We start from the raw sequence: 115343 nt of genomic DNA, 5'->3' as shown, positions 1-115343 counted from the left end.
CTTCAAAAAGAGCAGGAGCTGCTGACCCGCAAGATCGGAAGCCTCCAGAGGCTTTACGACAAGCTTCCGGTGTTCGTCTCCAGCGAAGCGTTCTCTGACGCCGTATTTTGCACGGATTTTCCTGACAGCACGGTGGCGCTTCCGCCGGATCTGGACAGCGACGTCAACCTGATCAGCCTTTATCTGTGGGGACCGTTCTTAAACGGCATCACGATGAGCGAATACCAGAAGTATCTCTGGGATAAACTGCAAAAAGAGACCGCAAAAGTTCCGTCCGGAACACTTCTGACGATGAAAGACTATCTCTACTCTCTGACAGCCGAACAATTAGACCATGAGCTGCAGCTTCGCACCCGGCACATCGAAGAAATCGCTATGCTCACGCAGGAAACGATGCCCGCCTATGTGCGAAAAGCCTGCCAATGGATCGCCGACTGTTCCGAAAGCGATGCATTTGCCATGACCTGGAAGCAGGACTATCACACCCACACGCTGCCGCTGACCCGGCTTTATGACTCGGATTTTAACTCCCTGATGACAGAACTCAGCCCACGTTTCTCCGACTATTACCGCAACATCCATCTTTGCTGCGATCAGATTTACGACTGGCTGCTCTCAGACGACGGCGCTGACATCTTCTCACGGCTTTCCGAGCAGCTCGGCGGCTATATGGATCTTTGTGCGCTTCATCACGGAGAAATCGCCGCCCTGTTCGGAACCGGTATCGTAAACTAAAAATCCCGGGAGTTTTTCACACTCCCGGGCACAATTCTTTTATGATCCGTTCAAATCTCTTCCGCTGCCATCTCCGGTTCCTCTTCCAGAACTTCTTTGTAACGTTCCAGGATCGTTCCCTGAATTTTCTCTCTGGTGCTTGAATTGATCGGATGTGCTATATCGCGATATTCTCCGTCCAGAGCCTTTTTGCTCGGCATAGCGATGAACAGCCCTTTCTCGCCCTCAATCACCTTAATGTCATGAACTACAAATTCATCATCAATTGTAATGGAAACAACTGCTTTTAATTTTCCCTCTTTTGCAACTCTTCTAACACGCACATCTGTGATCTTCATATGTCCTGTCTCCTTTCGCTGTCCGCCCTCCCCCTTAAGGAGTGCTCTATAAGGTATATCTCTCGTTCTTCTCTACAACCACTTTGACGCCCTCTTCACCGACATGTCTTGTATTGGCGCGGATCGTATCTCTGCTTTCCACAATGCAGTTCTCAATATAGGTATTATCTCCGAGATATACGTCATTCAAAATGATCGAATTCTTTATAACACAGTTATTTCCAACAAACACTTTCTTGAAAAGAACTGAATTCTCCACAGTTCCGTTGATGATGCTTCCGCTTCCTACCAGACTGTTTTTCACGACCGCACCCGGATTATATTTTGCCGGCGGCTGGTCGCTTACCTTGGAATACACTGCCGGAAGTTCTTTAAAGAAATAGTTCCGCACATCCGATTTCAGGAAATCCATATTGGTCTTGTAGTAGGAATCCACTGTGGAAATATTGCTCCAGTAATTATGGATCTTATATCCGTAAATCTTTTTCAGATTCTTATAACGGATCAAAATATCGTTGACAAAATCGTACCGCTCTTCTTCGGCGCTGTGCTCGATCAGATCGATCAACTGTCTTCTGCGGATCACATAAATTCCGGTTGAGACCGTATGAGACTTTGCGACCATCGGTTTTTCCTCAAATTCTTCGATCCGGGCAGACTCGTTCATCCGCACCGTTCCGAACCTCGTCACATCCTCATTCGGTTCCATATCTTTTACAACAACGGTAATGTCCGCTTTTTTGGCGATATGATATTCCAATACTTTATTATAATCCAGCTTGTACACCGCATCCGCGGATGTAATAATCACATACGGCTCATGACACCGTTTCAAAAAATCCAGATTCTGATAGATCGCATCTGCCGTTCCGCGGTACCAGTATCCGTTGTCCACGGTAATCGTCGGTGTAAACACATACAAACCGCCCTGCTTTCGCCCGAAATCCCACCATTTTGAAGAATTGAGATGTTCGTTTAACGAACGGGCATTGTACTGCGTCAGTACAGCTACACGCTGGATATGCGAATTCGTCATATTACTCAGTGCAAAATCGATTGCCCGGTAACTGGATGCAATCGGCATCGCTGCCGCCGCTCTGCGGTCCGTCAGCTGCTGCATCCGCTTTGTACTTCCCCCTGCGAGGATCAAACCTACTGCTCTCATACCCTCTCACCTGCCTTTATCAATGTCTCTCCGCTTGCAAGCACTCCGCCGGCATAGTCCTCTTCCGCTGTCACTCCGCTGATCGCAGTATTCTTTCCGATCTGTACTCCGGACGGCACGACGGAATTCTCTCCGATCGTCGCCAGTCTGCCGTTGTAAATATTCGGCTTCATCCGGTTCGGAACATCCGCACCGATTCCGATCGTTACGTTGTCCCCGATCTTTGTATTCTCCGCGATGATCGCTTTTTCGATCACGCAGTTCTTACCGATCTCCACATCCCGCATGATGATCGAATCACGGATCACGCTTCCTTCGCCTATCGTCACGCCTGCTCCGAGCACGGAACTATGTACTTCCCCGTAAATCTCCGTGCCGTTGCTGATGATACAGCGGTCAACAACTGCCCGGTCCGAAATATACTGCGGGGGCAGATTTGCACTGTTGGTATAAATCTTCCAAAATTCTTCGTAAAGATTGAACTCCGGAATGATATCGATCAGCTCCATATTCGCTTCCCAATAAGAACTGAGCGTTCCCACATCTTTCCAATAGCCGTTGTACTCATATGCAAACAGCCTGTCCCCTTTGCTGTGGCAGTACGGAATGATGTGCTTTCCGAAATCGCAGTTCGGCTGGTCTTTCAGCCGGATCAGTGCCTCTTTCAAAACCGACCAGTTGAAAATGTAAATTCCCATCGATGCCAGATTACTGCTCGGATGCTCCGGCTTCTCCTCAAATTCACTGATCTTGCTGTCAGAATCCGTCACGACGATCCCGAACCGACTGGCTTCCTCGATCGGAACCGGCATCGCCGCGATCGTGACATCCGCTTTATTTGCTTTATGGAAATCAAGCATTACCTCGTAATCCATCTTATAAATATGATCTCCCGACAGGATCAGCACATAATCCGGATTATACTGTTCCATATAATCCAGATTCTGATAGATCGCATTCGCCGTTCCGGTGTACCATTCGCTGTTGGAGCTTTTCTCGTACGGCGGAAGAATCGAAACACCTCCCACATTCCGGTCCAGATCCCACGGGATCCCGATTCCGATATGCGTATTCAGACGCAATGGCTGATACTGTGTCAGAACGCCTACGGTATCGATCCCCGAGTTGATACAGTTGCTGAGCGGGAAATCAATGATCCGATACTTCCCGCCAAATGCAACCGCCGGCTTCGCCACCTTTGCTGTCAGAACACCGAGCCGGCTGCCTTGTCCTCCTGCGAGAAGCATGGCAATCATCTCTTTCTTCATCATGTTGTCACCCCATTTCAAGTTAATTGCTTACATTATACCATACTTTTTCTTTTTGTGAACATTTTTCACAATTTTTAACATAGATTTTTCTTCTTTTTGTTGACTATGAACAAAAAGATTCACTTTAATTTTTCTCTATATATAGTATAATATAAAGGACTAAGGGAATTTATGACCCCAACACAAAAAAAGAAGGGATTTATTCATGTATAAGATTGATTTCAACAAACCGATCCATATCCATTTCATCGGAATCGGCGGCATCAGCATGAGCGGACTCGCCGAGATCCTGCTGGAAGAAGGATTCACGGTTTCCGGATCAGACGCAAAAGAATCACCTCTGACAAAGAAACTCGAAGAAATGGGCGCCCACATTTTTTATGGGCAGAAAGCTTCCAATATTATTGATGGTATCGACTGCGTCGTTTATACTGCCGCGATCCGCCGCGACAATGCGGAACTGATCGAAGCGGTTGCCAAGAAGATTCCGATGCTGACCCGCGCCGAACTGCTCGGTCAGCTGATGAAGAATTATGATACACCGATCGCCGTTTCCGGTACGCACGGAAAGACGACCACAACCTCTATGATCTCCCATGTGCTTCTGGAGGCTGATCTGGATCCGACCATTTCCGTCGGCGGTATCTTAAAAGCGATCGGCGGAAATATCCGCGTGGGAAAATCAGAAACATTCATTACCGAAGCATGTGAATATACGAACAGCTTTTTGAACTTCTTCCCGAAGATCGGGATCATTCTGAATATCGAAGCGGATCATCTGGATTTTTTCAAAGACTTAGAAGACATCCGTCATTCGTTCCATCAGTTTGCAGCCCTGCTTCCTGACGACGGAACACTGGTGATCAACGGAGAGATCGACAACTATCCGGAAATTTATGACGGACTTTCCTGTCGTATCATAACCTATGGTTTTTCCAAGGATTTCGATTACAGCGCTGAAAATATCGCGTTCGATGAGAAAGGCTGCGCGTCATTCGACCTGCTGCGCCACGGAGAGCCTGCCGGACATATCACATTATCCGTTCCGGGCAGACACAATGTTTCCAATGCGCTGGCATCGATCGCCACGGCAGATCTTCTCGAGATCCCGCTTGAGACGACCCGGAAAGGGCTGCTCTCTTTCACCGGGACCGACCGCCGTTTCGAATATAAAGGAACAAAGGACGGCGTGATCATCATTGACGATTATGCCCACCATCCGACGGAGATCGCCGCCACACTGCAGGCTGCCAAACACTATCCGCACAACGAACTGTGGTGTGTATTCCAGCCGCATACTTACACCCGGACAAAAGCATTTTTCCACGAGTTCGCCGAAGCGCTTTCCCATGCCGACCATCTTGTTCTGGCAGATATTTTCGCGGCGCGGGAGACAGATACACTTGGGATCTCTTCCAAAGATCTTGCCGAGGAAGCTGCCCGTCTCGGGACCGACGCACACTATTTTTCCAGCTTCGAGGAGATCGAACACTTTCTGGGCGAGCAATGTGCTTCAGGAGATTTGTTGATAACTATGGGAGCCGGAGATGTTGTAAACATTGGGGAAGATCTTCTTAAATAGAAGTTATCCACACTTTCCACATAGAGTTATCTACAAAAAAACCGCCCGTTCCCCGAAAAAATGCTTTTTCCCTTTCGTTTTCGGTGCTATAATACGCTTACGCCAAAGGGGATTTTAAGAGTATTAAGTGGGGAAGATCACATGAAGACATTGATTTTAAAGAATAAATACCAAGTCAACGCGACGCTGGTGGCCAATGATTTTATCGACCATTATATGAGTAAAGCGAACGGAGAATTTGTGAAAGTCTATCTCTTTTTATTAAGACATCTGGACGATCCATATTCCCAGCTTACGATCTCAACGATCGCGGACAGCCTGGACAATACGGAAAAGGACATCTTAAGGGCCTTCAGATATTGGGAATCTGAAGGGCTTTTAAGTCTGGAAAAGGATGCAGACGACCAGATCATCGGTCTTTCTCTTGAGAAGACGATCTGTGTGCCGCTCTCTCATCCGACACCACCGGACACGCCGACTACACCGGGACCGGGAGGAGGAAAGAGTTTAGAGGCTCTGCCGGGCGAGGAGATTTCCTCCGCTGCATCATTTATGCCGGATGTTTCCGCATCGGACGCCCCGATTTCAGATATAGCTGCTCCGAGCGCTGCCGTTTCGGCAGTTCCCGTACAGACTCCGGTTGCCCAGCCGATTCCGCTGGATTCTTTCCGTGCACAGAAAGAACTGAAATCTCTGCTCTTCATTGCGGAACAATATTTAGGAAAGACATTGACCAAGACCGACATGGATGCGATCACCTATTTCTATGACACGCTCGGAATGTCCGCAGACCTGATCGAATATCTGATCGAATCCTGTGTGGAGAACGGGCATAAGAGCATCCGCTACATCCAGAAAGTCGCTCTTTCCTGGTTTGATGACGGAGTCCGCACTGTCGCAGAAGCACGGCAACGTTCTGTAAACTATAACAAGAACTGTTATGCTGTCATGAACGCTTTCGGTCTGAAGAACCGTGCTCCGGGAGAAGCGGAACTTGCCTATATCAAGAAGTGGTCCGAAGAATTCGGTTTCACACTCGACATTATTCTGGAAGCCTGCAATCGTACGATCTCTGCGACACATCAGCCGAGTTTCGAGTATACAGACTCGATCCTGCAGAAATGGCGCAGCCGGCAGGTGAGGAAGATCCAGGACATCGCAGCTCTGGATGCTGCATTCCAGAAAGAACGCAGCCGAAGCGCCGCTGTTTCCCGTGTAAAACCGGCAGCGCGGAATCTGAACAATTTTGACCGCCGCTCTTATGATATGGATTCATTGGAAGAACGTTTATTAAACAGCAATTAAAGGAGTATTTTCGTGGGATTGAAGAATTCACAATATCAGGCAATCATGAGAAGTTATGAGCAAAAACAACTGAGAAGTCATGATCTTCTGAACAGTCATTATGAAGAAGTCTGTCGGGTGCTTCCGGAATTTCGTACTTTGGACGAATCAATCTCCGATCTGTCCATCCGGCGCGGAAAACAGCTTTTAAACGGAGATGACCATGCGGTGGATTCACTCCACGAAGAGCTAGCGATCCTTAGGGAACGTAAGAAAGCGCTTCTGAAATCTGCAGGATTTCCTGATGATTATCTGGAACCGCAGTATGAATGCAGCCTCTGCAAAGATACAGGCTACATTGATAACAAGAAGTGCCGCTGCTTCAAAAAAGCGGTCTCCGATCTGCTTTACAGTCAGTCGAATCTGGCAGGAGTTCTCCGCTATGAGAATTTCGATACATTCTCTCTGGATTATTATTCCGAGAACTTCAAAGACCCGCGTTCCGGTCGTTCTGCCAGAGATGTGATGCGCGAAGCACACCGGATCTGTCTTAATTTTGTAAAGACTTTTGAAACAGAACACAAAAACCTGTTCCTCTATGGAGATGTGGGTGTAGGAAAGACATTTCTCTCCAACTGTATTGCTCGCGATCTGATCGAACAAGGTTTTTCTGTCCTGTATTTTTCTGCGCCATCCTTTTTTAACACACTGGCGCATCATACATTTGACAAAAATGATGTCGATGCACAGAATATGTACGAGTCTATTTTTGACTGCGACCTGCTGATCATCGACGATCTGGGAACCGAATATACGAATGCGTTTATCGCATCCCAGCTTTTCTCCTGCCTCAACGAACGGCTGTTAAGCAGGAGATCAACGGTTATCTCAACTAATTTATCTCTGGATTCACTGGCTGATCTTTACACGGAGCGGTCATTTTCCAGAATCACAAGCAACTATATCATGCTGAAGATCATCGGAGATGATATTCGGATCAAGAAAAAACTTTTACACAAGGAGGAGCAATAATGCTGCGAAGAAGCGATCGAAACTTGGAGAATATTCCGGTAGGAGCACTGGGACTGATCCCGCTCACAGGATGTGAGGAACTGGGAGCGAAAGTAAATGATTACCTCGTAAAATGGAGACAGGAAAGTGCACATCAATACAAGGACGATGTAGCTTTCAACGGTTATGTAAAGGATAACTATATTATCGGAGCAAAAGTTCCGCGTTTCGGTTCCGGTGAGGCAAAAGGTATTCTCACGGAATCTGTCCGCGGAAAAGATTTATATCTTTTGGTGGATGTACTCAATTACAGCGTAACTTATCAAATGACAGGCAATACCAACCATATGTCACCGGATGATCACTTCCAGAATCTGAAGCGTATCATCGCCTCTGTCGGAGGAAAGGGACGCCGTATCAATGTGATCATGCCATTTTTATACGAAAGTCGTCAGCACAAACGCAGCAGCCGTGAATCACTCGACTGTGCACTGGCGCTTCAGGAACTGGTCCGTATGGGCGTTGACAACATCATCACTTTTGACGCCCATGACCCACGTGTCCAGAATGCGATCCCGCTGAGCGGATTTGAGACGGTCTCCCCGGCTTACCAGTTTACCCGCGGACTGATGCGTACCTACAAAGATCTTCAGTTTGACAGCGAGCACATGATGGTGATCAGCCCGGACGAGGGGGCGACCGCGCGTGCGATCTATCTGGCAAACGTCCTCGGACTGGATATGGGTATGTTCTACAAACGCCGTGATTACACACGCATCGTCAACGGAAGAAACCCGATCGTTGCCCACGAATTCCTCGGAACTTCCGTAGATGGAAAAGATGTGATCATCATCGACGATATGATCTCTTCCGGAGAAAGTATCCTTGATGTTGCCAAACAGCTGAAAAAGCGCAAAGCGAAACGTATTTTCGCTGCCGCTACATTCGGTCTGTTCACGAACGGTATGGATCAGTTTGATCAGGCGTACGAGGATGGTATCATCGACGGTATCCTGACAACCAACCTGATCTACCAGACGCCAGATCTTTTGTCGAAACCTTACTATATCAACTGTGATATGAGCAAATATATCGCACTTCTGATCGACACTCTGAATCACGACGGATCGATCAGCAGCATTCTGAATCCGAGCGAACGTATTCAGAACGTCCTCAATCGCTACAAAAACGGCGAGGAAGTTTAAAGACATCCATAAGGGGCTATCAGTTAATACCGATTTTTAGGCTCTAAATCTTAAAATACGAATCCCCCGTAGAAATCAGTATTTTTAATACTTGAACTTCTTCGGGAGATTCGTATTTTTTCTTTACTTACATATTTTCTAACAAAAGGAAACTGCCGCTTCACGATCATTTTCTAAATCGTTGAAGCGACAGTTCTTCCTTTTGTGGGAGAAGATATCCCCTCCCGTATGCACTTAGTTCAATTAATACCGATATTTTACAGAAGTCCTCCGATTGAAAGGAAGAGCGGTGCAAATACCAGTGATACGATTGTCATTAATTTGATCAGGATGTTGATCGACGGTCCTGAGGTATCTTTGAACGGATCTCCGACCGTATCTCCTACGACGGCAGCTTTGTGAGCTTCGCTTCCCTTTCCGCCGTGTGCTCCTGTCTCGATATATTTCTTCGCATTATCCCATGCTCCGCCTGCGTTGGACATGAAAATCGCCATCAGAACGCCTGTTACAAGTGCGCCCGCAAGCAGTCCGCCCAAAGCGTCCACGCCGAGTACCACTCCGACAAGCACCGGAACGATCACTGCCATCAGACCCGGAAGCAGCATTTCGTGAAGAGCTGCGGTTGTAGAGATGGCTACACATGATGTATAATCCGGTTTCTCAGTACCTTTCATGATGCCCGGTTTCTCACGGAACTGACGTCTTACTTCCTCGATCATCTTATAAGCTGCTTTGGACACAGAATCCATTGTAAATGCAGAGAATAAAAATGTCAGCATACCACCGATGAAAATACCGATGATCACTTTGTAATCCAACAGATTGATCGCATCCAGATCTACCGCTTCCGCATAAGATACGAACAATGCAAGGGCAGTCAATGCTGCGGAACCGATCGCGAATCCTTTTCCCATCGCTGCGGTTGTATTTCCTACGGAGTCCAGTTTATCTGTGATCTCACGAACCGAATCATCCAGTCCGGACATTTCCGCAATACCACCCGCATTATCTGCGATCGGACCATATGCGTCAACCGCAACGGTGATACCTGTTGTGGAAAGCATACCTACTGCTGCAAGCGCGATTCCGTACAGACCGTTTGCCTGGAATGCAATAAAGATTCCCACGCAGATCAGAAGCAGCGGGATCGCTGTAGACTGCATACCAACTGCAATACCACTGATGATCGTCGTCGCCGGTCCGGTCTCGGACTGTGCGCCGATCTTCTTAACCGGTTTGTAATCTGCAGACGTATAATACTCTGTTACATTTCCGATGATCACACCGACTACCAGTCCCGCGATCACCGCGATCGCAGCTCTCATATCGCCGAATAATACCTGGCTCAATACGATCGACGCGATGATCACAAGTCCTGCGGATACATAACTTCCCTTTGTCAATGCTTTCTGCGGATTTGCGTTCTCTCCGCCTTTTACGAAAAATGTTGCGATGATCGATGCAATCAGTCCGATCGCTGCGATTGCCAGCGGATAAAGCACGCCCGAAACAGCAGCGCCTACCGCACCTAGAGTCAATGCAGATACCAAAGAACCTACATAAGACTCAAACAAGTCTGCTCCCATACCCGCAACATCTCCGACATTATCTCCGACATTGTCAGCGATAACCGCCGGGTTACGCGGATCATCTTCCGGGATTCCCGCTTCTACTTTACCTACCAGGTCAGCCCCTACATCCGCTGCTTTTGTATAAATACCGCCGCCTACACGGGCAAACAGCGCGATAGAAGAAGCTCCCAGGCTGAATCCGGAAAGAACGTCTACATTCTTCGTTAATATGTATACAAGGCTCACACCAAGCGCTCCGAGACCGGCTACACACATTCCCATAACCGCTCCGCCTGAAAATGCAATCGAAAGCGCCTTATTCATTCCGCTCTCTCTTGCCGCATTCGCTGTTCTGACATTCGCCTTTGTTGCCACTGTCATACCACAGTATCCTGCGATCGTTGAGAACAATGCGCCGATCACAAAGCAAACTGCTGTTACCCAGCTTCCGATCCCGATTCCGATCAGTACAAAAAGTACCGCAACGAAGATAATCAGAATCTTGTACTCTGCTGTTAAAAATGCCCGCGCACCTTCGGCGATCGCACCAGAAATTTCTTTCATTCTGTCTGTTCCTACACTCTGGCGGCTGACTTTATTCGCCAGATACACGGCAAACAACAATGCGATCACTGCCGCCGCCGGAACAAGAAACATCCACTTTTCCATGTCTCCATCCTCCTAAATTGTAAAAAATAATCCCACTGTATGAATCATTCATACAAGTGCCGAAAAAAGCTCAGTCGTCAGACCAAGCTTCCTCAACTGATTCTTATTATACCTTTTGTTCTTTCATTTTGCAAGTAGTTATTTTATTTCTTGCATTTATTCTTTTCTCTTCTTTCTTTATATTTTATCTATGCCTTATTTTCTAGCTTTTATTTCTTTATCTAAATATTTTTTAGGTATACTAATGAATGTTTAGATGCACATCTTATTCAGTAAGTTTATTTTTTGATATGAAAATGTCCAAAAGTTCCGCAACTTTCAACCGTTTTTTTATGCGCACGCACAAACTATCCCGGAACTTCCCATTGATTTGTATTTTTTCCCATTCCTGTTTTTTACATAAAAACGGACGCTGCCATCGGTGAGTGATCACCGATGGAACAACGTCCGTACTTTTCCGGCTGATACTGTCGAAAATATTTATTCTTCTGTCACAGTTTCCTCTGCGTCGGCTTCTACCGCATCCGCTGCTTCCATTTCTGCTTCGGCAACATCCGCTTCTTCCACTGCCGCTTCCAGTTCTCCCTGCTCCATATCCAGTGCAAGAAGATCTTCATCGTCCAGTTCAGCCTCTTCTTCTGTCTTCAGTTCGGTATTCAAATGTACGTCGCGGTACTTCTTCATACCTGTACCTGCCGGAATATGTTTTCCGATCAGGACATTTTCTTTCAGACCGATCAGGTGATCGACTTTTCCTTTGATCGCAGCTTCTGTCAGAACCTTTGTTGTCTCCTGGAATGATGCTGCGGAGAGGAATGAATCCGTAGCAAGTGCGGCTTTCGTGATACCGAGCATGATCTGCTCTCCGGTTGCCGGCTCTTTGCCCTCTTCTTCAAGCATTTCATTGACCTCGTTGAATTCCAGCACATTTGCCATGCTGCCCGGAAGAAATTCGCTGTCTCCCTTTTCTTCGATGCGGATCTTCTTCAGCATCTGACGTACAATGACCTCGATATGCTTATCGTTGATCTCAACACCCTGCAGGCGGTATACACGCTGTACTTCTCTGAGCAGGTAATCCTGTGCGGCACGAAGACCTTTGATCTTCAGGATGTCGTGCGGATTTACACTACCCTCTGTCAGCTCATCTCCGGCCTCCAGCACCTGTCCGTCACGGACTTTGATTCTGGAACCGTACGGGATCAGGTAAGCCTTGGACTCGCCTGTCTGGTCATTCGTCACGATTACTTCACGTTTCTTCTTTGTATCGCTCAGAGTCGCAGTTCCTGCAAATTCTGTGATGATCGCAAGTCCTTTCGGCTTTCTCGCCTCAAACAACTCCTCGACACGAGGAAGACCCTGTGTGATATCGTCACCGGCAACTCCACCGGTATGGAACGTACGCATGGTCAGCTGTGTACCCGGCTCTCCGATGGACTGTGCGGCAATGATTCCGACAGCCTCTCCGACCTGAACCGCTTCTCCGGTCGCCATGTTGGCACCGTAGCACTTGGAGCATACGCCGTTTTTACATTTACAGGTCAGGATCGTACGGATCTTCACTTTCTCAAGCGGATTTCCGTTCACATCCACACCGTTCTTCATCACTTTCTCGGCACGCTTCGGTGTGATCATGTGATTTGCTTTGACAATAACATTGCCCTCTTTATCTTTGATGTCCTCACAGGAGAAGCGTCCTGTAATACGCTCCTGCAGACTCTCGATCTCTTCGTTTCCGTCCATGAATGCTTTGACATACATTCCCGGAATCTCTTTTCCTGTACCCTCCACACAGTCGCTGTCGTGAATGATCAGCTCCTGGGAAACGTCTACGAGACGTCTTGTCAGGTAACCGGAATCGGCGGTACGAAGCGCGGTATCGGACAGACCTTTACGCGCTCCATGGGCGGACATGAAGTACTCCAATACGTCCAGACCCTCACGGAAGTTGGACTTGATCGGCAACTCGATCGTACGACCGGTCGTATCCGCCATCAATCCACGCATACCTGCAAGCTGTTTGATCTGTTTGTCGGAACCACGGGCTCCGGAATCCGCCATCATGAAGATGTTGTTATATTTGTCCAGACCGGAAAGCAACGCCTCTGTCAGCTTATCATCGGTGTTCTTCCAAGTCTCTACAACTTCTTTGTAACGCTCTTCCTCTGTGATCAGACCACGTTTGTAGTTCTTTGTGATCTTATCCACGGTATCCTGCGCTTCCTGGATCATCTGCGGTTTCTGCGGCGGTACGGTCATGTCGGAAATAGATACGGTCATCGCAGCTCTTGTGGAATATTTATATCCGATCGCTTTAACATCATCCAGAACTTCCGCTGTCTGTGTTGCGCCGTGTGTATTGATTACTTTTTCGAGGATCTGTTTCAACTGTTTCTTTCCAACGTGGAAATCAACTTCCAGTTTCAGTTCATTACCCTCGATCTCACGATCTACAAATCCAAGATCCTGCGGGATGATCTCATTGAACAGGAGACGTCCCAATGTTGCATCGATCGTCCCTGTCTTCTCGCTTCCGTCCGGCATCGTCTTTGTCACGCGGACTTTGATCTTAGAGTGCAGTGTGATAAATCCGTTCTCATAAGCAAGGATCGCTTCACTTACACTCTTGAAAAACATTCCCTCACCTTTGACTCCCGGTCTCTCCTGAGTCAGGTAATAGATACCAAGTACCATATCCTGAGACGGAACGGCTACCGGACCACCGTCAGACGGTTTCAGCAAGTTGTTCGGAGAGAGCAACAGGAAACGGCACTCTGCCTGTGCTTCCACGGAAAGCGGCACATGGACCGCCATCTGGTCTCCGTCGAAATCGGCATTGTATGCGGTACATACGAGCGGATGCAGCTTGATCGCTTTACCCTCTACCAGGATCGGCTCAAATGCCTGAATACCAAGTCGGTGCAGTGTGGGGGCACGGTTCAGCATAACCGGATGTTCTTTGATCACTTCTTCGAGAACGTCCCAAACTTCCGGCTGCAGTCTCTCGACCATTTTCTTTGCATTTTTGATATTGTGCGCAGTTCCGTTGGCAACGAGTTCTTTCATAACAAATGGTTTAAACAACTCGATCGCCATCTCTTTCGGCAGACCACACTGGTAAATCTTCAGCTCCGGTCCTACGACGATAACCGAACGTCCGGAATAGTCAACACGCTTACCAAGCAGGTTCTGACGGAAACGTCCGGACTTACCTTTCAGCATATCGGACAGAGATTTCAGTGCTCTGTTTCCTGGTCCCGTTACCGGACGACCACGGCGTCCGTTGTCGATCAATGCGTCAACCGCCTCCTGAAGCATACGCTTCTCGTTGCGCACGATGATATCCGGCGCGCCGAGTTCCAGCAGTCTTTTCAGACGGTTGTTACGGTTGATGATTCTTCTGTACAGGTCATTCAAGTCGGAAGTTGCGAAACGACCTCCGTCAAGCTGTACCATCGGACGCAGATCCGGCGGGATAACCGGGATAGCATTTAAGATCATCCACTCCGGTTTGTTTCCGGATTCACGGAATGCTTCCACAACTTCCAGACGTTTTACGATTCTTGCGCGCTTCTGTCCGCTTGCATTTTCAAGAGCTGCCTGAAGTTCTGCATACTCTTTTTCCAGATCAATCGCCTGAAGAAGTTCCTGAATTGCTTCGGCACCCATTCCTACACGGAAAGATTTGCCCCATTTTTCTCTTTCTTCCTGATACTCTGCTTCGGAAAGCACCTGTTTGTACTGGAGGGAAGTCTCTCCCTTATCCAGCACGATATAAGATGCAAAGTAAAGCACTCTCTCCAGAGTTCTCGGAGAAATGTCCAGGATCAGTCCCATACGGCTCGGGATGCCTTTGAAATACCAGATATGGGAAACCGGAGCAGCCAATGCGATGTGCCCCATACGTTCACGGCGCACACTCGCTTTGGTCACTTCTACGCCACAACGGTCGCAGACAACGCCTTTGTAGCGGATCTTTTTATATTTTCCACAGTGACACTCCCAGTCCTTGCTCGGTCCGAAAATCTTTTCACAGAACAGACCGTCTTTCTCTGGTTTCAATGTTCTATAGTTAATGGTCTCCGGCTTGGTAACCTCGCCTCTTGACCACTCCATGATCTTCTCCGGTGAAGCCAGACCGATTTTGATTGCATCAAATGTTAACGGCTGATATTGTTGTTCATTATTATTTGGCATAAAGTTGGCTCCTCCTATTCTTCGTCAAAAAACTCATCGAATTCAATCTCATCCACTTCGGCAAGATCGTCTTCTTCCGGTTCCACATCCTCCAGTTTTCCGTCTACGAATTCCTGCTCGGTATAACCGTGGTCGCCATAGGATTCGTTGTCGTCACGATATCTTCTGTCTCCCTCGATGATCGAACGCAGGTCTGTCTCACCGTAATCTACGCTTTCCATGATCTCAACTTCTGTATTGTCATCACGGAGTACGCGTACATCCAGTGCAAGGGACTGCAGCTCTTTCAGCAATACCTTGAAAGATTCCGGAATTCCCGGTTCAGGGATGTTCTGACCTTTGATGATCGCCTCATATGTCTTCACACGTCCCACAACGTCGTCAGACTTCACAGTCAGGATCTCCTGCAGCGTATAGGATGCTCCATACGCCTCCAGAGCCCAAACCTCCATCTCTCCGAAACGCTGACCACCGAACTGGGCTTTTCCTCCCAGCGGCTGCTGTGTTACGAGTGAGTAAGGACCGGTAGAACGCGCATGGATCTTGTCGTCTACCAAGTGATGCAGTTTGAGGTAATGCATGTGTCCGATCGTAACCGGACTGTCAAAGAACTCTCCGGTACGTCCGTCTCTTAAACGTACTTTTCCGTCGCGGGAAAGCGGAACGCCTTTCCAAAGTGCACGGTGCGCACGGTTGTCATAGAGGTACTGGCGTACTTCCGGAAGCAGTTCCTCTCCATGTTTCTTATCAAATTTTTCCCATTCCAGATTGACATAATCATTTGCCAGATCCAGAGTGTCCATAATATCGATCTCGTTCGCACCGTCAAAGACCGGTGTGGAAATGTTGAAACCAAGCGCTTTCGCCGCAAGGCTCAAATGGATCTCCAGCACCTGTCCGATGTTCATACGGGACGGCACACCAAGCGGGTTCAAAACGATATCCAGCGGACGTCCGTTCGGCAGATACGGCATATCTTCTACCGGAAGCACGCGGGAAACGACACCCTTGTTACCATGACGTCCAGCCATCTTATCACCGACAGAAATCTTTCTCTTCTGTGCAATATAAATGCGAACTGCCTGATTTACTCCCGGTGACAGTTCGTCGCCGTTCTCTCTTGTAAATACTTTCGCATCCACAACGATACCGTACTCTCCGTGCGGTACTTTCAGAGAAGTGTCACGGACTTCACGCGCTTTCTCACCGAAGATCGCTCTCAGCAGACGCTCTTCTGCCGTCAGTTCCGTCTCTCCTTTCGGCGTTACTTTTCCGACCAGGATATCTCCTGCGCGGACTTCTGCACCGATGCGGATGATTCCTCTCTCATCAAGATCTTTCAGCGCATCATCGCCGACTCCCGGAATATCTCTTGTGATCTCTTCCGGTCCGAGTTTTGTATCACGAGCTTCTGCCTCATATTCTTCAATATGAACAGAAGTATAAACGTCATCCTGTACGAGACGCTCGCTCAACAGAACGGCATCCTCGTAGTTGTAACCCTCCCAGGTCATAAATCCGATCAGCGGGTTCTTACCAAGCGCCATCTCGCCCTTGGATGTGGACGGACCGTCTGCAATGACCTGTCCTTCCTCCACTCTCTCGCCCTTGTCAACGATCGGTCTCTGGTTGTAGCAGTTGCTCTGGTTACTTCTCTGGAACTTAGTCAGTTTGTAGCTCTTCTTGGATCCGTCGTCATGTTTGATCGTGATCTCTGTGGAAGTAGAACGCTCAACAACACCTGCTTTTTCTGCCACGATGCAGACTCCGGAGTCAACTGCCGCTTTTACTTCCATACCTGTTCCGACTACCGGAGCTTCGGTTGTCAGAAGCGGAACTGCCTGACGCTGCATGTTGGATCCCATCAGCGCACGGTTCGCATCGTCATTTTCCAGGAAAGGAATGAGCGCTGTCGCCACGGAGAATACCATCTTCGGAGAAACGTCCATGTAATCGAACTTGCTTCTCTCATATTCCTGTGTCTCTTCACGGTAACGACCGGATACATTCTTACGGACAAAATGTCCCTCTGCGTCCAGAGCCTCATTCGCCTGTGCCACATGATAATTATCTTCTTCATCCGCAGTCATATATACGACTTCATCCGTAACGACCGGATTCTGCGGATCTGTCTTGTCGATCTTTCTGTACGGAGCCTCGATAAATCCGTACTGGTTGATTCTCGCATAGCATGCCAGAGAGTTGATCAAACCGATGTTCGGTCCCTCAGGCGTCTCGATCGGACACATTCTTCCGTAATGGGAATAGTGAACGTCACGGACCTCAAATCCTGCACGGTCACGGGAAAGTCCTCCCGGTCCCAATGCGGAGAGACGTCTCTTATGTGTCAATTCTCCAAGCGGGTTGTTCTGATCCATAAACTGGGACAGCTGAGAAGATCCGAAGAACTCTTTTACAGCTGCTGTTACCGGTTTGATGTTGATCAGTGACTGCGGAGAAATTCCATCCTGATCCTGCGTCGTCATACGCTCGCGGACCACTCTCTCCAGACGGGACAGACCGATTCTGTACTGATTCTGCAGAAGTTCTCCGACTGCACGGATACGACGGTTGCCAAGGTGGTCAATATCATCGTCATTTCCCATGCCGTATTCAAGATGGATATTGTAGTTAATGGAAGCAAAAATATCTTCCTTTGTAATATGTTTTGGGATCAGATCGTGGATGTCTCTCTTGATCGCCGCTTTCAGCTCTTCCACGTCTCCTTCTGTCTCCTCAAGCAATCCCTCCAGAACCGGATAGTATACCTGTTCTGTCACACCGACCTCAGTCGGGTCGATATCTACAACTGCCTGCAGATCTACCATCATATTGGAAAGGATCTTGATATTGCGGGACTCGTCCTCTCCCTCTACCCAGATATACGGAACTGCCGCATTCTGGATCTCGTCTGCCAGTTCTCTTGTGATCGTTGTTCCCTTTTCGGCAACCATTTCGCCCGTCACACAACTGATCACATCTTCTGCCAGCACACGACCTTTGACACGGTTTTTCAGAGCCAGTTTTTTATTGAATTTGTAACGTCCTACTTTTGCAAGATCATAACGTCTTGCATCAAAGAACATACTTGTGATCAGACTTTCCGCGCTGTCCACTGCCAGCGGCTCGCCCGGACGGATCTTTTTGTACAGTTCTAACAGACCCTCCTGATAATTCTCAGCAGTGTCCTTTCCAAAACTTGCAAGGATCTTCGGCTCTTCACCGAACATCTCAACGATCTCCGCGTTCGTTCCGACACCAAGCGCACGGATCAGCACTGTGATCGGCACTTTACGCGTACGGTCAACCCTTACATAGAAAACGTCATTGGAGTCTGTCTCGTATTCCAGCCATGCTCCACGGTTCGGGATCACAGTAGAAGAATACAGTTCTTTTCCGATCTTATCATGCGCGATTCCGTAGTAAATTCCCGGGGAACGCACAAGCTGGCTGACGATAACACGCTCGGCACCGTTGATTACGAACGTACCGGTCTTTGTCATCAGCGGAAAATCTCCCATGAAGATTTCATGTTCGTTGATCTCATCATTCTCTTTGTTGTAAAGTCTCACTTTCACTTTCAGAGGTGCGGCATATGTCGCATCACGTTCTTTACACTCGTCGATCGTGTACTTTACTTCATCCTCGCAGAGTCTGAAATCGACGAATTCCAGACTGAAATGACCGCTGTAATCTGCGATCGGGGAAATGTCATCGAATACCTCTCTCAGACCTTCGCTCAGAAACCACTCGTATGAGTTCTTCTGAACTTCGATGAGATTCGGCATTTCCAGCACTTCTTTTTGTCTGGAATAGCTCATGCGTGAACTTTTTCCGTTTGTGATGGGACGAATTCTGTTTTTCTCCATTGACGTTTCACTCCTCATATATTTTTTTGCGGGTATGAACTCTACCCAGTCATACTTCCCTGTTCAGTAATACTCTGCCACTGCAAAAGTATCACACTCTATAATAAGAAAAGAGCCATGTGCATCAGTAAATGTAATCTATAATGGCATACCTTTCCATAATAGCGCATTTTTTACTATATCACAAAGCTCTTTCTGATGTCAACCGTTTTTCTCCATTTTTATCAAAAAACTCTTGACATATTTTCTTTTTTGTGGTAATTGACATTTTCATCACTCTCCGGCAAACAAAAACCCGTCAAACTGCTCTGTTCACATATCAGATAACAGAAAAGCCGCAAATGACTTTCTCATCTGCGGCCGTAATCTTCTGTCAGAAATGAAATTATTTCATGTTAACTTCTGCACCCTCAGCTTCCAGTTTAGCTTTCAGCTCTTCAGCTTCTGCTTTGGAGATTCCTTCTTTGATCACTTTCGGAGCTCCGTCAACAAGCTCTTTTGCTTCTTTCAGTCCAAGTCCTGTTACTTCACGAACAACTTTGATAACTTTAACTTTGGAAGCTCCTGCAGATACAAGCTCTACATCGAACTCATCTTTCTCTTCTGCTGCTGCAGCTCCGTCTCCTGCTGCTGCAACTACAACACCTGCTGCTGCAGATACACCGAATTCTTCTTCGCATGCTTTTACTAATTCATTCAGTTCTAATACTGATAACTCTTTGATTGCTTCAATCATTTCAGCTGTTGTCAATTTAGCCATTTTGATATCCTCCATTTTTAAAATTTTATCTGCCGCTCATATGCGGCTTTCCATTTGTTTTCTGATTAAATCGTCCCGCCTGCGGCGAGTACCTGATTACTCCTCTGTTGCCGGAGCTTCTTCTGCTGCTTCAGCCGGAGCCTCAGCTGCAACCTCGCCGTCTTTCTCAGCGATCTGCTTAATAACACGAGCGAAGTTTGTGATAGGTGACTGCATACTTCCAAGCAATCTGGACAGCAGCACTTCTCTTGACGGGATCTTAGCCAGTTCATTAAGACCTGCTACGTCATATACTGTTCCTTCTACTACACCGGCTTTCATCTCCAGTTTGTCTGCTGTCTTAGCAAACTCTGCAAGGATTCTTGCCGGAGCTGTCGCATCGTCTTTGGATACGCAAAGTGCGCTCGGTCCCTCTAAATACTCATCCAGACCTGCGAACTCTGTTCCCTCAAATGCTCTCTTCATCATTGTGTTCTTGCAAACTTTGTAAAGAACACCAGCTTCTCTAAGCTGTTTACGAAGCTCTGTATCCTGTGCTACTGTAAGTCCACGGTAGTCAACAAGAACAACAGACTGAGCGTCTTTGATGTCTTCTGCGATAGCTGCTACGATTGGTTGTTTTAATTCAACTTTTGCCACGTTCTGGTGCACCTCCTTATAGATTTTGAATGACTGCTCCAGATAAAATAAGAATTCTGCTTCGCAGGATTCTCCGCCTACGGCGGAGCTACAAAGCAGCTATATTCCAAGCCGCCGCAGTGCGATCCCGCGGAGCGTTTTTATTCGATAGGATACCATTCCTATCGAATAATAAAAAATCCTCCGGCTCGAAGCACAGAGGATTACTAAGTCATCTTCTAAAAGAATCTTGTCTTCCTCGGCAGGCGTTTTAAACCTTATGCCTAACGGCACCTGCTGTCTTCGGCAGTCAATTGCTATAATAGATTATCATTCCACTCAGGAAATGTCAAGTGTTTTTTATATTTTTCAAGAATACTCTCTTGTCCCTTTTGATCGACAGTTGAAACGGTCAATCTATAACGTATTCATTTCATCAAAATCCTGATAATATTTCTCCATGGAATCTCTCAGTTTTACAAACAAATGATAATATTCATCTACGATAACCTGAAATCTTGTTGCCGCAAAAGTCCCGTCATAATCATGCGCCAACCGATTTCTGTCCTTTAACATCTGTATCCATCTATCATCATTGATCAGCCCGTTCTGAAAAGCCTGCTGCAACGTCCCTCTTGGAGATCCTAATGAAAAGTCAAGAACCCCTAATTGCTTCACCAAAATATCTTTCATGATTTTCCAGGAAATATCAAACGTAAGATTAAAATTTAAAACGGTCGCTTCCAATACAAAATCTGCTTTTGGATCTGCCGTACAGCTTTTTTCCAAACTCTTTAAACTTTTGCAAAACGTATTGTATCGATTAATAAATTTGTTTTCCATATTTCTTTATATCCTCCAGCAAAAACTCATTATGGATATTCTCATAATCAAAAATATCAATTTTGCGTAGTGTTGGAATCTCCTCGAGCGCTTCTTCCAATTCCAATATATCCTCACAGCCATACACAACAAAATCAATATCACTGGTATCTGTTGCAGTGCCGGTCGCAAAAGATCCAAATAAGTCCAACCGTTTTACTCCGTTGGCTTTACATATTTCTTCCACCTTATCTATCAATTCCGAAACAGGCATTATATTCATATTATAGTTTTCCTCTTTTCCACCATCATACACACTGTTTATCCCCATTATACTTCACTCTGTTGCCAATAACAATGCCCGATTTCTTACTCTCTCCTCTGAGCCAACAGCCATGCTGTAATATGGATTGCCTGCTGAAACTGCCCTGCATCGATCATTTTCTCAATCATCTCTGCCGGAAGTTTTATCACATTTAAAAACTCCGTATCGTCCAAATCTTGTCCGGATACTTTGCGGCAATTCTTTGCCATAAAAATATGTGCATAGTTGTCTGCTATGGTCGCATTTGACGGTATCGTAAGTAAATAGCTCCATTCATCCGACTCATATCCGGTTTCTTCCAAAAGTTCCCTTTTTGCCGCGTCAAAAGCATCTTCCGCTGAAATATCCTGTGCGTTTTCACCGTTCTGAGAACTTCCATATTCTTTCCCATCTTCCCGCTCGATCCCACCTGCCGGAAATTCCGTTGTCACCTGTCTGATTCCCGGTCTGAACTGTTTCACGCAAAGATAGTTTCCATCGGTATCCGATGCCACGATCACAACATAATCTCTGCGGCTGTAACTGTAAAAAGGTTCAAATACACTTCCATCCGGAAATTTCCATGCCGATCTCCGAAAATCAATCCATTCATCCTGTACAATATGCTCCATATGGACTTCTTCCCATACAAGAGAGTCATCCAACTGATTTTCCTTATTATGATCTTCCATCTTTCATTTCCCCTTTCCAAAAGATTCCACGCCTTACAACAAACCCCCGCACAGCGAGAGCAGACATACGTCTGATTTCGCCGTGCGGGGGCTTCATTTTCACATTTATGATCTTCTCAGCAAATTACTGAAGTTTCATCGGGTTCAGTTTTACTCCAGGTCCCATTGTAGATGTCAGTGTAACACTCTTCAGGTACTGTCCTTTTACTGCTGCCGGTCTAACTTTGATAATTGCATCGATAAGCGTCTGGAAGTTGTCCGCTAACTGCTCTTCGGTAAAGGAAGCTTTACCGATCGGCACATGGATAATGTTTGTCTTGTCCAATCTGTACTCAATCTTACCAGCCTTGATCTCGTTGATCGCTTTTGTTACGTCCATTGTAACTGTTCCGGCTTTCGGGTTCGGCATGAGACCTTTTGGTCCAAGTACACGTCCAAGACGTCCAACAACACCCATCATGTCCGGTGTAGCAACAACAACGTCAAAATCCAGCCATCCTTCGTTCTGGATCTTCGGGATCAGATCCTCTCCGCCTACGAAATCTGCTCCTGCAGCTTTTGCTTCCTCAGCCTTTGCATCTTTAGCAAATACAAGGATACGAACAGTTTTACCTGTTCCGTGCGGAAGAACAACAGCTCCACGGATCTGCTGATCAGCGTGACGTCCGTCACATCCTGTTCTGATGTGAGCCTCGATTGTCTCGTCAAATTTTGCTACTGCTGACTTTTTCACAAGTGCGATCGCGTCAGCTTTTTCGTAAAGATTTCCTCTTTCGATCTGCTTTGCAGCTTCGATATATTTCTTTCCTCGTTTCATTCTAATAAACCTCCTTGTGGTGTTTGCGGGAACGAACCCCTCCCACTATTTTCAACTCTGTTACTGTCTTTCTACTCTTTCACTCTTTCGAAGACACCGAAATGAGCTTCCGAATACATCAACTTACTCCTCTACGGTTACACCCATAGAACGGCATGTTCCGGCGATCATGCTCATAGCTGCCTCTACGCTTGCAGCGTTCAGGTCCGGCATTTTCAATTTTGCGATTTCTTCTACCTGAGCTTTTGTGATCGTAGCAACTTTGTTCTTGTTCGGAACGCCTGAACCGGATTTCAGGTTGCAGGCTTTCTTGATCAATACTGCTGCCGGCGGAGTCTTTGTAACGAAGCTGAAGCTTCTGTCGTTGTAAACTGTGATAACAACCGGGATAATCAGGTCTCCCTGGTCAGCTGTTCTGGCATTGAACTGCTTTGTAAATTCCACAATGTTTACACCGTGCTGTCCAAGTGCAGGACCAACCGGTGGTGCCGGAGTTGCCTTTCCAGCCGGAATCTGTAACTTAATATAACCTTCTACTTTTTTTGCCATTTTTCATTACCTCCTTGTGGTATTGTCGGGATAAAATCCCTCCCACTTAATCCATCTTCTTTACTTCTGAAAAGCCAAGTTCAACCGGAGTTTCACGGCCGAACAATTCCACATTGATCGAAAGGCTCTGTTTCTGCTCGTTCATCGACTGAACCACACCGACAGTTCCCTCCCATGCGCCGCTGAGCACGGTCACAGTATCGCCGATCTCGAAGTCATATACGATGTTCTCCTGATGGATTCCGAAGCGGCTCATCTCTTCTTCCTCCAGCGGAACCGGTTTGGATCCCGGTCCGACGAATCCCGTCACGCCTCTCGTATTACGAACAACATACCATGTATCGTCGTTCATGATCATATGGATCATAACGTAACCCGGGAAAAGCTTTTTCATGCTTACTTTCTGAACACCGTTTTTCATCTCGATCACTTCCTCCAGAGGCACTCTCACCTCAAGGATCTGGTCTTCCAGATGACGGTTCTCGATCGTCTTGTCAATGTTTGCTTTTACCTTGTTTTCATACCCGGAATAGGTATGAACTACATACCATTTTGCCTCTGACATAAAATCACCTTTCTGCTTCCGCCTGCTACTTCACCAGGAAGTCAATTCCATATTTCAGGATCGTATCGATCACCGTAATGATCGCTCCCAACAATACAGAGACTGAAACAACTGCCGTCGTCTGTTTCACAAGTGTTTTCTTATCTGGCCAGACAATTTTCTTAAACTCTGCCTGTAATCCTTTGAACCAGCTGGTTTTCTGAGCTTTTCCTGATTTCTCACTCATCTCGCCACTTCCCTTCAACGACTATTTTGTCTCTTTGTGCAGTGTGTGTGATTTACAGAACTTGCAATACTTCTTTGTTTCCATACGTTCAGGATGATTTTTCTTATCCTTGGTCATGTTGTAATTGCGGTTCTTGCATTCTGTACATTCCAATGTAATTCTTGTGCGCACAACTTCCACCTCGCTTTTTTTTTACTTAACTTAATTGTTACCGATGGTTGCGAAGCCATCCAAATTTAGGCATAAAAAAAAGACCTACTTCCATTCGCCAGTCGATTGTATCACAATCACCGGATGAAAGTCAAGTCTTTTACTTAAATCCTCCGGAAACTCTCCACCAAAAACTATCCGTAATGCACTGCAAATCATCAAATCTTAATATCTTTCAGCCGCCCGGCTCCGCGCAGATATTTCCTGTAAATGAAGAAAAATACCGAACTACTGAGCACTGCTGCGGTCAAGTCCGAGATCGGTTCCGCATAAAATGCCGTTTTTGCCGTAAAGAACAACGGTAAAATACATGTTGCCGCCAGATAGATCATTTTCCGCACAAGTGACAATGAAAGCGACAGTCTCGTCATTCCCAGCGCCGTCAGCGCATCGACAAATACATACTGAAAACTAAGCGGTACGATCATCAGCATGAACACACCGATTCCCCACACCGCAAGCTGCTGATATTCCGCATTCGATGTAAAGATCCGGACAAAATACATCGGAAGAATCCTGGCGATCCCGAACATCAATACGGTAAATCCGATACAGAGACCGAGGACGCAGGCTACGGTCTTCCGGATCCGCTCCGGTTTGTTCGCGCCATAATTAAAACTGATCAGAGGCTGCGATCCGCTTGTCACCCCAAGCATCGGCGCCGTCACAAGCAGCATATAACTCTGAACGATCGTCGCTGCCGTGATCAGCGTATCTCCCATCTCCTCACCACCATAATACTGAAGCACCGCATTCAATGCAATGATGATCACACTGTCCGTAGCCAGGATCAAAAACGGTGAAAATCCTATCTTAACTACTTGCTTTGCGATCATTCGTTCCGGCTTCATGATCCGGATCGGAATCAGCATTTTTTTGCCGTGAAGCGTCGCAAGTACGAAGAGACAGGATCCCATCTGCGCGATCACCGTCGCCACAGCCGCACCCGCAATGTTCATATCCAACCCAAAGATAAACACCGGATCCAGTACGATATTCAGCACAGCGCCGATCAATGTCGTCGCCATCCCGAGCATCGGAAATCCCTGCGCCGTGATAAAATAATTCATTCCCATAGATACGAGCGCAAAAAATGTTCCCAATGTATAGATCGTAAGATATGTATTCGCATACGCAAATGTAACTTCACTCGCCCCGAACCAGCGCAGAAGCCATGACTTCACCGCCAGAAACAAAAACGTCAGACACAGCGAGAAAACCAAAAGCAGCGAAAAACTATTGCCAAGGATCCGTTCCGCGCCTTTCTTATCCCCGGCGCCGAGCCGGATCGAAAACAACACCGAACCTCCGATTCCGATCAGCGCGCCGAATGACGACAGCAATGTGATGATCGGCGCACATACCCCGGCGCCCGCAAGTGAATCCGCACCGATCACCGGAATATTACCTATATAGATACGATCCACAATGCTGTAAAGTACATTTACAAACTGCGCAAACATAAACGGCACCGAAATCTTCAGCACAAGCAGTGGAATCGGATCACTGCCAAAATCATTTACTTTTTTCTTTCCCCTCATCATTCGCAATTCCTTTTATTTCCGTTTCCTTTTCTTCTAAATCTTCTGCCTTGATCCCCCGCTCTTCCAGCCTCCGGTAAACATCGCCGCGGAAAATCGTATAGATCACCGACACAAGCGGAATAAAGATCAGCATTCCGACAACCCCCATCAGGCTTCCGCCGATGCTGACCGCCGCAAGTACCCAGATAGACGGAAGTCCCACGGAATTACCGACAACTTTCGGATAGATCAGATTTCCCTCGATCTGCTGCAATACGAAAAAGAGTACAAGGAAGATCAGAGCTTTCACCGGGTTGACCATCAGGATCAGAAACGTTCCCACCGCACATCCGATAAACGCACCGAAGATCGGAATCAGCGCGGTAAACGCGATCAACACGCCGACCAGAAGCGCATACGGCAGACGGATGATCACCATCACCACAAAGAACATCGTTCCAAGAATCAACGCCTCCACACACTGCCCGGTCAGGAAATTGGAAAATGTCCGGTAAGTCAGCGAACAGATCCGCAGGATATTCTCCCCTCTTCTTTTCGGAAGATAAGCATAAACGATCTTTTTCACCTGACCATGCAGTTTCTCTTTTTGAAGCAGAATATAGCACGCAAACACGAAAGAAATAAAGAATGTCGTCACGCTGCTCACAATACTTCTTGCCGCAGACATCGTAGAGTTCAGCACACTGCCCGCTCCGCTTTTGAAAAATGCGATCACACTGTTGACGATCTTCTCCCAGTTCATATCCATATTTCCGATCAGAGCCAGTATCTCCTGATTGTCATCAAACAACGCTTCCAGCCATTCGATCGCTTTCGGCATAAAACTCTGGATATTTCTTCCCAGTCCGATCAAAGTCTGTCCAAGCTGCGGGATCACAACAAACAGGACGAGGAGCACGATCCCAGCCACGCCGATGATCGTCATGACAAGGCTGACCGGTCTTGCAAGACGACGGAGCTTCCCGTTCTCTTTCCATTTTTCATTGCCAAAAATATGCCGTTCCAGAAAACTCATCGGGACATTCAGCACAAATGCGATCGCACCGCCGATCAGAAACGGCATCAAAATTCCCAGAATAAATTTCAAAATATCAAGCACCAGTGTATATTTCCACAAACCAATCAAAATCAGCGCCGTAAACACGATCAGTTCTTTGATCTTTCGTATATTTTCTTTGTTCAGATCCATACTTCCACCCTTTCTTAATCTACTATTGAGAGAGTATATCAGAAATCGCTCCTATTAGAAAGCAACTTCCAATATATTCGCAATATTTTTATACTTTTTCACACAAAAACATGGTAAAAACCACCGGAAAATTGTATAATATATATCACTAACACGAAAGAGAGGGTTTATCATGAAACAAAACAATATGTTAGCAATGATCCTTGCCGGCGGACGTGGTTCCCGTCTTCATGACCTGACAAATAAAGTTGCAAAACCGGCTGTTTCATATGGGGGAAAATACCGCATCATCGACTTTCCGCTCAGTAACTGCGCCAATAGCGGAATCGATGTGGTCGGCGTACTGACACAATACGAATCCATTCTTCTGAACAGCTACGTCGCAGCCGGACGCCGCTGGGGACTGGACGCGAAAGACAGCGGCGTCTATGTACTTCCGCCTCGCGAAAAAGCGGATGTAGACCTCAATGTCTACCGCGGAACCGCCGATGCGATCTCGCAGAATATCGATTTCATCGATACATATTCTCCGGAATATCTTCTCGTACTCTCCGGAGACCATATTTACAAAATGAATTATGCAAAGATACTCGATTATCACAAAGCGAACAATGCCGACGCCACGATCGCCGTCATTGAAGTTCCGATGCAGGAAGCAAGCCGCTTTGGTATCATGAATACAGACGAGACCGGACAGATCGTCGAATTCGAGGAGAAACCGCAGCAGCCAAAAAGCAATCTCGCATCGATGGGTATTTATATCTTTGACTGGAAGATTTTGAGAAAGATGCTCGTTGCAGATATGAAAGATCCGGAATCCAGCCATGATTTCGGTAAAGACATCATCCCAAGTATGCTTGCCGACAATCGGAAACTCTGCGCATATAAGTTCCAGGGATACTGGAAAGACGTCGGAACGATCGATTCTCTATGGGAAGCCAATATGGATCTGCTCGCAAAAAACAACACGCTTGACCTCAACGATCCGAGCTGGAAGATTTATACCGAAGACACAACAGAGCTTCCACACTATGTCGGAACTAACGCTGAGATCAAAGGCGCATATATCACACAAGGCTGCCACATCGAAGGAGAAGTCCGTAATTCCGTATTGTTCACCGGCGCCAAAGTCGGTCCGAGCGCAAAAGTGATCGATAGTGTCCTGATGCCGGGAGCGATCGTCGAAGACGGCGCGGTTGTCACACGCGCACTTGTCGCCGACAATATCCGGATCGGCGCAAATGCAGTGGTCGGAAGCGCCGACAGTGACCATATCGAACTTGTTGCAAAACGTGTAAAGGGGGAAGAATAAGATGAAAGCATTAGGTATTATTAATTTTTCCGGACATCACATTCGTGTGGAGGGAATGCAGGACTATCGCCCGATCGGAGCTTTTTCTTTCCTCGGAAGATATCGCGCCATTGACTTTCCAATTTCCAATATGAGTAACAGCGGAATTGACCAGATCCAGGTGTACGTCAACCAGAAACCTCGTTCTCTGGCGGAGCATCTCGGAACCGGTCGTCATTACAACATCAATTCCAAGCGCGGAAAACTACAGCTTCTGTTCTCCGAAAACGGAGCGGAAAATTCATTGTATGACACCGATATCGCGGCATACATCGAGAACATGGAATGTATCGAACATTCGACCTGCCCTTATGTGGTCATTGCCCCGAGTTATATGATCTACGCGCAGGATTTCCACGATGTGATCAAGACCCACATCGAATCCGGCGCAGACATTTCTCTCTTGTACCATTCCGTGGACAATGCAAAAGAGGCATTTTTGAACTGTGATGTTTTGAACCTGAACAAGCAAAAAGGAGTCCTTTCCATCGAGAAGAACCGCGGAACTGCCAAAAACCGCACGATTTTCATGGATACTTATGTGATGAAACGTGAATTGTTCATCGAACTTGTATATAAAGCAAAGAAACTTTCCTCCATGTACACACTTCCGCAGATCATCAACGTAGAATGCGATGAGCTGGATGTACGGGGAATTTCACATCGCGGATATTTTGCGACCATCACTGATCTGAAGAGTTATTTCGATGCCAACCTCGCTCTGATGGATTTCAAAAATGTACAGAGCCTCTTCAATGAGGACTGGCCGATCTACACAAAAACGAACGACTCCTGCCCAACCCAATATTTCGACACTGCCGATGTGAAACGTTCGATCGTCTGCAACGGCTGTCTCATTGAGGGTACTGTTGAGAATTCCGTGATCGGCCGCGGATGTATCATCAAAAAAGGCGCTGTCGTCAAAAACTGTGTGCTTCTTTCCGAAACCGAAGTTGGGGAAGATGTATATCTGGAAAATCAGGTCGTGGACAAACACGCCCGCATCATCCATGCGAAAGAGATCATCGCACAGTCGGAGAAACCGGGATATATCAGAAGAGAAGACACGATCTGATCTTTCTTGGTCTCATCTTTTAAGCACAACATATTTTGGGGTCGACAGAAAAGTCAATGAATAACAGTAAATCTCCAAGTGGTTTATTTACGAAACAGCCACTTGGAGATTTTTCTTTTTTGTGTCCCCTTGTTAGATGACGAGGACTTGATAATTTGATTTAATTTATTTGTTCCAGATTTTATATACATTGTATAAAATATCTTTAAGAACTAACATCGAATCTTGTTTGCTATCCCCATATTCCTCCTTTATCTCATCAAACATTTTCGCAATTCTAAAAGCGTAATTTTCAGTATTTACTTCTGTCTGATATTTAAGAAGTATCTAAGTCCGCAATATTTCTTTCGGCGGTTCTATCTCACGCGCGATTGTATGCTCTGTCAGTTCTGACAAAAGCCTGATTTTTTTGTTGATAACCGGACGCATACAATTGGGGACATGCTCCTGATGTGCCCTATGTATCGCAACACATTCTTTGCAGTTTCCATGATATCTGCATGCTTTCTGACAAGGACAGTGGTCTTTCTCTTTGTATGCTTCCCTGAACTCTGCTGCGAACTCCTCCTGAAGTTTCAATCCCTCCGCACGATTTCCCTCATGAAACGCTTTCATCGCATCCAGCTCTTTTTGATTTCCCTCGATCTGCATTGTATCAGCCTCACTTCTTATCTTTCCGGCTATTCCAAATCCATGCTCCGCCCAGAATACCGCAGATATACAAAATATTGACAAGGATCGTAGGTTCATCTTTCAGAAAATAAATTGCCACCACACCTGCTGCCAACGATGCTACCAACCGGATCGTTGTGTTGATCCGTTTCCACTTCCTCTCTTTTGCCATCTGAAGCTTGTCCATTCTGGACTGCTCCAGCCGCAAGTAGTCCATCAGATCTTCACTCGGAATCCGCGACAAGATCCACTTATCCCGCGAAAAATGTTCTTCTTCCTGCTTATTAAACCGGAAAAACCTCTTTTTCGACGGCTCTTCGTCTGCGAAGACCACCGGCTCCGGCTCATCTTCCGTTTCGAGTGACCGTTCTGCACTTTTCGTTCCCGGATCTGTACTTTTCACTGCCGGTTCTACGCTCTTTACTTCCTGTTCTGTACTTTTTACTTCCGGTTCTGCACCGGTTGATTCCGCCTCTGCATTTTTCGGTTCTACTGTCTTCACGGTCGTTTCTACTGTTGTAACAACCGTCTCCTCCGCTTCTTTCATCGTATTCTCTGACATATTTCAGTCTCCTCTCGCTGTAAATTCATTCCATGATATCTCTGGCTTTATTCTATCACACTGTCTGAAAATCTTCCACCGGTTACATCACCTTTCTACCGGAATTGTCGGCATATTATCCAAACTCAGCAAAAGTCTACTGAAAAATCTTTCTTATTCATTTGTCACTTTCCTATTTAAATGTCAAAACAACTTTTCGGATAGAGGGATCTTTTGAGTCTACAAAATCAAAAGCTTCCTGTGCTTTTTCTATCGGATATACATGAGAAACAGTTCCTGACAAGTCCAATTTTCCCTCTTGGATCAAATCAATCGCTTCCTGAAATTTTTTGTTTTGTAAGCGGGATCCTCTTACATCCAACTCTTTTGATGTGATCAGAAATTGATTTATTTCGGTCGGTTCAACTGCAAATCCCATCGTGATCACCCTCCCCGCATTACCGGTTGCTTTTAACAATGTCAGAAGAGAATCATTTACACATGCAGCATCAATAGATACTGTCACGCCATATCCGGCCGTCAATTCTTTGACTTTCTCAATTACATCTTCTTGTGCAATATTGATTACATAATCAGCACCATTTTTTAAAGCCTCATGTAGTTTTTCTTCAATCACATCCGCTACAATAATTTTAGCTCCGCTCAATCGCGCAATTTTCAAAATAGAACTGCCTAATGCTCCATATCCCAAAATCAAAAGAGTATCTTCTTCACACAGTTCTGCTCTTGAACAACTTTGTATTGCAATCGTTGTCGGCTCGATCATGACAGCTTCAACATCAGATAATTTCTCCGGCAATAAATAACAGTCTTGTTCCGGTACTGTAAGATATTCTTCATATCCACCATCAATATGTACACCACGAACTTTTAAACTGCCGCATACATTTCCTCTTCCTTTTCGGCATGCATAACACTCTCCGCAGCTCACTACCTGATCAACGATCACTCTGTCGCCCGGTTTCAAAGACTTTACGTTTTCTCCCACTTCTTCTATCACACCGACAATTTCATGCCCAATAATACGCGGATATGTTGCTGCCGCATTTGTTCCGTGATAAATCCCCACATCAGAACCACAGATTCCGGCGGCTTTCATTTTCACCAGAACATTGTTCTGTTTATCAATCACTGGCTTTTCCACATCTATTACTTTCAATTCTTCTGGTTTCATAACTCGAACTGCTTTCATGATATCCCCTCCTAATTCTTTTTTGCGTCATCGGAAACCGATGCTACAAGTATCAGTACCAGCACAGCCCCTTGGATCAGCCGCTGCATACCGACCGACAAATTTGCGGCATTCAAGAATGTAGTAAGCAAATACATCATAAGAGCCCCCAGACATACGCCCGCAACATTCGATTTTCCTCCCGAAGCCGCTGTTCCTCCGACAAATGCCGCGGCAATAGACGGAAGAAAATACGTCGTCCCCATATCTTGAAATGCTCCTCCATTGAAAGCGCCGCACAGAGTTCCCGAAAGACCACACAATGCTCCTCCGATTACAAATGCCGATATAACCACTTTATTCACTTTAATCCCTGCATATTTGGCAGCTATCCTTTTCTGCCCCACTGCATGAAGCTGCTTCCCATATTTCGTTTTATACAAAAGCAACGCGAGCAAAACTGCAACAATCATACAGATCATTGTCAGCATGGAAAATCCCCCTGCATGCAGATTAATAAAATCCACAAATCCTGCATTCGGAAGTGTTTTCATCGTTGGAGCCAATACCAGGACAATGGTAAAAATAATATATCCTGTTGCCAATGTCGTCACCATAGCCGGCACTTTTAAGTAAATGTTAACGATTCCGTTTACCAAACCACAAAACGCCCCTACTGCAACTGCTGCAATAATTCCGAGAATCACATTATACTGCATCAGATCACATGAAATATACGCTGCCAGCGTCAAAATATATTGTTGTGACAAGTCAATCGCGCCTTCTCCGCTTGTTACCACAACCATCTGTCCCAACGCAAGAAGCAGAGCAAACGAGCAAAGTTTTGCACTGGAAAAAATCTGCCCAACACTAAATTTTCCTGATACGATTGAAATTGCTATCCACAAAAAGATGGATCCCAAAAGCGGCCATATAAACGCATATTTAGTCATAATTTTCTTCATAACTATTTGCCCTCCTTTTTATGCATAACCAATTTGATCGCCAACACAACAATTAGAATCAGTCCGGTCACTGCGGTCTGATAATTAGAATCTACACGGAATGATGTAAGGATGGTTGTTATAAATGACATCGCAATCCCACCACATACAACTCCAACCGGAGCAACAACACCTCCGGACATCTCGCAACCGCCCAGAATTACCGTCGCGATCGACATCATACAATACGTTGCGGAAGAGTTAGCATCTGCACCCATACATACTGCTGTATATGCCATTCCGGAACAGATCACCATCAAGCCAGCAAGTACATAATTGACCATCTTGGCACATAAGTAAGACCACCCTGAACGCTCCACTGCCAATGGATTATTTCCGATTCCCCGTAAAATCATGCCGTATTTTGCCCGAAAGAGGATGTACCAACAACTTCCGCCTGCCAGAATACACAGAACGATCGGCATTGGGATAAGCGGAAAATCAAATTTATACAACCGAAGCAGCCACTCCGGACAACTTCCTCCCGGAGACGGCGCTATCACCAACGCAATCCCCCACCATACAAACTGCGCCCCCAGAGTTACTACGATCGCCGGTATATTCCGTACATGAATCAATGCTCCCATCAAAGCATACGCCCCCACGAAGACCGATAAACTCACAATCCCCATAAGTGGATTCCCTGTCAGGATTATTCCGACCAACACATTCACTAATGCAATCGAATAACCATTTCCCATATCCACATCTCCGGCGGTCACAATAAACATTTGTCCCAATGCTGCAAAAACCAACGGTACTGCTGATGAAACCAGCATACGCATTCCCATATAGGACAGGATTCTCGGATTCATAGCTGCATTTATAAGTATCATAAAAATCATAGCTGTAACCGGAAGAAGAACTCTTGATGTCATCACTCTATGTATCAGACTTTCTTTTTTCTCTTCTGACTTTTTTTGATGTTTCGTATCTTTAAAAGAAGCTTTTACTATATTAGGAACGGTAATATCTTCTCCTTTTAGTTCTTCTGTAATCTCTCCCTCATGCATAATATATGCGCGATCACAAATCTCAATTTCGGCATCTTCGGTTGAATAAAGAACAACCGCTTTTCCTGCGCGTTTCGCTTCATCGAGCAATCCGTAAATCTCCTGTTTTGTCTCAATATCGACTCCTGCCGTTGGATCATTCAAAATAATCAATTCTGCTCCTGATGCAATTCCTCGCGCAATCAATGCTTTCTGCTGATTTCCTCCGCTCAAAGACATGATCGGACTATGAATTCCTTCCGCTCGAAATTTCAGCTTATCATACCAGCTCTGTGCAAGCTCCTCAGATTTTTTCTTATTTAAAAACCATCCTTTTTTCACCTGATCTAAATTTCCAATGATTATATTATCAAAAATATCCCATAAGTGGAAAATCCCCTCTCTTGCGCGATCTCCACTGACATAAGATACGGATGAATTCAACAATACCCCTTTCTTTTCTATCCCTGTATATCTTCCCGCTTCAAATAAAATATTCAACAGTTCCGTCTGACCCGAACCTGCCAATCCCGATATTCCTACGATCTCACCTTTATGTACATGCAGATTTATATTGTACAAACCTTTTCCCGTATAGTTTTTTACGGAAACTGCCATATCCCCCTTTGCTGCATTTTCACGATTTATCTTTTGTTTTCCTTTTGCTGCCCCACTTCCTCCAAGCATTTCTACCAGTTGCACTGTATCAATTTCTTTCGGATCACATTCACCGGAATTTTTTCCATTTCTCATCATTACAATACGATCCGATATCTTTAATATCTCTTCCAGTTTATGTGAAATATAAATAACTGACGTTCCTCTTGCACTTAATTCTTCTACTACCTTATGAAGTTGATTTGCCTTATCTGTTGACAGTGCTGATGTAGGTTCATCCAATATCAAAACTCTCAGATTATCTGTCATCAATGTTTTACATATTTCAACAATCTGTCGTTCTGCAAGTGTCAACCGTTCCACAGGTTTCATAATATCAATCTGATTATTTGGAAAATATTTCTCAAGAAGTTCTTTTGTTTCTTTTTTCGCCGTTTTCCTCCATCCTGGTTTTGTAAACATTCCATGCTCCACATTGAGCATGGCAAAGTTCTCATATACACTCAAATTTGTACATAACGATAAGTCCTGATATGCACAGGCAATTCCTGCTTCTTTCGCCTCCTTTGTTGTATATCGCTTCATTTCTGTTCCATCTACAATGATTTTTCCATCCGTCGGCGGGAGAACTCCTGTCAAAATTTTCATCATTGTTGATTTTCCTGCTCCATTTGGACCTACCAGCCCAATTACTTCACCTGAAAATATTTGAAAATCAATCTGCTCTAATGCTTTTGTAATTCCAAAAAATCTGTTAACCTTTGACAACTCAATATAAGGAGTCTGCACTCTTTCCTTTTTCACGATTCTAAACCGCCTTTCCTATACACTTTATGTCAATGCAATAATCCTGATTGGAGAGCCTGATCCGTCCTTTATCTTATTTGCCAGACCGATTATATAAGAAAATACCGGAATCTTTTTCAGATTTGTCAGGTTCTCTAAGATTGGAATCCCATTCCCCAGAAGCACTTGATGACTTGGATACTTTTCACTGCCGAATGGATCCAACGCAAGCGCATCTGTTCCAACGGATGCAACTTTCTTATCTGCAAGATATTTTGCTGCCGATTCACCTAAACCTGGCCAATCTTTCAAGAACTCTTCTCCCTTTTTTCCTATCGCATATTTTTCCTCCCATCCAAAGGAAAATAAAATCACATCTCCCTCCTGTATTTCTCCATACTCTGCTTCAAACGCTTTCAACATGTCCAGTGTATATTCCTCGCAAGGTTTTAAAAAAGACGCATCGATACATACACCTCTTCCCATAACTGCTTTTACCTTTACATGGTCGATTGCTGCGCCCTCTCTAAAAAAATGTCTCGGCGCATCTATATGAGTTCCTGTATGTTCCCCATAGCTCACTTGCCTGTGATAAGAAACATCTCCCTCATCATAAGTCTCATATACGATCGCACCAAATCTTGCATGACTTGACCAAACCGGCATCCCCGGTTCCAAGGTATAACTAAGATCAACGATTTCTGCCTTGTTCACTACTTTTTGTATTTTCTCTATCATTTGTAAATCCATGCACTATACTCCTTTTCTTTCACTTTTGGATATAAAATCAGCCGGGCATTATCTGATTGGATACCATTGATGCCTTTCATCGCCCGACTGTTGTTCATTTTTATTTATATAAATTTTCCCTTACCCACTCACGATCATAAGTTGGCGTACCAATTTCTTCATCGCCCATATCTTTGTAATTCTCCACCTCATCTTTGGTTACAACTGCAAAAGGATGAACCATTTCATTTGGCACTTCATATTCCCCGCTCAAAATATCACATGCAACATACACTCCTGTTGCTCCGTCCCATGGATTCGATGAAACAGAGATCGTATCATACCCATCCGGCGCTTCATTCGCCCACCATTTCAGAAAATATCCTCGATTGTCTCCGCCAATTACAGGTAATTCCATTCCTGCTGCTTCAAATGCCTGCACTGCTGCATAAGAATCCCCTCCTTGTGTCACAACACCCGCCACATCGTCAAGCGTCGGCAATACCGAGGCAAGTTCCGACTGAGCTTTTGAGCCTGTCCAGTCAGTATAAACTTCTGCAACAATCTCTATATCAGGATAGTTCTCTAATGCTTTCAATACACCTTCGTGGGCAATATTATCAAACTCGGCGCCTGCCGTCCCTCTCAACTCGATAATCTTTCCTTTTCCGCCAATTGCCTCACAAACATATTCTGTCAAAGTTGACATTTGATCAATCGTATCAAAATTGATCTGATAACATAATTCAGCTTCTGACTCTACCGGTCCGTCGTTGATAATAATACATGGAATTCCCGCATCAGACGCTTCTTGGATTGCGCCCGTAAGAGCAGTCGCTGAAATCGGATCTATAATGATCGCATCCATTCCTTCCAAAATAAAATTTTCAATCTGCTGTACCTGTTTAGACGCATCATTATTCGCTTCTACAATCACAAATTCTGAAATCTCTCCGGTTTCTGTCAATTCATCAGCCGCTTCCTGTGCATAGGCTTCCATCTGCTGTCGATATGAATTTCCATTAAAACTATTCGTCAATCCAATCTTATAGCCGCCTTTCTCGCCGTCAGCTTTCGCATCCCCCTGACTTTCATCAGCACTTCCGCATCCAACCATCCCCATTACCATCACAGCAGTCAGAAATGATGCTAATACTCTTTTTTTCATTATTTTTCCTCCTTTTCTTTTTAAAATCGTTTTTCAAACTTGTATACTAGCATATTAACATTCAAGTATTGTTTTGTCAACTATTTATTGTTTTCTTTTGTAATATCGAACTATTCTCAGCATATTGAACAAAATTATCCGTTTTAATCCGTCCATTTGATCTTATATTTATATTTTTTAACTAAATGAAAAGATCATGGGATTTCTTCCAAAATCTTCCATGATCTTTTCTCGCATTTTATCTATTCCTCCACAATTTCAAAATATTGCGGATATTTTTCTTTTACAATTTTCTCATCTATGATGTATCTTGTTAAATGTCGCTCCATAACTTGTTCACCCTCAAGTGGTCTCTTATTTCTAATCGCTTCCAATATCTTTAAATGATCCTCTATCACATATCTCTGGTCAACTGCTTTCGTCCGCAACGTCCGAAGTCTGTCAAAATGTAGCATCATAACGCTCATCAGTCGATAAATATGTATTTTATTCGTGATCGCAAATAATTCTTTATGGAACTGATTATCTAACTCTAATAATTCTCCCGCCTCATTGTTATCAATATAAAATTTTTGCAATTTAACATTCTTTTCTAATTCCTGTATCTTCTCCTCCTCGATTCCCTGACAGGCAAGTCTTACCACAGCTTTTTCCAATGTCAGTCGCATAAACAAAGCCTCTTCTACCAGTTCCCAGTCGATCAACGAAACATAACTTCCTTTTTGAGGATAAATTTTTACGATCTTGCTCTTGCTTAATTCAATCAAAGCCTCACGAATCGGCGTCCGGGAAACTCCAATCTCTGATGCGAGTTCATTTTCACTGATTCTGCTCCCAGGTTCCAACTCCAACATGACAATATTTTCTTTGAGCACACGCAAAGCATATTCTCGCCCCGTTTCTCTTCCATAACGTTTTTTTACAATCATATCATTTCTCCAATTTTCACTACATACATAAACTATATTTCTAAAAATCCTTTGCTTGAAATCACATCCTACCTCCATTCAAGCGCATTGTATACCACGCGTCGTGTCAGCTAGTATACAAGTCGTTATTAGTATATCTGTATTTCAATGACTTTGTCAACCTAAAATGGAATTTCCTGGCATTCTCTTCATTTTAATAATATCCCCAAAACATGCAACTTTCCATCAGCCAAAAAAAGAACGGGGATTTCCGCTCCTGACAGAAATCCCCGTTCTTTCATTACATTATGAATTTTCTTCAATATGCTTCGCAACTTTTACATCTTGCTTTTTAATGTGATTGATCAGCCATCCTGCCACATCAGAATTGATTTTTCCAACCAATGCGACACTCGAGCCTTCCTTTTCCAATCTTTCATTAATTTCCTTTACTGTCTTTTTAAAACCTTCGTGCATTTTCTTATGGTTCACACGATCCGGATAAGCATACTGCTTCTGCAATTTTTCTTCGTCACCGAAATGTTTATCGGTATACTCCGTCAAGAACTGCGCAGCAGAAAAGATTTCATCACGTCCTTTCCCCAAGGAACATGCTTCCAGTAAATTATTGATTCTTCGGATAAATTCTTTGTGCTGACTGTCAATCAACTGATTTCCTGTTTCCCAACTTTCATCCCATTCATATCGTTTTACCTTTAACGCCTTTCCTGAAGCCGGCGCTAAATCTCCAGACGGCACGACAGTGGGTGCAGAACTTGTCGAGGCTGTCGGATGATAAACAGATTTTTGATGAAAAGATGTATGTGTTGCATAAACGCTGTCTTTTCTCAAATTAAATACTTCTACCAGATTCTTGAGCGTCTGTGCCTGTGCTGACAGTTCCTCACTCGCCGCTGCACTCTCTTCTGCAGTAGCCGAATTTGTCTGGACGATTCCGGCAATCTGGTCTACTCCCTGACGTACCTGGAAAATAGACTCCGCCTGTTCCGCTGCTGAAGTAGAAATATCGTCTACATAGGTTACAACAGCTCCAGCGCTTTCCACAGTCTCTACAAGAGCCTGTGCCGTACGATTTGCTATATCTGTTCCATTATTGACAGCTTCAATTGTTCCCTCGATCAGACCCGTTGTGTTTTTAGCTGCCTCAGCGCTCTTAGATGCCAGATTCCGCACTTCATCTGCAACAACTGCAAATCCACGTCCTGCTTCCCCTGCACGCGCAGCTTCTACCGCCGCATTCAACGCCAGAATATTCGTCTGGAATGCAATATCTTCGATTGTTTTGATAATCTTCCCGATATCTTCCGACTTATGACTGATCACAGACATCGCCTGGATCATTTCCTGCATCTGATCATTGGATACTGTCAATGCATCCTGTGCAGAATATACCTTCTCACTAGCTTCTTTTGCATTATCCGCTGTCCGCTTGATATTTTCAGAAATCTCCGTGATAGTTGCCGCAAGTTCTTCTACAGAACTTGCCTGTTCTGCAGACGCTTCAGAGAGATTCTGTGCTCCGGAAGATACCTGATCGGATCCCTCGGCTACCTGCTCTGAAATCTGCTGAACCTGTGTCAATGTATTACTCAGATTATGATTCATCTGCCGAATGGATGTCAGAATCGGAGTCAGATCTCCTTTATAAATCTCATCCTCAGCCTGGAGATCAAAATTCCCTTTTGCCATCTCTCCCATCAGACGGGTAAGATCACGGATCACTTCTTCCAAAACACTGCAAGTCTTTCCTACACTGTTGACCAATGCTCCAAGTTCATCTTTCGACTGGTAGGTAAGTTCCTGTTTCATATGTCCATCAGCAATCCCTATCATTGCATTTACAACCTCTGTAACCGGCTTCACAATTGCTTTTGTCACTTTCAAGCAGATCCACATTCCGATTACAATTGCTACCGCCGTCATGAACATCAGCATAAACAAGGATTTATTGGTTCTATCCATACTCTCCGTCATTGTCTTTGTAAGGATCTGATCCGTCTCCTCATTCAGAGGTTTCACCAACTCAATCGCTTTATTCAAAGCAGGGGTACATTCTTCCAGAATGACCTCTTGTGCTTCCTCTCTCTTGTTCTCATTCAGTAATGAAAGAACTTTATCCCCAATATCAAACCATCCCTCCATTGCATTCTGATACTCGTTCAGCGCATCCTGATCCAGAACATCCATTGACTGAAGCGTCTCGAAATTATTCTTGATCGTAGCGATATTTTCCTGTACTTTTGCGGTTTTATCCGCATAGTTACTGTCATCTTTTTCAATTACCATATCCCGAAGATAACGTGCCGCGATATTGGTCGCGATCCGGTTCTCTTTGATCAGGTCGTCTGCCTTTACCGAACCCGCCATAAAATTTTCAAGATCTTCATTCGCCATCTTTAACTGGAACATGGAAAATACAGCAATCAGAACGGTCATGATCAGTACAATGCCATAACCGACCAATAACTTCTTCTTTACTTTTAAATTATTAAACATAATTTCTATCCTCTTCCTTAGTATTTGCTGTAATTATCATAAGTGGATGCAACCGGCTGATAGCTCTCTTCCTGATAGCAACTGTTGTCCATCACAGGCTCGCTATACGCAGCTACTCCAACACCGTCTTCCCGTAATTGGAAACGGCTTACAAGTCCTTTGAGGATCTGAGACTGACCGGATAATTCCTCACTTGCGGCCGCACTCTCTTCTGCCGTTGCAGAGTTCGTCTGAACCACGCTGGAAATCTGATCCACACCCTGCGTTACTTCGGCAACTGATTCTGCCTGTTGCTCTGCTGCATCTGTAATCTTCTCAACCGTGTCCACAGCTCTCTTTGTGCTTTCTACCGTCGCATAAATAGCGGATGCTGTCTGCTCTGCGATTCTTGTGCCGTCTTCCACCGCCGCGATCGATCCTTCGATCAAAAGCGTTGTATTCTTTGCCGCCTCTGCACTCTTAGAAGCCAGATTCCGTACTTCATCCGCAACCACTGCGAAGCCTTTTCCTGCTTCTCCGGCTCTTGCCGCCTCTACCGCTGCATTCAGTGCAAGAATATTGGTCTGGAATGCAATATCTTCAATCGTCTTGATGATCTTTCCGATCTCACTGGATTTGGAACTGATCTCCTGCATTGCCTGCATCATCTCTTCCATACTCTCATTGGAACGTGACAGCTCTCTTCCCGCATCTTCCACCTGGCTTTTCGCTTCTTTTGCGTTATCTGCCGTCATTCTTACCTGATCGGAAATATCATTGATCGTAGCCGCAAGCTCTTCTACGGAACTTGCCTGCTCGGTTGCCCCCTGAGATAATCCCTGTGCTCCGGAAGACACCTGTTCAGATCCGCTTGCCACCTGATCCGCCGCATCATTAATCTGAGATAACGTGCTGCTTAAGTTCTTATTCATTCTTCTGATCGACTCAAGAATCGGACGGAAGTCTCCAACATACAACTCTTCTGCTTTTGTCTTGATATTGAAATTTCCGTTTGCCATTTCATCCATCAAGTAGGTCAGATCAGACACCACCCCGTGAAGTCCCTGACTGGTAACGCGGAAGCTCTGTGCCAGAACTCCTATTTCATCTTTGGATTCATACTCAATATTCTGATTCAAAGACCCCTGTGCCATCTTACCATACGCACTTTCGAGTTCTACAATCGGTTTTGTGATACCGCGTACCAAATAGATCATTACTAGAACCGCAACCACAAGTAAGACTACGAAAATACCCACGATCATCCATACAATTCGTTCTCCAATCTGTGTGGAATCTGCATTAAAGTTTGCCGCATCCACAGAATACTGCTGATATAAATCTTCCGCTACATTTGCACATTCCTCCACTGTCGGTACAAACTCCTCAACCAGCACATCTTCTGCTTCGCTCCATTTTCCATCTTCCATCAGTCCAACAACTCTTCCACGAATTTCCCCTACTTTATCGCTGATCGTTTTGATTTCGTCAAACGATTTCGACGAATCCTCATCCATACTTTCCATTTTTTCCAAGCTATCGGCTGCCCCCTGCGCTATGACATCAATCGCATTTTTATCCAGACGTTTTTCCAGTACGGCGTTATATAAACGAGCCTCGATCTCATAAACTTTTCTGGAAAACTCCATCGCCTCTGTCGATCCTACAAATGGTCCTTCATACATATCATTCGTAAGGGTTCCTACTTTTTTCACAGAAAAAATAGAAATCGACATCAAAATAATGGAAGCTACAATCGTAACTCCAAAACCTAACACCAGTTTTTTACCTATCTTCATGTTCTTCATCTTCCGATATTCCTTCCTTTTCTTTTTTATTGATCTTATTTATAATCTTAGTCTTTATCTCTGTCATACGCGCATGAATCTGCCGCCGTTTCTCTTTGATCCATACTTCCGCAGACTTCCTAAAGACTCGGATTCCTCGAATTCCCCAGCAAACCCATAATAACTGTGGGATTTTATGTAAAATCGGGAAAAACTGCACCATATATTCCTTGGTGGGGAACATCCACGCCCGCTGCTTTTTTCCCCATTCTTCATCTCGGTCTCTCTGATAAAAATCGACACGAGTCTTTTCATATGGAATGATCTTTGAGTCAAGCCGCCGGTCTTCCATTCCTTTTGAAAAAATATATTCTTCCAGTTGAAACGCTGTTCCGGTGTCGGCTTCTCCTCCTTGTCCAAACCACAGAGATGCGAGAATATTCAGCTGTTTTGCAAATTCTGTCAATCCCGCTTTTTCCAGCGATTCTTCAATAAACCTTTTCTCGCTGATTATTGCCGGATTCTGTATGTAATAATAGTAATCCATGACGTCCCTCATCTTCAGTTCCCCCATCATATAGGCGTCTACCCATCTGCCAAACTGATACAAGAACTGTATAGAGAGATTCCAAGTCTTTATCCCCGCCTTCCTGTTTCCATGAAAATACTTTTGGGCTGCGTGTGTCAGGTGCTTATACAAAATCTCATTTCCAAGCGGAATCTCGTCATAAAAAATCACCCGAACCCCCGGAACCCGAAAATACAGCCGTCCATGATTCGTTCTGTTCACCTGCTGTTCATAATCCATACTGTTCATGATATTATAAACTTTTCCCATATCCTTTGGCGATACAAGAAACTCGAGGCTAAACGTATACCCCAGTTCACTTTTCGGATACATGGAACGAATTTCCAGCCCCCGGAGAAGTACTCCCTGAACCTGATGTCTGTTCATCTGCCACAAAATAACTTCCAAAGCGTTTTTATAACTTTCTTCCAACAGAATCTCTTTATGGTACTTCCTGTAAAACGCTTCCTCATCCGCAGCCGAAAGTGCTTTTTCCACCCCCAGTGTTCCATAATATACAGGGCTTACAACACGATGGAATTCTGCAAGTCTCAACAGTTCCCTCCATGAGATCCCTTTCCGTGGAACAGCCACTTTCTTTCCATTGATTACAGAGGATAACACCATAACCAAATATCTGTTTTCATAGCTAATGCCTCTCACCTCTCTTCTCGAAAAGCATGACTCAGTATATTTATCGGATATTTTTATAAAATATTAATGTTTTTTTCTAATTTATTCTCCCTTTCCTGCAAAACTCGCCGCTCTTCAAATATATCCATCGCTTTCTGATTATAAATCGCATTTTTTTCATCTGCTACCAATGCGCCTGCTACGAGTGTGATCACCCGTTTCCGCATGATCGTAACCAATTCTCTTGCGTGAGTCGCAATGATCAAAGTCTTCCCCTGTCTGTGGATCTCATTAAACAAAAGCATCATATCCCACGCTGCATCCGGGTCCAGATTTGCAGTCGGCTCATCGGCAATCAGAACATCCGGATTTACCGCCATTGCTCTCGCAAGCAGCATCCGTGCCTGTTCCCCACCAGAAAGTTCCTTCGGATAAGCATATGCTTTTTCTGCGATTCCTACAAGTCCGAGCGCCCGCATGATTTTTCGCTTCATCCCCTTTCCTCCCTGCTCCACTGCATAAAGAGCAAGGGCAACATTTTCATATACCGTCATGTTATTGAGCATCCCGATCTCAGGCGACATAATTCCCAGTCTTCTTCTATAATGAGGAATCTCTTTCTCCTTTAACACCCCCAAAGCTTTCTGAAATACAAAAACGTTTCCTGCTGTCGGTTCCTGCTGCTTTATCAGCAATTCTAACAATGTACTTTTCCCCGCGCCGCTTTTTCCGGTCACAAAAACAAACTCTCCTTTTTCAATCTGGAAAGAAATATCTTCTAAAGCAATCTGCTCCTGAAATACTTTTGTAACATGATCAAATACAATTTCTGCCATTTTTCCTCGCCTGCTCCCGCAAAAATTCATTCTCCAAACACTATACTGTTTTCCCGGCATTTCGTCAATCGTACCAATCAAAAAATCTGCCGTATCAAATCCCACTTCCGGAAATCTCTTCCCGAAAGTGTAGATTTTTCTACGGCAGACTGTTCATCTTAATATGCTGTTATTCTTCATAATAAGAATCTTTGCCTGCGACTCTCCGACTTAACGCACGATCAATCCTACGTATATTTTCCATTGTATGGTTTCTTTGTCTGCTGATCATACTGATCCGCTCAGCCTCGGATTCTTTTCGCTCAGAAAGCTGCTCTCCCTCCAAAAGCCGTTTGATGTCATTCTTTAAGTCATCGTCCATACTCTCGAGCAATTCGCTGATTGCTCGCTTTGCCTGTGAAACCCGTTCCATTTCGGACTGACGCATTTCAAGGATAAGATTCGCAGATTTCCGGTCACTATGATTCAACGTTTCTTCCAGTTCACAGGTAAGTCTTTCAATCTCTACGATCTCGCGATATTCTCGATAAACCAGTTTCAAGATTTCTTCTAGCATTTCCTCTATATAACTCATACGATCTCCTTATATGCCGCTCGTCTTATTTGCTTCGCGAAATGCATCCCGTAATTCTATCACAAGAGGACGAAGTTCTTCGATTACTGTTTTTTTTCTGCCCGCCTGTAATCTACTTATCTCGTATAGAAAGAAATCGTACATACGCTGCAAATCCCTGCTGATACTATACTCTGTATTTAACGTTTCCTGAAGATATTGTACGATCTCCTGCGCGCGTTTTACCGAAGCGTCAAATATGTCAAACTCCTCTTTCTCCAATGCTAACTCCGCTTTCGTAAGGCGTTTGACCAGCTCATCATACAGCAAAAGTAACATCTCGCCTCTGGTCATCGTATTGACTGACTGCATCTTGTATTGCTGATAACCATTCTGATACATATACTTATCCTTTCTTTACAATTCCATTAATAACCGCTGCCAAACTGTGAAAGCCAGCTGCTCTGACTGTTCATCTGTGCGATCACAGATTCCAGTGCGGTAAACTGTTTGATGTAACGGTCCTGCTCCATCTTCAAAGTATCCTGAAGACTTTCGATTCGGGCGTCAATTTCCTCTAACTGCTTGTAGACCGCATTCTGCGTAATACTTGCCGGCGATTTGATCGACCCTGCTCTCTCGATCAGGATTCCTTTCGGTTCTCCCAATGTCTTCGCATATTTGTCAAATGCTGTTTTCATATTTACCGCAATGCCCGCCTGGGAGACCACGTTTCCATCTTCATCTTTCACCGCTTCCTTGGTGAACATCTCTTTTACTCCCTCCGGGTCCGATTTCAGCGCTGCACGAAAAGCGCTTTCATCAAAAGAGAGTTTTCCATTATCTGATGTGGTACTCGATGTTGTGAGACCAATCTTTTTCAAAGCCGCCTGATCTGCCGGAGAAAGAACAAAACGCAGACTGTTGCTCAAACCTTTCAGATCGTTGTCATTAAACAAAAGTCCCTCTTTCGCCTTTTCCTCCCATGCTTCGATCTCGCTCTCGCTCAATTCTTCTTTCTGAGCTGATGTAAGCGGCGGGTAGTCCCGATTCGGCTTCGTTCCGGTCTCCTTATTAACAAGTTCGATGATCTCATTATACTCTTCGACCATCTTTTTGACCGTCTCCACGATCTTGTCCTCATCCACCTTCGCGTCAAATGTTACCGCTTCCGCTGACGGATCTAATTTCAGTTCACCGGTCGCCTCGTCTTTCACATATCCAAATTCCCCGTTGACAGAAATTGTCATGCCGTCTACTTTAAAGCTGTTGGAATCCCGGACCAGATCCACTGTCTGGTCGGAACCGGCGTATTTCACTGTGACAATGGCATCCTGACCGTCCGTCTTATTGAACTCACCAAAAATCTTGGCGAAATCGCCGCCGACATCGATCTTACCACTGGCTCCGTTCGCCGTTGCCGAAAAAACGAACGAGTCGGAAGAATTCTGATAGGTGACCTGAACGCCCGCATCCGACTCATTGATCTTATCCATCAGCGTCCGTACAGTATCTTCCGCTTTCACTTCGATCGATTTTCCATTAATCTCAATTGTTGTAGGGAACGTCATATTTTGGGCGCCTGCCAGTCCTGATTCTGCAATTTTAGCGTCCAGATTTACCCGGTTAGACTCCCCGTAATTCATCTTAAACGCGCCATTCGCCCCCAACAATCCCACATCGCCTGAAGATACAGCAAGAATCGAAGACTGATCCATTTTTCCATTCGGAGTCGTCGTCTGAAAACCGAGACTATAAAGTCCGCTTCCGTCTTCTTTTGCCTCCACTTTCACTCTGCCCGCTCCAAATGCATCGTCAAGCTGATCCTGCATAGACTCTTTCAGTTTATTCATGATCCGCTCTTTTCTTGTCGATCCATATGCACTGTTGTACTGTGCTTTCTCCAACTCTTCTTTCGTCGGCATCTTGATGGACTTAGACGTTCCATTATAAGTAAATGTCAGCTCCTTTTCTGCGATCCGATCGATAAAACTTGTCTTTGTATAAATGTCGTCTTCTGTAATATCCCGCACAGAGGAAAGCCCCTGTTCTGTAATATCCATCTCCTTAAACTCACTATCCGGCTTATCTTTGAACCCGAGATAAGACAGCGCGCTGCCTCCGGTGAGTTTGAAAATATTTCCGGCATTTTCTTTATCTTTGAACACAATCTTATCGCCGCTTGTCTCCACTTGCAAAACTTCGCTAAGTTTTTTACCTTTGCCAACTTCTATATCCTGAAATGCACGGTTCAGCGAATCGGCAATATTTTCAACCGTATCGTACTTGTACTCTTTTCCATTCGCGTCTTTTCCTGACGGCAATGTAATCGTATAATTCTTATCCGCATAATTGATCTTGATCGTAGATCCCGGGAGATTCTCTGCTTTTTGTACTTCCAAAGGATCGATCGCTCCCGTTTCCAGAGTCCGGTCTGACGCCGGAATCTTCGATGTCATCTGAGCCTTTCTCGCAAGCTGCTTTACTCCCAAAATCGAGAGCGTATCCGCCGTAGATGAAGTCCCGGATACACTTACATACTTACTGTTCGCTCCTAACGCCGTGATCAGATTCCTCCCCCAGAAACTGTTGCTGAATAAATTCGTCGAAGATGAATATGTAGATAAATACTTATCCGCAAATCCGATCATCTTGTCTGTAATCCCCCTGATCGCATTCTGCTCCCATTGCAGTAAATCCTTTTTTTGCTGCTGTTTATAAATCTTACTGGTCGTCCCCTGCGTCATGCCTTCAATCAGGGAATCCCGATCCAGACCGCTCGCCAAACCACCGTATCCTTTTAACCCGTTCAGGCTGCTGCTTGTTGTTCCGCTTAATCCACCTATACTTGCCATCTTGATCCTCTCCTTTGTTTTTATCGACAATTCCGGACGGAATTCTACAATTTTACTCTATACTTATTTATCGGCATATAGTATACTTTAGATAATAGTTATTTCATTTATGAATGGAGGAATTATTTTGACTACAATTATTGCGCTCACGAATCAAAAAGGCGGAGTGGGGAAGACAACCACATCCAGTGCGCTGGCTGCTGGTTTATCCTCTTTTTATAACAAAAAAGTCCTTGCGATCGACCTTGACCCTCAGGGCAGTCTCGGATTCAGTCTCGGACTTGACATTGAGAATTCCAGCACGATCTACGACGTTCTGAAAGGAAATGTTCCCATACAAGATGCGATCCAGACAACCGATTACTGCGACATTATCACATCAAACATTCTTTTAAGCGGTGCGGAACTGGAATTTACTTCCGCTGACCGGGAACTCTGTTTAAAAAAGGCATTGGCTCCTGTAATAGATCATTATGATTTCATCATTATAGATACTCCGCCGGCTCTGAACATCCTGACGGTAAATGCATACGTTGCAGCGGATCATCTGATCATCCCGATGGCACCCGAGATTCTAAGTCTTTTAGGTCTTACCCAGTTGAAAGAAACCATCGATTCCGTGCGTGAAAAGCTCAATCCATCCTTGAACGTACTTGGTCTGATTCTTACCAAATACAACAGACGTACGCTTCTTGCAAGAGAGGTCAAAGAGATGGCGGAAAATATCGCCGGACAGATTGGTTCCTGTGTCTTCCATACGCAGATCCGTGCCAGCGTATCTGTCGCAGAAGCGCCCGCTCACGGACTTAGCGTCTATGATCATGCTCCACGTTCCAATCCATCTCTGGACTACAAAGAGTTTGTAAAAGAAGTCATGGATAAAATTACCACGGTTTCTATGGAGGCAAAATAATGGCAAGAAAAAGTAATAAAACGGCACACGTCTTAAATCTTTTATCCGGGCACGATACGAAAAAAGAGCCGGAAAAAGAACTGGAAACGGATGTGAAAAAGGACGCGGATCCGATATCGGAACAAGATTCCCAACCAAAGGACGCCCAACAACCGCACCCGGATCCGGAACCGACAGAAAAAATCCCACAGGGAAAAATATCTGTTCCCGATTCCCCCTCTGTCTCGATCATCGATCAGACGGAAAAAGATCCGGTGGCAGAACAGATTCAGGCAAATCTCTTTCAGGAATTTCAAAAAGAACATGATATGAATCCGGAAGAATCCCAAAAAGAATCCCGGGAAAAAGAGCCGGAAGCAGAACTGCCGACACAGGAATCCGAACCGAGCGCTGAACCGGAAGCGACAGCCGAAGCTGAAACAAACGCGGCAGTCGAACCGGAACTAACAATCGAAGCAGAACCGGTAGCCGAGCCGGAATCAACGATCGTATCTGAACCAGAACCAGAGCCGGAATTTGTGCGGATCAATGTTATGGAGCGGATCGTCAGCGATAAGATCATTTATTTTATGCGTCAGTTTGAATGTTGTACCTGTGAGAAGTGTATTGCTGACACTATTGCCCTGACGCTGAACGGACTTCCGCCAAAATACATTGTTACAGAACCGGCAGCCGAAGCCCCGTTGCTTAGCTTCTATACCAACCATTTCATTTCCGAGATCACGGTGGAAGCAACGAAAGCATGTATGACTGTAAAAGAAAATCCAAGACATAAAAATGGTGCATCCTGATTCAATATAGGGGGATTGCCGGAACAATTCACAAATTGCCCGGCAATCCCCCTATGTTATCTTTTTATGCTTTTGCTACAACATTCTCCCAGATCTCGCTTACTTCTTCCACGCATTCCATATAAATCTGCGCCATTACGTTTGTCTGCAATCCCAATTCATCCGAAAGCTTCTTGATTTCCGTCCAGTCCGCTCTCTCATAAGCCAGGATCAGGTGATATAATGTTCCGGCTTCACCCTCGCCTGAGATCAGCGCTTTCTTCACTTCCTCAACGATCGGGATTTCATTTAAGATCTCCTCCATAGTCGCATCGATCATACATTCCAGTGTGGAAAACATTCCCATTAGATACGCGTCTGCCGGATCAATCGGAAAATGTCCCATCTTCTTCACCAATGCCGCTGCAAAATTCGCCCGCATAAATGACGTTTTCATCAGTTCTTCCGTTCCGGATTCTTCCTCCCGAAAACTTAACAGATATACCCACTGTTTTAACTGGTTGATTCCAACCCGCATAATAGCCTGCCGTACGGAAGCAGTTCTGTGTTTTGCCGAAAAATAAGCTGAGTTCGCCATTTTCAGCAGCGCATAGGTCAGCGCGGCGTCTCTCGTCACGATCTGTTCCATCACTTCCATATCCGGCTCATCTTTTGTAACTTCCATGATCAGCTGGTAAAGATTTCCCTGAAGATATTCCATCTTCCCTACTTTTGATACCGATGTATCAGAAATATACGCGCCCTCTACATAATCTGTATGGATTTCTTTCGCAAGGAGAAACGCTTCTTTCGTATTGATGCTTGTAGCGATCACTTCTTTTCCGAATCCATGCGCCATCTCCACCACATTTTCCAGGCTCCGGCGTTCCCGGTCTTCCTCTTCTCCGGTCACTTTCACTTTGATATAATCTACATATTCCAACATACTGAAATATTTCGGGATGAACTGGAAATCATTGATCGCAAAATGATACCCCTCTTCGCGGTATTTTTCGATCAGGATCGAAGCTAACGGATGGATCACAACATTGTCCTCTATCTGGATCACGATCATATCTTTGTCAAAGATCTTCGGTGTATTGCGGAACAAAAGCGCCGGCGTAAATGTCATAAACGTTTTCCGGTCCCGGAATATCTTACTTGAATTTTCAGTCAAAAAGGCGGTCATTGCGTTCGCTGCCGCACTGTCCACGCTGGAATTGTAGAGACTCTCTGCGTCGCTCTGCACCAGAAGTTCGTATCCCATAATCTCGCTTGTATCTGTCTTTTTAATCAATTGTCTGGCAATAATCTTCTCCATTCCACTATCTCCTTTCCAGCAACGTGTCCATGACTTCCACTAAATGACCAATTTCCGGCTTGGAAAGCTGCTCATCTGCGCCAAGCTGTTTTCCTTTGATCCGCATTTCACTGTTGATCAAAGAAGAGAAAATGATCAGCGGGATCCCTTTCATCTCCTCATCTGATTTCACCAGCTTCGTCAGATGATGCCCGTCCATCTCCGGCATCTCGATATCCGTAATAATCAAATCCGCACTTTCATCCAATGTGTTGTTCTTCTTCGCCGCTGTCAGATAATCCCATGCTTCTTTTCCGTTATTAAAATTGGTCACATTCGTATAGCCTGCCTTTGTCAGGGAATCCATGATCATTTTGGTCAGCAAAATGGAATCTTCCGCTAAAACGATCTTTTCCTGCCGCTCGGAACGTTTTCCCATCTTTGTGATCTCTTCCACCTGGATTCCGGTCTCCGGAGCGATCTCCGCCACAATTTTTTCAAAGTCAAGGATCGTCACCAGATTGTCTCCGCACTGGGCGATTCCGGTTGCCACGCCCTCTTCCCCGTGACTGATCGTATTATCCGGTTTCTGAATATCTGTCCACGAGATTCTGCTGATCCCCACAACACGGTGAACGCGAAATGCAATATGCATTTTATTGAAGTTTGTAACGATAAATAAATCTCTCGGATGCTTTTCGCATTCCTGTTTCGTGAGATATTTCGGCAAGTCCACAACCGTCAGCAGGATCTCCCTCGGTTTAAAGATCCCCTCCACAGCGTTGTGGGAATGCGGGATCGGTTTTACCTTATCCGCCATCATGATCTCCCGAACCTTTGCCACATTGATGCCATACAGTTCGTCATTGATTGTGAACTGCATGATCTCAATCTCATTTGTCCCTGATTCCAATAATATCTCTGTATCTGCCATTTTCCCTCTCCTCCTTAGATATATTTCTCCTGACGGCTCGCTGTTCGTATCGATACCTGACCGGTCGATACATCCAGAAGCATCGTTCGTGCATAATTTGATCCGGTATCTTCTCCGGTGATCCGAAGCCCCTCCGCTTTCAAAATACTTTTTACTTTGATGATATTCCGCTCTCCGATATTGCCCAGACCGCCTGTTCCTTTCATTTCAAACATTTTTGCGCCACCTGCGATCTTACAAACTGTCCGTCCTTTCTGACCGCCGAATGTATAGAACTTTCGAAGTGTTTCCTGTATACCTGTGTCCGCATATTTCAAAATATTGGAATCCTGCGAATTTGTTTTTTCCGGGAGCATGATATGGAGCAGCGCCCCTAACTTTATCATTGGATCATAAAAGGTAATTCCGATACATGAACCCAGCGCATATGTAATCAGTACTCCCTCCTGTCTGGTAAGCTTCATGTCCGCAATTCCCACAGATATCTTCTTCTGCATAAGCTACTCCACTCCTAATTTTTTCATCAGGACATTCAATGAACGGATGTCCGGCAGCAATAGAATATTGCTGTCCATCTCCTCTCCTCCTATCGAAAACGCCCCTGTAATCATCATGATCTGATCAGACTCAATTCCCATCATTGCCATAGGCATGCTTAAGATCCCTCCCAGCATATTGACGGCAAACTGCGGAACGGACAAATGGATCTGAATATTCGTAAGGGAAGAGAGTGCGCTGATATAGGAGGAAAGCATGATATTTCCAACCTCGATCAGCAAAGATTCTTCCATTTCTTCCATATCAAGCAAGTTCTCTTTCTCATAAGAAAGGACTTTTTTGATCATTGTTTTGATAAAATCTCTTTTTAAGATCAGCATCATCAGCCCTGACAGCTCTCCGGACATTTCCACGAGAACCGCGCCGACGATCTCTTCCGCATCGCCGATCTTATTCTGCGCCATATTAAATTCCAGAATATTGACTTCCGGCAGTTCCATACTGATCTTTTCCGACAAGATCCCGGAAAGCGCTGTGATCGCGTTTCCATTCCCGATACTTCCGATCTCACGGAATACGTCCATCTGGTTTTCTCCCAGTTCTTCATATCTATAAATCGCCATAACTTCCCTCTCCTTATCACTGTCTCAATGAATTGACTGTATTTACGATTTCATCAGACGTCTGCACCATGCGCAGTGCATAGGAGTATGCTCTTTGACTTTCGATCACCTTTGTCATCTCTTCTGCCATATCTACTCCGGAAGTTTCCAAAGCATGACGGATCAGCTTTCCGTCCTGTACCAAAAACGGCGTTCCGTTCTTTGCCGTCGGTGCAAACTCGTTGTCGCCGACGCTTTGCATCCCATCCGTGATATTAAACTGATATATCCCGATCTCACCGCTGAACGTACCGTTGTTCACAATAACCGGATTTCCGTTCCGGTCGCACACCCGGTTGCCTGCGTCATTGACCAGATAAAACTGATTTCCCTGCTGGGATAGACTGAAATGTCCATTCCGCGTATAAGTCACCGCGTCGCTGGACGGATTGACCAGTCTGAAAAATCCTTTTCCTCCGATCGCAAAATCATAAGCCCCGTCGGTCTCTGTGTATGCTTCCGGTGTAAAATCCGTGTTTGTCATTTCCACCTTTACGCCGGTTCCCGCTTTCATCGCCGTATCCTGTCCGTACTGATTGTTCATATTGTAATACATCAGATTGGAGAAAGAAACGCTTTTATTCTTATATCCATAGTTATTGATGTTCGCCAGATTATTTGCCGTAACATCCAGTTTCTGCTGCTGTGCGATCACGCCTCTTGCAGCCGCATAAAAAGATGAATACATAACGATCTCCTTTCCTTTACATCGAACCAAGTTGGATTGCTTTTCCGCTGAGCTGGTCATACATTTTCAAAAGCTGCGCCGAACTCTGAAGCGACCGCTGACCGCTCATCATGTTCGTCATCTCCTGCACCATCGACACATTCGAGTCTTCCAGATATCCCTGCTTGATCACCGTACCATTTACGCCCTGCGGCTGCGCATTGGAACGAAACGCTCCGTTTGCCGTTTTTTCCAGTTGTTCATAATCCGCAAAATCCACAACCTGTAATCGTCCGTAATTTTCTCTTCCGTCTGCACTTAAGACGTATCCCTGCTCCGTCACACGGATGTCATCTGTATTTACCCGGATCGGTCCATTCTGTCCCTGAACTCTTCCAAGCCCCTGAAGTACAAGATACCCCTCATTATCCACATTAAAAGAACCATTTCTTGTATACACGGTTTCCTGTCCGCTCTGTACCGCAAAGAAGCCTTTTCCGCTCAAAGCCAGATCCAGCGCCCGCTCCGTGGCGCGAAGCGTTCCCTGCGTCTGGTCTGTTGCGACGCCCTCCGCCGTGTTGATCCTTGAGGTAGTTCCGATCGGAGTTCTTCCGTCTCTCTCAAACCGATACAAAATCTCATCCCGGAATGTTCCCTGAACTAATTGGTCGCTTTTAAATCCGGGCGTGGAGATATTCGTCATATTGTTACTGATCACATTCATATTTCGATTCTGCACGATCAAATTCGACGCCAGATTATAATATCCTTGAAACATGCTTCTTTTCCCCTTCCTGATTAAATTTCTGCATATATTTTTTTAATTTTTTAATACCGCTGCTATGGATCTGAGACACACGGGGCTCGCTGATCTCCAACACTTGCGCGATCTGCCTCATGTTCAATTCCTCTACATAATAAAGCGAAATGACCAGCTGCTCTTTTTCCCTCAATGTTCTGATCCCCTCCGCCAACACATCGGTCAGCTCCTGCCTGAGCAGGCAGGATTCCGGCTGCTTTTCTTCCCCGCTGGTCGGAAGCTGTACATGCGTACTGTTCTCCTGCGCCTCTGCCAGCACCATATCCAGAGAAAGTACATGGAACAACGTCGCTTTCCTTAAGATCTCCTGATACTTCTCCATCGTGATCCCAAGATATTTCGCTACCTCTTCCGGCGACGGATCTGTTCCGTTTTTATTATATAATGTGGTAACCGCATCTTCAATATCTCTTGCGCTTTTTCTTACGCTCCTCGGGACCCAGTCTTGTTTTCTCGCGAGATCGATGATCATGCCTTTGATCCTTTTGGAAATATAGGTCTCGAATTTCACCTGTTTTTTTGCGTCAAACTTCTCGATCGCATTCATGATCACAAGCACGCCCTCGTTGACAATATCTTCCATCTGCGAAAAGCTGATATATACATCGCGCATCTGCAGCGCAATACTCTTTACAACATAGAGATAACGCATCACCAGTTCCTGTTTGATCTCCAGACTATGGGTAGAGCCATACATCTGCAAAAGTTCTTCATTCGACTTTTCTGTATAATCTTCCTGTATACTCATACTCTTCCCTCATAACTGTCAGACGGCAATGTTCCCTACCGCCTGGATTTGTATATTATTGTTGATCTCATTAAAAGAAAGAACATAAACATTCGGATAAAACTGTTCGATCAGATGATGCACATGTACGCGCACGACCTGGCTCGTAAGAACAACCGGAGGCTGTGAAAATCCGTTGAATTTTTTAATTTCCTCTCCCAGTTTTGTGATCACGGTCTGCATCACATCCGGACTGAGCGCCAGATACATTCCCTGATCGCCTGCGGTCAGGCTTGTGATGATGTTCTTCTCCAGATCTGCATCCAGAGTGATCACTTTCATGCTGCCGCCCTCACAGAACTTTCTCGTGATCGTACGCTTCAGCGCCATACGGATATGTTCGGTCACAGAATCCAGATCTTTCACCGCCATAGACGCGTCGATGATCGTCTCCATGATCGTCTCCATATCTTTGATCGGAATGCCCTCTTTCAAAAGATTCGTCAATATTTTTTGGAAATTTCCATAAGAAATCGTTGTCGGAATCAGTTCTTCGATCAGTTCCGGTGATTTCTTCTTCATATTGTCCACCAGCTTCACAACTTCCTGTCGGTTCAGAAGCTCGTAAGAATGTTGTTTGATCGTCTCCGATAAATGGGTCAGCATCACGGATAACGGATCGATCACCGTATATCCATAAATCTCCGCCATCTCCTTCTTATCCACAGTGATCCATTTACTCGGAATGCCGTATGCCGGTTCGATCGTATCGATTCCCTCGATCTCTTTCTCCGGATTCGGCGGTTCTAAAGCAAGATAATAATCCACAAGTATCTCGCCCTTTGCGACTTCTTCGCCGCGGATCTTGATCACGTATTGATTGGTATTCAGACTGGAACTGTCTCTTAACCGGATTGACGGAATTACAAATCCCATTTCTTGTGCGTACTGCCGCCGGAAGATCACGATCCGGTTGATCATTTTTCCACCGCTGCCCTCATCTACCAGCGGGATCAGACTATATCCAAATTCCATCTCGATCGGCTCTACCTGTATCAGATCATACACATTGCTGATGTCCTTAAACGCCTCTTCCTCGGAAACCATCTGCTGTTGCTGCGACATGGCTTCTTCCATCTCTTCTGCTTTTCGTGAAGCGGAAGCTGCTTCCTCCATCCGCTTCGTCAGCATATAACCTCCAAGCATCAATCCAAGTGAGACTACGCCAAACTGGATCTTCGGCATTCCCGGGATCACAAGCATCACTGCCAGCGCCGCGCCGGTGATCATGATCGCTTTCGGCTGGGCAAGAAACTGTTTGGAAGCATCCTCATTCAGACTTCCCTCCGAAACGGATCTGGTCACGACCATACCGGTTGCCGTGGAGATCAGAAGCGCAGGGATCTGAGATACAAGACCATCTCCGACCGTTGCGATCGAATACACCGAAAGGACTTCTGAAAATGACATTCCCCCCTGCACCATTCCGATGATCATACCGCCGAAGAAATTGACTGCGGTAATGATCAGGGACATGACCGCATCTCCCTTTACGATCTTCGTAGCACCGTCCATGGCGCCATAAAAATCCGCTTCTTTTTGGATCTTATACCGCCGCTCCTTGGCCTGCTGCTCGTCGATCAGACCGGTACTTAAGTCTGCGTCGATCGCCATCTGTTTTCCCGGCATCGCATCCAATGTAAAACGTGCCGCAACCTCCGCAACTCGTTCCGCACCTTTTGTGATAACAAGGAACTGCACCAATACGATAATGATAAAGATAATGAAACCAACTACAACGTTTCCCTGTAATACAAAATCTCCCATCGCCTTGATCACAGCTCCCGCCGTTCCCGAGTTTCCAAGGATATTTCTCGTGGAAGAGATATTGATCCCGATACGGAACAACGTCGTGATCAAAAGCATGGATGGAAAAATCGAAAACTCCAGCGGCTCTTTGATATTCATGCTGATCAGCAAGATGATCAATGAAATGGAAATATTCAAAATTATAAAAACATCCAATACAAATGGATTCAATGGAATGATTAATAACAGTACGATCATTACAACGATCACAGCGACTGCATTATTCAATAGTTTCTTCATCTTTTACTCCAGACTTTTTTTATTCTTTCGGAAAACCTGTACCAGAATCTCTGCCACAACTCCATAATATTCCGCCGGTATTTCACCGTCCAACGGCGTCGTCGCATAGATTCCCCGCGCCAGCGGCCGGTTCTCAATAACGGTAACGCCGTTTTTCTCTGCGATTTCCACGATCTTTAAAGCGATCAGATCCTGTCCTTTTGCGACAAGTATCGGCGCGTTGTTTTTATGGATATCATATTTTAGCGCGACGGCAAAATGCGTCGGGTTACGGATGATCACATCCGCATCCGGAACTGCCTGCATCATCCGGTTCCTTGCCCGGCTTCTCTGCAGATTTCGGATTTTTCCTTTGATCTCAGGATTTCCCTCCGTCTGCTTGAACTCCTCTTTCAGTTCCTGCTTGGACATCCGGATCTTTTTCTCATAATCCCATCGTTGATAAAAATAATCAAAACCGGCGATCGCGCAGAAGATCAACCCGATCTTCACGACCATATCCATCACAAGCTGCAATGTATACACCGAAGATACCTGAATGTCCATATCCATCATGCGCATGATATTCCGCATATCCGCTTCCAAAGCCTGATACAACACGACGCACAGGATCGTGATCTTCAGGATCCCCTTTAAAAGCTCTATCAAATTCCGCAGGGAAAACAAGTTTTTAATTCCCTTGATAATACTCAGATTGCTCAACTTGAACGCCGCTGATTTTGCGGTAAAAATAAATTTTGTCTGAACGCCCGTTGCCACAACTGCCAGCGCGATCGAAATAAATCCAAGTGGAAGAATGCAGATCGCCAGCACTTGCATGGCGTCTATCCCGAAAGCGCTCAACTGCGCCATCGATAACTCTTCAATCGACAACGCATTGTTCAGATAATAGAGCAGATTCTCACGGATCGTCTTGTATATAGTCGGAAACAAGATCTGTAACCCATAGAACGTCCCAAGAAGCGACACGACGACAATTACATCTTTACTCGAAAAGACATGACCCTCTTTCCGCTCATCGCGCCGCTTCTTGGGCGTGGCTTTTTCAGTTTTGGAATCGTCTGCCATCTGTCTTCACTTCGCTTTCGTTTCTGAATTTCTGTTTTATAAAAACGTAAGGATTTCCTGTATTGCTTTCACCATCACAGTAACAAGATTGGAGAGATATTCCCCGATCGGGGAGATCAACAATACAAGTAACCCCAAACCTACGATTACTTTCAATTGAATATTAATCACAAATACATTGATCTGCGGTACGATCTTATTGAGGATCCCAACTCCGATCTCTACCAGAAATTCAGCCGCCAGAACCGGAAATGCAAACTTGATCCCGAGTACCACGCACTCGGAAAACAACTCGACCATCCGGGACGCAAGCCCCTGCGTCAGAAGAATCCCGCCGTAAGGCACGATCTCCGCCGATGTCAGCAAAATCTTCATCAAAGCCAGATGTCCGTCCACCGCAAAGAACAACAATACATAAAACGCCTGTAAAAGGCTGCCTGTAATCGGCACCTGCGCATTGCTCTGCGGATCATATACCGTTGACATCGACATTCCCATCTGAAAATCCATTACATATCCTGCAAATGTGATCACAAAGAAAAATAATTCTGTTACAAATCCGATCGCATACCCCGCCGCAAACTCTTTAAATAGAAGCAGTCCATACTCCAGCGGATTTGTAATATCAAACGCATCACCTGTCGAAAAAGAATATACCGTAACTGTCAAAATAAAAATGAATCCAGCCTTTACCTGCATCGGGATATTTCTTCTTCCTAAAATCGGATTCAATAATATAAACCCTGACATTCTCATTAATATCAGTGAAAACAGGGTGATCTGTGCAGTAGTATCGAACAGCATTTCTCTCTCCTTGCTCCAATCGTCATCCCTGTATCATCTGAAAGATCCGTACTGTAAAATCCTGAAGCGTCTCCAGCATGTTCCCGCCCGTAAACACCAAAATGATCCCGATCACAAGCAGCTTGGGAACAAACGTGATCGTCTGTTCATGGATCTGGGTTGCCGCCTGTATAATGGAGATTAATACGCCAACGAGCATACTGATGACCAGAACCGGTCCTCCAAGCTGAACTGCCAGTACAAACACTTCATACATTAAGTCTAATACTTCCCCGTTTGTCATCTAACAATCTCTTCCCTTCATCGAAAACTTTTTACAATTGTCGAGAACAGTAAGTTCCAGCCGTCCACAGTAATAAAAAGAAGTAATTTGAACGGCAGCGAGATCATCGCGGGCGGAAGCATGATCATTCCCATCGACATCAACGTACTGGAGACGATAATGTCGATCAGAAGAAACGGAATAAATAATAAGAATCCTGCCACAAACGCTCTCTTGAGTTCGCTGGTCATAAACGCCGGGACAATGACCGTCATGGAAAGGTCTTCCGGGCTCTCGTCCTCCGCCAGCTGCACATCCGCCATATCCATATATAAATTCAGACTGCTTTTCTCCGTCTGCTTTAACATGAATTCTTTCAGCGGGACCTGTGCCCGCTCCAACGCCTCTTCCTGCGTGATCTGCTGATTTTTATATGGTTCATATGCTTCCGTATTGATTTCCTTGATCACCGGATCCATAATGAACAATGTCAAAAACAAGGAAATCCCGACCAACACCATATTGGGCGGAGTCTGTTGGATTCCAAGCGCATTTCGCAAAAATGACAGGATAATGACCGTCCGGGAAAAAGAAGTCATCATGATGATCAATGACGGCAGCAGCGCCACAATAGTCAGAAGCAATAAGATTTCTAATGTAGGGACTTGATTGCCATTGACATTAATTAAGGAATCATACATCTTCTTTTCCCCCTTTTTGGGTCATTTTACCAAATTTGTTCAGGAGCTCTCTGAATTCCTGTGCTTTAGGTGTACTGTTTCCCTGAATTGGCGCAAGCGGGATCAAATCCTCCGGATCCAGTTCCTGCAAAAGGCTGATCTGCTGAGAAGTTACCCCGATCAGCAAGTATTTGTCCCCTGCCTGTACAACCGCAACGTATCGATCCTGTCCGACCATAAGCTGATCGACCACTCGCATATAATGTGAATTGCCGTTTTTATTCATTCCTCGTCCTACATATTTGCTGACGACATAGCTTAGATAAATGATAAAAACAGCCGCTATAAAAGTCAGAATCACACTCCCCATAATCGTCCTTCCTATTCTAATGTTGCCAGGTTGATCTTCGTGATCTCTGTAATACGAATTCCAAAATTATCTTCTACAACCACAACGTCGCCTTTTGCGATACATTGTCCGTTGACGAACAGATCGACCTGTTCTCCCGCCAGTTTATCCAGAACAACCAAAGATCCTTTGGTGAAGTCCAGAATATCTTTCACCAGTTTCTTTGTTCTTCCGATCTCCACGGAGATTTCAAGCGGAACCCCCATGATCAGTTCCATATTTTCTTCCTGTTCTTCCTGAAGAACCACGCCGCGGTCCTGATTCAGATCCTGTCGCACCATCGGCTGCACGTTGATCAGTTTTGGTTCTGCCGCTTTTTGTTTTTCCTCCTGCTGTTGCTGCATCTGCTGCATTTGCTGCATCATCTGCTGCATCATCTGCATTTGCATCTGCATCATAGATGCATCTGCCATTCCCGACATCATCGGCTGCTGCGCCATAGTCTGCGGATTCAAATTCATTTGCGGATCCTGATTCATTTGTGCGTTCATCTGCTGGTTCATACCGGCGCTCATTTGATCCTGCTGTGATTCTGCAGGCTGCTCAAACATTGCCTGTGTACTTCCCTCCGCATTTAACAGACTTTCGATTTCCTCCTGGGAGAGCGTCTGCTTTCCTCCTGAAGACGGCGCTGCTTCTTCATTCGGAACGTCTTTCGTTTCCTCATTTACATTTGCCGGATCGACGATCACATCGTCCGGAAGAAATCCTTTCACAAGGCTCTTTGCAAGACTGATCGGCATTACGTTAAAGAATTCGCTTTCCAGTTGGTCTGCGATCTTCAGTGCAAATTTTACAACGACTCTGTAATCGTCGTCGGAAAAATATTTATCGATGAACGCTTTTTCATTTTCCACTTCAAAGGAAATCGGTGTTGAAATATTTACAACTTTTCCAAGGAATTCGGAAAGCGCTGTGGAAGACGCCCCCATCATCTGGTTCATCACTTCACAGACCGCGCTGATATTCATCTCGTTTAATTCAAACTCTTCATCCGTCATCGGAATGCCCATCAGCATTTCCACGATCACCCGCACGTCATGTCTTTTTAACAACATGACATTGCTTCCCTCCAAGCCAGATATATAAGTAATCTCAACTCCGATCGCCGGCTCCACTCTGTCCATTTTAAACTCATCCTTGCGGACAACATTTACAACAGGAGTGGTAATATCTACTCTGGTATTCAGCATTGTTGAAACCGCAGTTGCCGAAGCTCCCAAACTGATATTCAGGATTTCGCCTACGGCATCTATTTCCAATGCGCTAAAACAATTGGATCCCATTCTGCCCTTTTCCTCCTATGCAATTACTTATTTCCCGATCTCCAACGCTTTCTGCGACATCATTTTGATCGCATTAAACGCTGTAATATTCGCCTCGTACGATCTTGTCGCAGCCATTCCGTCTACGGTCTCTTTTACAAGATCTACATTCGGCATCATAACATAACCCTCTTCGTTTGCGTCCGGATGATCCGGATCATATACCGGAATCAGATCTCTTTGATCTTCTGTAATCTGTGAAACACGCACGCCGCCTTTTTCCATTCCGGAGCGCCGAAGACGGCTATTGAACTCCTCCTGAAAAGAACTCGCCGGTTTCTCCTCAAAAGAAACGATCTTACGTCGGTATGGACCTCCGTCCGCGGTTCTCGTCGTCTGTGCATTTGCTATATTTTCTGCGACAGTATCCAGCCTCTGCCTTTGTGCAGTCAATCCTGAAACACTAATATCAAAAGAATTCAAAAAAGACATTTTTCTTCCTCACTCCCTGATTATCCAAGAATTTTCTTGATCGTTGACAAAATACGTTCCGGTTTGAACGGTTTTACAATAAAGTCTTTCGCTCCCGACTTGATGGAATCCATAACCATCGCTTCCTGTCCCATTGCTGAGCACATCACAACCGTTGCCGCCGGATCTAATGCTTTGATCTCTTTCAGTGCTTCCAAACCGTCTTTATTCGGCATCGTAATATCCATAAATACCAGATCCGGTTTCTCCGCCTGATACATTTCCACTGCCTGCGCACCGTCTGCCGCCTCGATCACGTCTGTATAACCAGCCTGTCCTAACGTTGTCTTTAACATCATTCTCATAAAAGCTGCATCGTCTACCAATAAAATTTTTGCCATTTTTCATTACCTCTTTTCATAAATATTTCTTTTTATATGTACAGAGAATCTTTGATATTTCTCCGTCATCTCTTTTCTACCCTGCATTTTTTTCTTCTGCACGTTCTTCAATTTTTACTGCGATGTTCTTATTGTATACGCCAAGTTTTCCTTTGAACCACGGCTGACCGGCAACATGTACCGATACTGCGGAATCCTGCGGCTTGTTCAAATCGATCACATCGCCCACATGAAGATTGTAAATATCGTCCAGATTCAGCCGCGCAACGCCAAGCTGCGCCATGACTTCCATCTCAGACTCTTTGATACTCTCAAGAATCTCTTCCCGGTTATCTCGCTGCATGTGGCTGTTATCCTTATCTGCCAGATGTTTGGTCTTCTCTATAATATCAAAGATATTAAACAACAATGTACCCGGCAGGCAGATATTCATTGCTCCCTCGATATTCTCACCCAGTGAAATTCTCAGCATGACGATCACGACTGTCTCATCCACACTGATCCCCTGGAACATACTCGGATTTTCTTCTACCCATCCAAATTCCACATCCATGTGGATATAAGTAGACCACACATCTTTTGTGATTGCGATCAAATGTTTGATCACACTCTCATACAGAGCGATCTCAATATCTGTATATACATAGGAACCGTCTACTTCCGTATCTGTTCCGGTTCCGCCCAACAACCTGTCGATCATCGACCCCATCAGGATCGGAGAAATATGAAACACCATCGGAGGATTTTTCGAATGATCCTGTAATTCTGCTTTCGCAAGAGTGATCACATCTGTCTCATTCAGTGCATTCCCGAATTCATAATATCTCTGCTCTTCTACGCCGATCACTTCCACCTCGCTCGCCACCCGGAACAAGCCGTTGATCTGCGAAGTTGCGATCCGAGCATAGTTATCATAAATGCTTTTCAGCATTTTCAACTTATCTTTTGTGTATTTTTTGGGACTGTAAAAATCATATTTTCGATATGTTTTCGTAGGTTGCGGCTGTGTAACTTTGCTTTCTTCCACATCTGCATTCTGCATAGAATGCAGCAGCGCATCAATCTGACTTTGTGAAAGCACATCTGCCATCTTTATGAACACCTGCCTTTACTCATTTTTTCCATCCACTTCTGCATAATACTCATCCAGACTTCGCTGTATGGAATTATTTTTCGTAATGATGATCTCAACTCTTCGGTTCTTTGACCGGTTCTCTTCCGTGTCAAACGGTGCGACCGGTCTGAACTGCCCATATCCGACCGATACAAGCTTATCCGGAGAAACCAGATTTTTCTGCTGCAGATATCCTGTGACATTTGCCGCTCTCTCCGATGAAAGAACGCGGTCGCTCACCACATCGTTCTGCTGATTGGGAAGCGCCTGCGTCGTATGTCCCAAAACCTGAATTTCCTGAATTACATCGCTTGCCGGAGCGATCGCCTCCGCAAACCTGTCCAGTATAACTTTTCCCTCCGGACGGATCACCGCACTGTCCCCATCAAAAAACATCGTGTCCCGGAACCGTACAAAAGTATACCCATCGCCTTTGGTCAATTCCACTTCCGTCTCGATCCCAGCGTCTTCCACCGCCAGCTTCAACCGTTCATACAATTCGTCGAACACAGCCTCCTCAGTTGCCTCAGCATTGCCCGGAACTTCGTCATTTCCATCTGCTACCGTATCCGTTACAATCTGACTGACTTCTTTTGCATCCGGATTAAAACTTTCTACAAGCTTGATCCACTTGGATTGATCCACAGAAGAAATAGAATACAGCAACACAAAAAAGCATAGCAATAGAGTCACCATATCTCCGTAGGTGTCCATCCAATTTGATCCATTCTCCGGCTTTTTTTTACGCCTCTTTCTCATCTTGTTATCTCACCCTATTTCTTTTTTCTTTTACCGCCTGATTTTTTAGCTGCTTTCTTCTCGCCGTCGCCCTCTTCGCCGTCCTGAAGCTTGCTTCTGTCATTGTAGCTCAAATATGTCAAAAGTTTTTCTTTCAGAAACTTCGGATTATCTCCCGACTGGATCGCCAGAAGTCCCTCGATCATGATCTGCTTATACAAAAGCTCTTCTTCATTCCGCACGCGTAGTTTTTTGGCGATCGGAGAAAGGAATAAATGTGCCAGCACACATCCATAAAAAGTTGTGATCAATGCCGTCGCCATAGCCGGTCCGATATCAGAAGACGCTCCCGCGTCTATATCCATTCCATTCAGCATGTTTACCAGACCGACAAGTGTTCCGATCATACCGAATGCCGGCGCATAATTCGCCGCTTTCTCATAAATCCCTAAGGACTCTTCATGGCGCTGATCCATAATATCCAGTTCGTTTTCCATGATTGAGCGCACCTCTTCCGGTTCTGTCGCATCCACGATCATCATGATCCCCTGCCGGAAAAATGCATCATCCTGTTCGTTCGCCTTTTCTTCCAGTGCGAGCAGACCATTCTTTCTTGCAGTCTGCGCCATTTCTACCAGCGTATCGATCAACGCCTGTACATTGTAGCGTTTGCCCTGAAATAAAATCTTGATATGTTTTGCTGTGGCTTTCAACACGCTAAATGGGTAACTCGCCACAACAGATGCGAGCGTACCGCCCAGCACGATCGCCACACTTGCGGGATCCCAAAAGTTGCCCAGATCCTTAGGTCCGATTCCCACAAAGACAATCAGGACCACACCGATTACCACACCTATAATACTGGTTAAATCCATGCTGCTGCCTCCCCTATGATTTGTTTCTTCTATTTATTAACGTAACTCCGGATTTTTCCGTTGTACTCGATTGTTTTCTCAATTATCTCTTCTCCGCTTTCTTTCACGATATAGAACTTTCCATTCATCATAATCACTTTTGCTTCCGGTATAAATTCCACTGCCTCTACCTGTTCACAATTTAAAATAATTTTCTCGTCATTCAGTTTTGTAAGCATGATCATAGTATTGTTTCCCCTTTTCTCTTATCGATCATCCGGCTTTTTTATCTGGGGAGCGGGGGAGATTTACCCGCTCCTTCCGGATCGTTCTTTTTTATCGTTTCATATTGACAAGTTCTTCGAGCATCTGGTCTGTAACGGTGATGATCTTTGAATTCGCCTGATAACCACGCTGTGTTGTGATCATCTGTGAGAATTCGTTTGCCAGATCCACATTCGCCATCTCCAGATAATTTCCCCGGATCTTTCCGGCTGCTCCGCCGTTCGCTTTGATATGTTCGATAGTTCCCACATTTGGTCCGATATTATAGTAGTAACCGCTTGTTTTCTCCAAACCGTTTGGATTCTCTACCGTGATCAAAGCAAGCTGTCCGATGGCAATGGTGCGTCCCTGTTCGTCCACACCGACAACAGAGCCGTCTTCGTTGATCGTATAACTCTGGATATTGTATGCCATTCCGGTATCCGGATCCGTCGGGATCTGGATCGTGGAAAGTTCGTCACTGAACTCTGCCGCGATGCCCGGTACACGGTTGGCGCCGATCACGGTTTGTGTGAAGTTGTCCTGCGCGGTTCCACCCTGCGGTGCGGTCGTATTATTACCATTTCCCCATGCATTCGTAATCTTATCCGGATCTCCCGGGTCGCCGGTTCCGTTTTGCACAACGCCTTTCTGGTTGGATTCGATCGTCAGGTTGACTGTCGGCGGATTTACGCCGTCATTGTAGTTCTCCAGATTGATCGTAAATCCCTCAAATTCTCCACCTTTCTTTGTCACCTGTGCGATCCAGTCCTGCACCTGTCCTTTAAAATCGGTCTTCGTTGTCTGCACCTGCACACCGCCGATCGAGATGGTGTTTGGCGTTACATTTTTATTGATCGTCACGTTTGCATTTTTGATCGTCCATTCGCTTGCCGTCGCCGGTTTCTCCGGGATTCCGGTTCCGTCAACCAGTGAATATCCATATACATAACTTCCCATGGAGTCTACCAGATACCCATTTCCATCCACAGAGAACGAACCGATTCTGGAAAGATTCAGTCCGGACTCTTCCACGTTGGTAAAGCTTCCGTTGATCATATTTCCTACAAGGAAAAATCCGGTTCCATCGATCATACAATCGAGAGAACTTGCGGACGGCGCCGGAGCGCCTGCCTGAAACGATGTAGAGATCGATCCGGTTGTAACTCCATATCCGACCTGGGAAGCATTTCTTCCTCCGGCTCCTCCTGCAAGATCGTTTCCTGCCGATCCGTTGATCGAAGTAGAATACATGGAATCTGCGAAGTTAAAACTGGAAGACTTGAATCCCCATGTATTTACATTTGCAATATTGTTACCAATAACATCCAATTTGGACTGATGTGTCTTTAATCCTGCAACTCCTGCAATCATTGATCTGACCATTTGTTCTCTATCTCCTTTTCTTTCGTTGTGCTGCCCATGTGCCTGTCATTCGGACAGACATCAGACCTCCATAATGGTCCGGCCTATAAAAGTACAGCACTGTCTATGTTTGTAAAAATATTTTCTTTCATCTCGTTACCATTCATCGTGGTAACGATCAGATTATGAGGAACATTCACGATAAAGGCGCCGTCTTTTCCGATGATCACAACATCTCTGGCTCCTTTCGCTTTTGCCTTTTCTACCGCCTGATTCAAATCCGACATCAGCCGGTCCGAAACTTCGATCCCCCGTTCCGCAACTCTCTGTGCCGCATGTTTGGAAAAGCGGACTCCCTCTGAGCGGTCCAGCTCTTCTTTTAACAATGTGGAAAAGCTTTCATCTGTCTTTTGTGTCTGCACAGACGCATGAGAGAGCTTCAATGCATTTACATTTGTAAGCTTATTGATCTGATTCATGTTTTATCCCCCTGCCTGTATGCGGCGCTCAGCACTTCTCTCCGTCTGTCTCCGTTTTTTCTGTTTCCGGATTTTCCGTCTCCGGCTTCTCTGTTTCCGGCGGCGTCGTTTCCCCATTCTTCGGAACGTCCCCCACACTCATGATCTGCGACAAGCTGTACTTCTCACCGTCAATATACACATACTGTCCGCCTGTCAGGTCAACCCCCGTGACAACGCCCTTTTTCTCGCCATTTACTTCTCCGCTTTCATCCACCGTCGCTACCGTTACTTCTCTTCCGATCATTCCCGTAGAATAAGATGTCAATGTGACCTGTGACAAGTTGTTCGTAACGACACCAAAATTGGCGATCGCATTGGACACCTGTGTCATTGCATTCATTGTTGCCATCTGTGTCATCTGATTCATCATCTCGCTGTTGTTCATTGGATTTGTCATATCCTGATACTGAAGCTGCGCTGCCATAAGCTGCCAGAAATCATCCATGGACATTTCGCTGTTGTTCGCCTCTGCTGCGCCCTGTGTCGCGTACTGATTGTTGAATGCATTGCTGTTTCCTATTACGCTACTGACTGCCATATTTTCTCTCCTTTCCTATCCGATCAGTCCCAGTCTCAGTTCCTGGAGAAACCGGGTATTTTCTGCTTTCTGCATTTTTTCCTGTTCTTCTTTCTGCCGATACTGCTCAGATTCTCGTCCGGAATGATCCTGATCCTGCTGTCCGTCCTGCCAGAGCGTCTCGCTCTTCTGCTCGTCCACATAGATCTCTGTCGGTTTTCCGAGATTCTGTTCCATCACACTTCCGATTTCCTTTGCACTCTGTGCCAGCAGCTCCATCGTTTTTTTCTCAGAGCAGATGATCGACACAACACTGCATCCGTCTTCCTGTGCGATCCGCACGGTGATCTCACCAAGATGTTTCGGCGTGATCTGGATCTCAAATTCATTTCTGCCGGACGAGGCTTTGACTAACAACTGTCTTGTCAGCTCTTGCGGAAGTTCTTCCGGCTTTGATACCATAAGCACCTCTCTCGATCCCTGAATCTGTTCCCGTTTTCCGGATTCTCTGGCAGCGCCGCTTGTATGTTCGGCAGCATCCTGTCTTCCGATCGTCGCCACATTACTTTCTTCCGGCTTTTCTCCCGGCTGCGTTTCCGTGAGCCGATCCAGATTCGAAGATTTTTCCAACTCTTCTTTCCGATCCGCTTTGAACGGATCCCCGCTCTGGTTTTCCGTCTGCGAAGTCTCGGAAACCGTTGTCTTTGATGTGGTCTGCCCGTTGTCTGTCGTCTGCAGTGTTTCCGGTGTGATCTCTGTCTTTTCCGAAAGTCGTTGCGCCTCCTGCCGGGATGCATCGTCGATAAGCATTCCCGCATTTTCCGCAGTCTCGATACCGGACATGACCTGTTGAGATCCCGTCCATTCTGCATTCTCTGGTACTGTTCCTGCTGACAACTCTCCCGGTACAGTTTCCGTCATCGGATTTTCCTGCCCTTGCTGCACAGCTTCCTGAACCGGCGCCTGCACGATCAATAACTGGCTTTGCAGTACGAAATTCCCGTTCTGTACGATCGGATCTTTCTTCTCGCTTTTGGAAACGTCTTCCTGCTCTTTTTCCGTCTGTGCCTGCTCCGGCGCTTTCTTCATGATATCTTGAAAGCTTTCTCTGTCAGCGGACTGCTTCTGCTCTTTCTCTGCCTGTTTCGGGACAAAATGATTCACATTTTGAAAAGATACAACCTCCATTTTCCCTTTCCCCTCCTTTCCCTGTTATTTTTGTTTTTATATAGTAATCTGCTGTATGCAGGATTACCCGTTCAATTTGGCGACTGCCGTTCTGGATGAAACAAATTCTTCAATTAACGTCTCGTTTTCTTTCTGTTCCTGCTTGCGGTACTCTTCCTGTTTTTTTTCTTTCAGCTTCTGAATCGAAGTAAATTCTTTCTTCGCCTCGATCATACGGGTACGTTTTTTTATCTCATCCTCTTTTAAGTCTGCGAGATGCTCCTGTTTTCTCAGAATTCGAACACCCAGACTTTCTAAATATCCCTCATAAGTTTTCATTTTAGAAATTGCGATTCCGGTCTTTTTTTGACATTCAAATTCTTCCATGCACTCTTTGTGTTGAGTTTCCAGATCTTCTATTTCTCTTTCACATGCCCTGACTTTCAAAAGCGCCGCCACATGTTCTCCGCGAAGACTCTCCAAAACCTGTTCTTTATAATTCAACACTGTATTTAACGAGAAAAAAAACTTTTTCATGTCTTATCAACACCCTCTTTATGCTAAAATCTGCTTCATCATTTCCAAAATTTCTTCTTTTGTAAAATGCTCGTCCACTTTCTGCATTAAAAATGCATTTACCTGATCGATCTTGGAAATCGCAAAATCCAGCTTTGGATTCGAGCCCGCTTTATAGGCTCCGATCGAGATCAGATCTTCATTTTTCGCATAAATACTCAAGATATCCCGCAGCGCGGATGCCGCCGCCTTATGCTCTTCATCCACAATGTTCGACATCAGACGCGAAATACTCGCATTCACATCGATCGCCGGAAAATGATTCTCATTCGCCAGCTTTCTGCTCAACACGATATGTCCATCCAAAATACCGCGCACGGTGTCGGCAACCGGTTCGTTGGTATCGTCTCCCTCTACCAGAACCGTATAAACGCCTGTGATCGATCCCTCCTTGAAATTTCCGCTTCGCTCAAGCAATTTCGGAAATTCCGCATAAATCGAGGGGGTATATCCTCTTGCAACCGGCGGCTCTCCGATCGCAAGTCCGATCTCCCTTTGCGCCATCGCAAATCGGGTGAGGGAATCCATCATAAGAAGAACGTCTTTGCCCTGATCTTTAAAATATTCCGCGATCGTTGTCGCAACCAACGGGCATTTCATCCGTAGCATCGCCGGCTGATCCGATGTCGCAACCACAAGGACGCTCCGCTTCAGCCCCTCTTCCCCGAGATCTTTCTCGACAAACTCCCGGACCTCCCTGCCTCGCTCGCCCACAAGGGCGATCACATTGATATCCGCTTTTACATTTTTTGCGATCATCCCAAGCAGCGTGCTCTTTCCAACGCCGCTTCCGGCGAAAATCCCGATACGTTGTCCTTTTCCGACCGTATTCAGACCGTCGATCGCTTTCACCCCGAAGTCCAGCGTATCGGTGATCGGCGGACGATCCAGTGGATTGATATATGTATTATCTACATAATAATGTCTGCTGGACTCAAACGCGCCAAGCGAATCGATCGGCTTCCCCGTTGCGTCGATAATTCTTCCCCGGAGGAACTCGCCTACCGGAATCTTTAGTCTGTGCTTGGTATTTCTCACAAAGCTTCCGACGGAAACACCACTGATATTGTCATACGCCATCAACTGGATCTTGTCGTTTTTGAACCCGACCACTTCCACCGGGATCTGTTTGTGCGTCTCTTCGTTGTAGATCATGGCGATATCTCCGATACTTGCCCGGCTTCCGGAAGATTCCATACACATCCCTACTATATTCTCAATTTTACCGATATAACTGATCGTCTCTGCATTCTCGATCAGTTCCGGGAATTTCTTAAACATCGCTGTCAACTCCGCTTATCTTCTTACATTATTCAAAATATCTTTGATATTCTCCAACTGTGTTCCCACACTTGCATCGATCACCTCGTCCGGTAGCTCCACAATGCAGGTTCCCTCTTCCCCATCATTCATCGTGATGATCTTCAGATTATCGGACAGATGGGACAGAGATTCCAGAAATTCTGCATCCACTTCCATATTCACATCCGTATTGCATTTCGTAATGTAGATCTTCGCCCACTGTCGCTTTTTCAGCTTTTCTGTGGCTGCCAGGATCATCCTTTTGATGATCTCCTCACTGGAACGTATGCTCGTATGGATCACTTTTTCCGCAATGGAGATGGAGATCTGCTTCAGATCGTCAATATTCTTTTCCAGAATTTTGTCTTTCTGGATACTCACGTCCCGGATCACATCTGCAAAATTCTGCTGGAAAGAACGCAGTTCCTTATTCAGCATCTTCCGATGTTCTTCATATGCGGAGCGGATCCCCTCCTGTTCCCCCGCCTTTTTTCCCTCTTCAAAGGCTTCCTCGCGGAGAAGTTCTGCCTGCTGTCTTGCCTCCTGCACGATATGTCTCGCCTGTTCTCTTGCCTCTTCCAGAATCTCTTCCTTTAAAGTCTCATATTCTATCTCTTCCGCTTCCGGCTCCTCCAGAATACGTTCTTCTTCCGGAACTTCTTCTTCCTTTTTTAATAAAAAGCCCGCAAAAAAATCATACGACTGCACATCCCGCTCTTCGGCGTCTTTTACGATATTCCTACTAGGCAATGATCTCATCCTTTCCGCTCTTCACAATGATCACCTCTCCGGCTTCCTCCAGACGTCTGATCACAGCTACGATTCTCTGCTGTGCCTCTTCTACATCGCGAAGCCGTACATTGACTGTGATCTCAAGATCTGACTGGATACTTTCCGCCATACGCGTAGAGACGTTGGCAAAAATAAGTTCTTTGATCTTCTCGTCTGAGCCTTTCAATGCGTATACGATATCCTTAACGTCACATTCACGGATAAACCGCTGGATCGAACGGTTGTCCATCGATACAATATCTTCGAATACGAACATCTTCTTGCGGATCGTATCTGCCAGTTCACTGTTGTCTTTCCCTAATTCATCAAAGATGAACTTCTCATTTCCACGATCCATATGATTCATAACGTCTGCAATATAATCGATACCGCCAATGGTTGTGTAATCTGTGGTAAGAATGTTTTCAAACCGTTTCTTCAACGTGGATTCCACGATCTTGATCGCATCCGGAGAAGCGCTCTCCATCTTTGCCACACACTCGACCACTTTGATCCGCTTCTCTTTGGGCAGTTCGCTGATCACGGTCGCCGCCTGATCTGCATCCGCATAGGAAAGCACCAGTGCGATCGTCTGCGGACGTTCATGCTGTAAGAAAGAAAACAGATTCTTCACACTACTTTTTCGGATAAATTCAAACGGCCGCATTTTTAAGGATTTCGACAATTTTTCCAGCAATGCCTGCGTCGTTGCCTCTCCAAACGCTTTTTCCAGCACGCTCCGCGCATATTCCATTCCGCCGTCGGTCACAACTTTCTGTGTAAGACACGTCTTATAAAATTCATCCAGCACGTCTTCGGTCTGCTCAGGAGGTACATGTCCCAGCTTCGCGACTTCAATCGTCAGCTTTTCAATTTCGCTTTCACTCAGATGCTTGTAAACTTTCGATGCCTTTTCCGCTCCCAAAGAGACAATAACCGCCGCGGCTTTTTGTTCCGGCGTTAAACTATTGTTCTCCATGATCCTCTCCTCCGTTAAGCCATGATTTTAACAACTGGGCAGAAATCTCAGGATTCTGATCCGCAAACTCGCGTACCTGTTTCTTCAATTCCATTCCTCGGTCGTTCCGAAGTTCCTGCATCTCTTTACTCAGTCTTTCAATATCCTCGTCGCTATCCGCATACAGATCCGGCATTACTTCCGTCTCTGCCGCAAGAAGTTCCTGTTCTTCCAACATTCTCTTCTTTTTGCGCCGTTTTGCAACGATCAGAATGATAATGATCAATATCAGCAGTACAGCCGCTGCGATTCCCGCAAGAATCAGGAGGGTCTTCGTATCCATGGCATTCGCCTTTGCCGACGCCTCCTCTGTATTTGCCTTATAGAACGGTGCGCTTACCAGAGAGATCTTTCCCTCTCTGTCTTCCGCCGCGATTCCGGCTGCATTTCCTACCAGATCCCGGATCTGCTTCTCCGTCAATTCACCATATCCCTCTCCATTAATTGCAACCGCTACTGTCAGATCTGTAAGGACTCCCGGATCGATCTGCCCCTGTTCTTTGATCTGATTGACCAGATAATCTTTGGAAACACTTTCGCTTTCAGAACTTGCGCTGCTGTTGCCGCCTCCGCCGGCAGCGTACTCGGTATTGTCCGCGTTGGTTTCGGTACCAACCTCTCCACCTGCGGTTCCCTGCCCGTTCTTCGTGTTCTCCGTCATACTTTCTTCATGACTGACGATTCCGCTTTTATCATTCTGATCGATTTTTTCCGGTGTATTGTACGTTGTACTCTCCGTGATCAGCCGCTGCATATCGACCTTTGCTCTTGCGGAAATCCTTACGTTCTGATTACCGTAAACCGGTCCGAGCACATCATGCACTTTTTCTTCGATCTGGTTTTCAATCACTGCCGCGATCTCTTCCGCGTCAGATCCGTTCATGCTTGACGACTCTTCGGAAACGGAAACGTCATTTCCATTTCCGTCAAATACCGCAACCTGATCCAGTTCCATTCCCGGCACACTTTTCGCGACCAGACGCTGGATCGCCGCCGCCTGATCTTCTGTCGGCGATCCGCCGTCTTTCATCGTCACGACTGCGGTCGCGCTGGAATCCTGCTTTGCCTCGTCATCCAAAGCATATTTACTCTCTTCACCTAACGCGATCGTTACTTTCGCATCTTTGACATTCTCAAACAACCGGATCGTAGAACTGATCCGGTCCTGCAGTTCATATAATTTGTACGTCCGCTTGTCGGAATCCGTCGTCATCATACCCGCGTTATTGATAAATGTATCGTATGTAAACCCGCTCTTTGGATACCCCTCCTGTACGAGCTGTGCTTTCGTCACATCCAGGACATCCTTTTTCACTAAGATCGTAGATTCTCCCTGATATTTAAAATCAATGCCGCTTTCCTGCAGCTTTCCAACGATCTGCTGTGCTTCTTCCGTTCCCAATCCGGAAAACAACACCTCATACGGCTGGTTATTCAGAATAAATGCAACGGCGACCGCAGCGATCAACAGCAACGCCGCTCCCGCTATGATCAGCTTTTTCGTCTTGCTGCTTAACTTTCCCACAAATTCTTTTATCTGTTCCAGTTTCTCTTTCATAAGCTCAAAAGTTTCCTTTTAACATTTTCTTAACATATTTTTTACGTTTCATTACGCAAGAATATCAGCCTTGTATTTTTTACAGGCTGATACGCATTAACTCATTATAAGATTCCATTGCTTTGTTCCGCAGCGACACCAACATGTCCACTGCGAGCTGTGCCTGTGAAGACGCCACCATCACAGAGTGTGCATCTTCCAGTTGTCCCGTAGCTAAAAGATACTGTTTATTTACCAGGTCATTTTCTGTACTTGTCACGTTGTCGATCGCTTCCCGGAAAACGCTTTTGAATGTTTCCGCGCCGCCCTTACCGCTGACTTGTCCGCCATTTGCCGAGATACTTTCGATGCCGCTCTCCATCGTTTTTACCTGGATTGGCTGTATAAATAATTCGTCCATAGAGACCTCCCCTACTGTCCTTTGATCGCTGACCGGTATCTGACGATATCGCCGCTCAACGACTGTGTCAAATACTGATACTGCAGTGCTGTTCTTGTAAGTTCCGTATATTCCACATCGGCATTGACGCCGTTCCCATCTGCTCTCGTTGTGTGCGCGTCTTCCACAACATAGCTTTTTGAACTTTGGATCGCCTGACGTACATCCTCATTTTTCCCAGTCAATGCGGTTGCTTCCAGTTTTCTTCTGAATGTTTCTTCAAAATTAACGCGTTTCCTCCGGTATCCCGGTGTATCTACATTGGCAATGTTATTTGCCGTCACTTCCTGCTTCTTCCACAGATAGTCCATGGATTTTTCCATCATTGAGATCGTATTGCCAAACATCCGGTCGCTCCCCTTTCCTTTTCATTGACCGATTTTTCTGCGAAGTCCTGCTTTTATCAAACAAATGTGCCCGTAAAATCATCTGACGAGATCATCTGACGCTGGATCTGAACCTTAAAAAGTTCCGAAAGGAGCGTCAGCATCTCTCCCGATGTATCCGTAACCTGCTTTCCCTCTCCGCAGAGCGGACAGAGATTCACTCCTGTCTTCCCACTCACATTCCGTACGCTGCCGGATCCGCCGGTCAACAGATTCCCTGCATCACCCATATATTCTTTCACTCTGCTGATATAGTTCTGTGTCTCCTGGAACGGCGGAACTCCACCGTACTTTTCCACATTACCGCTTCCCGCATTATATGCCGCAAGCGCCAGATCCACATTTCCATCATATCTGGCAAGCAGATCTGACAGATACTTTGCGCCGCCCATGATATTGCTGCGCGCATCAAACGGATCCGTCACGCCGAGACTTTGCGCCGTCGCCGGCATAAGCTGCATGACGCCCTGCGCCCCCGCTCCCGACTGTGCATAAGGGTCAAAATTCGATTCCATCTTTCCGACCGCTTTCAGCAAATCTGCCGGAACGCCGTACGTCCGGGAAGCCTCTTCAAAAATCGCATCCAAATCTCCTGCGCTGATCCCGCTTTCCGCCATCTGCGTCTGTTGAAAAATGTGTGCAAATCCAGTCCCGGACAGGGACGGCGTCGTCACATTCTGCACTGCGCCGCGATTGATCTGTTGTATGACATTTTCCATATATCTGTACTGCATATTCTGCAGTATATAATCCATCACAATCTCCCTCTCCGCTAAAATCCAGTCTTTATTTACATGATTCTACATATTTTTACAATATTTTATTCTATTATAAACACTCTTCCCTTTAATGTCCAGTCCAACTCCAATATTTTTTCGCTGTTTTTTGTATTGATTTCGCAGAAAAATTCTGCTTTTTCTACTTCTGCCGCTTTGTCAGCTTCTTTCTTTTGTTCATTTTGCCTAATTCCAAAAGAAAAAGCAGATACCATTTTGGTACCCGCTCATTTTCCTATTTAAAATACCTCGTCAAAGACCCGGTCGATCCGATTACGAAGTGACTGTAATTTCAACTGTAAAATCCGGTTTTCCTGTTCCAGCTGTGCAATATAAAGCTGTCGTCTGATCTTCAATTTCATCAGTTCTTCGTGAATAGGTTTCTGAATAAAATCATCCCCACCATTACCAAGTCCTTCGACTCTCAAATTCATGTCATCCATGTTAGCCAGAAAAATAACCGGGATCTGCCGCAGCCGCGGCGTACTCTTTAATGTTTTTAACGCATCCATTCCATGCGTCTCCGGAATCAGTAAATCAAGCAAGATCAAATGCGGAATCTCCTTATCCTGCATATATCCCAATGCCTGTAAACCTGTTTCCGCAACCAAAACTTCATATTCTTCCCCAAGCATCTTTTTCACTGTTTTCTGCTCTTCCTCATTGTGATCCACGATCATAATCCGCTTCTTTCCAAATCCGTTTGTTTCACTTAAACCTGCCACCTTTCTCATTCTCCTTTCTTAATGTCCCGATAATAACAATACCGGTCTTTTCCCAATCTTTTACTTTCATATAAAGCCTGATCGGCTTCCTCCAGACTCCTTTCATAAGAAAATCTGCTTTTAGAGACAAATGTAATCCCCACGCTACACCGAAGCGGAATCTCCGACGCACTGTGGATCACGGCAAATAACTCGTTCATCCTGCGGTTGAGTATTTCACGCACCTCTACATTTTTGATGAACACAAGAAATTCGTCCCCGCCAAGCCGTCCGATCAGATCTCCGTGACGGAATGTCATTTTCAAAACTCCGGTCAACGTTTTTAACGCCTCGTCTCCTTTTGCATGTCCATAGCGGTCATTGATCCCCTTAAAGTCATCCAGATCCAAAATCACAAGCGCTCCTCCGTCCACCGTATTATCCCGAAGTATATACCGTTCTACTTCTCTTTCAAATGTAACTCGGTTATAAACCCCTGTCAACGGATCCAGATTTGCCGCTTTCTGAAGCACCAGCTCTTTTCTTTTCTCCGAATCGATATTTTTCAGATACAACAGCGCATATACCCGGTCCGTATATCGTTCGCGGAAAATATGCATCGTCAGTTTCATCCATTGATACGCATCGTCCGCACATCTGCGGAAACACAACTTTTTCGTCAAAATTCCATTGGCATGTCTGGAACTACACATTTCTTCCTGTACAAATCTCTGGACGCTTTCCATATCTTCCGGATGCACCTCTTCCTCGGCTTTCCGCTCCAGCAGCGCTGCAAATTTTTCCTTGTTCTCCCTGCATTCCCCCATATAGCTCTTCCACAGTCCTCCGGCAGTCCGAAGTTCACCGCTATCCAGTTCTACCTCTGCGAACGCAACCGTTTCCGAAAGCATTGCATAGTAAAATACACTTTTCCATATATATTTTTCCCGGAAATTCCACTTATTCTCCTGAAGCGCCCTCTTTTCCTCTGCTTTTGATTCCGTCGAAAACTGCAGCAATTCCATCTCACTGACAAGACGATGATATCCGGTCAGGCAGACCTTATCTCCGATTTCTCCCATTCGGACACCAAGACATTGTACCACACACTCCCCTAATTCCGGATGCACCCATGTATATTCCAGTTGCGCCGGTCCTCCGGATGTCACGATCCGCTCCACAGACTTCGCCACATAAGAACGATACTGCTCACCAATCCTGCTGTTCCAGTATTGGTACATTTCCTCCGGAATCTGTTCTTCGTTCACGCCCATGATCCGTTTCATCGTCCGGTCCCCATACATCTTTGCCGTCCGGTTCTTTCGGTTCAGGATGATTTTCCAAAGTCCAAGGTTCGTCGTTCCCAGCACTTCTTCACACGCGATCTCCGGCACCAGTTTTCCTGCCGCAGTGTCGTGCAGACGCTCTGTCAGGAAACAGGACATCGTATGAAGCTGCGCCGCATCGCCATGATGGCGTTTCGGATTATCTACCCCAAGGAATCCGATCACACGCTGCGCTTTTCGGATCGGCGCAACAACCAGCCGCCGGATCCCCTGTGTATGCAGGATTTCCCATTCTTCCAGTGCGCTCTTTTTTATATGTTCCAAATTACGGATCACAACCGATTCCCCTTTTTGAAACGCTTCGACCCATCGCTGTATCGTGCTGCCCGGAACATTTTGAAGTTCGTCCTGCTGTGACGTCACGCCTTTCTCACACCACTCATGAGTATTGATCCAAAAATCGCCTGGCGCCGCCCGTTCAAATATATACGAACGATCTGCCTGATAAAACGCGCCGATCGACCGCAAAACTTTCCGGATCGCAAGTTCCGTATCCGGCTCTTCCACAAGCATTCTTGTACATTCCACAATATTCTGCTCAAAGTCCAGTTTTTCCTGAATACTTTTGCTGACATGTTCTTTTTCCGTCACATCGATCGCGATCTCCATATGTGCCATTTTTCCATTCCATGGGATCAATTTATCTTTCAGCAGAAAATGACGGTTCAAAAACGTATTCTCTTTTTCCCACACAAGAAAACGCTCTGCATTTAATTTGTGATTTTTGCAAGACTCACAGGGATCGTTTCTCCCCTGAAATACTTTATAGCACTTTCTCCCTTTATAATCGTGAACGCCTGTCAGAAGCTGCCCCGCCGTATTCATATAGTACAGCTCATAACTATCCTGATCGCAGACAAACACAATCTCGTCCATTTCTTCTATAATATTGCCCTGTTCACATGCCCGTTCCGGCATCTCCTGCGTTTTTTCTCCGCCGGAAAGTTGATACAGTCTTTTTCTGTATGCTTCCCATTGACTGTGTTCTTCACTGTCTCCCCTGATGTAATATCTGGCAAATGTTTCTGCTTCGTATGGTTTTGAAAACAAATATCCCTGCAGCAGATCCGGGTGCAGCGTCCGCAGAACCGCCAGTTCCTCTTCGGTTTCCACGCCCTCACAGCAAACACGAAGCTGCTCACTATGAGACAGTTCGATCATATTGCTGATCAACCGGCAATTATACACACTGTGCTGTAATCTGCTGACAAAGCAACGATCGATCTTTACTTCGTTGATTTCCATGCTTTTCAAATATCCCAAACTGGAATATCCGGTTCCGAAGTCATCAATTGCAATCTGGATTCCACATCTTCTCCACGAGTAAAAAATCTGATTGAAATATTGATATTCCTGAAGCTGCATACTCTCCGTCACTTCCAAGGTAAGACTTTCCCCCGAAAGTTCTGCTTTCTTCAACGCGTCCAACACTTTTTGTGTAATCATCTCATTCCTTAACTGGATGTAAGAAATATTGACGCTGATATGAAAATCCGGAACCCATTTCCGCCAACATTTGCACTGATGCAGGGCTGTCGCCAGAACCCAGTCGCCAACCGGGTCGATCAGTTCCGTCTGCTCCAAAAGCGGGATAAATTCTTCCGGGCTGATTCTTCCCCTGCTCGGCGATTCATATCGGAGAAGCGCTTCCGCTCCGCGCACATGGTAGTCCGTCCCCGACACCTGCAGCTGATAACAAAGATGAAATCCGGAAAATCCGTTCCGCACGCTTTCCCTCAATTCTTCCTGCAAATCAATCCGGTTCAGATTCTTCTCATAATCATCGGCTGAGAAAAACACAAGATTGTTCTTTCCCCTCTTCTTGGCCCGGTCCAGCGCGTTTTCTGCGTACTGATATAATACGCCGCTGCCGTCAATGATCTCTTCCCCATAGGGAACCACCCCGGCAGACATCGTACAATACGGCAATACTTTTTCCTGGATCAGCAGATACGTCGTCTGCACCATCCCTTTTGTACGTCCCTCCATATTGATCGCGTACCGGTCGCCGTCCACCCGGTAAATACTCAATGACAGATCGACCACTTCTTCCATGATCTCTGTCACGATCTTCAAAATGTAATTCCCGTATCCTCTTCCTCGTTTGATATTGATATTTTTAAAATCGTCGATTCCAAGAAGCATCAGGAAGCCTTTTTTCTCACTTTGAAGTTCTTTCTCCAGGTCGTCAAACAGACAGGTCATATTCAGAAGCCCGGTCAGCGTATCTACTTTCCGGCTCATCACAGAATCCGAGATCCGCCCCAGCATAAGCTCCGGTTTTCCTGTGTCGCTGCACCTGCTCTTTCCCCGACAACTGATCCATACTTTTTCTCCATGATTATTCAAAAGCCGGCACTCAATATTGCAGGAGACTATGTCGCCGCGCTCTGCCTGCCGCAGCATTTTCTTCACGGCGGCAACGTCTCTGGCATACACGCACCTCTCTAAGTCCTGAATCTGATAAACGTACTCTTCCCGTTTCGGCAGATTGTATTTCTCGTAGACCGGATTTGAAAAATGGAGATTTCCCGTCTGGAAGTCCCATAAAAATAAATAGTCCTCTGTACTTTCACTCAGAAATTCTATCGTCTTCAGACATTGCTCAATCTCATTTCCTCGATGATCTATCATCTCATTCCTCTCTTCTCGCTTCATTTGTATCCTCCACCCGCTTTTCCACAATCTCAACTATTGTATTTATGATAGCACAACCAACAGCCAGATTCCACCCAACTTTAAATAAAAAAAGCGGAAAAACGGAACTCCGTTCCACTTTCCACCTGTAAAAAGAATCACCCTTTCGGACAGTGTTTTCTTCGTGTCAACTCTTTTATAAAAATTGAAAAAAAGACTTCCGGGAAATCCCCGAAAGCCTTTTTGATAAAATAGGGTGTGTGTATGTATTACTGTAATAACTGAAGAACTCCCTGCGGAAGCTGATTTGCCTGTGCAAGCATTGCCTGAGAAGACTGAACAAGAATGTTGTTCTTTGTATAAGCCATCATCTCATTTGCCATGTCTACGTCACGGATCCGGCTTTCAGCAGCGGTCATGTTCTCAGCTGTTACACTCAGGTTGTTGATCGTGTGCTCCAGACGGTTCTGGATCGCACCAAGATCACCACGAGTAGAAGATACAGAGTTGATTGCAGACTTGATCTTGTCAACTGCTGCTTTCGCTCCTGCCTGTGTGCTGATGTCAATATCAGCGATGCCAAGCGCTACGGTGTGCATATCCCCAACAGAAACAGTCATCTGGTTGAAATCTTCAGAAGTATCACCAATCTGAAGTGTCAAACCTTTTCCATTGTTTAATGCTGCAAATGTAATATCATTTGTCGCTAGAGTAGCTTCAATTCCAGCACTTTCCAGAGCCTTGTTCAAGTTCACCATTGTATCATCACTGGTTTTACCAATTAAAACTGCGGTTGCTCCATCTGCTACTTCTGTATCTGCATCTTTTACGAACTGATAGGTTTTTCCATTCAGAGTGATTTTATCGCCATCCTGAATAGCCCCCTGACCTTTTGCTGTTACCGTTGCATTCTTACCCTCTGTAACCGTTCCGGCTTTTACAGCAGTTCCAGTCTGATCCGTTGTCTTAATTGCTGTCAGTTTTGCGCCACCCTCACCAGCAACTTTGGAAGTCAGTGTAAATTTGTTATTACTCTCAGTAACGTCGAAAACGGATGCAAGTTCTGATTTTGCAATTGCATCTTTGATATTTTTCGTACTGGTAGCTGCGTTAGTATCTGATGTATATTTAAGATCAACGCTGTGCAATGTACCATTTTCATCTGCATATTCAACAGTCAGTGTATGTTCTTGACCATCCGCACCCACTCCTACGGTGAATTCTGATGTCGCTGCAATTGCCGCATTTTCCTGAACAGTAATTCCATTTCCGCCAAGTGTACTTGCTTTGTTTAAGTCAAGTTTTGTAGCAGACAGAGAACCGTCTAACAGGTTGATTCCGTTGAAGTTGGTAGAATCTGCGATACGGTCGATCTCATCTTTCAGGGAAGCGATCTCTTTCTGCAGGTTTGCACGGTCAACTTCGTTGTCATATGTTCCGTTGGCGGACTGGTCAGCCAGTTCTACCATACGGTTCAGCATGGAGTGAACTTCTGTCAAAGCTCCCTCTGCTGTCTGTACAAGAGATACACCATCCTGTGCGTTCTTCTGTGCTGTGTTCAGACCTGTGATCTGTGCACGCATTTTCTCAGAAATAGCCAGTCCTGCGGCGTCATCTCCGGCACGGTTGATTCTGTAACCAGAAGATAATTTCTCTAAATTTTTTGCTACTGCATTGTTGTTTCCTGTTAAGTTTCTGTAAGAGTTCAATGCTGCGATATTGTGCTGAATTCTCATTGTAAAATTCCTCCTTGAATTAAAATTCTATCCGGAAATCCTTTTCCGGCTTTGCTTCTGTCAGTGATCGTTATAAAATCAAAGAGGAATACTCCAGACTGCCGGCAAGTGTCTTGATAAGTACAGATATTTAGAGAATCCGAAAGTTATTGCAGCTATCCTGTATATGCGAAGAGTTTTCATATAATAAGATAAAAAATGTAAGAATACATGAAAAAGACTTCTGAGAAATCCCCAGAAGCCTTTTTGATAAAATAGGGTGTGTGTATGTATTACTGTAATAACTGAAGAACTCCCTGCGGAAGCTGATTTGCCTGTGCAAGCATTGCCTGAGAAGACTGAACAAGAATGTTGTTCTTTGTATAAGCCATCATCTCATTTGCCATGTCTACGTCACGGATCCGGCTTTCAGCAGCGGTCATGTTCTCAGCTGTTACACTCAGGTTGTTGATCGTGTGCTCCAGACGGTTCTGGATCGCACCAAGATCACCACGGGTAGAAGATACGGAGTTGATTGCAGATTTAATCTTGTCAACTGCTGCTTTCGCTCCAGCCTGTGTGCTGATGTCAATATCAGCAATTCCAAGAGCGGCTGTATGCATATCGCCAACAGAAACTGTCATCTGGTTGAAATCTGCGGAAGTATCACCGATCTGAAGTGTCAGACCTGCGCCGTTCTTTGTTGCAGAGAATACGATGTCGTTGGTATTATATTCAGCTTTGATTCCAGCGCTTTCTAACGCTTTGTTCAGGTTTCCGAGAGTTGCGTTGTTATCAGCTCCGACAACAACAGCAGTTGCGCCCTTTTTAGTAGGCTCAGTGCTTGCATCTTTTACAAACTCATATGTCTTTCCGTTTAAAGTGATGGTATCGCCTTCAGCGATTTTAGCACCTGCACCCTGAGTCTGAACTTTTGCATTTTCTCCGTCGATAGCTTTATCTGCATCCATTTTAGATGTAGCATCTGTAGTAGAAACGTTTACGACTTTTGCACCTTTAGAACCTGTAACTTTGGATTCAAAATTAACGCTATCGGCATCTTTTGTGATGTTAAATACAGAAGATAATGTATCATTCTGAGAAACTGCCTTTAAGATTGCGTCGATTGCTTTTCCTTTATCATCAGCAGTATCGATCTTGTATTTTACATCTACTTTATGCAGAGTTCCGTTTTCGTCTGCATATTCAACAGTCAATGTATGCTCTCCAATTGCTGCCTTATCATGTCCGGCGATTCCGGAGGTTGTTCCTGTTGCTGGGATTTCTTTTACAGTAGTAGCCTGACCACCAAGTGTTCCTGCTGCTAAGTCTAACTTTGTTGTAGACAGAGAACCGTCTAACAGGTTGATTCCGTTGAAGTTTGTGGAATCTGCGATACGATCGATTTCGTCTTTCAGAGAAGCGATTTCTTTCTGCAGATTTGCACGGTCAACCGGGTTGTCGTATGTTCCGTTCGCAGACTGGTCAGCCAGTTCTACCATACGGTTCAGCATGGAGTGAACTTCTGTCAAAGCTCCCTCTGCTGTCTGAACAAGAGATACGCCATCCTGTGCGTTTTTCTGTGCTGTGTTCAAACCTGTGATCTGTGCACGCATTTTTTCGGAAATTGCAAGTCCGGCTGCATCGTCTCCGGCACGGTTAATTCTGTAACCAGAAGATAATTTCTCTAAATTTTTTGCTACTGCATTGTTGTTTCCTGTTAAGTTTCTGTAAGAGTTCAATGCTGCGATATTGTGCTGAATTCTCATTGTAAAATTCCTCCTTGAATTAAAATCTTATCCGGAAATCCTTTTCCGGTAATTGTTTGTTCCAGTGAGTTTTATATAGTAAAAAGTGAAACACAGACTGCCGGCACTTGTCTGATTAGGCACACCTTTTTGGACATTTAAAAAGGTGCAGAGAATCATCTGCAAACACTTAAGAACACTCAAGGGAGAAATGATATGGAAAACATTACGTATGGATATGTCCGCGTTTCATCAAAAGATCAGAATATCGAACGACAGTTGATTGCTCTAAAAAATGCGGGTATATCAGAAAAACATATTTATATTGACAGGCAAAGCGGAAAGAATTTTGATCGTCCGGCATATAAGTCCATGTTAAAAAAACTGAAATCCGGAGATATCATTGTTACGAAAAGTATTGACCGACTTGGCCGAAACTATGAAGAGATCATGGAACAATGGAGGATCATCACAAAAGTAAAAGGTGCGGATATTGTGATCCAGGATATGCCCCTCTTAGATACCAGTAAAACAAGGGACTTATTAGGTACATTTATCAGTGATCTCGTATTACAATTGCTTTCTTTTGTAGCACAAAACGAGCGGGAAACAATCCGTCAGCGACAGGCAGAAGGAATTGCCGCCGCAAAAATGCGCGGAGTAAGATTTGGAAAACCACGAAGCGCACTCCCGCAGAATTTCCCGGAACTCTATCAGCGTTGGCGAAAAAAGCAGCTAACGATCCATGAATTTGCAGAGATTTGTAATATAGGCAGAAGTACGCTCTACACAAAAATTTCAGAATATGAAAAACAACAAAGTATCAAAATACATAACTTTTAAAAGAAAAAAATAAATCTTAAAAAATATACTTAAGTTTTTGATCTACCTAACGATAATATAGGTGTACAGTGATTTTATGAAGTCCAAAAAGGTGTACTTATCAAGACACTTGCCGGCAGTCTGGAGTATTCCTCTTTACTTTATAACAATCACTGACAGTAGCAAAGCCGGAAAAGGATTTCCGACAACACTTTCAATTCAAGGAGGAATTTTACAATGAGAATTCAACACAATATTGCAGCTTTAAACTCTTACAGAAACTTAACCGGAAACAACAGTGCTGTTTCCAAAAACTTAGAGAAACTGTCTTCCGGTTACAGAATCAACCGTGCCGGTGATGACGCAGCGGGACTTGCTATTTCCGAGAAGATGCGTGCACAGATCACCGGTCTGAATACAGCACAGAAGAACGCACAGGACGGTGTGTCTCTCGTACAGACAGCAGAGGGTGCTTTGACAGAGGTTCATTCTATGTTAAATCGTATGGTAGAACTTGCTGACCAGTCCGCCAACGGAACATACGATAACCCGGTTGACCGTGCAAACCTGCAGAAAGAGATCGCGTCTCTGAAATCTGAGATCAACCGTATCGCAGATTCCACGAACTTCAACGGAATTAACCTGCTGGATGGTTCTTTGTCAACAACAAAATTGGATTTAGCAGCAGGTAAACTTGGCGGTGCTAATACTACGGTAAAAGAAATTGCAGCAACTGGTGCAACTTCTGAAATTAGTGCTACTGGACAAGGTGCGGATACAAATGAACAAACATTAACTATCGAATATAAAGATGCGGATGGCAAATCTCATTCTGTTGAAGTTAAATATACAAATGCTACCACTTCCAAAGAAGATGTTGCCAAAAATATTTTTGCTGCCGTTTCTAAAAATTCAGAATTATCCTCTGTATTTGATATAAAGCTAGACAGCGATAAAGTTGTATTTACATCCAAGGTAACAGGTAAAGACGGTGCATCTATTACAGATGTAAAGACAACTGCTGGAAATAGCAACGTTGATGAAGGTGGTCGTACGGATGGTGAAAACGCAAAAGTTCAGACAGAAAATGCAGGTACAACTATTCAAGCTGGTGACACCATCACTTTAAATGGAAAGACCTATGAATTTGTAAAAGATACCAATACCGATCCGACTACAAAAGGAGCAACGGCTATTGTTGTCGGCGTTGATAACAACGCAACATTGGCTAACTTAAATAAAGCGTTAGAAGGCACAGGAATCAAAGCCGAATTTGAGAAAAACAATAAGGATATTGTTTTCTCGGCAACCAAGAACGGTGCCGGACTGACCCTTCAGATCGGAGATACCTCCGCAGACTTCAATCAGATGACGGTTGCTGTTGGAGATATGCACGCAGATGCACTCGGAATTGCTGATATTGACATCAGCACACAGGCAGGAGCAAAAGCGGCGGTTGACAAGATCAAATCTGCGATCAACTCTGTATCTTCTACACGTGGTGATCTGGGTGCGATCCAGAACCGTCTGGAGCACACGATCAACAACCTGAGTGTAACAGCTGAGAACATGACCGCTGCTGAAAGCCGGATCCGTGACGTAGACATGGCAAATGAGATGATGGCTTATACGAAGAACAACATCCTTGTTCAGTCTTCTCAGGCTATGCTTGCACAGGCAAACCAGCTTCCGCAGGGAGTTCTTCAGTTATTACAGTAATATACACACCCTATTTTATCAAAAGACTTTCGGGGATTCCCCGGAAGTCTTTTTCCTTTTCCAGATATTTCCCCCATGTTTTGTCATAAACCGTTCATCCCTCTCATATAGATAATACGAAAGCTGTTGACCGTTATTTTTATATTCGATATAATATGCTTATATCATAGTTTCAGGAGGCACTTATATGAACCCATTGATCAATGCCGAAATCGGGATGCTCTACACAACAGATTCCCGTTTTCTTGCGAAAATAAAGTACACCCGTAATCTGGATTCCTATACATTTATTTTTTCTTCCCTCCCGGAAAGTCCACTTCCGAAACAAGTCTATCTGATGCCCGGTGAAGACCCGAATGACTATACGTCATTCCTTTGTACGACAACCGGTGTCTTTAACGAGTTTTATGTTCCCCAGACTAACCGGACATGGTATTTAACAGAGACAGAGACTTTGGACTTACCGGATTACCGTACGGAATTCCGCATCGACCTCTCTTTTCCTCTGACCATCGTTCCACAAGGCACCACCAAAAATACAACGATTTCCGTTGTGGACATCAGCGTCGGCGGTTTGAAATTTATTACTGACCAGGAGTTTCAGGTTGATAAGACTTTTTCTTTTATATTTACAAAAGGGGCTGAACCGGTTTTCATTACCGCACTCATATTGAAAAGATATCCTGCAAGAACTCCCGGCGTTTACTGTTACGGATGCCGTTTTCTGGATCTTGCCCAACAAGCCGAATCTGTTCTTCGCGGTTTCATTTTTAAAGAAAATCTGATCCAGAGTAAATCTCACCGCCGTCTGTGATTCCGGTAAATCTACATAAGAAAAAGAGGGACATTCGCCCGACGCAGTATTTGCATAAGGCAGTCCCTCTTTTTGATCCTGATTCTGTTATTTTTTCTTAGCTTCCTCGCTATGCGCTTCTTCCTCAGTTGCTTCTTCTCGTATTGCTTCTTGTGTCTCATCCGCATGTTTCGGAACATATCTTAAAAAATAAGCATAAATGTCCACGATCGTCTGGTACAATTCCGGCGGGATCTCTTTCCCCAACTTCATCTGTGTCAGTACCGTAGCCAGCGAATTATCCTCATAAACCGGGACGCCATTGTCATTCGCGATCTCGACGATCTTTTCAGCGACATATCCCATACCGGATGCAACGATCACCGGCGCAGAGTTCTGTGTCTCATCATATTTCAACGCAACTGCCTTTTGTTCCAGTGTATCATATTGTGACATTTACCATATTTCTCCTTTCATAAATCTGCGGGAACGCAGCCGACACCGGAATGGATTCTTTTCCCTGTTCTACTGCCAGATAGCGGATCTCCATTCCATTCTTTTTCAAAATGTCTGCGATCCCCTCACGGATCTCTTTTTCCTTTGGAAGCAGATTTTCCGGATAGTGAAGAAGAAGATCCATTTTCCCCTCCTCATAATAACAGAAAATATCAAAAAATCCCACTTCTTTCATGTCAAATTTCAAAAGTAACTTCACGCCGCTTTCTCCGGGCGTCTCTCCACCTCCCGACGAATCATCCGGATCCAGCCAGATTTCCGAGAACACCGGAGTTCCATCCAGGATAAACGGAAGCGTTACATGCAGAACCGGCATATACACGCTTTCATTGATCAACATTCCATGGAGCAGCGTCATAAAATCTTCTTTATTTTCAATCCCGGCTTTTCCCTCTGCTCCCATACGGAGTAACGAAAGGAATTGCTCCGACCATTCCTCCTTGCCTGCCGCGCGGTCAAAATCAATATTCCGGAACAGCTCCCGGATCTCCGCTCTGTCCATACTTGCAAAATGTCTGCGGAACGCCGGAAAATCAGACAGCCGTTTGAACGCGTCTACCACGCCGTCAAGATTGCCATTCTCATAACGAGAAGTATTAAACGTCAGCAAGTTGATCAAATCCCGGATCTTGCCCAGATTCCTCGTCTCCGAAATATAATTTCCGAGAAATGGGATGATATCTGATTTCAAAAGCTTTATATTCTGTTCCATGTTCTCCTGACTATGCGGCAGAAGCTGCTGCGTCAGTCTTTGCAGACCTGCCCGTTCATTTCGGAACATATAGCTTTCAATCTCTTTTAATTCCCCTTTTATGTTGGTCATGATATGCTTTCCGGAAGACATATCGTTGTATTTTTTCAAAAAGTCAAGGATCCCCGCTTTGAGTTCCACACTTCCCGCTTCTTTCATCACGCCGCGCAGCAGTTCAAAAAGAGAGCCTTTCATCTTATTGGAACCATTCATCTGGCTCTTTAAAAATTCTTTTAACTTTTGCGGATCCATCTCCAGCATTCCCAAAAGCATATGGATCTCTTCCGCCATGCCGGTTCCGATCCCTGCTTCGATCACGTTTCTCATTCCCGAGAACAACATTTTCGACATGATCTCGCTTGCCCGCGGGATATTTGCCAATGTACGGACAAAATTGCCAAAGTTCGATTCATAAGAAAGTCCCTGCTGAACGCCACGTTCATTCCCATATTCGGCACGGCTGTCGGCCCGCACGACCTTGTCAGGATTCACCGGATTTTTGATCCCGACATCATTTTTCATCTGCGGATCCTGTTTGCTCACATTGTTCTCATACCCTGAGATTGGCGTGGAAATTTTTAAAATATTTGACATTTTTTCACCTACTCTATAATTTTCTCTTATCTTTTCACATTTGCCTGACGATATTAAAAATGTATTAAACATAAGGCGGTGCTTATATTATGGATAACATGCTTGAAATGTATCTCTATGAAACAAACACTTTATTAGAACAATTGGATGAACTTTTGATAGAAGCCGAAAAAAATGAAGATTTTACAACGAACGACGTCAATGAAATCTTCCGCATTATGCATACGATCAAAGGTTCCTCTGCTATGATGGAATTCTCTCCTTTGATGGAGATCGCACATCACATCGAGGACTTGTTCTTCTATATTCGCGAAAATGGACTTGATGCCATGAGCGAGTCCCATAAAAATGACCTGTTCAATCTGATGTTCCAGTCAACCGACGCTCTGCGCGGCGAAGTTGAAAAACTGGAGAACGATGAACCCCTTAGTACTAATATCGACAGTGTCATTACAGATATTAATAGTTTTTTAGAAAAAATCAGCGGGAAGAACGCTTCCGCGAAAGAGACCGGAGGAGCGGCTTCTGACGTGAAGTCTTCTTCTGCGCAAAGCGGTTCGTTGTCTCCTGATTTTCTTCCGGAGGGAACTTACCCGCAGTATATCAAGATCATGTTCGAGGAAGGATGCGGCATGGAGAACCTGCGCGCATTCATGGTGATCACAGCGCTTCAGGAGATGGATATTCCATTCCTGTTTTATCCTGCTGATGTGGAAAGCAACTCAGACACGATCGACTTTATACAGGAACACGGCTTTTATGTCTGCCCGGAATCCCGGGAACTGACAGAGGTTGCCGTCAATGTCATCAAGGAGATCAACAGCGTCTCTACCTTTGAAGTCCTTGATCACGCTGCGGCGTCTGCGCCGGCAGAAAACACAGCGGAAAAGCCAAAAGAACAGGTGAATGCTTCTCATCCGTCTGCCGTTTCCGCCCCTGCGTCAGGCAGCGCTTCCTCTGCTGCGTCCTCTTCCGGAACTCCTGCAAAGCAGAGTTTGATCAGCGTCAGTCTTTCCAAGCTGGACAGCCTCATGGCGATCGTCGGTGAGATCGTGATCACAGAATCTATGGTGACTTCTTCTCCCGAGATCCAGAATCTGAAACTGGACAGTTTCCTGAAGTCTACCCGACAGCTCCGCAAGCTTACCGATGACTTACAGGACATCGCGATGTCTCTTAGAATGGTTCCGGTCTCCGGTACGTTCCAGAAGATGAACCGGATCGTTCGTGACATGAAGAAGAAATTAAATAAAGACGTACGGCTTACGATCGAAGGGGAGAACACCGAGGTCGATAAGAGTATCGTGGACAGTATCAGCGATCCGATCATGCACATTGTGCGTAATTCCATGGATCACGGGATCGAACCGACTACGGAAGAACGGATCGCCGCCGGAAAGCCTGCGCAGGCAGAGATCGTCCTTTCCGCAATGCATACCGGAAGCGAGGTCATTATTTCCGTGCGGGACGATGGCCGCGGTATGGATACTGTAAAGATTTTGGAAAAGGCAGAGCGCAACGGTCTTCTCACAAAGCCTGCCAGCGAATATTCCCAGAAAGAGATCTTATCTCTTCTGATGGTTCCCGGTTTTTCTACCAACGAGGAAGTTACCGAGTTCTCCGGTCGTGGAGTCGGCATGGATGTTGTGAAGAAGAACGTAGAATCGGTCGGCGGCGTCATTTCCATCACCAGCGAACTTGGAAAAGGAAGCTGTACCACTTTGAAGATTCCGCTTACGCTCGCGATCGTAGATGGTATGGAGATTTCTGTCGGAAATTCCATCTTCACGATCCCGATCGCCAATATCCGGCAGTCTTTCAAAGCTGAGAAAGAATCCATCATTCTGGACGCCAGCGGCAATGAGATCATCAAATGTATGGATGAGTTTTATCCGATCGTCCGGATCCATGATTTATACAATATCGAAACAGACATCACGAATATCGAAGACGGTATTCTGATCTGGGTAGAGGCGAGCGACAAATCTTACTGTCTGTTCGTAGATGAGCTGCTTGGAGAGCAACAGGTTGTTGTAAAACCGCTTCCTGCTTACTTGAACAATTTCAACATCAAAGATTCCGGGATCAGCGGTTGTACGATCCTGGGCGACGGCAACATCAGTATCATACTGGACGTCCTGAATCTCTACCTTGTCTCAGAAAATCAATACTAAATTACTGAAATCGGAGGATTGACCATGTCAAATGAAAATACAGCAATTGACTCCATCGCAGAGGATTCCGTAACGGATATTCCAACTTCCACAGAACGGTTTCTGACATTTATGTCCGATGGTCTTACCATTGGAGTCAGCACAAATTATGTGACAGAGATTATTACCAACCATACGATCACCATCATCCCACTGGTGCCGGATTATGTAAAAGGAATCATCAATCTTCGGGGACAGATCATCCCGATCATTGATATCCGTCTCCGCATGGGCAAACCGTCCATCGACTATACAAGTACAACCTGTATCATCGTCCTGAACATTGATGATACCAACCTTGGCATCATTGTAGATTCGGTACAGCAAGTCATCGACATTGACAAAGCTCAGATTTCTCCTATTCCGACGGAAAATCATCAGGAACTGATCAATGGGATGATCTCGCTGAGCGAACGCTCCGTGCTCCTTTTTCTTGATCACGAACAGCTTGCCCGGGTTTACTGATCCTTATATCTTCAGTATACATAAAAAGGAGTCCGACCAATGCTAACAATTACCGAAACTGACTTTCAACGCCTTGTACGATTTGTCAAGCAGAATTATGGGATCGATCTGTCAAAGAAGAAGCAGTTGATTCTCGGACGATTATCAAACACGATTTTATCCATGGGTTTTCCGTCGTTTCAGGCATATGTGGATCATCTGATCCGCAACCAGAAACCGGAAGATCTGGAACTGATGTTGAACAAGCTTACGACAAACTACACTTACTTCATGCGTGAGGAATCTCATTTTGAGTTTTTTACAGATGTGATACTGCCTTATCTGCTCCGGACGAAAAAAGACCGTGTGCTTAGTATCTGGAGCGCCGGTTGTGCTTCCGGAGAAGAACCATATACCATTTCAATGATTTTAAAAGAATATCTCGGATCAAAAGCATCCATGTGGGATACCCGCGTCCTTGCGACCGATATTTCCCAGAATGCATTGAAAGCCGCAGCCAACGCGGTATATGACGAGACATCCTTAAGAAATCTGCCTGCCGGATGGAAAAGTAAATATTTCCGTTCCGCAGGTTCGCCGGGACTTTACACAGTATCGCCGGAAATTAAATCTAACGTGATATTCCGTACTTTTAATCTTATGGATCCGATTCGTTTTCGTCTAAAATTTGACGTTATTTTTTGCAGGAATGTGATGATCTACTTTGACCAGGAAACAAAAAATTCCCTTGTGAACCGTTTCTACAACGCTACGAATCCGGGAGGATATTTATTGATCGGTCATTCGGAAAGCCTGAACAAAGAAAGTACGCCTTACAAATATCTCCGACCTGCAACTTACCGGAAAGAGTAATCCAAAAAATCCTGTCAGTAGTTGCCACACTGTCTTTCTGAACTTTCAGAGAAAGTGTGGCATTCTCTTTTCTTATTTAGATTGATCAACTTGTAAAGAAAGGAATGATACTATGCCATCAAAAACAATCAAAGTATTCGTCGTCGACGATTCTTCTTTATTTCGTAAAATGATCATCGACTATTTGTCGTCCTGTCCGGATATCCAGGTAGTCGGATACGCGTTCAACGCGTATGACGCCCGAAAAAAGATCCCGCTCTTAAAACCCGATGTGATCACAATGGACGTGGAAATGCCCGGATTGAACGGAATCGACTTCTTAAAAGATTTTCTGCCTCTGCATCCGATCCCGGTTGTTCTGGTATCTTCTCTGAATCTGAACGTATTCGATGTACTTTCAGCCGGCGCCGTTGATTTTGTAAGGAAACCGGATATGAATATTGTTTCCAAAGAACAATTTTTCTCCGCTTTAAATTCCAAAATCCACATCGCTTCATTTGCAAAAGTAAGATGTGCTTCCCGTAAACGGACCACATCAACTGCCGCTTCTACCACTACCGCGCCAAAAAAGCCTCTGTTCGCCGGCAAACAGCTTTCATTCCGGTCCACGGTCATTGCGCTTGGCGCATCTACCGGAGGTACGGAAGCGACTCTTGCAGTTTTAAAACAGCTTCCTGCCGATATTCCCGGCATGGTCATCACACAGCATATGCCCGAGGGATTTACCGCCATGTATGCACAGCGCCTCAATAAACTGTGCCAGATGGAGGTTCGTGAAGCGAAAAACGGCGACCAGATCCGCCCCGGACTTGTGCTGATCGCGCCCGGTTCCCAGCAAATGGAAGTCGTTCGCTCTGCAAACGGCGGTTATGCCGTCCGTTGTTTTTCCGGACAAAAGGTCAGCGGTCATATGCCGTCTGTGGACGTTTTATTCCGTTCCGTTGCCAAAAATGTAGTCGGCAACAAGATCGGGATCATCATGACCGGTATGGGAAAAGACGGAGCGGAGGGATTATTGGAAATGCGCAAAAAGGGAGCGTTCACGATCGGGCAGGACAAAGCCTCCTGCGTGGTCTACGGAATGCCGATGGTTGCCTACAATATCGGAGCGGTATCTATCCAGGCAGGCTGCGAACAGATCCCGTCCGTATTGCTAAATCATTTAAAAAAATCATCCTGATATTATTATTTTTTTTCCGTTTTAACCGATATTTGATATAGTTAGTAATTTATTGCGATTGTTTTCTTTATGGTCTGACATAGAAAGGAGTCCTGTATGAAAATTTCAAATGCTAATAATCTAACGCCTGGCTATGCCGGTCTTAGTATCCGCACAAAAGGGCTCTCAAGCTCTTCGCTTCCTAAAAACGACGAGAAATCTTTTGATGCGATTTCGATCCAGTCTGAACCGAGACAGATTGCCGAGCGGACATTTGCCGCCGCGATCTCCAAAGAACTGGCATCCGACGTTCGGATCCCGGTTTCGGACGCCAGACTGAACGAACTAAAGGAGCAGATTTCTTCCCATACTTACAAGATTGATGCTTCTGCGATCGCATCACGGATGCTTCTGTGCAAGGAGGCGGTTGAATAATGGATCATTACACAGAATTCATCTCTCTGATACATGATTTTATCGATCTGTTCCGATCGCTGACCACGGTGGAACAGCAGAAGCTCGATGCAGCGGTAGCAAACGATCTTTCCATCCTGGAAGATTGTATGAAAAAGGAACAGGCATTTGTGCTCCGTCTGCGCGGACTGGAGCAGCAGCGTGATACCCTTCAGAGAAAGTTGAAGATGAAGGATTTAAAGTTCAGAGAGATCTTATCCAGAGTTCCGGATGAAGTAAAAGAAGAACTCACTCCTTTATTTCAGGAACTTTCCGAAAAAGTGCGTATATTCCAATCGATCAATGCAAGCGCACAGGATGCGATCTCTGTAAATTTACACAAGATCCAGTCTGTTTTAAATTCCGGTCAGCCGGATGCCGGCGTATATTCCGCATCCGGTACAAACAAACCAGATGAAACACATTTCACGAATCGTTTTGTTTAACAATAGTTTAAGGAGGATTTTGTTCGTATGATACGTTCTACATTTGCCGGTTTTACAACTGCACAATTGGCCATGTCTGCCAGTCAGCGTGCGCTGGATGTTTCCGGTCAGAATATTGCCAATATCAATACCCGCGGTTATTCCAAACAGCGTTTGGAGATCAGCAGTCTGAATAACAGCGGCGCAAGCTTTTATAGTTCAAAAAACGGCGCAAAAGTCGGATATGGTGTTGAAGTTACCGGGATTTCCCAGCTTAGGGATCCGTTTTTGGACATTCAGTACCGCAACCAGATGAGTAAACTCGGTACGACCGACGCACTGGCTGCAGGATATGAACAGCTTACCAGTATTTTTGACGAGGCAAGTCTGGACGGCGTCCGCGCCGCACTTCGCGATATTTCTTCCGCACTGCAGAAATATTCGGAAGAGCCGAACGCAAAAGAGATCGACACAACCGTTCGTTCTAATATGCAGATTCTTCTGAATCTTTTCCATGATAACGCAAAGCGGTTACAGGATATCACGGATGAGATGACAAATGGCTTCCAGTCCAATGATGTTGCCGACGTCAATCAGATGCTGGAAAATATCGCAGAGCTCAATAAAAACATTAAAAACAGTCAGGTGCTCGGAAATCCGGCTCTTGAACTTCAGGATCAGAGAAATGATCTTCTGGATCAGCTTGCAAGTTATCTCCCGATCTCTGTAAAATATGAATCCCGTGAGATCGCTCCCGGTCAGTTTCTGGAAGTTCCGAACGTTTACTATACCGGAACCGACGGACAGACTTTCACCTTGGTAAGCGATACAGACTGCGGATCTCTGAGCGCCGACATTTCCGGACATCCGGTCCGTCTCTCGATCACCGGCGCCAACGGAAGCGGCACTGCCGACATTACCGATACGATCCCGTCCGGTACGCTCAAGGGGACGTTAGATATCCTGAATGATTCCGGTGCCTTCGACAAGGGCGGTTCCTCTGTGAACGGACTCGGATATTATCAAACAGCTTTGGATTCCCTCGTCAAAACATTTGCAGAGACATTCAATGCTTTGAACGTACCTGTTAAGAAAGATCAGAATGGAAATTACATGGTCGATAAGAATGGCGATCCGATCCTTGAGGATGATCCGGCTAAGATGTGTCCACTATTTGAAAAGATTGACCCTAATGCCGATTTCAGTGCTTCCAACATCAAGATCGCAGACGGCTGGATGCGCGGCGATTATGGGATTACGATTTCCAAGAAAGTGGTAAACGGCGAGATCGGTTCTACCGATACAAGTAACATTCTAAATATGATCAATGCCTTAAAAGATCCGCAGAAATTTGAAAGCAACGGCGTGTCCTTTTTCACCGGCAGCTTTTATGACTGCTTTGCCAGTCTGGAAAATACACTGGCTATTGATTTAAAATCTGCCAACACTACATTGCAGAATCAGATTTCTGTATTAAACCAGACGGCAAGTACAAGAGACGGCGTTTCCGGCGTCCAGTTGGATGAAGAGGGTATGGATCTGATGCATTATAACCAGTCTTATACTGCCGCGGCCCGACTGATGACCACGCTGGATGAAGCGCTGGATACTTTGATCAATAAGACCGGCATTGTCGGAAGATAATAAGGAGGAATCAAAAAATCATGCGAATTACTACGAATGCTATCCTGCGTAATTATCGTTCCAATCTTGGAACTTCCATGGCGAATCTGAACACTGCCCGGAACAAAGTCATGACCGGACGTCAGTTTGTTTCTTCTGCGGAGAATCCCGGAAGTGCGCTTCGCGCCGCTACACTGGAACGAAAATATGTAAAGAATCTTGATTATATTTCTACGGCTCAGAATACACAATCCTTTTTGGATTCGCAGGAAGACGCCGCTATGCAGATCAGCGATCTTGCCCTGACTTTAAGCAAGCAATATGGTCTGGAAGCATTAAATGGCACCAATGCCGACGCCGAGACACGAAAAACATATGCGGACGCATGGAGAGGCACACAGGAAAGCCTGCTCCTGAGCCTGAATGCCTCCTATGAGGGACGTTATGCTTTTGGCGGAGCCGATGCGGCAACTCCGCCGTTTTCCCTGACGACGGATGCCAATGGCAAACAGATCCTGACTTATCGCGGCGTCAATGTAGACCCGGCCCCGAATGATCCGGATTATCAGAAAACAATGGATACTTTAAAGCAACTCTCGGAAGAAAGTGTGTATCTTGATCTGGGATTTGGTCTTACTGTCAATGACAAGACCGGCGAGATCGATCCGTCCAGCGCTTTTAATACAAGCCTGCCTGGTATCAATGTTGCCGGATATGGAAAAACAGCCGACGGCACAACAAAGAATATGGTTCTCCTTGCAGGTCAGATCGCCGATACCCTTGAAAAAGAACCTTTCGATCAGGCTGAATTTGAAAAGCTTCTGAACGCTTTTGATGACGGACGCAATAACGTTCTGGAACAAGTGACAACATTGGGAACAAAATCCCAATTCCTTACCGCAACAAAAGACCGGTTGGAGACCGATAAGCTGAATCTGGCAACACAATTAGACAATGTAGTTAATATCGACATGGCGGACGCGATCACTCAGTATTCCTGGGCTCAATACGCTTATAATGCCGCACTGAAAGTCGGAACCAGTATTTTGTCCCCATCCTTTATTGATTTTATGAAATAGTACATATACATTCATGTATATAAATCATTTATGACAAGGGGGTTCTGTATGGAACAATTACTCAAAATCACAACCATTCCTTTGGAATATCAATTAAAAATCCAGAATGCCCGTTTAGAATACTCCAACTCTACTGCCTCTTTGGATATGGACAGAACTCCTGGCGAATTTTCGATCAAGAGTCGTCCGGCAAAACTGAATCTGGACACTTATGAAGCCAGAAATTCTGTTGTACCAACCTTAAAACGCAGTATTTCACAGACTGCCCAAAAAGGATTGCAAGCGGCACAACAGGCAACCGCACAATATGCGCAGGAGGGACAACAATTGCTAAAACCTGGAGATGGAGGCGAACTGCTCGGGCAGATTTTCAGACAGCGGACACAAATGCCTACCGGAGAATTTCAGTTGGGATTTATCCCGTCTGCTCCTGTAAATATTACCTATCAGGAACCTGATCTGACATTAAACTATGAAATGGATAAATTAACATTCGATTTAAAAGTTGCACAGGGAGATTTCCAATTTATCCCCGGAAATATCGAAATGTCGATCACGCAGCATCCGGATGTGCGTATCGAATATGTCGGGGATCCGCTTTATGTCCCCCCAAGCGCCGCTCCAAATTACAAACCATTAGACGTAAGGGCTTAATGCCCTTACGTTTCTTTCTACGGAGGTATAAAGATGAAAATAAATGCAAAATATTTCGGTTCGCTGTCTTATGATCCAGAAGATCTTATCTACTTACCGGATGGATTGTTTGGATTTGAATCCTATAAGAATTTTCTTCCGCTCCCTTTCCACGAGACAACCGATTCTCTTCTTTCTTTCCAGAGCACAGATGATGAGACGCTTTCTTTCATTTTGATGAATCCTTTTCGCTTTTTCCCCGACTATTCCCCGGTGTTATCCGAAAAGGACAAAAAAGACTTGAATCTTACATGTGAGGACGATATTTCTTACTATGTGATCTGTGTGCTGAATGAATCTTTAACTGACTCTACGGTTAATCTGAAAGCTCCTTTGGCGGTAAACGTCCGGAACCGAACCGGAAAACAGATTATTCTGGACGAACCTGCTTACAGCTTTAAACACGCAATACCTGCAAACGGGAGGGAGTAAATACTATGCTTATATTACAACGTAAAAAAGGGCAATCATTGACTATCGGTAATGAAGTGACGATTACGATCTCCGAAATCAGTTCCGACTCCGTAAAACTTGCGATCAACGCCCCAAAGGACGTCCTCATTCTCCGGTCTGAGCTTGTGGAAGCCGCTGAAGAGAATAAAGCCGCCGCCAAAACCATTCCGTTACAAATACTCAGCCAATTATTAGACGATCCGAAAATCTAAGAAAAGATGGGACAAATACTCTCACAGAACATCAGATGCCAAATCACTTCTTTCCGGTTTTTACACATATAGATCGAGGGTATCGCTCAATCATCTAATTTGATGATTTTGCGACACCCTCTTTATCTGATTTGTTAGTATTACATAGGAGTATATACTCATTTTTGTAAATTGTGCACAATAACCGCTCACAAAATCTCGATCCCGTATAAATCTTCCAGCGAGATCTCTTTTCGCCTTTCTATCTCCGGAACATCGTTTCTCCGCTCGCTTTCCTCTTCCAGCAAAACGATCACCCGTCTGTATTCATCGATCCGCTTGATCTCTCCTCGTACTGTCCGGTATGTGCCTCCTGCTTTCTTTTCATCGGCTTCAAAATAAGTCAGTATCGCTTCCGGTTTCGTCGGGATCTGCGCCTGTAAAATCTGCAGCTTTTCCTGCAGACATGCCTGCATTTCTTCTGAAAGTTCTGCCTTTCGTTCCGTCTGCCTTGCTGTCTCTTTGACCGCATCATCGTATCCGGTAAGCGCTGCAAACGGCGAAAACTGTGCCGCCCGGTCTATGAGCGGCATATGTGGTCTCGTTTTCGACTGGTGATGCGGCAGTGAGATAATGTCATCATACCGATTTGTGATCTGCATCTTTTCCGCCATCTTATTTTTCCTCCCGATCTGCTGTCACATTTATGCTTTATGTCCCCCGATCTGTCGGTTTCTCTCTTTTCCCGTTGCCCCCTCCTGATAGCTCAATCCTTTTAAGATCGCGTTCTTTCCATATTTTTTCTTGATATCCAACATGGCTTCCTGTATCCTGCGTTCCCGTTCTCTGGCTGCTTTCTCTTCTTCCCGTTCCTGCTCCAACGCCTGATAATCTGTAAAAAGATCCATCTGCTCAAATTCCATTTTCTTCCCCGCCTGACTTTCATCTGTCACACGGTTTGCCGACAGATTGACGCGCCGGATCAACATCCCATCATCGACGATCCGGTCATACAAACGGGTGACAGCATCTACAAGCATTGCCGAAGAAGAAGTCTGCACATCCAGATTTTCCGTGCCATGCGCATGCTTCGGAATATCCCGCCCATAGCGGTCTCTCTTTATTTCTCCACGATAATGCTTCCGTCGTTCACTGTCCGTCAGATTTTCAATATCATATCCGACAGTCAGCACAAGCTGATCTGTGACAAGACATTTTTCCACCAGATCCAACGCCAAAGCATCCGCCATCTCCCGCACAACAACCCGCGCCTTTTCATAAGTATACGGACATTGAAAAACCTGCCCCGCGCCGAGACTGTTCGTGCTCGGTTTATAGGCTTTGATATCAGATATCCGGCAAGGCTCCCAGCCCCATGCGTGGTCGATCAGGAGCTCCGCATTGATGCCGAACATTTTATAAAGAAGCTCTTCATTGTAATATGCGTCGGGACCGCCCAGCGAACACCTCGCCACATCCCCCATCGTATAGAGTCCGACTTCTTCTAATTTCTTCGCATATCCCGTTCCGACTCTCCAGAAATCCGTCAGCGGCCGGTGCCCCCACAATAGCCGCCGATAGGACATCTCATCCAGAACGGCGACCCGCACACCGTTTTCATCCGGATCGATATGCTTTGCCACAATATCCATTGCTACCTTGCAGAGATACAGATTATTTCCGATTCCGGCTGTCGCAGTGATCCCGGTCGTATCATATACATCCTTGATCATTGCCCGCGCAAGTTCCTTGGCATTCATCTGATAGGTGTGGAGATAAGACGTTGCGTCGATCATCACTTCATCAATCGAATACACATGAATATCTTCCGGCGCGATATATTTCAGATAAACCTGATAAATCTGTGTGCTGATCTCCATATATTTCGCCATCCGCGGCGGAGCGACAAGATAATCCACCGCATACTCCGGTGAACTGCGAAGCACCGTGTCATCCGCCGATTTCCCCGCAAATGTTCCTCCCGGCGCTTCCCTTTTGCGCTTCGCATTTACCAGATTCACTTTTTGGATCACTTCAAACAGACGTGCCCGCCCCGGGATCCCGTAAGATTTCAATGCCGGAGACACGGCAAGACAGATCGTCTTTTCCGTCCGGCTTTTGTCCGCCACAACGAGATTGGTCGTCATCGGATTTAAGCCCCGCTCGATACACTCGACCGAGGCATAAAAAGATTTAAGATCAATGGCGATATAGCATTTATTTTGACAGCTTAATAAACTTATATTTTCCCTTTCCGAATCCCTTAACATCTTCAATTAAGCCCCCATTCTTCAAATTATTTAAAAGATTACCAGCAGCAGTAATTGAAATATTCATCATTTGCATAATCTCCCTCCGTCCAAAAATCCTTTCCATTCCCATTTCTGTAAACAACATTTTCGCTTTTACCTTTGTTCTCTTAGTAACTTTTAACTCATCGATAGCCTTTTGAATTAAAAGCTTTTCTCTGTCAATTAACATCTTCTCATTATCAAATGCAACCTTTTCAGAATCAATTAACACCTCAGCAATCGGTACATGATAATTTAAATTATAGAGAGTAACAAAAAAAGCGCTGGCTGTCGATTGAAACAATGGTTCAACTTCACTGCGGTAATTTACAGCACGGTGATAATCCTCTTTAATTTTTTTGAAACCACTGCCACGTCTCTCCATAAAATGCATGCGGCTGAAAATATCTGCGATTACAGGATTGCGGCGCTTAGATACTACATGATCAGTATCGAGGTTCTGCACAATGGATCCATCCGGCATTCCTCCCGGAGAATAGATCTCCATCCTATCATCAAAAATATCCATATGCACTTCACTTCCAACTTCCATATAATCACGATGAATCAGTGCATTTACTAAAGCCTCATGCACAGCCTGTTCTGGATATTCCGGCATTTCCACTCTTCCTGTTCCAGTCTTCTTCCAACGTTTTTTGGAATTGTTTTTGACAAATTCCATACCATTTTGCAATAATGACACAAGAGATCCGCTATATTCTTTGTCATCTAATGCCTCCATTACTCCAGACACTTTATCTAATCCATACCATCGAGTACAAAATAAACGGGAATGTTTCAACGGTGATTCATCTGCCAATAACACACCTGCATTTGTCAATTTTCCATTTTCAGCTGCTAATTCAAAAGAGATAAAATATGAATCCGATAATTCCATTCCTGTTCTATTACGATAAACAGAACTTAACTTTGTAAAGGAGAACTCTTGAAATCTGTAAGACGACACAATACTGTCATATGTCATATTGGTTCCACGAAGAACCAATCTTTTCAAAGCAATCGCATCTGCCGGAGCACTTTCATTTCCAACATGTACATAAGCAATATGATTTCCGTCAGCAGCATAATAATACGGTGTTTCCTGACCAGGCAAAACCCTCAAAATAATAAAAGCTTTCCCATCCTCTATATGATTATCTAAAACCACTTGTGGAATTGGATCCATTTTTGTTTTTATAATTTCACTAATTTTTTCAGATGTATCCTGTACATTTTGAAGTCCTATGAGCCTCTCATCATTCGATACGCCAAAAATCAACGCACCTCATACTCCACTCTCACCGGGCTCTCTCCCATCAGTTCCACACTCCTTGGATCGGCCTGAGAAAATCCGACAAAAATTTCATACTTCCCACTGTCCGTGAACCGTCTTCCCGATTCATTTACAACGGTGAATGCCGACTTACTCACAGGGATTCTCATATCCCTCTTCGCCCCTTTTTCTACAAAGATCCGTTCAAATCCAGCCAGATGCGGATGCGGCGTTTCATACTCCGACTTCGTATCGCGAACATAAATCTGCAAGACTTCCTGACTGTCCATATTTCCGCAGTTCTCAACCTCGGCACAGACAAGCACTTCCGCTTTCAAATCTTCGCTTTCCGATTCCCCATTTTCCATCTCTCTGTCTGCCGTTTCCAGCCATACATTCCGTATCTTCATTTTCGTATACGTCAATCCGTAGCCAAACGGATACTGTGCATTCTGCTCCAGATACCGATATGTCCTGCCTTTCATCGAGTAATCTTCAAAGGCCGGAAGTTCTTCCAACGATTCATAAAATGTGATCGGAAGTTTTCCGGACGGGGAGTATTTGCCGAACAGAATGTCTGCTGCCGCCGCGCCGCCGTACGCCCCCGGATACCACAGATCCACGATCGCATCAAAATGTTCCTCGGCAAAAGAAAGATCGATGTCGCTGCCTGCCATCAAACAGAGAACGGTCGGTTTCTTTTCCATTGCCACTGCTTCCATCAACATACGCTGGGATTTTGGAAGCCGGAGATCCACCTTATCACCAGAAGCGTAGCTGTTTCCGGTATCTCCCTCTTCTCCCTCCAATGTCTCATCCAGTCCCAGACACAGAATCACAACGTCGCTTTCCCGCGCCACGATCCTTGCCTCAGACAATCGATCCTGTTCTCTTGCCAGATTTTCCGTTTTATTTTCATACAAATGGCATCCGTCCGAATATAGGATACGAACTTCATCCCCAACCGATCTGCGCACTCCCTCAAGCACAGTAATATATTCCGAGGATGTGCCGTGATAATTTCCGATCAGCGCCTTTCGGCTGTCCGCATTCGGACCGATGATACCGATCGTTTTTAGTTTCTCCCTGTCAAGCGGAAGTATGCCGTTATTTTTCAAAAGTACAATAGACTCTCTTGCCGCCCGTTCTGAAAGATCGCGATGTTCTTTACACTCCACAACCGTATAGGGAACGGAATCATACTCGCTTCCGTCAAACATCCCAAGCAGGAATCTTGTTGTAAACAGCCGTACCGCCGCTTCCGTGATCTGCGCTTCCGTCACAAGTCCCTCCTGACAGGCATGCACCAAATGCAGATACGTCACGCCGCAGTTCAGATCACATCCGGCTTCCATCGCCAGTGCCGCCGACTGGACCGGAGTTCCCGTTACCAGATGATTTTCATGGAAATCTTTGATCGCCCAGCAGTCCGATACAACATGCCCGTCAAATCCCCATTCTTCCCGCAGGATTTTTTTCAGCAGTGTCTTACTTCCGCAGCACGGTTCCCCGTTCACGCAATTGTACGCGCCCATCACCGCCTCCACATGTCCCTCCTGCACGCATGCCTGAAATGCCGGAAGATACGTCTCCCGCAGATCTTTTTCAGAAACTTCCGCGTCAAATTCATGACGCAGTGCTTCCGGTCCCGAATGCACCGCGAAATGTTTCGCGCACGCAGCCGCTTTCATCGTCTCGCCGTCTCCCTGCAGACCACGGATATAAGAAACGCCGAGACGTGACGACAGATACGGATCTTCCCCGTATGTTTCATGTCCGCGCCCCCATCTCGGATCCCGGAAAATATTCACATTCGGCGCCCAGAATGTCAGCCCTTTATAAATATCCCGGTCATCCAGTTTCACCGCCGCATTATATTTTGCGCGTCCCTCCAGCGCGATCGCTTCCCCGATCTCTTCCAGCATTTCCCGGTCAAATGAGGCTGCCAGCCCGATCGCCTGCGGAAATACCGTTGCAGTGCCGCCTCTTGCAACGCCGTGAAGCGACTCGTTCCACCAATTATATGCCGGTATATGGAGCCTTGGGATCGCCGGTGCATCATAACGCAGCTGGCTCGCTTTCTCCATCAAAGTCATCTGATCCACCAATTCTTCCGCCTGTTTTCGTGCTCTTTTTCTCACATCTTTTCTGTCCATTTTTACCCTCCCTTTTTCGCCAAAACATTTTCCCGCCGTAATATCCAAATGGCTTATCGATCACTTCGTCCATCTCTTGTACAAGGTGGTCTCAATATTACAAGTATATCACATATGTCGGTTCAAAAAAAGAAAAGCACCACACTTCCGTTTCCGGTGTGTGATACTTCTCTTTTCCCACTGTGCGCCTCTTTTGCTCATATTATTTTGATTTATTTTTTACGCTCTTTCTCACCAAAATTACTGTCAGGCTTATGAGTGAAATAATTGCCGCCCCTGCCAACAGACCGATCGGCGTCCGGTCTCCGGTTTTCGGTGTCTTTACCGCAGATGATGCACTGTCTTGTTTCACCTGCTCCTGCTTCCGCACTTCATTCTTCTCCGTCTTACCTGCCTGTGATTCCTGTTTTGAAGTTCCATTCTGAGACGGCTGGTTCATCTGAGAATTGTTCGGTTTCTCTGCCTGCGGTCTGCCCGGCATCGGCTTCTCTTCTGATGGTTTATTCGGCTTCGGATTTTCTGCCGGTGGGTCATTCGGCTTCGGATTCTCTGCCGGATGATCATTCGGCTTCAGGTTCTCTGCCGGAGGGTCATTCGGTTTCGGGTTCTCTGCCGGAGGGTCATTTGGCTTCGTATTCTCCTGACCCGCGTCCTCTTTCTCTTTCACGGTTACCTCAATTCTCTTTTCCGTCATCGCGCCCTGTTTATCGGATACGACAAAAATCGCAAAATACTCCCCCACCGTTGTTCGGTCAACATTCTGTTCTTTGATATTCTTTTCCGTCATCGGGATCGTCCCCTCTTCCGCGTCTTCTGCCGTGACTCCCTCTAATGGATCAAACGCATCTCCCACCGTCAGCACCCGGTTACCTGCCTTGATAGTCGGCGCCTGATTGATCGTGGCAGCTTTCGTTGTAAATACCCATTTTCCACGGAACGTAACATCATCCACATGCACCATATACGGCGTGACATCATACCCTTTAAATACCCATGTGCCATCCGCCACTGCCACTTCTGTCGAATTCGGCAGGATCGCATGAACAACGTCGCCGTTTTGATATTCCGTGTCATCTTCCGGAAGCGTCTCTACCACCTCCTGTGGCAGATTTTTCCCTTTTGTCATACTTTCAAATTCATAGAATGCATAATAGACTTCATCCGGATCTGTCGTCCCCTCCTTGACCGCTTCCACTCTGATTTCTGCATCTGCGTCAATTTTGAAGTTCAGATCTGTGATCACCGCGCCTTTATATTTGAACACCGGTTTATATCCCTGACCTGCCGTCAGTTCGTTTCCGACACGCGGAAAGCTGATGCCCTGTTCTGCCAGCGTCTTATCCTTGGCAACCTGAAATTCGCCGGTATAAGATCCAACAAATCCCATATTTAACACATCTGTTTGTATAAATCTAAGCGTCACATTTTGAGCCGCATCCGGCTGACCTGCCGCATTCACCCTGTACACCTCGGAATACACCGCAAATGTTCCGCTATGCTCATTCTCCCGCACCCAATACGAATCTATGATCCCATCATTGGTTACGACGGAGAAGTCATTTCCATTCACTCTGATCGCCGGCTGTGTATTTTCTAAAAACATATAACCGTCCGCAGTTTCCAAGCCCTGAATATCAAATCTGAGCCGGTACTCCCCCTCCGTAAATACCCGGTCATTCGACGCGTATCCCCAGGAACCGTCTTTCTGTTTTTTCCTCCAGCTAAAAAAAACATCCTGCGCATGATCCACGCGCGTCTTTCCGTCTTTGGAAGAAACCGTAAAGTTCTCCGTTACGGGTTCTCCCAGTCGTGGGATTTTTAATTCCTGACTGGTAAATTCCAGAATAGAAATCCCCGTCTCGTTTGCGGTCGGCGGAACAAGCTCCTGTGCATTCACAGTCAGCGCCGTCGGCTGTGCCACTGACGATAAACCGATCAGAGCCGCCGCAAAAAGACCTAAAATATGTCTTTTTTTCATCCTGTTTGATCCTTTCCTTTTTCTTTCTCTTCCCTGCCGGGTCTGTTTCAAATTTACTATACTATAAAGAATTCCGGCAAAATATACTCCGATATCAAACAGCATGTCTGGTACAAATATTTCTTTATTTATACAATGCAAATATTGTTCCCGCCTCTTGACACATTTCCGCATATGTGCTATTTTGATGTCAGGCAAATAAAAGGGAGTAGCCGAACACCTTACGGTGGATTTGAAATCGTCACCCGGTATCGAGAGATACCCGTATCAAATGAGATGTGCAAGACTTTTATTGTGGCAGATGTGTCATGGATAGGAGTCTTTTTTTATATTCTTTTCTGACAGCACAAATACTTCTCACATCTGCTGCAGGAACAGCTTGCCGCAGCAAACAGAAAGGAGTTATTTATGTGTAAAGAGAATGAGAAAGAAACAGTAGTAGAGATCAACGAGGCGATCATCGCCGGGAAGCGCGCGCTTTCCGCGCTCAAAGAGGCAAGGCAAAGTTTAAAATGCGCTTCGGACTGGGGGATTGCCGATCTGGTCGGCGGAGGATTTTTTATCAATATGATCAAACATTCCAAACTGGAGGACGCCTCCCAAAAACTGGAATCCGCCAAACAGCACATACAGGTTTTCCAGCAGGAACTCAGCGACGTGGTGCTCCCATATGAAATCCATATCCGCGTCGACGGTTTCCTGACATTCGCCGATTTCTTCTTTGACGGACTCATCGCCGACTGGCTCGTGCAGTCCAGATTAAAAGAGGCAAGAGAAGAGATCGACAATGCCATTTATTATGTATCTACAACGATCACGGATTTGCAAAATTATGAAAAACAGTATATGCTTGAGAAAGGAGCGTATTGATCATGGGATGTCTCGGAAATGTGTTATGGTTTATCTGCGGCGGATTTTTAAGCGGTCTCAGCTGGTGCTTAAGCGGCTGTCTCTGGTGCATCACGATCGTTGGGATTCCGATCGGAATGCAGTGTTTCAAATTTGCCGCGCTCAGCTTCTTTCCATTTGGAAAAGAAGTGACCTACGGCGGAGGAGCGGGATCTCTTTTATTAAATATTTTATGGATGATCATCTCCGGAATTCCGCTGGCTCTGGAATCCGCCCTGTTCGGCATACTGATGTGCATTACGATCGTCGGAATACCATTTGGTCTGCAGCATTTTAAGATTGCCAAACTGGCACTGATGCCGTTCGGTGCAGAAGTCTACTGACAGCAGCCCATTTCAAAGTGTACGCCCTGTTCTTTCCGGGCGTACACTTTTTGTTTCTTTGCAGCCTGCTCTATATGATTTTCAACTTTTTATCTGAGGAGGGATTTTTTATGGAACATTCACTTGCCACAGAGCTGACCCGTCAGCTCATCCAAATCGAAAGCACCGATCCGGGAACTTATGAGCTGACGATCAAAGACTGGATCTGTAGCTGGCTGATCTCGGCTTTACACGCTGATGTCCGCCTTTATCAGGACGAAGTGCTTCCCAACCGATTCAATCTGATGGCAGAACTTCCGGGAACGGATCCGGGTCTTCCGGCTCTTGTCTGGATCTGCCATATGGATACGGTCGTTGTCGGAAACGGCTGGACTGTTCCACCTTTTTCTGCTTTGGAACGTGACGGCAAAATTTACGGCAGAGGAGCTTGTGATATGAAATCCGGTCTTGCCTGCTGTCTGTCTGCTTTTTCTTATGCAGCACAAAAATCAATAAGCACCCCGCCGCGGCGCACATTAAAACTGATCTGTACCGTAGACGAAGAAGATTTTATGCGCGGAAGCGAACGCTGTATCCAATCCGGCTGGGTCACAAAAGAAGACTGGATTCTGGATGCCGAACCAACCAACGGGCAGATCCAGGTTGCCCACAAAGGACGGACCTGGTACGAGATCACAGTCACCGGGCACACGGCTCATGCCAGTACGCCATGGAAAGGGGCAGACGCCGTTGCCGCCATGGCGGAGATCATTCATGAGATCCGTACCGCGATCCAAAACGCGCCGACACATCCGGATCTCGGTCAGTCTACGGTCACATTTGGACAGATTGAGGGCGGTTATCGCCCGTATGTCGTTCCGGATCAATGCAAGTTGTGGATCGATATGCGCCTTGTTCCGCCACTTTGTACCGAACAGACCAACCGGATCGTCCAACAGGCGATCGAAAACGCACAAACCACTGTACCCGGAATCCATGCTTCCTACAAGATCACCGGAAACCGCCCCTATGTGGAAAAAGACGAACATTCTCCATTATTAAGACATTTGCATAAAATCTGCTGCCGGACGACCGGCGTCGAAACGATCGTGAGCTGCTTTCCGGGCTATACCGACACCGCGGTCATCGCCGGAACTCTGCACAACACAAACTGCATGTCCTACGGTCCCGGCAATCTCGAATGTGCGCACCAGCCGGACGAATGGGTCGCAATCGAAGACATTCTGCGCTGTGAAACGGTATACAAACGGCTGGCAGATCTTATCTTTTGAAACGCCGGAACAGCACACTGATTTAGAAGCAGATCATAAAAAAAAGTTCAGCCGGACAGACTGGCACACATCGCCACTGTCCTTTGCTGAACTTTTTCTTTCTATACTGATTTTTCTCTGTAAGTGCTCTACGCAACTATGATCTGATAAGCTTTTACAAATTTTTCTCCGGCTTCCAACTGTGTGATCCCCGGTTTCTCGGAAATATCTCCCTCGAACCCTACGTTATCACAACGTCCGACCCACGGCTCCAGACATACGAACGGAGCATCCTTTACGGACCAGATCCCGAAATTCGGAAATCCTTTACACCGAAGTCCCACATATGGAGTTCTGTCTTTTCGGCACAGCCATACTTCTTCCAGCTGCCCGTCAAAGATCAACGCATCTTTCTCAAACATTTCCTCAGATACCGGATACATTTCCTGCTCTAATTCCAACGGATAACTCTGATCCGGCACACCGGTTCCGCTTGCCGGATCCACGAGAATATAATTCAATTCCGTTTTGCCCGGAAATTTCAGAAAATAATCTTCTTTTTTTTCGCCTGCTTCGGCAAACCGAAATGCCGGATGCCCGCCGATCGTAAAATACATCGTCTCTGCCGTCCGGTTCTTGACTTGCCACTCGACTTCCAGCTCTTTCCCACGCAATTGATAACTGATATGAAGTTCAAAATCATACGGATAGACTTCTTTCATTTCTTCGTTGGACAGGATCATAAACGAAGCATTGTCCTTGGATGATTTGATGCATATAAACATCGTATCTCTTGCAAATCCATGCTGACTTGTCGGATACTGGATTCCTCCAATCCGTACGGTATTTCGATAGGTTTTTCCTACGTTCGGAAACAACACCGGAGAGTGACGTTTCCAATACTTCGGATCTCCCTCCCACAAAATATCACGCTGATTTTCTTTGTCATAAATACGGATAACTTCCGCACCCATCTCCGAAATCTCCGCATACAAAAACTCATTTTCCAGTTTCATGGCTTTTCCTCCCCTGTGACGATTTATCCTCATATTATTTTTCAGAATCGCTCGGCTCTACCTGCACGCAGTTGTCCGCCAGATATTCTACTACTTTCTGCTGTAATACCGCGCTTTTGACCACATCTTCTCCGACTTCTTTTTTAAAGCTTTCCACGTCCTCGTAATTAGACTGTTTTGCATAAGTCTCTGCCATCTCTTCGTATTCTTTATCCGACGGTTCCAGATTCTTTTTCTCTGCTAAAAGTTTGCATGCAAGATCACGTTTCACTGCAGTCTCTGCCACTTCCTGCGCCTGTTCTTTGAACTGCTCTTCCGTCATGTTCATATAACCGGATAAAAATTCCGCAAACTCTACACCATAAGCTTCCGCCATTTTCTGATAAGTTCCCTCGATGCTCTTATACTGCTCGTCCACCTGATCCTGCGGAAGTTTCTTTACCTCAGTCTGCTCTAAAAATGCCTCCATAACCGCCTGCTGGAGCTGTCCGTCAGCACTTGCCTGGATATTTTTCTCCATTTTCTCACGGATCTCTTTTTTGAACTCTTCCACGGTTTTCGATTCTTCGCTCATCGTCTGTACCCACTCATCCGTAAGCTCCGGCGTCTTCACTTCATAAATCTTATTCAGTTTGATCTCAAAATCCGCCACCTTATCTGAAAAATCTGCATTCTGATAATCAGATGGGAACTGTACCGTGATCGTAAATGTCTCTCCCGGATTGTGTCCTACGATCTGCTCTTCAAATCCTTTATATGAATCCGTTGCCCCGATAAAAGAACCTGATCCCAGTTCCAACATTGCCCCGGTATCGCTTCCGCCGTCAAATGCCGTTCCGTCCATCGTACCTGTATAGTCAATATCAACCGTATCGCCAAGTTCCGCCGCCCTATCGGCGATCTCTGTCTTTGTCTGATCCGCTGTGAGATAACTGTTGATCGTGTTCTCTACCATCTCATCGGTAACTTCTGTCTTTTCTACTTTCGATACTTCCAATCCTTTATACTGATTGATCGTCACATAGTCATTGGATAATTTTCCGCTGCATCCCGTCAGGGACACTGCCATGATCATTCCAATTCCTGCTGCAATCCATTTCTTTCTCATTTCTTTTTCTCCTATTCTTTCCTGTCTTTCTTTTCCTGAAACTGCCCGCTTTGCCGCAGCCTCGCTAAATGCTTCGCATTTTCCTCGGCTCGCTTCGCTCGCCGAATCGCCACTATCAGAACAGCTCTCTGGCAAGCAAGCTTGCCGAATTGCTGTTCTGATAGTGGCAGCTCGGCTCTGCCCTTTCCGCACATTATACCTTATATAACTGTGGAAAAAAAGGGATTGGGGAAAATTCACGGTTATTTCATAAAATTTCAAAAATAATGATTTTCCGTTACAGCAGCGGGGAGAGTAATCGTGAAAACTGTTCTTTGGCTTTGATCACAAGTCCTCGTTGATCGTACACTTTCCGGGTCACATGTGTACATTTCGTCATATCATTTTCAAAAGCACGCTCCAGCCGCTGTACGGTCCGTTCGCTGTAAATGACCGCATTTACCTCAAAGTTCAATCCAAAACTTCTGATATCCATATTAGCAGTTCCGACACACGCCACCATTCCGTCTACGCTCAATGTCTTCGCATGCAGAAATCCATTGTCATAAACATAACACTTCGCACCTGCCTCGACCATTTCTCCGATATAAGAATATGTCGCCCAATAAACAAATGGGTGATCGGGTTTGCAAGGCACCATGATCCGCACATCAATTCCCGAGCGGCTCGCGATTTTCAGCGCATCCAAAATCGAATCATCCGGAATAAAATACGGCGTCTGTATGTACACATGATGTTTTGCACTGTGTATCAAATGCAGATAGTTATCATGGATCATCTTGATCTGTGAGTCCGGTCCACTGGAAATGATCTGTACCGGATCATGCCCGTTCCGTACATAGTGGGGTATTTCAAACAGCTGGTCGTCCAAAAACAGATTTTCTTTTGCCGCATAATTCCAGTCCAATACGAACCGCACCGCCAAAGATGTGACCGCCGCCCCCTCTATGCAAAGATGTGTATCGCGCCAATATCCGAATTTCTCATCCAATCCGATATATTCGCGCCCGACATTAAACCCTCCGACAAATCCGATTCTGCCGTCGATCACTACGATTTTACGATGATTCCGATAATTGATACGCAGCTGAAGATTTCCAAGCAGCGCCGGAAAGAATTCCGCGACCTCGATTCCTGCCCTTTCCAGACGCTCCCAATCCCGGTTCTTCATCGTACGGCATCCCATACTGTCAAATAAAATACGGACCGCAACGCCCTCCTTGACTTTCCGTTTCAGCACCGGTTCGATCGCCTGCCAAAGTTCATCGTTTTTGATAATGTAATACTGCATATGAATGTAACGTTTCGCCTGCTCCATTTCCGTAAGAAGAGCCTGAAATTTCTCGCGCCCGTCCTTATAAATCCGGACGTCGTTATTGTCCGTCAGGACTGCCTGTCCGGCTTCCAGATTGTAAAGGATCAGATCTTTAAATCTTGCCATCTCAGGATTCGCCAGCCGCAGCCGCTTCCGATATATATTTTCCTCCTGCCTGCGGACCGCATACTTAAGATCGCCCTCGATTTCTTTCGCCTTGAACATCCTGCTTTTATGGAAATCCTGTCCGATCACCAGATATAAAATAAATCCTAAAATCGGAATAAAATACAAAAGCAGAAGCCATGTCCAGACGGTCTGCGGGGATCTTCTCTGAAAGAAAATGATCGCCAACGCAAGTATAATATTGATCACAACCAGATTGTTCATCAAGAAATCATAAATTTCTACAAGTGTATTCCAAATCGTTTCCGCCATATAACTTCCTTTCTCTCTCATGTGACATTCCGACAGTTTTTGCCGGATCCATTGTAGATATAGTATACTCGGTTTCATTCGGAAAAGTAACCCTAAAATCTCAAATCTCTTGCACTTCCCCAAAAACAATGATACAATACTAGAAGCTTAATTGCGGAATTTAGAGGATTTTAGGAGGATTTACCGTGAGTACTGGAACAATTGTATTAATTGTCGTCCTGATCATCCTGATTGCAGCGCTTGTCGCGCTTTATTTTTTCGGGAAGAAGACGGAAAAGAAACAGGCTGAGCAGAAAGCACAGATGGATGCGATGGCTCAGACGATGAACATGCTGATCATTGATAAGAAGCGTATGAAATTAAAAGAAGCTGGTCTTCCATCTGTTGTTGTCGAGAACACACCGAAGTATCTGCGCAGAACGAAAGTCGCAGTTGTCAAAGCCAAAGTCGGACCAAAGATCATGACACTGATGTGCGACGAAAAAGTATTCCCGCTGATCCCGGTCAAAAAAGAAGTAAAGGCTGTCGTAAGCGGCATTTACATAACCGGAGTCAAAGGTGTGCGCGGACCGCTCGAGACACCTCAGAAAAAGAAAGGTTTCTTTGCAAGATTCAAAAAGGAAAAAGAGAACAAAGAAAAATAAGAAATCTCTATTCTAACATAAGCGTCAATGTACAATAGGAAATACGCCTTGTACATTGACGCTTATCTTAGTTCTTGAGCAAAATACAATTTTTTTTGTATTCAATTATGCCATCTTTCCGCATTTTAGAAAGCTCGTTGCACATACTACTGCGATCAACATTCAAATAATCTGCTAGCTGCTGACGATTATATGGGATCCGAAAAGATTTGCTTCCAGCATGTTTTGCACATTCCGAAAAATAAGACATCAATCGTCCCCGTATGGATTTGGAACCGGTATGCAAGATTTTTTGCGAAAGCTGCAGACTTTTGTAAGCACAGACTGTCAGTAAATTTCGCGCAAGATTTGTATGAAAAGGGCAGGCATTTGTGCAGGCAGTCAGGACACGGCCTACATTCATAAACAACACCGAGGTATCTTCCGCAGCAGACACTGTAACCAACATCGGCTGTCCCGGAATACAGGCATATACCTCGGCAAATACAGAGCCCGGCGCAACATTTCCTAAAATACTTGTATTCCCCCAGATATCGTTACAGGATATCATCGCCATACCGGACAACACAATCCCTATATTCTCTGTAATGCTCCCTTCTGAAAGAATTACTTCTCCTTTTTTATAATTGCGCTTTAAACTACTCAAACAGCTTAAAAGCGAGGCGATCTCCTCTTCTTTCAATCCACGGAATAGCTGCATATCAGATAATTTCATATTTCCTCCCTTTTCGTTGTTATGACAACGGACTTTCGTTTTTGATTGTAATATACTCTGTCAAGAAAGACAAGAGAAAAGATGAAGTGAAAATGATTCGGAAAATTATCCAAATAAACGAAGAAAAATGTAACGGATGCGGCGCTTGTGCCGCAGCCTGTCACGAGGGCGCGATCGGCATGGTAAACGGAAAAGCCAAACTTCTGCGAGATGATTATTGTGATGGTTTGGGAGATTGTCTTCCAACCTGTCCGACAGGTGCAATTTCCTTTGTAGAACGAGAAGCTGCCGCCTATGACGAGAAATCTGCACAGGAAAATATGAGAAAAAAAATGAGAAATGATCATGCTGCTGTTTCCCACACAGGCTGTCCCGGCAGTCAGATGTAGCATATTCAGCATTCACAGGAAATCCCCCGTTCTGCTCAGGCGCAGGCAGAATCCCGGTTGGAGCAATGGCCCTGTCAAATCAAGCTGGTACCGACCAATGCACCGTATTTTGACGGAGCAAAATTGTTGATTGCGGCTGACTGCAGCGCATATGCCTACGCCAGAATGCATGAAGATTTTATGCATGGAAAAATTACGATAATCGGTTGTCCAAAACTCGACAGCATAGATTACAGCGAAAAGCTGACCCAGATCATTCAAAACAACAATATTCAAAGTGTAACGGTTGTGCGCATGGAAGTTCCCTGCTGCGGCGGATTAGAATCGGCTGCCAAAAAAGCATTGCAGGCAAGCGGAAAATTCATTCCCTGGCAGATCGTTACCCTTTCGCTGGACGGTAAAATTTTGGAGTAAAATCTTAAAATACGAGAATGTGAAACTTTTTCTGTAAATAATGTTTTAGAAGGTCTTCTATGGTAAAATATTTTATCATAAGGAGGCCTT

At 45.4% G+C, this 115343-nt stretch carries 108 protein-coding genes, 1 pseudogene and 1 other annotated feature (1 of these 110 running past the window's edge); of the genes and pseudogenes, 28 read left to right on the top strand and 81 right to left on the bottom strand.

The window, feature by feature from the left end; translation table 11 throughout:
- On the top strand, positions 1–735 hold the 3' portion of the coding sequence (locus I2H87_RS06820; protein WP_009266675.1) for a helix-turn-helix domain-containing protein. It extends 249 nt beyond the left edge of the window; the window shows 735 of its 984 coding nt (coding positions 250–984); its start codon lies beyond the left edge, outside the window; its stop codon occupies positions 733–735.
- 50 nt (positions 736–785) lie between these two features.
- On the opposite strand, the gene spoVG is transcribed toward I2H87_RS06820, so the two are convergent.
- Genes spoVG through I2H87_RS06805 form a run of 3 tightly spaced genes read right to left on the bottom strand, consistent with a single transcriptional unit; the run spans position 786 to position 3509 of the window.
- Positions 786–1073, bottom strand: a complete 288-nt coding sequence (spoVG, locus tag I2H87_RS06815; protein WP_195609578.1) for a septation regulator SpoVG — start codon at positions 1071–1073, stop codon at positions 786–788.
- A 46-nt stretch (positions 1074–1119) separates the two neighbouring features.
- Positions 1120–2238: a glucose-1-phosphate adenylyltransferase subunit GlgD gene (glgD, locus tag I2H87_RS06810; protein ID WP_195609577.1), complete on the bottom strand. Its 1119-nt coding sequence runs from the start codon at positions 2236–2238 to the stop codon at positions 1120–1122.
- Positions 2235–3509: a glucose-1-phosphate adenylyltransferase gene (locus I2H87_RS06805; RefSeq protein WP_195609576.1), complete on the bottom strand. Its 1275-nt coding sequence runs from the start codon at positions 3507–3509 to the stop codon at positions 2235–2237. Before I2H87_RS06805 ends, glgD (I2H87_RS06810) begins: the two co-directional genes overlap by 4 nt.
- A 205-nt stretch (positions 3510–3714) precedes the next feature.
- Here I2H87_RS06805 and murC point away from each other — a divergent pair, with 205 nt between their 5' ends.
- The 4 genes from murC (at position 3715) to I2H87_RS06785 (ending at position 8591) form a co-directional block, all read left to right on the top strand.
- Positions 3715–5091: a UDP-N-acetylmuramate--L-alanine ligase gene (gene murC / locus I2H87_RS06800; RefSeq protein WP_195609575.1), complete on the top strand. Its 1377-nt coding sequence runs from the start codon at positions 3715–3717 to the stop codon at positions 5089–5091.
- Positions 5092–5232: 141 nt separating this feature from the next.
- Positions 5233–6396, top strand: coding sequence for a DnaD domain protein (locus tag I2H87_RS06795; RefSeq protein WP_195609574.1), 1164 nt, complete (start codon positions 5233–5235; stop codon positions 6394–6396).
- A 12-nt stretch (positions 6397–6408) separates the two neighbouring features.
- Positions 6409–7407 (top strand): ATP-binding protein, encoded by a 999-nt coding sequence (locus I2H87_RS06790; protein ID WP_195609573.1) that lies wholly within the window; start codon positions 6409–6411, stop codon positions 7405–7407.
- Complete coding sequence (locus I2H87_RS06785) at positions 7407–8591, top strand: ribose-phosphate pyrophosphokinase (protein WP_009266682.1); 1185 nt, start codon at positions 7407–7409, stop codon at positions 8589–8591. The genes I2H87_RS06790 and I2H87_RS06785 overlap by 1 nt, the downstream gene beginning before the upstream one ends.
- Positions 8592–8848: 257 nt before the next feature.
- On the opposite strand, the gene I2H87_RS06780 is transcribed toward I2H87_RS06785, so the two are convergent.
- The 15 genes from I2H87_RS06780 to I2H87_RS06710 all read right to left on the bottom strand — a co-directional run bounded on the left by I2H87_RS06780 (position 8849) and on the right by I2H87_RS06710 (position 27193).
- Positions 8849–10831, bottom strand: a complete 1983-nt coding sequence (locus I2H87_RS06780; protein ID WP_009266683.1) for a sodium-translocating pyrophosphatase — start codon at positions 10829–10831, stop codon at positions 8849–8851.
- A gap of 480 nt (positions 10832–11311) precedes the next feature.
- Positions 11312–15028 (bottom strand): DNA-directed RNA polymerase subunit beta', encoded by a 3717-nt coding sequence (rpoC, locus tag I2H87_RS06775; protein ID WP_009266684.1) that lies wholly within the window; start codon positions 15026–15028, stop codon positions 11312–11314.
- A 14-nt stretch (positions 15029–15042) separates the two neighbouring features.
- Positions 15043–18897 carry a DNA-directed RNA polymerase subunit beta gene (rpoB, locus tag I2H87_RS06770; protein WP_009266685.1) on the bottom strand — a complete coding sequence of 1285 codons (3855 nt, stop codon included), beginning with the start codon at positions 18895–18897 and terminating at the stop codon, positions 15043–15045.
- Positions 18898–19282: 385 nt separating this feature from the next.
- Entirely contained in the window at positions 19283–19657 is a 375-nt protein-coding gene (gene rplL / locus I2H87_RS06765; protein WP_009266686.1) for a 50S ribosomal protein L7/L12, read from the bottom strand.
- A 96-nt stretch (positions 19658–19753) separates the two neighbouring features.
- Entirely contained in the window at positions 19754–20296 is a 543-nt protein-coding gene (gene rplJ, locus I2H87_RS06760) for a 50S ribosomal protein L10 (RefSeq protein ID WP_009266687.1), read from the bottom strand.
- A gap of 164 nt (positions 20297–20460) precedes the next feature.
- Positions 20461–20600, bottom strand: a sequence feature (ribosomal protein L10 leader region).
- A gap of 92 nt (positions 20601–20692) precedes the next feature.
- Positions 20693–21118: an HI0074 family nucleotidyltransferase substrate-binding subunit gene (locus I2H87_RS06755; RefSeq protein ID WP_009266688.1), complete on the bottom strand. Its 426-nt coding sequence runs from the start codon at positions 21116–21118 to the stop codon at positions 20693–20695.
- Positions 21099–21413, bottom strand: coding sequence for a nucleotidyltransferase family protein (locus tag I2H87_RS06750; protein ID WP_330611507.1), 315 nt, complete (start codon positions 21411–21413; stop codon positions 21099–21101). Before I2H87_RS06750 ends, I2H87_RS06755 begins: the two co-directional genes overlap by 20 nt.
- A 53-nt stretch (positions 21414–21466) precedes the next feature.
- Entirely contained in the window at positions 21467–22093 is a 627-nt protein-coding gene (locus tag I2H87_RS06745) for an NUDIX hydrolase (protein WP_009266690.1), read from the bottom strand.
- A gap of 124 nt (positions 22094–22217) precedes the next feature.
- Entirely contained in the window at positions 22218–22910 is a 693-nt protein-coding gene (gene rplA / locus I2H87_RS06740; protein WP_009266691.1) for a 50S ribosomal protein L1, read from the bottom strand.
- A gap of 123 nt (positions 22911–23033) precedes the next feature.
- Positions 23034–23459, bottom strand: a complete 426-nt coding sequence (gene rplK, locus I2H87_RS06735; RefSeq protein ID WP_195609572.1) for a 50S ribosomal protein L11 — start codon at positions 23457–23459, stop codon at positions 23034–23036.
- A 46-nt stretch (positions 23460–23505) separates the two neighbouring features.
- Positions 23506–24024, bottom strand: coding sequence for a transcription termination/antitermination protein NusG (nusG, locus tag I2H87_RS06730; RefSeq protein ID WP_009266693.1), 519 nt, complete (start codon positions 24022–24024; stop codon positions 23506–23508).
- A gap of 25 nt (positions 24025–24049) precedes the next feature.
- Positions 24050–24250 (bottom strand): preprotein translocase subunit SecE, encoded by a 201-nt coding sequence (gene secE / locus I2H87_RS06725; protein WP_009266694.1) that lies wholly within the window; start codon positions 24248–24250, stop codon positions 24050–24052.
- Between the two features lie 21 nt (positions 24251–24271).
- Positions 24272–24421 (bottom strand): 50S ribosomal protein L33, encoded by a 150-nt coding sequence (gene rpmG / locus I2H87_RS06720; protein ID WP_083460756.1) that lies wholly within the window; start codon positions 24419–24421, stop codon positions 24272–24274.
- A gap of 197 nt (positions 24422–24618) precedes the next feature.
- On the bottom strand, positions 24619–26001 hold the full coding sequence (locus I2H87_RS06715; RefSeq protein WP_054703349.1) for an MATE family efflux transporter: 1383 nt from the start codon (positions 25999–26001) through the stop codon (positions 24619–24621).
- Positions 25976–27193: an AI-2E family transporter gene (locus tag I2H87_RS06710; protein WP_195609571.1), complete on the bottom strand. Its 1218-nt coding sequence runs from the start codon at positions 27191–27193 to the stop codon at positions 25976–25978. The genes I2H87_RS06715 and I2H87_RS06710 overlap by 26 nt, the downstream gene beginning before the upstream one ends.
- A 172-nt stretch (positions 27194–27365) precedes the next feature.
- On the opposite strand from I2H87_RS06710, the gene I2H87_RS06705 reads away from it, so the two are divergent.
- On the top strand, positions 27366–28505 hold the full coding sequence (locus I2H87_RS06705) for a glucose-1-phosphate adenylyltransferase (RefSeq protein ID WP_195609570.1): 1140 nt from the start codon (positions 27366–27368) through the stop codon (positions 28503–28505).
- Between the two features lies 1 nt (position 28506).
- Positions 28507–29619 carry a glucose-1-phosphate adenylyltransferase subunit GlgD gene (glgD, locus tag I2H87_RS06700; protein ID WP_022151862.1) on the top strand — a complete coding sequence of 371 codons (1113 nt, stop codon included), beginning with the start codon at positions 28507–28509 and terminating at the stop codon, positions 29617–29619.
- 327 nt (positions 29620–29946) lie between these two features.
- Here the strand turns inward: glgD (I2H87_RS06700) and I2H87_RS06695 are convergent, their stop codons facing one another.
- From I2H87_RS06695 to fliD, 15 genes are all read right to left on the bottom strand, one after another.
- On the bottom strand, positions 29947–30270 hold the full coding sequence (locus I2H87_RS06695) for a hypothetical protein (RefSeq protein WP_054703347.1): 324 nt from the start codon (positions 30268–30270) through the stop codon (positions 29947–29949).
- Positions 30271–30280: 10 nt separating this feature from the next.
- Positions 30281–30853 (bottom strand): hypothetical protein, encoded by a 573-nt coding sequence (locus I2H87_RS06690; protein WP_009266700.1) that lies wholly within the window; start codon positions 30851–30853, stop codon positions 30281–30283.
- A gap of 172 nt (positions 30854–31025) precedes the next feature.
- Entirely contained in the window at positions 31026–32045 is a 1020-nt protein-coding gene (locus I2H87_RS06685; protein WP_054703345.1) for a zinc-binding alcohol dehydrogenase family protein, read from the bottom strand.
- Between the two features lie 11 nt (positions 32046–32056).
- Complete coding sequence (locus I2H87_RS06680) at positions 32057–32989, bottom strand: ABC transporter permease (protein WP_009266702.1); 933 nt, start codon at positions 32987–32989, stop codon at positions 32057–32059.
- Positions 32990–32991: 2 nt separating this feature from the next.
- Entirely contained in the window at positions 32992–35442 is a 2451-nt protein-coding gene (locus I2H87_RS06675) for an ATP-binding cassette domain-containing protein (RefSeq protein ID WP_195609569.1), read from the bottom strand.
- 27 nt (positions 35443–35469) lie between these two features.
- Entirely contained in the window at positions 35470–36174 is a 705-nt protein-coding gene (locus I2H87_RS06670; RefSeq protein WP_117549752.1) for a cyclase family protein, read from the bottom strand.
- Between the two features lie 100 nt (positions 36175–36274).
- Positions 36275–37321, bottom strand: a complete 1047-nt coding sequence (locus tag I2H87_RS06665) for an ABC transporter substrate-binding protein (RefSeq protein ID WP_195609568.1) — start codon at positions 37319–37321, stop codon at positions 36275–36277.
- Between the two features lie 242 nt (positions 37322–37563).
- Positions 37564–38250: a GntR family transcriptional regulator gene (locus I2H87_RS06660; protein WP_009266706.1), complete on the bottom strand. Its 687-nt coding sequence runs from the start codon at positions 38248–38250 to the stop codon at positions 37564–37566.
- A gap of 285 nt (positions 38251–38535) precedes the next feature.
- Positions 38536–40746: a bacteriohemerythrin gene (locus I2H87_RS06655; protein WP_054703341.1), complete on the bottom strand. Its 2211-nt coding sequence runs from the start codon at positions 40744–40746 to the stop codon at positions 38536–38538.
- A 17-nt stretch (positions 40747–40763) separates the two neighbouring features.
- A complete protein-coding gene (locus tag I2H87_RS06650; RefSeq protein WP_227184332.1) occupies positions 40764–42524 on the bottom strand; it encodes a methyl-accepting chemotaxis protein in 1761 nt (586 codons plus the stop codon).
- Positions 42511–43707, bottom strand: a complete 1197-nt coding sequence (locus tag I2H87_RS06645) for a nucleotidyltransferase family protein (protein WP_054703339.1) — start codon at positions 43705–43707, stop codon at positions 42511–42513. The genes I2H87_RS06650 and I2H87_RS06645 overlap by 14 nt, the downstream gene beginning before the upstream one ends.
- A gap of 80 nt (positions 43708–43787) precedes the next feature.
- Complete coding sequence (locus tag I2H87_RS06640) at positions 43788–44549, bottom strand: cell division ATP-binding protein FtsE (protein WP_054703368.1); 762 nt, start codon at positions 44547–44549, stop codon at positions 43788–43790.
- A gap of 169 nt (positions 44550–44718) precedes the next feature.
- Positions 44719–45123, bottom strand: a complete 405-nt coding sequence (locus tag I2H87_RS06635) for a hypothetical protein (protein ID WP_009266712.1) — start codon at positions 45121–45123, stop codon at positions 44719–44721.
- Positions 45124–45132: 9 nt separating this feature from the next.
- Positions 45133–45504, bottom strand: a complete 372-nt coding sequence (gene fliS, locus I2H87_RS06630) for a flagellar export chaperone FliS (protein WP_054703338.1) — start codon at positions 45502–45504, stop codon at positions 45133–45135.
- A 26-nt stretch (positions 45505–45530) separates the two neighbouring features.
- The gene (gene fliD / locus I2H87_RS06625) at positions 45531–47957 is read right to left on the bottom strand and encodes a flagellar filament capping protein FliD (protein WP_195609567.1); all 2427 of its coding nucleotides are present in this window, start codon (positions 47955–47957) and stop codon (positions 45531–45533) included.
- Between the two features lie 127 nt (positions 47958–48084).
- On the opposite strand from fliD, the gene I2H87_RS06620 reads away from it, so the two are divergent.
- Together I2H87_RS06620 and I2H87_RS06615 are read left to right on the top strand one after the other, a co-directional pair.
- Complete coding sequence (locus I2H87_RS06620) at positions 48085–48870, top strand: ParA family protein (RefSeq protein WP_054703334.1); 786 nt, start codon at positions 48085–48087, stop codon at positions 48868–48870.
- A complete protein-coding gene (locus I2H87_RS06615; protein ID WP_054703333.1) occupies positions 48870–49661 on the top strand; it encodes a late competence development ComFB family protein in 792 nt (263 codons plus the stop codon). Before I2H87_RS06620 ends, I2H87_RS06615 begins: the two co-directional genes overlap by 1 nt.
- A gap of 64 nt (positions 49662–49725) precedes the next feature.
- Here the strand turns inward: I2H87_RS06615 and I2H87_RS06610 are convergent, their stop codons facing one another.
- From I2H87_RS06610 to I2H87_RS06430, 37 genes are all read right to left on the bottom strand, one after another.
- Positions 49726–50961 carry an EAL and HDOD domain-containing protein gene (locus I2H87_RS06610; RefSeq protein ID WP_009266717.1) on the bottom strand — a complete coding sequence of 412 codons (1236 nt, stop codon included), beginning with the start codon at positions 50959–50961 and terminating at the stop codon, positions 49726–49728.
- 4 nt (positions 50962–50965) lie between these two features.
- Positions 50966–51874, bottom strand: a complete 909-nt coding sequence (locus I2H87_RS06605) for a chemotaxis protein (protein WP_009266718.1) — start codon at positions 51872–51874, stop codon at positions 50966–50968.
- A 14-nt stretch (positions 51875–51888) separates the two neighbouring features.
- On the bottom strand, positions 51889–52371 hold the full coding sequence (locus tag I2H87_RS06600; RefSeq protein ID WP_009266719.1) for a chemotaxis protein CheD: 483 nt from the start codon (positions 52369–52371) through the stop codon (positions 51889–51891).
- Positions 52372–52374: 3 nt separating this feature from the next.
- The gene (locus I2H87_RS06595; RefSeq protein WP_009266720.1) at positions 52375–52995 is read right to left on the bottom strand and encodes a chemotaxis protein CheC; all 621 of its coding nucleotides are present in this window, start codon (positions 52993–52995) and stop codon (positions 52375–52377) included.
- Positions 52996–53011: 16 nt separating this feature from the next.
- Positions 53012–53722, bottom strand: a complete 711-nt coding sequence (locus I2H87_RS06590) for a flagellar hook-basal body protein (RefSeq protein WP_009266721.1) — start codon at positions 53720–53722, stop codon at positions 53012–53014.
- Between the two features lie 16 nt (positions 53723–53738).
- Positions 53739–54479, bottom strand: a complete 741-nt coding sequence (locus I2H87_RS06585) for a flagellar hook-basal body protein (RefSeq protein WP_009266722.1) — start codon at positions 54477–54479, stop codon at positions 53739–53741.
- Positions 54460–55269: a sigma-70 family RNA polymerase sigma factor gene (locus I2H87_RS06580; RefSeq protein WP_009266723.1), complete on the bottom strand. Its 810-nt coding sequence runs from the start codon at positions 55267–55269 to the stop codon at positions 54460–54462. Before I2H87_RS06580 ends, I2H87_RS06585 begins: the two co-directional genes overlap by 20 nt.
- An 18-nt stretch (positions 55270–55287) precedes the next feature.
- Complete coding sequence (gene flhA / locus I2H87_RS06575) at positions 55288–57357, bottom strand: flagellar biosynthesis protein FlhA (protein ID WP_009266724.1); 2070 nt, start codon at positions 57355–57357, stop codon at positions 55288–55290.
- A 3-nt stretch (positions 57358–57360) separates the two neighbouring features.
- Positions 57361–58425: a flagellar biosynthesis protein FlhB gene (gene flhB / locus I2H87_RS06570; protein WP_009266725.1), complete on the bottom strand. Its 1065-nt coding sequence runs from the start codon at positions 58423–58425 to the stop codon at positions 57361–57363.
- A gap of 36 nt (positions 58426–58461) precedes the next feature.
- Complete coding sequence (gene fliR, locus I2H87_RS06565; protein WP_009266726.1) at positions 58462–59229, bottom strand: flagellar biosynthetic protein FliR; 768 nt, start codon at positions 59227–59229, stop codon at positions 58462–58464.
- Between the two features lie 22 nt (positions 59230–59251).
- The gene (fliQ, locus tag I2H87_RS06560) at positions 59252–59512 is read right to left on the bottom strand and encodes a flagellar biosynthesis protein FliQ (RefSeq protein ID WP_009266727.1); all 261 of its coding nucleotides are present in this window, start codon (positions 59510–59512) and stop codon (positions 59252–59254) included.
- A 17-nt stretch (positions 59513–59529) separates the two neighbouring features.
- Positions 59530–60192: a flagellar type III secretion system pore protein FliP gene (gene fliP / locus I2H87_RS06555; protein ID WP_009266728.1), complete on the bottom strand. Its 663-nt coding sequence runs from the start codon at positions 60190–60192 to the stop codon at positions 59530–59532.
- Positions 60185–60541, bottom strand: a complete 357-nt coding sequence (gene fliO / locus I2H87_RS06550) for a flagellar biosynthetic protein FliO (RefSeq protein ID WP_009266729.1) — start codon at positions 60539–60541, stop codon at positions 60185–60187. The genes fliP and fliO overlap by 8 nt, the downstream gene beginning before the upstream one ends.
- Positions 60542–60552: 11 nt before the next feature.
- Positions 60553–61866: a flagellar motor switch protein FliN gene (fliN, locus tag I2H87_RS06545; protein WP_054703332.1), complete on the bottom strand. Its 1314-nt coding sequence runs from the start codon at positions 61864–61866 to the stop codon at positions 60553–60555.
- A gap of 27 nt (positions 61867–61893) precedes the next feature.
- On the bottom strand, positions 61894–62337 hold the full coding sequence (gene flgC / locus I2H87_RS06540; RefSeq protein WP_054703331.1) for a flagellar basal body rod protein FlgC: 444 nt from the start codon (positions 62335–62337) through the stop codon (positions 61894–61896).
- A 20-nt stretch (positions 62338–62357) separates the two neighbouring features.
- A complete protein-coding gene (locus tag I2H87_RS06535) occupies positions 62358–62717 on the bottom strand; it encodes a response regulator (RefSeq protein WP_054703330.1) in 360 nt (119 codons plus the stop codon).
- A gap of 76 nt (positions 62718–62793) precedes the next feature.
- Entirely contained in the window at positions 62794–63807 is a 1014-nt protein-coding gene (locus I2H87_RS06530; RefSeq protein ID WP_009266733.1) for a flagellar motor switch protein FliM, read from the bottom strand.
- An 18-nt stretch (positions 63808–63825) separates the two neighbouring features.
- A complete protein-coding gene (locus I2H87_RS06525) occupies positions 63826–64590 on the bottom strand; it encodes an OmpA/MotB family protein (RefSeq protein ID WP_009266734.1) in 765 nt (254 codons plus the stop codon).
- A gap of 14 nt (positions 64591–64604) precedes the next feature.
- The gene (locus I2H87_RS06520) at positions 64605–65444 is read right to left on the bottom strand and encodes a motility protein A (RefSeq protein ID WP_009266735.1); all 840 of its coding nucleotides are present in this window, start codon (positions 65442–65444) and stop codon (positions 64605–64607) included.
- Between the two features lie 29 nt (positions 65445–65473).
- Positions 65474–65668, bottom strand: coding sequence for a flagellar FlbD family protein (locus I2H87_RS06515; RefSeq protein WP_009266736.1), 195 nt, complete (start codon positions 65666–65668; stop codon positions 65474–65476).
- Positions 65669–65759: 91 nt separating this feature from the next.
- Complete coding sequence (locus tag I2H87_RS06510) at positions 65760–67073, bottom strand: flagellar hook-basal body complex protein (protein WP_195609566.1); 1314 nt, start codon at positions 67071–67073, stop codon at positions 65760–65762.
- Between the two features lie 83 nt (positions 67074–67156).
- Positions 67157–67531, bottom strand: coding sequence for a TIGR02530 family flagellar biosynthesis protein (locus I2H87_RS06505; RefSeq protein WP_009266738.1), 375 nt, complete (start codon positions 67529–67531; stop codon positions 67157–67159).
- A gap of 28 nt (positions 67532–67559) precedes the next feature.
- Positions 67560–68111, bottom strand: coding sequence for a flagellar hook capping FlgD N-terminal domain-containing protein (locus tag I2H87_RS06500; RefSeq protein ID WP_195609565.1), 552 nt, complete (start codon positions 68109–68111; stop codon positions 67560–67562).
- A 15-nt stretch (positions 68112–68126) separates the two neighbouring features.
- Positions 68127–69278: a flagellar hook-length control protein FliK gene (locus I2H87_RS06495; RefSeq protein ID WP_195609564.1), complete on the bottom strand. Its 1152-nt coding sequence runs from the start codon at positions 69276–69278 to the stop codon at positions 68127–68129.
- Positions 69279–69341: 63 nt separating this feature from the next.
- The gene (gene fliJ, locus I2H87_RS06490) at positions 69342–69794 is read right to left on the bottom strand and encodes a flagellar export protein FliJ (RefSeq protein WP_195609563.1); all 453 of its coding nucleotides are present in this window, start codon (positions 69792–69794) and stop codon (positions 69342–69344) included.
- Between the two features lie 18 nt (positions 69795–69812).
- Entirely contained in the window at positions 69813–71114 is a 1302-nt protein-coding gene (gene fliI, locus I2H87_RS06485) for a flagellar protein export ATPase FliI (RefSeq protein WP_138375861.1), read from the bottom strand.
- 15 nt (positions 71115–71129) lie between these two features.
- Positions 71130–71894: a FliH/SctL family protein gene (locus I2H87_RS06480; RefSeq protein ID WP_009266743.1), complete on the bottom strand. Its 765-nt coding sequence runs from the start codon at positions 71892–71894 to the stop codon at positions 71130–71132.
- Positions 71878–72885: a flagellar motor switch protein FliG gene (gene fliG / locus I2H87_RS06475; protein WP_009266744.1), complete on the bottom strand. Its 1008-nt coding sequence runs from the start codon at positions 72883–72885 to the stop codon at positions 71878–71880. Before fliG ends, I2H87_RS06480 begins: the two co-directional genes overlap by 17 nt.
- Complete coding sequence (gene fliF, locus I2H87_RS06470; protein ID WP_195609562.1) at positions 72872–74482, bottom strand: flagellar basal-body MS-ring/collar protein FliF; 1611 nt, start codon at positions 74480–74482, stop codon at positions 72872–72874. The genes fliG and fliF overlap by 14 nt, the downstream gene beginning before the upstream one ends.
- 79 nt (positions 74483–74561) lie before the next feature.
- Positions 74562–74882, bottom strand: coding sequence for a flagellar hook-basal body complex protein FliE (locus I2H87_RS06465; RefSeq protein WP_009266746.1), 321 nt, complete (start codon positions 74880–74882; stop codon positions 74562–74564).
- Between the two features lie 11 nt (positions 74883–74893).
- Positions 74894–75268 (bottom strand): flagellar basal body rod protein FlgB, encoded by a 375-nt coding sequence (gene flgB, locus I2H87_RS06460; protein WP_195609561.1) that lies wholly within the window; start codon positions 75266–75268, stop codon positions 74894–74896.
- A 56-nt stretch (positions 75269–75324) separates the two neighbouring features.
- Positions 75325–76062, bottom strand: coding sequence for a lytic transglycosylase domain-containing protein (locus I2H87_RS06455; RefSeq protein WP_195609560.1), 738 nt, complete (start codon positions 76060–76062; stop codon positions 75325–75327).
- 65 nt (positions 76063–76127) lie between these two features.
- The gene (locus I2H87_RS06450) at positions 76128–76298 is read right to left on the bottom strand and encodes a hypothetical protein (protein WP_009266749.1); all 171 of its coding nucleotides are present in this window, start codon (positions 76296–76298) and stop codon (positions 76128–76130) included.
- Between the two features lie 24 nt (positions 76299–76322).
- On the bottom strand, positions 76323–76817 hold the full coding sequence (locus I2H87_RS06445) for a response regulator (protein WP_147623656.1): 495 nt from the start codon (positions 76815–76817) through the stop codon (positions 76323–76325).
- Positions 76814–80767 (bottom strand): EAL domain-containing protein, encoded by a 3954-nt coding sequence (locus tag I2H87_RS06440; RefSeq protein WP_195609559.1) that lies wholly within the window; start codon positions 80765–80767, stop codon positions 76814–76816. The genes I2H87_RS06445 and I2H87_RS06440 overlap by 4 nt, the downstream gene beginning before the upstream one ends.
- 272 nt (positions 80768–81039) lie before the next feature.
- On the bottom strand, positions 81040–82506 hold the full coding sequence (locus tag I2H87_RS06435; protein ID WP_009266752.1) for a flagellin N-terminal helical domain-containing protein: 1467 nt from the start codon (positions 82504–82506) through the stop codon (positions 81040–81042).
- Positions 82507–82778: 272 nt separating this feature from the next.
- Positions 82779–84254, bottom strand: coding sequence for a flagellin N-terminal helical domain-containing protein (locus tag I2H87_RS06430; protein WP_195609558.1), 1476 nt, complete (start codon positions 84252–84254; stop codon positions 82779–82781).
- Between the two features lie 195 nt (positions 84255–84449).
- Between I2H87_RS06430 and I2H87_RS06425 the strand changes: the two genes are divergently transcribed.
- The 3 genes from I2H87_RS06425 (at position 84450) to I2H87_RS06415 (ending at position 87588) form a co-directional block, all read left to right on the top strand.
- Positions 84450–85076 (top strand): recombinase family protein, encoded by a 627-nt coding sequence (locus tag I2H87_RS06425; protein WP_009266753.1) that lies wholly within the window; start codon positions 84450–84452, stop codon positions 85074–85076.
- A gap of 216 nt (positions 85077–85292) precedes the next feature.
- On the top strand, positions 85293–86774 hold the full coding sequence (locus I2H87_RS06420; RefSeq protein WP_195609557.1) for a flagellin N-terminal helical domain-containing protein: 1482 nt from the start codon (positions 85293–85295) through the stop codon (positions 86772–86774).
- A 187-nt stretch (positions 86775–86961) separates the two neighbouring features.
- Complete coding sequence (locus I2H87_RS06415; protein ID WP_195609556.1) at positions 86962–87588, top strand: PilZ domain-containing protein; 627 nt, start codon at positions 86962–86964, stop codon at positions 87586–87588.
- An 87-nt stretch (positions 87589–87675) separates the two neighbouring features.
- Here the strand turns inward: I2H87_RS06415 and I2H87_RS06410 are convergent, their stop codons facing one another.
- A complete protein-coding gene (locus tag I2H87_RS06410; protein ID WP_195609555.1) occupies positions 87676–88023 on the bottom strand; it encodes an EscU/YscU/HrcU family type III secretion system export apparatus switch protein in 348 nt (115 codons plus the stop codon).
- Entirely contained in the window at positions 88010–89428 is a 1419-nt protein-coding gene (locus I2H87_RS06405; protein WP_195609554.1) for a hypothetical protein, read from the bottom strand. The genes I2H87_RS06410 and I2H87_RS06405 overlap by 14 nt, the downstream gene beginning before the upstream one ends.
- A gap of 89 nt (positions 89429–89517) precedes the next feature.
- Here I2H87_RS06405 and I2H87_RS06400 point away from each other — a divergent pair, with 89 nt between their 5' ends.
- The 11 genes from I2H87_RS06400 (at position 89518) to I2H87_RS06350 (ending at position 99055) form a co-directional block, all read left to right on the top strand.
- Positions 89518–91602 (top strand): chemotaxis protein CheA, encoded by a 2085-nt coding sequence (locus tag I2H87_RS06400; protein WP_195609553.1) that lies wholly within the window; start codon positions 89518–89520, stop codon positions 91600–91602.
- A 24-nt stretch (positions 91603–91626) separates the two neighbouring features.
- Positions 91627–92106: a chemotaxis protein CheW gene (locus I2H87_RS06395; RefSeq protein ID WP_054703324.1), complete on the top strand. Its 480-nt coding sequence runs from the start codon at positions 91627–91629 to the stop codon at positions 92104–92106.
- Positions 92107–92145: 39 nt separating this feature from the next.
- On the top strand, positions 92146–92958 hold the full coding sequence (locus I2H87_RS06390) for a CheR family methyltransferase (protein WP_009266761.1): 813 nt from the start codon (positions 92146–92148) through the stop codon (positions 92956–92958).
- Between the two features lie 112 nt (positions 92959–93070).
- Positions 93071–94138, top strand: a complete 1068-nt coding sequence (locus tag I2H87_RS06385; protein ID WP_054703323.1) for a protein-glutamate methylesterase/protein-glutamine glutaminase — start codon at positions 93071–93073, stop codon at positions 94136–94138.
- 96 nt (positions 94139–94234) lie between these two features.
- Positions 94235–94552 (top strand): flagellar biosynthesis anti-sigma factor FlgM, encoded by a 318-nt coding sequence (locus tag I2H87_RS06380; RefSeq protein WP_009266763.1) that lies wholly within the window; start codon positions 94235–94237, stop codon positions 94550–94552.
- Positions 94552–95016: a flagellar protein FlgN gene (locus I2H87_RS06375; RefSeq protein ID WP_009266764.1), complete on the top strand. Its 465-nt coding sequence runs from the start codon at positions 94552–94554 to the stop codon at positions 95014–95016. The genes I2H87_RS06380 and I2H87_RS06375 overlap by 1 nt, the downstream gene beginning before the upstream one ends.
- A gap of 27 nt (positions 95017–95043) precedes the next feature.
- Entirely contained in the window at positions 95044–96639 is a 1596-nt protein-coding gene (gene flgK, locus I2H87_RS06370; RefSeq protein ID WP_054703322.1) for a flagellar hook-associated protein FlgK, read from the top strand.
- A gap of 20 nt (positions 96640–96659) precedes the next feature.
- Complete coding sequence (locus tag I2H87_RS06365; protein WP_054703321.1) at positions 96660–97697, top strand: flagellin N-terminal helical domain-containing protein; 1038 nt, start codon at positions 96660–96662, stop codon at positions 97695–97697.
- A gap of 48 nt (positions 97698–97745) precedes the next feature.
- Positions 97746–98351, top strand: a complete 606-nt coding sequence (locus I2H87_RS06360) for a DUF6470 family protein (protein WP_117549775.1) — start codon at positions 97746–97748, stop codon at positions 98349–98351.
- A 33-nt stretch (positions 98352–98384) separates the two neighbouring features.
- The gene (gene fliW, locus I2H87_RS06355) at positions 98385–98822 is read left to right on the top strand and encodes a flagellar assembly protein FliW (protein WP_009266768.1); all 438 of its coding nucleotides are present in this window, start codon (positions 98385–98387) and stop codon (positions 98820–98822) included.
- A gap of 5 nt (positions 98823–98827) precedes the next feature.
- Entirely contained in the window at positions 98828–99055 is a 228-nt protein-coding gene (locus I2H87_RS06350; protein ID WP_009266769.1) for a carbon storage regulator, read from the top strand.
- A gap of 188 nt (positions 99056–99243) precedes the next feature.
- Here I2H87_RS06350 and I2H87_RS06345 read toward each other — a convergent pair whose 3' ends face one another.
- The 5 genes from I2H87_RS06345 to I2H87_RS06325 form a co-directional block, all read right to left on the bottom strand.
- Complete coding sequence (locus I2H87_RS06345) at positions 99244–99708, bottom strand: hypothetical protein (protein WP_138376405.1); 465 nt, start codon at positions 99706–99708, stop codon at positions 99244–99246.
- Between the two features lie 30 nt (positions 99709–99738).
- Positions 99739–101304, bottom strand: coding sequence for a Y-family DNA polymerase (locus I2H87_RS06340; RefSeq protein ID WP_195609615.1), 1566 nt, complete (start codon positions 101302–101304; stop codon positions 99739–99741).
- A complete protein-coding gene (locus I2H87_RS06335) occupies positions 101252–102604 on the bottom strand; it encodes an ATP-binding protein (RefSeq protein ID WP_207746050.1) in 1353 nt (450 codons plus the stop codon). Before I2H87_RS06335 ends, I2H87_RS06340 begins: the two co-directional genes overlap by 53 nt.
- The gene (locus I2H87_RS06330) at positions 102601–104754 is read right to left on the bottom strand and encodes a glycoside hydrolase family 3 C-terminal domain-containing protein (RefSeq protein WP_195609552.1); all 2154 of its coding nucleotides are present in this window, start codon (positions 104752–104754) and stop codon (positions 102601–102603) included. Before I2H87_RS06330 ends, I2H87_RS06335 begins: the two co-directional genes overlap by 4 nt.
- Positions 104755–104956: 202 nt before the next feature.
- Positions 104957–106732 (bottom strand): SHIRT domain-containing protein, encoded by a 1776-nt coding sequence (locus I2H87_RS06325; RefSeq protein ID WP_195609551.1) that lies wholly within the window; start codon positions 106730–106732, stop codon positions 104957–104959.
- Positions 106733–107140: 408 nt separating this feature from the next.
- On the opposite strand from I2H87_RS06325, the gene I2H87_RS06320 reads away from it, so the two are divergent.
- From I2H87_RS06320 to I2H87_RS06310, 3 genes are all read left to right on the top strand, one after another.
- A complete protein-coding gene (locus I2H87_RS06320) occupies positions 107141–107602 on the top strand; it encodes a hypothetical protein (RefSeq protein ID WP_022151850.1) in 462 nt (153 codons plus the stop codon).
- A gap of 2 nt (positions 107603–107604) precedes the next feature.
- The gene (locus I2H87_RS06315) at positions 107605–107964 is read left to right on the top strand and encodes a YccF domain-containing protein (protein WP_022151849.1); all 360 of its coding nucleotides are present in this window, start codon (positions 107605–107607) and stop codon (positions 107962–107964) included.
- Positions 107965–108074: 110 nt separating this feature from the next.
- On the top strand, positions 108075–109235 hold the full coding sequence (locus tag I2H87_RS06310; RefSeq protein WP_195609550.1) for a M20 family metallopeptidase: 1161 nt from the start codon (positions 108075–108077) through the stop codon (positions 109233–109235).
- A 128-nt stretch (positions 109236–109363) separates the two neighbouring features.
- Here the strand turns inward: I2H87_RS06310 and I2H87_RS06305 are convergent, their stop codons facing one another.
- The 3 genes from I2H87_RS06305 to cls all read right to left on the bottom strand — a co-directional run bounded on the left by I2H87_RS06305 (position 109364) and on the right by cls (position 113091).
- Complete coding sequence (locus tag I2H87_RS06305; RefSeq protein ID WP_117549794.1) at positions 109364–110230, bottom strand: aldose 1-epimerase family protein; 867 nt, start codon at positions 110228–110230, stop codon at positions 109364–109366.
- A 34-nt stretch (positions 110231–110264) separates the two neighbouring features.
- A complete protein-coding gene (gene tig / locus I2H87_RS06300; RefSeq protein ID WP_195609549.1) occupies positions 110265–111338 on the bottom strand; it encodes a trigger factor in 1074 nt (357 codons plus the stop codon).
- Between the two features lie 277 nt (positions 111339–111615).
- Positions 111616–113091, bottom strand: a complete 1476-nt coding sequence (gene cls / locus I2H87_RS06295) for a cardiolipin synthase (RefSeq protein WP_195609548.1) — start codon at positions 113089–113091, stop codon at positions 111616–111618.
- Positions 113092–113276: 185 nt separating this feature from the next.
- Between cls and I2H87_RS06290 the strand changes: the two genes are divergently transcribed.
- Positions 113277–113735, top strand: a complete 459-nt coding sequence (locus I2H87_RS06290) for a hypothetical protein (RefSeq protein WP_009266792.1) — start codon at positions 113277–113279, stop codon at positions 113733–113735.
- A gap of 67 nt (positions 113736–113802) precedes the next feature.
- Here the strand turns inward: I2H87_RS06290 and I2H87_RS06285 are convergent, their stop codons facing one another.
- A complete protein-coding gene (locus I2H87_RS06285; RefSeq protein ID WP_195609547.1) occupies positions 113803–114450 on the bottom strand; it encodes a Crp/Fnr family transcriptional regulator in 648 nt (215 codons plus the stop codon).
- Between the two features lie 92 nt (positions 114451–114542).
- Between I2H87_RS06285 and I2H87_RS14085 the strand changes: the two are divergent.
- A pseudogene (locus tag I2H87_RS14085) lies at positions 114543–115253 on the top strand (ATP-binding protein).
- The last annotated feature ends 90 nt before the right edge of the window (positions 115254–115343 follow it).

Source organism: Mediterraneibacter glycyrrhizinilyticus (assembly GCF_015560805.1).
GTDB classification, from domain to species: domain Bacteria; phylum Bacillota; class Clostridia; order Lachnospirales; family Lachnospiraceae; genus Schaedlerella; species Schaedlerella glycyrrhizinilytica_A.
Note: the sequence above shows the minus strand (reverse complement) of the source record. Positions and strands in the feature narration are given on the sequence as shown.

Bases quoted from the DNA above. Each gene is read 5' to 3' on its own strand.
- I2H87_RS06755 (WP_009266688.1), bottom strand. From the start codon at position 21,118: ATGGAAAACAAATTTATTAATCGATACAATACGTTTTGCAAAAGTTTA.
- I2H87_RS06410 (WP_195609555.1), bottom strand. From the start codon at position 88,023: ATGTCACAATATGATACACTGGAACAAAAGGCAGTTGCGTTGAAATAT.
- I2H87_RS06455 (WP_195609560.1), bottom strand. From the start codon at position 76,062: ATGGATTATATACTGCAGAATATGCAGTACAGATATATGGAAAATGTC.
- murC (WP_195609575.1), top strand. From the start codon at position 3,715: ATGTATAAGATTGATTTCAACAAACCGATCCATATCCATTTCATCGGA.
- fliS (WP_054703338.1), bottom strand. From the start codon at position 45,504: ATGTATCAGAATGGTTATCAGCAATACAAGATGCAGTCAGTCAATACG.
- rpoB (WP_009266685.1), bottom strand. From the start codon at position 18,897: ATGGAGAAAAACAGAATTCGTCCCATCACAAACGGAAAAAGTTCACGC.
- spoVG (WP_195609578.1), bottom strand. From the start codon at position 1,073: ATGAAGATCACAGATGTGCGTGTTAGAAGAGTTGCAAAAGAGGGAAAA.
- I2H87_RS06520 (WP_009266735.1), bottom strand. From the start codon at position 65,444: ATGGATTTAACCAGTATTATAGGTGTGGTAATCGGTGTGGTCCTGATT.
- I2H87_RS06695 (WP_054703347.1), bottom strand. From the start codon at position 30,270: ATGCAGATCGAGGGAAATCAAAAAGAGCTGGATGCGATGAAAGCGTTT.
- I2H87_RS06430 (WP_195609558.1), bottom strand. From the start codon at position 84,254: ATGAGAATTCAGCACAATATCGCAGCATTGAACTCTTACAGAAACTTA.
- I2H87_RS06595 (WP_009266720.1), bottom strand. From the start codon at position 52,995: ATGGCGATTTATAGATATGAAGAACTGGGAGAAAACCAGATGGACGTA.
- I2H87_RS06465 (WP_009266746.1), bottom strand. From the start codon at position 74,882: ATGGACGAATTATTTATACAGCCAATCCAGGTAAAAACGATGGAGAGC.
- I2H87_RS06360 (WP_117549775.1), top strand. From the start codon at position 97,746: ATGGAACAATTACTCAAAATCACAACCATTCCTTTGGAATATCAATTA.
- cls (WP_195609548.1), bottom strand. From the start codon at position 113,091: ATGGCGGAAACGATTTGGAATACACTTGTAGAAATTTATGATTTCTTG.
- I2H87_RS06690 (WP_009266700.1), bottom strand. From the start codon at position 30,853: ATGTCAGAGAATACGATGAAAGAAGCGGAGGAGACGGTTGTTACAACA.
- secE (WP_009266694.1), bottom strand. From the start codon at position 24,250: ATGAGTGAGAAATCAGGAAAAGCTCAGAAAACCAGCTGGTTCAAAGGA.
- tig (WP_195609549.1), bottom strand. From the start codon at position 111,338: ATGAGAAAGAAATGGATTGCAGCAGGAATTGGAATGATCATGGCAGTG.
- fliW (WP_009266768.1), top strand. From the start codon at position 98,385: ATGAAAATAAATGCAAAATATTTCGGTTCGCTGTCTTATGATCCAGAA.
- I2H87_RS06710 (WP_195609571.1), bottom strand. From the start codon at position 27,193: ATGGATCTGAACAAAGAAAATATACGAAAGATCAAAGAACTGATCGTG.
- nusG (WP_009266693.1), bottom strand. From the start codon at position 24,024: ATGTCAGAGGCAAAATGGTATGTAGTTCATACCTATTCCGGGTATGAA.
- fliD (WP_195609567.1), bottom strand. From the start codon at position 47,957: ATGGCAAGTATAGGTGGATTAAGCGGAACAACAAGCAGCAGCCTGAAC.
- I2H87_RS06530 (WP_009266733.1), bottom strand. From the start codon at position 63,807: ATGGCAGATGTGCTTTCACAAAGTCAGATTGATGCGCTGCTGCATTCT.
- I2H87_RS06635 (WP_009266712.1), bottom strand. From the start codon at position 45,123: ATGAGTTATATAGAGGAAATGCTAGAAGAAATCTTGAAACTGGTTTAT.
- I2H87_RS06440 (WP_195609559.1), bottom strand. From the start codon at position 80,767: ATGATAGATCATCGAGGAAATGAGATTGAGCAATGTCTGAAGACGATA.
- I2H87_RS06715 (WP_054703349.1), bottom strand. From the start codon at position 26,001: ATGAGGGGAAAGAAAAAAGTAAATGATTTTGGCAGTGATCCGATTCCA.
- fliF (WP_195609562.1), bottom strand. From the start codon at position 74,482: ATGAAAGAGAAACTGGAACAGATAAAAGAATTTGTGGGAAAGTTAAGC.
- fliQ (WP_009266727.1), bottom strand. From the start codon at position 59,512: ATGACAAACGGGGAAGTATTAGACTTAATGTATGAAGTGTTTGTACTG.
- flgK (WP_054703322.1), top strand. From the start codon at position 95,044: ATGATACGTTCTACATTTGCCGGTTTTACAACTGCACAATTGGCCATG.
- I2H87_RS06310 (WP_195609550.1), top strand. From the start codon at position 108,075: ATGGAACATTCACTTGCCACAGAGCTGACCCGTCAGCTCATCCAAATC.
- I2H87_RS06780 (WP_009266683.1), bottom strand. From the start codon at position 10,831: ATGGAAAAGTGGATGTTTCTTGTTCCGGCGGCGGCAGTGATCGCATTG.
- I2H87_RS06645 (WP_054703339.1), bottom strand. From the start codon at position 43,707: ATGGTGTTATCCTCTGTAATCAATGGAAAGAAAGTGGCTGTTCCACGG.
- flhB (WP_009266725.1), bottom strand. From the start codon at position 58,425: ATGGCAGACGATTCCAAAACTGAAAAAGCCACGCCCAAGAAGCGGCGC.
- I2H87_RS06325 (WP_195609551.1), bottom strand. From the start codon at position 106,732: ATGAAAAAAAGACATATTTTAGGTCTTTTTGCGGCGGCTCTGATCGGT.
- I2H87_RS06600 (WP_009266719.1), bottom strand. From the start codon at position 52,371: ATGCAGAAGAAGATATCTGTGGGAATTGCGGACATGAAGCTTACCAGA.
- I2H87_RS06385 (WP_054703323.1), top strand. From the start codon at position 93,071: ATGCCATCAAAAACAATCAAAGTATTCGTCGTCGACGATTCTTCTTTA.
- fliP (WP_009266728.1), bottom strand. From the start codon at position 60,192: ATGTATGATTCCTTAATTAATGTCAATGGCAATCAAGTCCCTACATTA.
- I2H87_RS06615 (WP_054703333.1), top strand. From the start codon at position 48,870: ATGGCAAGAAAAAGTAATAAAACGGCACACGTCTTAAATCTTTTATCC.
- fliJ (WP_195609563.1), bottom strand. From the start codon at position 69,794: ATGAAAAAGTTTTTTTTCTCGTTAAATACAGTGTTGAATTATAAAGAA.
- I2H87_RS06505 (WP_009266738.1), bottom strand. From the start codon at position 67,531: ATGAATCAGATCAATAAGCTTACAAATGTAAATGCATTGAAGCTCTCT.
- I2H87_RS06650 (WP_227184332.1), bottom strand. From the start codon at position 42,524: ATGAAGATAGGTAAAAAACTGGTGTTAGGTTTTGGAGTTACGATTGTA.
- I2H87_RS06345 (WP_138376405.1), bottom strand. From the start codon at position 99,708: ATGGCGGAAAAGATGCAGATCACAAATCGGTATGATGACATTATCTCA.
- flgB (WP_195609561.1), bottom strand. From the start codon at position 75,268: ATGTTTGGCAATACGATCTCAATGATGGAAAAATCCATGGACTATCTG.
- I2H87_RS06795 (WP_195609574.1), top strand. From the start codon at position 5,233: ATGAAGACATTGATTTTAAAGAATAAATACCAAGTCAACGCGACGCTG.
- glgD (WP_195609577.1), bottom strand. From the start codon at position 2,238: ATGAGAGCAGTAGGTTTGATCCTCGCAGGGGGAAGTACAAAGCGGATG.
- I2H87_RS06685 (WP_054703345.1), bottom strand. From the start codon at position 32,045: ATGAAAGCAGTTCGAGTTATGAAACCAGAAGAATTGAAAGTAATAGAT.
- I2H87_RS06590 (WP_009266721.1), bottom strand. From the start codon at position 53,722: ATGTATTCATCTTTTTATGCGGCTGCAAGAGGCGTGATCGCACAGCAG.
- I2H87_RS06340 (WP_195609615.1), bottom strand. From the start codon at position 101,304: ATGTTAAGGGATTCGGAAAGGGAAAATATAAGTTTATTAAGCTGTCAA.
- I2H87_RS06435 (WP_009266752.1), bottom strand. From the start codon at position 82,506: ATGAGAATTCAGCACAATATCGCAGCATTGAACTCTTACAGAAACTTA.
- glgD (WP_022151862.1), top strand. From the start codon at position 28,507: ATGAAAGCATTAGGTATTATTAATTTTTCCGGACATCACATTCGTGTG.
- I2H87_RS06580 (WP_009266723.1), bottom strand. From the start codon at position 55,269: ATGAGTATACAGGAAGATTATACAGAAAAGTCGAATGAAGAACTTTTG.
- I2H87_RS06330 (WP_195609552.1), bottom strand. From the start codon at position 104,754: ATGGACAGAAAAGATGTGAGAAAAAGAGCACGAAAACAGGCGGAAGAA.
- I2H87_RS06585 (WP_009266722.1), bottom strand. From the start codon at position 54,479: ATGTTTCAAGGATATTATAATCTGGCGTCGAATTTGATCGTGCAGAAT.
- I2H87_RS06320 (WP_022151850.1), top strand. From the start codon at position 107,141: ATGTGTAAAGAGAATGAGAAAGAAACAGTAGTAGAGATCAACGAGGCG.
- I2H87_RS06660 (WP_009266706.1), bottom strand. From the start codon at position 38,250: ATGATTGTAAAAAAACGTTATGGAAGAGAAACGGGGCGAGAATATGCT.
- I2H87_RS06535 (WP_054703330.1), bottom strand. From the start codon at position 62,717: ATGGCAAAAATTTTATTGGTAGACGATGCAGCTTTTATGAGAATGATG.
- I2H87_RS06525 (WP_009266734.1), bottom strand. From the start codon at position 64,590: ATGAGAAAGAGGCGTAAAAAAAAGCCGGAGAATGGATCAAATTGGATG.
- I2H87_RS06390 (WP_009266761.1), top strand. From the start codon at position 92,146: ATGCTAACAATTACCGAAACTGACTTTCAACGCCTTGTACGATTTGTC.
- I2H87_RS06665 (WP_195609568.1), bottom strand. From the start codon at position 37,321: ATGAAAAAAAGAGTATTAGCATCATTTCTGACTGCTGTGATGGTAATG.
- I2H87_RS06480 (WP_009266743.1), bottom strand. From the start codon at position 71,894: ATGAGATCATTGCCTAGTAGGAATATCGTAAAAGACGCCGAAGAGCGG.
- I2H87_RS06395 (WP_054703324.1), top strand. From the start codon at position 91,627: ATGTCAAATGAAAATACAGCAATTGACTCCATCGCAGAGGATTCCGTA.
- I2H87_RS06500 (WP_195609565.1), bottom strand. From the start codon at position 68,111: ATGGCAGTCAGTAGCGTAATAGGAAACAGCAATGCATTCAACAATCAG.
- fliN (WP_054703332.1), bottom strand. From the start codon at position 61,866: ATGGGATCCAATTGTTTTAGCGCATTGGAAATAGATGCCGTAGGCGAA.
- I2H87_RS06285 (WP_195609547.1), bottom strand. From the start codon at position 114,450: ATGAAATTATCTGATATGCAGCTATTCCGTGGATTGAAAGAAGAGGAG.
- I2H87_RS06405 (WP_195609554.1), bottom strand. From the start codon at position 89,428: ATGTCAAATATTTTAAAAATTTCCACGCCAATCTCAGGGTATGAGAAC.
- I2H87_RS06610 (WP_009266717.1), bottom strand. From the start codon at position 50,961: ATGGAGAAGATTATTGCCAGACAATTGATTAAAAAGACAGATACAAGC.
- I2H87_RS06785 (WP_009266682.1), top strand. From the start codon at position 7,407: ATGCTGCGAAGAAGCGATCGAAACTTGGAGAATATTCCGGTAGGAGCA.
- I2H87_RS06445 (WP_147623656.1), bottom strand. From the start codon at position 76,817: ATGAGAAAGGTGGCAGGTTTAAGTGAAACAAACGGATTTGGAAAGAAG.
- rpoC (WP_009266684.1), bottom strand. From the start codon at position 15,028: ATGCCAAATAATAATGAACAACAATATCAGCCGTTAACATTTGATGCA.
- I2H87_RS06805 (WP_195609576.1), bottom strand. From the start codon at position 3,509: ATGATGAAGAAAGAGATGATTGCCATGCTTCTCGCAGGAGGACAAGGC.
- flhA (WP_009266724.1), bottom strand. From the start codon at position 57,357: ATGAAGAAACTATTGAATAATGCAGTCGCTGTGATCGTTGTAATGATC.
- rplA (WP_009266691.1), bottom strand. From the start codon at position 22,910: ATGAAACGAGGAAAGAAATATATCGAAGCTGCAAAGCAGATCGAAAGA.
- I2H87_RS06305 (WP_117549794.1), bottom strand. From the start codon at position 110,230: ATGAAACTGGAAAATGAGTTTTTGTATGCGGAGATTTCGGAGATGGGT.
- I2H87_RS06640 (WP_054703368.1), bottom strand. From the start codon at position 44,549: ATGGCAGAAATTGTATTTGATCATGTTACAAAAGTATTTCAGGAGCAG.
- I2H87_RS06315 (WP_022151849.1), top strand. From the start codon at position 107,605: ATGGGATGTCTCGGAAATGTGTTATGGTTTATCTGCGGCGGATTTTTA.
- fliG (WP_009266744.1), bottom strand. From the start codon at position 72,885: ATGGAGAACAATAGTTTAACGCCGGAACAAAAAGCCGCGGCGGTTATT.
- rplL (WP_009266686.1), bottom strand. From the start codon at position 19,657: ATGGCTAAATTGACAACAGCTGAAATGATTGAAGCAATCAAAGAGTTA.
- flgC (WP_054703331.1), bottom strand. From the start codon at position 62,337: ATGTCTTTTTTGAATTCTTTTGATATTAGTGTTTCAGGATTGACTGCA.
- I2H87_RS06680 (WP_009266702.1), bottom strand. From the start codon at position 32,989: ATGAAGAAAATTATGACTAAATATGCGTTTATATGGCCGCTTTTGGGA.
- I2H87_RS06420 (WP_195609557.1), top strand. From the start codon at position 85,293: ATGAGAATTCAACACAATATTGCAGCTTTAAACTCTTACAGAAACTTA.
- I2H87_RS06515 (WP_009266736.1), bottom strand. From the start codon at position 65,668: ATGATCATGCTTACAAAACTGAATGACGAGAAAATTATTTTAAATTGT.
- fliR (WP_009266726.1), bottom strand. From the start codon at position 59,229: ATGCTGTTCGATACTACTGCACAGATCACCCTGTTTTCACTGATATTA.
- I2H87_RS06450 (WP_009266749.1), bottom strand. From the start codon at position 76,298: ATGGTATCTGCTTTTTCTTTTGGAATTAGGCAAAATGAACAAAAGAAA.
- I2H87_RS06415 (WP_195609556.1), top strand. From the start codon at position 86,962: ATGAACCCATTGATCAATGCCGAAATCGGGATGCTCTACACAACAGAT.
- I2H87_RS06510 (WP_195609566.1), bottom strand. From the start codon at position 67,073: ATGGTCAGATCAATGATTGCAGGAGTTGCAGGATTAAAGACACATCAG.
- rplK (WP_195609572.1), bottom strand. From the start codon at position 23,459: ATGGCAAAAAAAGTAGAAGGTTATATTAAGTTACAGATTCCGGCTGGA.
- I2H87_RS06350 (WP_009266769.1), top strand. From the start codon at position 98,828: ATGCTTATATTACAACGTAAAAAAGGGCAATCATTGACTATCGGTAAT.
- I2H87_RS06425 (WP_009266753.1), top strand. From the start codon at position 84,450: ATGGAAAACATTACGTATGGATATGTCCGCGTTTCATCAAAAGATCAG.
- I2H87_RS06745 (WP_009266690.1), bottom strand. From the start codon at position 22,093: ATGGAAGATCATAATAAGGAAAATCAGTTGGATGACTCTCTTGTATGG.
- I2H87_RS06655 (WP_054703341.1), bottom strand. From the start codon at position 40,746: ATGTTTAATAATTTAAAAGTAAAGAAGAAGTTATTGGTCGGTTATGGC.
- I2H87_RS06670 (WP_117549752.1), bottom strand. From the start codon at position 36,174: ATGGATTTACAAATGATAGAGAAAATACAAAAAGTAGTGAACAAGGCA.
- fliI (WP_138375861.1), bottom strand. From the start codon at position 71,114: ATGTTTAAGAAATTCCCGGAACTGATCGAGAATGCAGAGACGATCAGT.
- I2H87_RS06705 (WP_195609570.1), top strand. From the start codon at position 27,366: ATGAAACAAAACAATATGTTAGCAATGATCCTTGCCGGCGGACGTGGT.
- I2H87_RS06605 (WP_009266718.1), bottom strand. From the start codon at position 51,874: ATGGCAGATACAGAGATATTATTGGAATCAGGGACAAATGAGATTGAG.
- I2H87_RS06365 (WP_054703321.1), top strand. From the start codon at position 96,660: ATGCGAATTACTACGAATGCTATCCTGCGTAATTATCGTTCCAATCTT.
- I2H87_RS06380 (WP_009266763.1), top strand. From the start codon at position 94,235: ATGAAAATTTCAAATGCTAATAATCTAACGCCTGGCTATGCCGGTCTT.
- fliO (WP_009266729.1), bottom strand. From the start codon at position 60,541: ATGGGGAGTGTGATTCTGACTTTTATAGCGGCTGTTTTTATCATTTAT.
- I2H87_RS06400 (WP_195609553.1), top strand. From the start codon at position 89,518: ATGGATAACATGCTTGAAATGTATCTCTATGAAACAAACACTTTATTA.
- I2H87_RS06495 (WP_195609564.1), bottom strand. From the start codon at position 69,278: ATGGAGGTTGTATCTTTTCAAAATGTGAATCATTTTGTCCCGAAACAG.
- I2H87_RS06375 (WP_009266764.1), top strand. From the start codon at position 94,552: ATGGATCATTACACAGAATTCATCTCTCTGATACATGATTTTATCGAT.